This is a genomic window from Solirubrum puertoriconensis, assembly GCF_001483135.1.
GTDB lineage: Bacteria > Bacteroidota > Bacteroidia > Cytophagales > Hymenobacteraceae > Solirubrum > Solirubrum puertoriconensis.
Genome location: NZ_LNAL01000003.1, coordinates 396,774 through 509,465 on the forward strand (window position 1 = coordinate 396,774; position 112,692 = coordinate 509,465).

General features: G+C 58.4%; 102 protein-coding genes and 2 tRNA genes (2 of these 104 running past the window's edge). 53 read left to right on the plus strand and 51 right to left on the minus strand.

Features of this window, described 5'->3' with window-relative positions; translation table 11 throughout:
* Nucleotides 1-59: the start of a HesB/IscA family protein gene (locus tag ASU33_RS02130; RefSeq protein ID WP_059067653.1), read on the minus strand. The gene continues 298 nt to the left of window position 1, outside the view; only the first 59 of its 357 coding nucleotides appear in the window; the start codon lies at nt 57-59; its stop codon lies beyond the left edge, outside the window.
* 221 nt (nt 60-280) lie between these two features.
* On the opposite strand from ASU33_RS02130, the gene ASU33_RS02135 reads away from it, so the two are divergent.
* The gene (locus ASU33_RS02135) at nt 281-817 is read left to right on the plus strand and encodes a DUF7935 family protein (protein ID WP_059067655.1); all 537 of its coding nucleotides are present in this window, start codon (nt 281-283) and stop codon (nt 815-817) included.
* Nucleotides 818-944: 127 nt separating this feature from the next.
* Here the strand turns inward: ASU33_RS02135 and bshA are convergent, their stop codons facing one another.
* Together bshA and ASU33_RS02145 are read right to left on the minus strand one after the other, a co-directional pair.
* Entirely contained in the window at nt 945-2,081 is a 1,137-nt protein-coding gene (gene bshA, locus ASU33_RS02140) for an N-acetyl-alpha-D-glucosaminyl L-malate synthase BshA (protein ID WP_059067657.1), read from the minus strand.
* Between the two features lie 226 nt (nt 2,082-2,307).
* On the minus strand, nt 2,308-5,286 hold the full coding sequence (locus tag ASU33_RS02145; protein WP_059067659.1) for a serine hydrolase domain-containing protein: 2,979 nt from the start codon (nt 5,284-5,286) through the stop codon (nt 2,308-2,310).
* Between the two features lie 405 nt (nt 5,287-5,691).
* On the opposite strand from ASU33_RS02145, the gene mutL reads away from it, so the two are divergent.
* From mutL to ASU33_RS02160, 3 genes are all read left to right on the plus strand, one after another.
* Nucleotides 5,692-7,707 (plus strand): DNA mismatch repair endonuclease MutL, encoded by a 2,016-nt coding sequence (mutL, locus tag ASU33_RS02150; protein ID WP_059067661.1) that lies wholly within the window; start codon nt 5,692-5,694, stop codon nt 7,705-7,707.
* A 216-nt stretch (nt 7,708-7,923) separates the two neighbouring features.
* Nucleotides 7,924-8,712: a rhomboid family intramembrane serine protease gene (locus ASU33_RS02155; RefSeq protein WP_059067663.1), complete on the plus strand. Its 789-nt coding sequence runs from the start codon at nt 7,924-7,926 to the stop codon at nt 8,710-8,712.
* 13 nt (nt 8,713-8,725) lie between these two features.
* Nucleotides 8,726-9,616: a rhomboid family intramembrane serine protease gene (locus ASU33_RS02160; RefSeq protein WP_059067665.1), complete on the plus strand. Its 891-nt coding sequence runs from the start codon at nt 8,726-8,728 to the stop codon at nt 9,614-9,616.
* 53 nt (nt 9,617-9,669) lie between these two features.
* Here the strand turns inward: ASU33_RS02160 and ASU33_RS02165 are convergent, their stop codons facing one another.
* From ASU33_RS02165 to tilS, 3 genes are all read right to left on the minus strand, one after another.
* Nucleotides 9,670-10,371, minus strand: a complete 702-nt coding sequence (locus tag ASU33_RS02165) for a DNA alkylation repair protein (RefSeq protein WP_059067667.1) — start codon at nt 10,369-10,371, stop codon at nt 9,670-9,672.
* Between the two features lie 108 nt (nt 10,372-10,479).
* On the minus strand, nt 10,480-11,430 hold the full coding sequence (gene mdh / locus ASU33_RS02170; RefSeq protein WP_059067668.1) for a malate dehydrogenase: 951 nt from the start codon (nt 11,428-11,430) through the stop codon (nt 10,480-10,482).
* Nucleotides 11,431-11,549: 119 nt separating this feature from the next.
* The gene (gene tilS / locus ASU33_RS02175) at nt 11,550-12,893 is read right to left on the minus strand and encodes a tRNA lysidine(34) synthetase TilS (protein ID WP_059067670.1); all 1,344 of its coding nucleotides are present in this window, start codon (nt 12,891-12,893) and stop codon (nt 11,550-11,552) included.
* A 123-nt stretch (nt 12,894-13,016) separates the two neighbouring features.
* On the opposite strand from tilS, the gene ASU33_RS02180 reads away from it, so the two are divergent.
* The 9 genes from ASU33_RS02180 to ASU33_RS02215 all read left to right on the plus strand — a co-directional run bounded on the left by ASU33_RS02180 (nt 13,017) and on the right by ASU33_RS02215 (nt 22,258).
* Complete coding sequence (locus ASU33_RS02180) at nt 13,017-13,976, plus strand: glycerophosphodiester phosphodiesterase (RefSeq protein ID WP_078062803.1); 960 nt, start codon at nt 13,017-13,019, stop codon at nt 13,974-13,976.
* A gap of 26 nt (nt 13,977-14,002) precedes the next feature.
* On the plus strand, nt 14,003-15,745 hold the full coding sequence (locus ASU33_RS02185) for an OstA-like protein (RefSeq protein WP_059067674.1): 1,743 nt from the start codon (nt 14,003-14,005) through the stop codon (nt 15,743-15,745).
* 101 nt (nt 15,746-15,846) lie between these two features.
* On the plus strand, nt 15,847-16,695 hold the full coding sequence (locus ASU33_RS02190) for an outer membrane protein assembly factor BamD (RefSeq protein WP_059067675.1): 849 nt from the start codon (nt 15,847-15,849) through the stop codon (nt 16,693-16,695).
* Nucleotides 16,696-16,748: 53 nt separating this feature from the next.
* Complete coding sequence (locus tag ASU33_RS02195) at nt 16,749-17,090, plus strand: DNA-directed RNA polymerase subunit omega (protein WP_059067678.1); 342 nt, start codon at nt 16,749-16,751, stop codon at nt 17,088-17,090.
* Nucleotides 17,091-17,112: 22 nt separating this feature from the next.
* On the plus strand, nt 17,113-17,703 hold the full coding sequence (locus ASU33_RS21870; protein ID WP_173664818.1) for a flavoprotein: 591 nt from the start codon (nt 17,113-17,115) through the stop codon (nt 17,701-17,703).
* A 24-nt stretch (nt 17,704-17,727) separates the two neighbouring features.
* Nucleotides 17,728-18,387 (plus strand): phosphopantothenoylcysteine decarboxylase domain-containing protein, encoded by a 660-nt coding sequence (locus tag ASU33_RS21875; protein ID WP_173664819.1) that lies wholly within the window; start codon nt 17,728-17,730, stop codon nt 18,385-18,387.
* Entirely contained in the window at nt 18,377-19,309 is a 933-nt protein-coding gene (gene porD, locus ASU33_RS02205) for a type IX secretion system protein PorD (RefSeq protein ID WP_059067680.1), read from the plus strand. Before ASU33_RS21875 ends, porD begins: the two co-directional genes overlap by 11 nt.
* 244 nt (nt 19,310-19,553) lie before the next feature.
* The gene (gene recN, locus ASU33_RS02210) at nt 19,554-21,233 is read left to right on the plus strand and encodes a DNA repair protein RecN (RefSeq protein ID WP_059067682.1); all 1,680 of its coding nucleotides are present in this window, start codon (nt 19,554-19,556) and stop codon (nt 21,231-21,233) included.
* A 197-nt stretch (nt 21,234-21,430) separates the two neighbouring features.
* Entirely contained in the window at nt 21,431-22,258 is an 828-nt protein-coding gene (locus ASU33_RS02215; RefSeq protein WP_059067684.1) for an enoyl-ACP reductase FabI, read from the plus strand.
* Between the two features lie 381 nt (nt 22,259-22,639).
* On the opposite strand, the gene ASU33_RS02220 is transcribed toward ASU33_RS02215, so the two are convergent.
* Nucleotides 22,640-23,575, minus strand: a complete 936-nt coding sequence (locus ASU33_RS02220; RefSeq protein WP_059067686.1) for a D-2-hydroxyacid dehydrogenase — start codon at nt 23,573-23,575, stop codon at nt 22,640-22,642.
* Between the two features lie 165 nt (nt 23,576-23,740).
* Between ASU33_RS02220 and ASU33_RS02225 the strand changes: the two genes are divergently transcribed.
* Complete coding sequence (locus ASU33_RS02225) at nt 23,741-24,622, plus strand: sterol desaturase family protein (RefSeq protein ID WP_059067688.1); 882 nt, start codon at nt 23,741-23,743, stop codon at nt 24,620-24,622.
* Between the two features lies 1 nt (nt 24,623).
* Here ASU33_RS02225 and ASU33_RS02230 read toward each other — a convergent pair whose 3' ends face one another.
* Entirely contained in the window at nt 24,624-25,031 is a 408-nt protein-coding gene (locus tag ASU33_RS02230) for an ACT domain-containing protein (protein WP_059067691.1), read from the minus strand.
* 241 nt (nt 25,032-25,272) lie between these two features.
* On the opposite strand from ASU33_RS02230, the gene ASU33_RS02235 reads away from it, so the two are divergent.
* Entirely contained in the window at nt 25,273-27,405 is a 2,133-nt protein-coding gene (locus ASU33_RS02235; RefSeq protein ID WP_059067693.1) for a carboxy terminal-processing peptidase, read from the plus strand.
* Between the two features lie 88 nt (nt 27,406-27,493).
* On the opposite strand, the gene yiaA is transcribed toward ASU33_RS02235, so the two are convergent.
* On the minus strand, nt 27,494-27,937 hold the full coding sequence (yiaA, locus tag ASU33_RS02240; RefSeq protein WP_059067695.1) for an inner membrane protein YiaA: 444 nt from the start codon (nt 27,935-27,937) through the stop codon (nt 27,494-27,496).
* A 347-nt stretch (nt 27,938-28,284) separates the two neighbouring features.
* On the opposite strand from yiaA, the gene ASU33_RS02245 reads away from it, so the two are divergent.
* On the plus strand, nt 28,285-28,704 hold the full coding sequence (locus ASU33_RS02245; protein ID WP_059067697.1) for a TerB family tellurite resistance protein: 420 nt from the start codon (nt 28,285-28,287) through the stop codon (nt 28,702-28,704).
* A 34-nt stretch (nt 28,705-28,738) separates the two neighbouring features.
* Here ASU33_RS02245 and ASU33_RS02250 read toward each other — a convergent pair whose 3' ends face one another.
* Complete coding sequence (locus ASU33_RS02250) at nt 28,739-29,419, minus strand: metallophosphoesterase (RefSeq protein WP_059067699.1); 681 nt, start codon at nt 29,417-29,419, stop codon at nt 28,739-28,741.
* A gap of 87 nt (nt 29,420-29,506) precedes the next feature.
* Here ASU33_RS02250 and ASU33_RS02255 point away from each other — a divergent pair, with 87 nt between their 5' ends.
* Complete coding sequence (locus ASU33_RS02255) at nt 29,507-30,142, plus strand: class I SAM-dependent methyltransferase (protein WP_059067701.1); 636 nt, start codon at nt 29,507-29,509, stop codon at nt 30,140-30,142.
* Here the strand turns inward: ASU33_RS02255 and ASU33_RS02260 are convergent.
* The 4 genes from ASU33_RS02260 to ASU33_RS02275 all read right to left on the minus strand — a co-directional run bounded on the left by ASU33_RS02260 (nt 30,139) and on the right by ASU33_RS02275 (nt 34,672).
* Nucleotides 30,139-30,786 carry a class I SAM-dependent methyltransferase gene (locus tag ASU33_RS02260; protein ID WP_059067704.1) on the minus strand — a complete coding sequence of 216 codons (648 nt, stop codon included), beginning with the start codon at nt 30,784-30,786 and terminating at the stop codon, nt 30,139-30,141. The two genes, ASU33_RS02255 and ASU33_RS02260, sit on opposite strands and share 4 nt — an antisense overlap.
* A gap of 49 nt (nt 30,787-30,835) precedes the next feature.
* Nucleotides 30,836-31,837, minus strand: coding sequence for a hypothetical protein (locus ASU33_RS02265; protein ID WP_059067706.1), 1,002 nt, complete (start codon nt 31,835-31,837; stop codon nt 30,836-30,838).
* Between the two features lie 57 nt (nt 31,838-31,894).
* On the minus strand, nt 31,895-32,170 hold the full coding sequence (locus ASU33_RS02270) for a barstar family protein (protein WP_059067708.1): 276 nt from the start codon (nt 32,168-32,170) through the stop codon (nt 31,895-31,897).
* Nucleotides 32,171-32,860: 690 nt separating this feature from the next.
* On the minus strand, nt 32,861-34,672 hold the full coding sequence (locus ASU33_RS02275; protein ID WP_059067710.1) for an ABC transporter ATP-binding protein: 1,812 nt from the start codon (nt 34,670-34,672) through the stop codon (nt 32,861-32,863).
* 207 nt (nt 34,673-34,879) lie between these two features.
* Between ASU33_RS02275 and ASU33_RS02280 the strand changes: the two genes are divergently transcribed.
* Entirely contained in the window at nt 34,880-37,108 is a 2,229-nt protein-coding gene (locus tag ASU33_RS02280) for a xanthine dehydrogenase family protein molybdopterin-binding subunit (protein ID WP_059067712.1), read from the plus strand.
* Nucleotides 37,109-37,160: 52 nt separating this feature from the next.
* Here the strand turns inward: ASU33_RS02280 and ASU33_RS02285 are convergent, their stop codons facing one another.
* Nucleotides 37,161-38,093 carry a proline iminopeptidase-family hydrolase gene (locus tag ASU33_RS02285; protein ID WP_149866995.1) on the minus strand — a complete coding sequence of 311 codons (933 nt, stop codon included), beginning with the start codon at nt 38,091-38,093 and terminating at the stop codon, nt 37,161-37,163.
* 185 nt (nt 38,094-38,278) lie between these two features.
* Here ASU33_RS02285 and ASU33_RS02290 point away from each other — a divergent pair, with 185 nt between their 5' ends.
* Nucleotides 38,279-39,838, plus strand: coding sequence for a M28 family metallopeptidase (locus ASU33_RS02290; protein WP_059067714.1), 1,560 nt, complete (start codon nt 38,279-38,281; stop codon nt 39,836-39,838).
* 424 nt (nt 39,839-40,262) lie between these two features.
* Nucleotides 40,263-42,311, plus strand: a complete 2,049-nt coding sequence (locus ASU33_RS02295) for a T9SS type B sorting domain-containing protein (protein ID WP_160328117.1) — start codon at nt 40,263-40,265, stop codon at nt 42,309-42,311.
* Nucleotides 42,312-42,434: 123 nt separating this feature from the next.
* Here the strand turns inward: ASU33_RS02295 and ASU33_RS21125 are convergent, their stop codons facing one another.
* The 4 genes from ASU33_RS21125 to ASU33_RS02310 all read right to left on the minus strand — a co-directional run bounded on the left by ASU33_RS21125 (nt 42,435) and on the right by ASU33_RS02310 (nt 44,669).
* Entirely contained in the window at nt 42,435-43,019 is a 585-nt protein-coding gene (locus ASU33_RS21125; RefSeq protein WP_149866996.1) for a hypothetical protein, read from the minus strand.
* The gene (locus tag ASU33_RS02300) at nt 43,016-43,876 is read right to left on the minus strand and encodes a dienelactone hydrolase family protein (protein ID WP_059068327.1); all 861 of its coding nucleotides are present in this window, start codon (nt 43,874-43,876) and stop codon (nt 43,016-43,018) included. Before ASU33_RS02300 ends, ASU33_RS21125 begins: the two co-directional genes overlap by 4 nt.
* A 154-nt stretch (nt 43,877-44,030) precedes the next feature.
* Nucleotides 44,031-44,402, minus strand: a complete 372-nt coding sequence (locus tag ASU33_RS02305) for a cupin domain-containing protein (protein ID WP_059068329.1) — start codon at nt 44,400-44,402, stop codon at nt 44,031-44,033.
* A 15-nt stretch (nt 44,403-44,417) separates the two neighbouring features.
* Nucleotides 44,418-44,669: a Kazal-type serine protease inhibitor family protein gene (locus ASU33_RS02310; RefSeq protein ID WP_059067718.1), complete on the minus strand. Its 252-nt coding sequence runs from the start codon at nt 44,667-44,669 to the stop codon at nt 44,418-44,420.
* A 256-nt stretch (nt 44,670-44,925) separates the two neighbouring features.
* Between ASU33_RS02310 and ASU33_RS21880 the strand changes: the two genes are divergently transcribed.
* The gene (locus tag ASU33_RS21880; protein WP_078062806.1) at nt 44,926-45,360 is read left to right on the plus strand and encodes a YtxH domain-containing protein; all 435 of its coding nucleotides are present in this window, start codon (nt 44,926-44,928) and stop codon (nt 45,358-45,360) included.
* A gap of 149 nt (nt 45,361-45,509) precedes the next feature.
* Nucleotides 45,510-46,214, plus strand: coding sequence for a YtxH domain-containing protein (locus ASU33_RS02320; protein WP_078062851.1), 705 nt, complete (start codon nt 45,510-45,512; stop codon nt 46,212-46,214).
* Nucleotides 46,215-46,788: 574 nt separating this feature from the next.
* On the opposite strand, the gene lysS is transcribed toward ASU33_RS02320, so the two are convergent.
* From lysS to ASU33_RS02350, 6 genes are all read right to left on the minus strand, one after another.
* Nucleotides 46,789-48,351 carry a lysine--tRNA ligase gene (lysS, locus tag ASU33_RS02325; protein WP_059067719.1) on the minus strand — a complete coding sequence of 521 codons (1,563 nt, stop codon included), beginning with the start codon at nt 48,349-48,351 and terminating at the stop codon, nt 46,789-46,791.
* Between the two features lie 202 nt (nt 48,352-48,553).
* Complete coding sequence (locus ASU33_RS02330) at nt 48,554-49,603, minus strand: hypothetical protein (RefSeq protein WP_286130389.1); 1,050 nt, start codon at nt 49,601-49,603, stop codon at nt 48,554-48,556.
* 264 nt (nt 49,604-49,867) lie between these two features.
* Complete coding sequence (locus ASU33_RS02335) at nt 49,868-52,006, minus strand: carboxy terminal-processing peptidase (protein WP_059067724.1); 2,139 nt, start codon at nt 52,004-52,006, stop codon at nt 49,868-49,870.
* 217 nt (nt 52,007-52,223) lie between these two features.
* Nucleotides 52,224-53,042, minus strand: a complete 819-nt coding sequence (locus tag ASU33_RS21885; protein WP_350308173.1) for a hypothetical protein — start codon at nt 53,040-53,042, stop codon at nt 52,224-52,226.
* A 170-nt stretch (nt 53,043-53,212) separates the two neighbouring features.
* Entirely contained in the window at nt 53,213-53,581 is a 369-nt protein-coding gene (locus ASU33_RS02345) for a hypothetical protein (protein WP_059067726.1), read from the minus strand.
* 112 nt (nt 53,582-53,693) lie between these two features.
* Nucleotides 53,694-54,893, minus strand: coding sequence for a proline dehydrogenase family protein (locus ASU33_RS02350; RefSeq protein ID WP_059067728.1), 1,200 nt, complete (start codon nt 54,891-54,893; stop codon nt 53,694-53,696).
* 155 nt (nt 54,894-55,048) lie between these two features.
* On the opposite strand from ASU33_RS02350, the gene ASU33_RS02355 reads away from it, so the two are divergent.
* Entirely contained in the window at nt 55,049-56,131 is a 1,083-nt protein-coding gene (locus ASU33_RS02355; RefSeq protein ID WP_059067730.1) for a bifunctional 3-deoxy-7-phosphoheptulonate synthase/chorismate mutase type II, read from the plus strand.
* A 47-nt stretch (nt 56,132-56,178) separates the two neighbouring features.
* On the opposite strand, the gene ASU33_RS21130 is transcribed toward ASU33_RS02355, so the two are convergent.
* The 4 genes from ASU33_RS21130 to ASU33_RS02375 all read right to left on the minus strand — a co-directional run bounded on the left by ASU33_RS21130 (nt 56,179) and on the right by ASU33_RS02375 (nt 58,074).
* Nucleotides 56,179-56,640 carry a hypothetical protein gene (locus ASU33_RS21130; protein WP_149866997.1) on the minus strand — a complete coding sequence of 154 codons (462 nt, stop codon included), beginning with the start codon at nt 56,638-56,640 and terminating at the stop codon, nt 56,179-56,181.
* A gap of 16 nt (nt 56,641-56,656) precedes the next feature.
* Nucleotides 56,657-57,097 carry a hypothetical protein gene (locus ASU33_RS02365; RefSeq protein WP_059067735.1) on the minus strand — a complete coding sequence of 147 codons (441 nt, stop codon included), beginning with the start codon at nt 57,095-57,097 and terminating at the stop codon, nt 56,657-56,659.
* A 10-nt stretch (nt 57,098-57,107) separates the two neighbouring features.
* Nucleotides 57,108-57,515: a hypothetical protein gene (locus ASU33_RS02370; protein ID WP_059067737.1), complete on the minus strand. Its 408-nt coding sequence runs from the start codon at nt 57,513-57,515 to the stop codon at nt 57,108-57,110.
* Nucleotides 57,516-57,585: 70 nt separating this feature from the next.
* Nucleotides 57,586-58,074: a DUF1905 domain-containing protein gene (locus tag ASU33_RS02375; RefSeq protein ID WP_059067740.1), complete on the minus strand. Its 489-nt coding sequence runs from the start codon at nt 58,072-58,074 to the stop codon at nt 57,586-57,588.
* 111 nt (nt 58,075-58,185) lie between these two features.
* Between ASU33_RS02375 and aroB the strand changes: the two genes are divergently transcribed.
* Nucleotides 58,186-59,226 carry a 3-dehydroquinate synthase gene (gene aroB, locus ASU33_RS02380; RefSeq protein ID WP_059067743.1) on the plus strand — a complete coding sequence of 347 codons (1,041 nt, stop codon included), beginning with the start codon at nt 58,186-58,188 and terminating at the stop codon, nt 59,224-59,226.
* Between the two features lie 75 nt (nt 59,227-59,301).
* Nucleotides 59,302-60,546: a 3-phosphoshikimate 1-carboxyvinyltransferase gene (locus ASU33_RS02385; protein WP_173664820.1), complete on the plus strand. Its 1,245-nt coding sequence runs from the start codon at nt 59,302-59,304 to the stop codon at nt 60,544-60,546.
* A 78-nt stretch (nt 60,547-60,624) separates the two neighbouring features.
* Here the strand turns inward: ASU33_RS02385 and ASU33_RS02390 are convergent, their stop codons facing one another.
* The 4 genes from ASU33_RS02390 to ASU33_RS02405 form a co-directional block, all read right to left on the minus strand.
* Entirely contained in the window at nt 60,625-61,446 is an 822-nt protein-coding gene (locus tag ASU33_RS02390; protein ID WP_059067745.1) for an ABC transporter substrate-binding protein, read from the minus strand.
* Nucleotides 61,447-61,538: 92 nt separating this feature from the next.
* Nucleotides 61,539-62,609 carry a M42 family metallopeptidase gene (locus tag ASU33_RS02395; protein ID WP_059067748.1) on the minus strand — a complete coding sequence of 357 codons (1,071 nt, stop codon included), beginning with the start codon at nt 62,607-62,609 and terminating at the stop codon, nt 61,539-61,541.
* Nucleotides 62,610-62,697: 88 nt separating this feature from the next.
* Nucleotides 62,698-63,195: a DinB family protein gene (locus tag ASU33_RS02400; RefSeq protein ID WP_059067751.1), complete on the minus strand. Its 498-nt coding sequence runs from the start codon at nt 63,193-63,195 to the stop codon at nt 62,698-62,700.
* 113 nt (nt 63,196-63,308) lie between these two features.
* Nucleotides 63,309-64,877: an acyl-CoA carboxylase subunit beta gene (locus ASU33_RS02405; protein ID WP_059067753.1), complete on the minus strand. Its 1,569-nt coding sequence runs from the start codon at nt 64,875-64,877 to the stop codon at nt 63,309-63,311.
* Nucleotides 64,878-65,232: 355 nt separating this feature from the next.
* Here ASU33_RS02405 and ASU33_RS02410 point away from each other — a divergent pair, with 355 nt between their 5' ends.
* Genes ASU33_RS02410 through ASU33_RS02425 form a run of 4 tightly spaced genes read left to right on the plus strand, consistent with a single transcriptional unit; the run spans nt 65,233 to nt 68,756 of the window.
* Nucleotides 65,233-66,315 (plus strand): DegT/DnrJ/EryC1/StrS family aminotransferase, encoded by a 1,083-nt coding sequence (locus ASU33_RS02410; protein ID WP_059067755.1) that lies wholly within the window; start codon nt 65,233-65,235, stop codon nt 66,313-66,315.
* A gap of 7 nt (nt 66,316-66,322) precedes the next feature.
* Complete coding sequence (locus tag ASU33_RS02415; protein ID WP_059067757.1) at nt 66,323-67,021, plus strand: WbqC family protein; 699 nt, start codon at nt 66,323-66,325, stop codon at nt 67,019-67,021.
* A gap of 44 nt (nt 67,022-67,065) precedes the next feature.
* On the plus strand, nt 67,066-67,734 hold the full coding sequence (locus ASU33_RS02420; RefSeq protein ID WP_059067759.1) for a class I SAM-dependent methyltransferase: 669 nt from the start codon (nt 67,066-67,068) through the stop codon (nt 67,732-67,734).
* Nucleotides 67,735-67,793: 59 nt separating this feature from the next.
* Nucleotides 67,794-68,756 (plus strand): glycosyltransferase family 2 protein, encoded by a 963-nt coding sequence (locus ASU33_RS02425; RefSeq protein ID WP_160328118.1) that lies wholly within the window; start codon nt 67,794-67,796, stop codon nt 68,754-68,756.
* 62 nt (nt 68,757-68,818) lie between these two features.
* Here the strand turns inward: ASU33_RS02425 and ASU33_RS02430 are convergent, their stop codons facing one another.
* Together ASU33_RS02430 and ASU33_RS02435 are read right to left on the minus strand one after the other, a co-directional pair.
* The gene (locus ASU33_RS02430) at nt 68,819-71,410 is read right to left on the minus strand and encodes an ATP-dependent Clp protease ATP-binding subunit (protein ID WP_059067763.1); all 2,592 of its coding nucleotides are present in this window, start codon (nt 71,408-71,410) and stop codon (nt 68,819-68,821) included.
* 72 nt (nt 71,411-71,482) lie between these two features.
* Nucleotides 71,483-72,139, minus strand: a complete 657-nt coding sequence (locus ASU33_RS02435) for a WbqC family protein (RefSeq protein ID WP_059067766.1) — start codon at nt 72,137-72,139, stop codon at nt 71,483-71,485.
* 131 nt (nt 72,140-72,270) lie between these two features.
* Between ASU33_RS02435 and ASU33_RS02440 the strand changes: the two genes are divergently transcribed.
* Together ASU33_RS02440 and ASU33_RS02445 are read left to right on the plus strand one after the other, a co-directional pair.
* Complete coding sequence (locus tag ASU33_RS02440) at nt 72,271-73,155, plus strand: hypothetical protein (protein ID WP_149866998.1); 885 nt, start codon at nt 72,271-72,273, stop codon at nt 73,153-73,155.
* On the plus strand, nt 73,152-74,054 hold the full coding sequence (locus ASU33_RS02445; RefSeq protein WP_078062809.1) for a lysophospholipid acyltransferase family protein: 903 nt from the start codon (nt 73,152-73,154) through the stop codon (nt 74,052-74,054). The genes ASU33_RS02440 and ASU33_RS02445 overlap by 4 nt, the downstream gene beginning before the upstream one ends.
* 80 nt (nt 74,055-74,134) lie before the next feature.
* On the opposite strand, the gene ASU33_RS02450 is transcribed toward ASU33_RS02445, so the two are convergent.
* Together ASU33_RS02450 and ASU33_RS02455 are read right to left on the minus strand one after the other, a co-directional pair.
* Nucleotides 74,135-74,764: an L-threonylcarbamoyladenylate synthase gene (locus ASU33_RS02450; protein WP_059067770.1), complete on the minus strand. Its 630-nt coding sequence runs from the start codon at nt 74,762-74,764 to the stop codon at nt 74,135-74,137.
* Nucleotides 74,765-74,851: 87 nt separating this feature from the next.
* Nucleotides 74,852-76,345 carry a Crp/Fnr family transcriptional regulator gene (locus ASU33_RS02455; protein WP_059067772.1) on the minus strand — a complete coding sequence of 498 codons (1,494 nt, stop codon included), beginning with the start codon at nt 76,343-76,345 and terminating at the stop codon, nt 74,852-74,854.
* 235 nt (nt 76,346-76,580) lie between these two features.
* On the opposite strand from ASU33_RS02455, the gene mltG reads away from it, so the two are divergent.
* The 7 genes from mltG (at nt 76,581) to ASU33_RS02490 (ending at nt 82,158) form a co-directional block, all read left to right on the plus strand.
* Nucleotides 76,581-77,654, plus strand: a complete 1,074-nt coding sequence (gene mltG / locus ASU33_RS02460) for an endolytic transglycosylase MltG (RefSeq protein WP_059067774.1) — start codon at nt 76,581-76,583, stop codon at nt 77,652-77,654.
* Nucleotides 77,655-77,746: 92 nt separating this feature from the next.
* Nucleotides 77,747-78,181: an acyl-CoA thioesterase gene (locus tag ASU33_RS02465; RefSeq protein WP_059067776.1), complete on the plus strand. Its 435-nt coding sequence runs from the start codon at nt 77,747-77,749 to the stop codon at nt 78,179-78,181.
* 94 nt (nt 78,182-78,275) lie between these two features.
* Nucleotides 78,276-79,208 carry a YihY/virulence factor BrkB family protein gene (locus tag ASU33_RS02470; RefSeq protein ID WP_286130390.1) on the plus strand — a complete coding sequence of 311 codons (933 nt, stop codon included), beginning with the start codon at nt 78,276-78,278 and terminating at the stop codon, nt 79,206-79,208.
* 130 nt (nt 79,209-79,338) lie between these two features.
* Nucleotides 79,339-79,425, plus strand: a tRNA-Ser gene (locus ASU33_RS02475).
* Between the two features lie 52 nt (nt 79,426-79,477).
* Nucleotides 79,478-79,562: transfer RNA gene (locus ASU33_RS02480), tRNA-Ser, on the plus strand.
* A 199-nt stretch (nt 79,563-79,761) separates the two neighbouring features.
* Nucleotides 79,762-80,118, plus strand: coding sequence for a hypothetical protein (locus tag ASU33_RS02485; protein ID WP_149866999.1), 357 nt, complete (start codon nt 79,762-79,764; stop codon nt 80,116-80,118).
* 27 nt (nt 80,119-80,145) lie between these two features.
* Nucleotides 80,146-82,158 carry a PAS domain-containing protein gene (locus tag ASU33_RS02490; RefSeq protein ID WP_059067783.1) on the plus strand — a complete coding sequence of 671 codons (2,013 nt, stop codon included), beginning with the start codon at nt 80,146-80,148 and terminating at the stop codon, nt 82,156-82,158.
* Here the strand turns inward: ASU33_RS02490 and ASU33_RS02495 are convergent.
* Nucleotides 82,091-83,263 (minus strand): 2-hydroxyacid dehydrogenase, encoded by a 1,173-nt coding sequence (locus ASU33_RS02495; protein WP_078062810.1) that lies wholly within the window; start codon nt 83,261-83,263, stop codon nt 82,091-82,093. The two genes, ASU33_RS02490 and ASU33_RS02495, sit on opposite strands and share 68 nt — an antisense overlap.
* Before the next feature lie 66 nt (nt 83,264-83,329).
* Between ASU33_RS02495 and ASU33_RS21730 the strand changes: the two genes are divergently transcribed.
* Nucleotides 83,330-83,734: an LOG family protein gene (locus ASU33_RS21730; protein ID WP_286130391.1), complete on the plus strand. Its 405-nt coding sequence runs from the start codon at nt 83,330-83,332 to the stop codon at nt 83,732-83,734.
* On the plus strand, nt 83,689-84,072 hold the full coding sequence (locus ASU33_RS21735) for an LOG family protein (protein ID WP_286130403.1): 384 nt from the start codon (nt 83,689-83,691) through the stop codon (nt 84,070-84,072). Before ASU33_RS21730 ends, ASU33_RS21735 begins: the two co-directional genes overlap by 46 nt.
* 12 nt (nt 84,073-84,084) lie before the next feature.
* Here ASU33_RS21735 and ASU33_RS02505 read toward each other — a convergent pair whose 3' ends face one another.
* The 3 genes from ASU33_RS02505 to ASU33_RS02515 form a co-directional block, all read right to left on the minus strand.
* Nucleotides 84,085-85,482 carry an MBL fold metallo-hydrolase RNA specificity domain-containing protein gene (locus ASU33_RS02505; RefSeq protein ID WP_059067785.1) on the minus strand — a complete coding sequence of 466 codons (1,398 nt, stop codon included), beginning with the start codon at nt 85,480-85,482 and terminating at the stop codon, nt 84,085-84,087.
* 99 nt (nt 85,483-85,581) lie between these two features.
* Nucleotides 85,582-85,959, minus strand: coding sequence for a cupredoxin domain-containing protein (locus tag ASU33_RS02510; RefSeq protein ID WP_059067787.1), 378 nt, complete (start codon nt 85,957-85,959; stop codon nt 85,582-85,584).
* Nucleotides 85,960-86,278: 319 nt separating this feature from the next.
* Nucleotides 86,279-88,795, minus strand: a complete 2,517-nt coding sequence (locus tag ASU33_RS02515; protein ID WP_078062852.1) for a heavy metal translocating P-type ATPase — start codon at nt 88,793-88,795, stop codon at nt 86,279-86,281.
* 263 nt (nt 88,796-89,058) lie between these two features.
* On the opposite strand from ASU33_RS02515, the gene ASU33_RS02520 reads away from it, so the two are divergent.
* Nucleotides 89,059-89,349, plus strand: coding sequence for a heavy metal-binding domain-containing protein (locus ASU33_RS02520; protein ID WP_149867000.1), 291 nt, complete (start codon nt 89,059-89,061; stop codon nt 89,347-89,349).
* Nucleotides 89,350-89,582: 233 nt separating this feature from the next.
* Entirely contained in the window at nt 89,583-89,792 is a 210-nt protein-coding gene (locus tag ASU33_RS02525; RefSeq protein ID WP_059067794.1) for a heavy-metal-associated domain-containing protein, read from the plus strand.
* Nucleotides 89,793-89,926: 134 nt separating this feature from the next.
* Here ASU33_RS02525 and ASU33_RS02530 read toward each other — a convergent pair whose 3' ends face one another.
* Together ASU33_RS02530 and ASU33_RS02535 are read right to left on the minus strand one after the other, a co-directional pair.
* Nucleotides 89,927-90,625 carry a TVP38/TMEM64 family protein gene (locus ASU33_RS02530; RefSeq protein WP_059067795.1) on the minus strand — a complete coding sequence of 233 codons (699 nt, stop codon included), beginning with the start codon at nt 90,623-90,625 and terminating at the stop codon, nt 89,927-89,929.
* A gap of 140 nt (nt 90,626-90,765) precedes the next feature.
* On the minus strand, nt 90,766-91,329 hold the full coding sequence (locus tag ASU33_RS02535) for a fasciclin domain-containing protein (RefSeq protein ID WP_059067797.1): 564 nt from the start codon (nt 91,327-91,329) through the stop codon (nt 90,766-90,768).
* Nucleotides 91,330-91,517: 188 nt separating this feature from the next.
* Here ASU33_RS02535 and ASU33_RS02540 point away from each other — a divergent pair, with 188 nt between their 5' ends.
* Nucleotides 91,518-92,771: a zinc dependent phospholipase C family protein gene (locus ASU33_RS02540; protein WP_059067799.1), complete on the plus strand. Its 1,254-nt coding sequence runs from the start codon at nt 91,518-91,520 to the stop codon at nt 92,769-92,771.
* 468 nt (nt 92,772-93,239) lie between these two features.
* On the plus strand, nt 93,240-94,202 hold the full coding sequence (locus tag ASU33_RS02545) for an alpha/beta fold hydrolase (RefSeq protein WP_059067801.1): 963 nt from the start codon (nt 93,240-93,242) through the stop codon (nt 94,200-94,202).
* 431 nt (nt 94,203-94,633) lie between these two features.
* Here ASU33_RS02545 and ASU33_RS02550 read toward each other — a convergent pair whose 3' ends face one another.
* The 4 genes from ASU33_RS02550 to ASU33_RS02565 form a co-directional block, all read right to left on the minus strand.
* The gene (locus ASU33_RS02550) at nt 94,634-96,055 is read right to left on the minus strand and encodes a TolC family protein (RefSeq protein WP_160328119.1); all 1,422 of its coding nucleotides are present in this window, start codon (nt 96,053-96,055) and stop codon (nt 94,634-94,636) included.
* Nucleotides 96,056-96,240: 185 nt separating this feature from the next.
* Complete coding sequence (locus tag ASU33_RS02555) at nt 96,241-99,360, minus strand: efflux RND transporter permease subunit (protein ID WP_059067805.1); 3,120 nt, start codon at nt 99,358-99,360, stop codon at nt 96,241-96,243.
* A gap of 225 nt (nt 99,361-99,585) precedes the next feature.
* The gene (locus tag ASU33_RS02560) at nt 99,586-100,785 is read right to left on the minus strand and encodes an efflux RND transporter periplasmic adaptor subunit (RefSeq protein ID WP_078062812.1); all 1,200 of its coding nucleotides are present in this window, start codon (nt 100,783-100,785) and stop codon (nt 99,586-99,588) included.
* 193 nt (nt 100,786-100,978) lie between these two features.
* Nucleotides 100,979-101,482 carry a YciE/YciF ferroxidase family protein gene (locus ASU33_RS02565; RefSeq protein ID WP_059067807.1) on the minus strand — a complete coding sequence of 168 codons (504 nt, stop codon included), beginning with the start codon at nt 101,480-101,482 and terminating at the stop codon, nt 100,979-100,981.
* Between the two features lie 183 nt (nt 101,483-101,665).
* Between ASU33_RS02565 and xseA the strand changes: the two genes are divergently transcribed.
* The 7 genes from xseA to ASU33_RS02600 all read left to right on the plus strand — a co-directional run bounded on the left by xseA (nt 101,666) and on the right by ASU33_RS02600 (nt 106,855).
* Nucleotides 101,666-103,168 (plus strand): exodeoxyribonuclease VII large subunit, encoded by a 1,503-nt coding sequence (xseA, locus tag ASU33_RS02570; RefSeq protein WP_078062813.1) that lies wholly within the window; start codon nt 101,666-101,668, stop codon nt 103,166-103,168.
* 1 nt (nt 103,169) lies between these two features.
* A complete protein-coding gene (gene xseB / locus ASU33_RS02575) occupies nt 103,170-103,421 on the plus strand; it encodes an exodeoxyribonuclease VII small subunit (protein ID WP_059067811.1) in 252 nt (83 codons plus the stop codon).
* 345 nt (nt 103,422-103,766) lie between these two features.
* The gene (locus tag ASU33_RS02580) at nt 103,767-104,078 is read left to right on the plus strand and encodes a hypothetical protein (protein ID WP_059067813.1); all 312 of its coding nucleotides are present in this window, start codon (nt 103,767-103,769) and stop codon (nt 104,076-104,078) included.
* Nucleotides 104,079-104,100: 22 nt separating this feature from the next.
* On the plus strand, nt 104,101-104,784 hold the full coding sequence (locus ASU33_RS02585) for a hypothetical protein (RefSeq protein WP_059067815.1): 684 nt from the start codon (nt 104,101-104,103) through the stop codon (nt 104,782-104,784).
* A gap of 242 nt (nt 104,785-105,026) precedes the next feature.
* Nucleotides 105,027-105,821 (plus strand): sensor histidine kinase, encoded by a 795-nt coding sequence (locus tag ASU33_RS02590; RefSeq protein WP_059067817.1) that lies wholly within the window; start codon nt 105,027-105,029, stop codon nt 105,819-105,821.
* Nucleotides 105,818-106,213, plus strand: a complete 396-nt coding sequence (locus ASU33_RS02595; protein ID WP_059067819.1) for a response regulator — start codon at nt 105,818-105,820, stop codon at nt 106,211-106,213. Before ASU33_RS02590 ends, ASU33_RS02595 begins: the two co-directional genes overlap by 4 nt.
* A 75-nt stretch (nt 106,214-106,288) precedes the next feature.
* Nucleotides 106,289-106,855: a hypothetical protein gene (locus tag ASU33_RS02600; RefSeq protein WP_149867001.1), complete on the plus strand. Its 567-nt coding sequence runs from the start codon at nt 106,289-106,291 to the stop codon at nt 106,853-106,855.
* 15 nt (nt 106,856-106,870) lie between these two features.
* Here ASU33_RS02600 and ASU33_RS02605 read toward each other — a convergent pair whose 3' ends face one another.
* Entirely contained in the window at nt 106,871-107,227 is a 357-nt protein-coding gene (locus ASU33_RS02605) for an MGMT family protein (RefSeq protein ID WP_059067822.1), read from the minus strand.
* 141 nt (nt 107,228-107,368) lie between these two features.
* Here ASU33_RS02605 and ASU33_RS02610 point away from each other — a divergent pair, with 141 nt between their 5' ends.
* Both ASU33_RS02610 and ASU33_RS02615 read left to right on the plus strand, forming a co-directional pair.
* Nucleotides 107,369-109,495 (plus strand): M13 family metallopeptidase, encoded by a 2,127-nt coding sequence (locus tag ASU33_RS02610; protein WP_059067823.1) that lies wholly within the window; start codon nt 107,369-107,371, stop codon nt 109,493-109,495.
* 139 nt (nt 109,496-109,634) lie between these two features.
* Nucleotides 109,635-110,075 carry a hypothetical protein gene (locus tag ASU33_RS02615; RefSeq protein WP_059067825.1) on the plus strand — a complete coding sequence of 147 codons (441 nt, stop codon included), beginning with the start codon at nt 109,635-109,637 and terminating at the stop codon, nt 110,073-110,075.
* Nucleotides 110,076-110,090: 15 nt separating this feature from the next.
* Here the strand turns inward: ASU33_RS02615 and ASU33_RS02620 are convergent, their stop codons facing one another.
* The 3 genes from ASU33_RS02620 to ASU33_RS02630 form a co-directional block, all read right to left on the minus strand.
* Entirely contained in the window at nt 110,091-110,861 is a 771-nt protein-coding gene (locus ASU33_RS02620) for a peptidylprolyl isomerase (RefSeq protein WP_059067827.1), read from the minus strand.
* 66 nt (nt 110,862-110,927) lie between these two features.
* Nucleotides 110,928-111,830: a manganese catalase family protein gene (locus ASU33_RS02625; RefSeq protein ID WP_059068342.1), complete on the minus strand. Its 903-nt coding sequence runs from the start codon at nt 111,828-111,830 to the stop codon at nt 110,928-110,930.
* A 130-nt stretch (nt 111,831-111,960) separates the two neighbouring features.
* Nucleotides 111,961-112,692, minus strand: partial view of a zinc dependent phospholipase C family protein gene (locus ASU33_RS02630; protein WP_059067829.1) — the 3' portion only. The gene runs 459 nt beyond the window's last position; the window shows 732 of its 1,191 coding nt (coding positions 460-1,191); its start codon lies beyond the right edge, outside the window; its stop codon occupies nt 111,961-111,963.

Below are 112,692 nucleotides of genomic sequence, written 5' to 3' on the forward strand. Positions count from 1 at the left end.
AGAGCGCGCGAAGTCAGCGTGATAGGAGCGGTTTTGGTGGAAGCCGTGGCAGTAGCCATAGTCAGTAGTTGTTGCGTAGAATCTTCGGTTGGGAGGGCTTGCCGCCCTGGGCCACAAAGATACAGCCCAAGTCTCATAAGCCGTAACGATACCTTAACAGCTACCGTAGGCGGCAGGTTCACCGTACTATATTTGTCGGCCCTAGGTGCGTTGTCACCGGTTTTTAGGCTATAGTTCGTACCTCAAACTTGTGCCGCAAACGCGGCGTGCTTTCTTCTGCATGGATACCACTGCACTGATCATCGACCTGCTCAAGATTACTTTGCCCGCGCTTATCGTAGCAGGTACTGTTTACTACCTCATTCAGCAATACCTCGAAAAAGACCAGCAGCGCCGCCTGATTGAGCTGCGCCTGGAAAATGCCAAAGCGGTGCTGCCCATTCGATTGCAGGCTTACGAGCGCATTACGCTGCTGCTCGAGCGCATGACGCCCAACAACCTACTGGTGCGCCTGAGCTCGGCGGGCCAAACCGCTACCGAGTACCACCGCTTGCTTGTACAAGAAATTCGGGCCGAGTATGAGCATAACTTGTCGCAGCAACTCTACATGAGCCCCGAAGCGTGGGCGCAGGTGCGGCAGGCCAAGGAAAACGTGCTTACCATGATCAACAAGGCCTACCAAACCTTGCCCAACCAGCAGCAGGCCCGCGGCACCGAGTTGGCCAAGCGCGTGCTCGAAACCCTTATTGCCGACGAAATTGACCCCACGGCACCGGCACTGAACGCCATCAAACGCGAAGCTACTGGCCTGTTCTAGGTCACCAAAAAGCTGTCATCCTAAGCGCAGCGAAGGACCTTATCACGGCTGAACAACTGACGTAACAACGTCTTGTTCTTGCGTGGTAAGGTCCTTCGCCCTTAGGATGACCGTGAAAAGAACCGGTTTACACCGTGGCTAGCACTACATCAATGGCGCGCTGGTAGCAGGCTTCGTAGCGGGGTACGATCTTCTCAACGGCAAACTCTTCGGCGTGCGTGCGGGCCGCGGCCTTAAAGCGGGGTAGGTTTTCGTCGTTGAGCACGTAGAGGGCATTTTTTACCATGTCTTCTACGTCGCCGATGTTGCTCACCATGCCCGTGAGTCCGTGCACGTTTAGCTCCGGAATGCCGCCCGCATTGGTGCTGATAACCGGCACTTCGCAAGCCATGGCTTCGAGTGCGGCCAAACCAAAGCTTTCCTTCTCCGAGGGCATCAGGAACAAGTCGGAAATGCTGAGCACTTCCTCCACGGCTTCCATTTTGCCTAGGAAGCGCACATCCTGGCAGTGGCCCAGTTCGCGGCACAGCTTTTCAATGCGCGGGCGGTCGGGCCCGTCGCCGACAAGCAGGAGCTTAACGGGCATTTGCTCGCGCACACCGGCAAAAATCCGCACCACGTCGTCCACACGCTTAACAGAGCGGAAGTTGGAAGTGTGGATCAGCAGCTTTTCGCCCTCGGGCGCAATGGCCGCCCGGAAGTGCTCCTTGCGCTGCTTCTTGAAACGCTCCAGGTTGATGAAGTTGGGGATAACCTCGATGTCCTTTTCCACCGCAAAGTAGCGGTACGTCTCCTCCTTCAGGTCGGCCGACACGGAGGTTACGGCGTCGGACTGATTGATGCTGAACGTTACCACGGGCTCGTACGAAGCATCCTTCCCCACGAGGGTAATGTCGGTGCCGTGCAGCGTGGTAATTACCGGGATCTGAATGCCCTTGGTACGTAGGATTTGCTTGGCCATGTACGCGGCCGAGGCATGCGGAATGGCGTAGTGTACGTGCAGCACATCAAGCTTCTCATTCTGCACGATGTCTACCATTTTGCTGGCCAAGGCTAGCTCGTAGGGCGGAAACTGAAACAGCGGATACGGCGGAATAAAAACCTCGTGGTAAAAGAGGTTTTCGTTGAAGAAATCGAGCCGTACGGGTTGGCTGTAGGTGATGAAGTGCACACGATGGCCTTTCAGCGCCAAGGCTTTGCCAAGTTCGGTGGCTACCACGCCCGAGCCGCCGAAGGTGGGGTAACAGACAATGCCAATATTCATAGTAGATGTGTGCAGCGGGGGCGGAAGGAGTAAAGGTTTTGCTGCCTAACAACGCAAGCGGCGGCAAGTTGGAAAAACCCGAAGAATTATGCGTGCTGCCCTAGGTGGCATCAGCTGTTAAGATTGGTTTACGCAAAAAAAAAGAACGCGCCGTCCTGGTCAGGGACGACGCGCCGGTCAAGGGGTTGCTTGTTCCACACCACATAGAAGTACGCTTCCCCTCATATCAACTTTTGCCCTTGTCGGCGTCGGTAAGAATAGACTTGTAGATAACATCGTGAATGCGCGTACGGATGTTGTACTGGCGCAGTTTGTTGTTGCCGGCATCGGGGTACACCCGGTTCGACAAGAAAATATACAGAATCTTGTTGTCCGGATCCATCCATACGCAGGTACCCGTGAAGCCGGTATGGCCGAAGGTGCTGGCCGGCGACAGGTTGCTGGTAGGGCCTTCGGGCTTCGTAGGGTCGCCGTGGTCCCAACCTAGGCCGCGGCGGTTGGTAGTACTAGCCGACCGAGCAAACTCCGCTACTACGGGCGTGTTGAAGAACCGACGTCCGCCGTAACGGCCATTCTGCAGGTTCATCTGCATCAGGATAGCCAAGTCGTTGGCGTTGGAAAACAAGCCGGCGTGGCCCGCTACGCCACCCATTAGGGCAGCGGCCTGGTCGTGCACGGTACCTTGCAGCTGGGTATGGCGGTAGTAGTTATCGTTTTCGGTGGGCGCAATGCACGACTTCGGGAACCGCTGCAGCGGGTTGTAAGTCATGGTATTCAGGCCCAGCGGCGCGTAGAAATTGCGCTGCAGGAAAGCCTCAATCGGCTGATTTATTACTTTTTCGGCCAAGCGCTTCAGAATGATGAAGCTCAAATCGGAGTACTCGGTGGGGTACACCCCGCCTTTGCCTTTGGGCAACATCGAGCTGCGCTTGATCCACGTCCAGACGGAGTCTTCGGCCGAACGGGATACGTAAGTGCCCGGAATTACTTCGCGGGCGAAGTCATCGGTGCGGGTGCTGGCGTAGAAGGTCGGCTTAAGGCCGCCCGTGCGCGTTACGGTTCGCTCCCAGGTAGGAATACCCGCTTTCAGGCCGGCTTGGTGCAGCAGCACCTGCCGCACAGTCATGTCCTTCTTGTTGGTGCCCTTCAGGTCGGGGAGGTAATCCGATACCTTGCTGTCGAGGTTCAGCTTGCCTTCGTCCTTCAGCCACATAATGGACTGCAGGGTGCCCGCTACTTTCGATATCGAAGCCAGGTCGTAGAGGGTTTCGTTGGTTACAGGCTGGTTCTTGTCGTAGGTGCAATAACCAAAGCTCTTGTCGTAAACTACGGCGCCGTCTTTGGCCACCAGTACTTGGCAACCAGGGGTAGCCGCGTAAGCAATGGCTTCGGTAGCAATGTTGTCAATCTGGGTTAGCACGCGCGAGTCGAGTCCAACGGCTTCGGGCGTAGCGTAGCGCAGGCGGCGGAAATCGGCAGTGGGCAACCCGGTACCGGCTAGCAGTTTCTCGGATACCGTAATAGGCAAACGACCCTTTGCCGGCAGCGCCCCGAAAAGAATTTGCGGCACCACCATTTGGGAGGTGAAATTGTCTTCGTAGCCGCATACCAGCGTGCGCGCTTCCTCTACATGCTTCAAGGCGTAAGCATTGCCCATCAGCACCACCACGGTTTTCTGCTTTTTGTTTTCCTGCAGCTTCTTGATAAACCGGAGGGCGCCGTCACCTAGGCCGTAGTTATGGGCCGGGGTGTTGTTCATGTTATGGAAGCTGACGACTACCGTGTTGTAGAGGCTCAGCTTCGGCAGCAGGTTGTCAAAGGTCGAATCGGGGGCGTAACGATTCGGAATGGCATAGGTAGCGCAAGGCATGTAGCGCTGCATGGCCTTGCCAAACGAGTTGCCATTGGGCGCGCCAATCGTAATCGAAGCGAGGCGCAGCGTATCCAGATTGGCAAAGGGAATGAGGTCGTCTTCGTTTTTCACGACCGTGGTGGCGTGCTCGTAGATGCTCTGCTGCACCACCCGGCTTAAGGGGCGGTTCAGGTTGTTCATCAGGTTTGGCACATCCACGCTAGGCTTGCGGTTAAGGCCAGCCCAAAACTTGGCGCGCAGCACTTTGCGCACTCGGTAGTCAATTTCTTCCTGAGAAATCTTGTTGGCCGCTACCATGCCCTTAATCTTCTGAACGGCCATGGGTACGTCCTCCGAAAACAGCAGAACATCATTGCCCGCCAACAGCGCAAGGGCATCAAGTTCGCCGGGCTTGTATAGGTCGGATACGCTCTTCATGTTGAGTGCATCTGTAAATACAAGCCCTTTATAGGCCATTTTTTCCTTCAGAAGCCCCGTTACTAGGTTGCGCGACAACGTTGCCGATTGGTTACGCACGGTGTCGAACAGAGGCATGTAAAGGTGTCCAACCATCACACCCATTACGCCCTGTTCAAAAGCTTTTTGGAAGGGGTATAGGTCGACGTTAGTGAGGCGCACCATGTCGGTGTTGATTACCGGCAAGGCAATGTGCGAGTCGGTGTCGGTGTCGCCGTGCCCGGGGAAGTGCTTGGCGACGGCAATTACGCCGTGGTCCTGCAAACCGCGAATGTAAGCCGAACCTAGTTTGGCTACTTGCTCCTTGTTTTCGCCGAACGAGCGGTTGCCGATAACCGGGTTGTTAGGATTGGAGTTGACATCGACTACGGGCGAAAAGCTCACGTGCACACCTAGGGTGCGCATCTTCAGGGCAATTTCGCGGCCCATCTGGTACACGAACCGGTCATCGTCCATGGCGCCGAGCGTCATTTGCTTGGCGAAGTGCGTGGAAGAGTCGAGGCGCATGTTCAGGCCCCACTCAGCATCCATGGCAATGAGCAAGGGCGTGCGGGCCGCCGCTTGGTAGCGGTTGGTAAGGATAGCCTGCCGACGCGGACCGCCCTGCAAAAACATCAGGCCGCCGATGTTGTACTCGCGCACCAAAAACTCGGTGTAGTTGGTGTGCTTCTTATCCTTGTTGGAGTAGGCCGCTACCATGAAGAGCTGACCTAGGCGCTGATCGGGAGTAAGGGAGGCAAATACCGAGTCGACCCACTGTTGCTCGGCCACGGAGCTGGGCCGCGCACCATCGTCGTGCGGAGTCGAAAACGACACGATCAGACCCGTAACGGCCAACAGCAGCAGTACCAATCCGATCCGAAATTCCTTGCCCATTGGCCTCTGTGTCGTGTCGCGTAGATGAAATGGCTAAGTCGACCGCCTGCATATGCGCCCTTCTTCGGAGGCCTAAACCAACGCGGAAGGGCGCCAAAACAGACGGAGCGGAAATAACCGGCCGAAGCCCGTAAGACGTCGACCGACCAACTTACGAGCAAGCTCGCAAGCAAAAGCTGGCCACAAACTTACGCATTATTTCCGGTGGCAGATGAGTGCTAATTTGGGACCAATTACACCCGGAACCGGCTTGCCGTTCATTTTCAGGAAATGTTACGACACAGGTACGGGTAAAATCCCATGTTGAGTCCGGCCAACTCAAACAGGTGGCGCAAGCCGTCGGGGAGTGACGTACCTTTGCCCTTCATCAGAACAAACGCAACCCCCGTTGAGGTTCGTATTGCTATGTCCGATATCATTCAACTGCTGCCCGAGTACCTCGCCAACCAAATTGCTGCCGGCGAAGTAGTGCAACGCCCCGCTTCGGTGGTTAAAGAGTTGTTGGAAAACGCGGTAGACGCCGGCGCTACCCAGATTCAGCTAATCGTGAAGGAGGCTGGCAAACAACTGGTGCAGGTGGTTGATAACGGCTCGGGCATGTCGGCTACGGATGCTCGCATGAGCCTGGAGCGGCATGCCACGAGTAAAATTCGTACGACGGAGGACCTGTTTCAGATTCGTACCCTGGGTTTTCGCGGCGAAGCCCTGGCCTCGATTGCGGCCGTGGCACAGGTTGAAATTAAATCGAAGTTGCAGGCGCAGGAAACTGGAACGCAGCTGATTGTGGAAGGCTCGCAGGTAGTAAGCCAGCAGCCCACGGCCTGCACCGATGGCACCAGCATTGCCGTCAAAAATTTGTTCTTCAACGTACCGGCGCGGCGCAATTTCCTTAAGAGCAATGCGGTGGAAATGCGTCACATCCTCGACGAATTTCAGCACGTAGCGCTTTCTAAATCGAACATCAGCTTTTCGCTGTACCAGAACGATCTGGAGGTGTTTAACCTGCCCGCCGGTAAGCTAAGCCAGCGGGTGGTGGCACTGCTCGGCAACAGCTACAAAGAGCAATTGGCCTTGGTGGAGGAGGTAACGCCTTTTATCTCCGTCAAAGGTTACATCGGCAAGCCGGAGTCGGCCAAAAAGAGCCGTGGCGACCAGTTCTTCTTCGTGAACGGGCGCTTTATCCGCTCGGCCTACCTCAACCACGCGGTGCTGGCGGCTTACGAGGGGCTGCTGCCCAAAGAGACGCACCCGTTCTACGTGCTGTTCCTGGAGCTTGATCCCAAGACCATTGACATCAACGTACACCCCACCAAAACGGAAATCAAGTTCGAGGACGAGAAGACCGTGTATGCTATTGTGCGGGCGGCCGTGAAGCAAGCCCTAGGTCTGCACAACATGGCCCCGTCGCTGGACTTCGAGAGCAACATAAATTTCGCTCCGTTGGCTGGTTTGCGCACCGGTAGCCGCTCCGATTTTGCCGACCCCAACGACGACTCGCACCACAACCTAGGAAACGAAGGGGGCGCCTTGGCAGCAGCCATGGCAGCCGCTGCGGCCCCCGCCCGACCCACACGTGAAGCATCGCGCTGGACCGACGAAAAACCCCTAACGCCGCGCCCCACCGAGCAAGCCCGCAAGGCCCTCGAAGATTTTTACAAAACCCTAAGCCAACCCGGCGCGCTCGACGACATTGAGGCCGAAGCGCCCGATGCGAAGCCCGAACCGTTGCCGGCTATTCCGGTGCTGCCGCCAACGCCGCTGATGCAAGCCGCGCCGCCAGCGCCTGCAACTCCCGAACTGCCCCTTACGCATGGCCCCACCACCGGAACAGCCGAAGGTGGCGCAGCCGCCATGCCAAGCCGCCGGGTAGTGCAGGTGCAGCAATACGTGCTGGTGCCCGTAAAATCGGGGCTGATGATGATCGACCACATTGCGGCCCGCGAGCGAATTTTGTACGAGCAGTACCAGCAGCAAATTGCGGAGGAAAGCAGCGCCTCGCAGACATTGCTGTTTCCGCGCACGGTGGCTTTCTCGCCCGGCGACTTTGCCGTGTTGCGCGAGGTAACTGCCGAGCTGCACGACCTAGGATTTCGCTTTTCGGAGTTTGGCCCCAACACCATCGTGGTGGAGGGCTTGCCCTCAGACGTGCCGAGCCGGGCCAACGAGAAAGAATTGCTCGAAGGGCTGTTGGAGCAATTTCGGATGCCAGGTGCCCGGGCCCGCCTCGACCGCCGCGAGCAGCTCGCGCGCGGCCTCGCCCGCCGGGTAGCTGCTTCGGGCACCGCCCGCCTCAGCGAAGTCGAAATGACAGCGCTGATAGACAAGCTGTTCGCTTGCCAAACGCCTGGCTATACACCCGACGGGCAGCGCACCCTCGTGATGCTGGAGCTCGATCAGTTGCAGGCGTTTTTCCGAAGCTGATACCTAGGTCTATTTGACGCGGTGCCTGGCTTGGCCGAGTTGCTGAGCCTAGGTGCCAAACCGTGGAGTTTGCGCAGCAGTTATACCTTCGTTCCTGGTGGTAGCTGGGTAGCGGCACCGCTATGCCTGGTTGTTTTCCGTAAGCAGGCGTATTGCCCATGGCTGGTAAGCCTCTTGCGCTAGCCAGCGTTATTTCATCAGCTTAATCTGTCCTGTATGTTCAATGTCACCCCAATGGTGCGCAACCTGCTCCTTATCAACATAGGGCTGTTGCTGCTCGAAGGCATGGGTGCGCTTGGGGTGGTGCCGCGCCTGTTGGCCCTTTACCCCTGGACTTCCGACCTGTTTCAGCCCTACCAGCACGTTACGTACATGTTTTTGCATGCTGGTTGGGGGCACTTGCTGTCCAACATGTTCGGTCTGTTCTCGTTCGGGCCGATGCTGGAAATGCGTTGGGGCGCACAGCGCTTCCTTGTGTTCTGGCTGATATGCGGCGTGGGCGCAGGCATCTTGTACTCCGGTATTCGGGAGTATGAGTTGACGCAGATGCGCGAAGATCGTAACGCGTTCTTGTCGCAGCCAACGGCCGTAGGCTACAGCGACTATTTCCGGGATTATCTGCCGCAAGCCCGAGGCTACGAGGAGCTAGCGCGAGCCATACAGCAGGATCCTGGCAATCAGCGCTACATCCAGGCGGCTACCGCTACCGTTAACGAAATCTACAAAGGGGCGCTCAACTCGCCTATGGTAGGCGCCTCAGGGGCGCTGTTCGGCATTCTGCTGGCTTTTGCCTATCTTTTCCCCAATACGGAGCTCATGCTCTTATTCTTTCCGTTCCCCATCAAGGCCAAGTATTTTGTGGCGCTGTATGGGCTCTATGAGCTATACGCGGGTGTGGAGCGCAATCCAGGCGACAACGTGGCCCACTTCGCCCACCTAGGCGGAATGTTGTTCGGCTTCCTCCTGTTGAAATACTGGGAACGGCACCACTCGCGCTTCTACTAACCCACCCATTGCCATGAGCATCTTCGCCGATATTCAAACCACCTTTACGCGCCGCGACAACGCGCTGAATCAGCTGTTGGTCATCAACGTGCTGGTGTTTGCGGTGCTGGTGGTGCTGGGCGCCGTGTTGTACCTCACTGGGTCCTCGTCGGCCTATGACATCCTGTTGCGGCAATTGGCTTTGCCCTCTGATGTACCCGGCTTGCTGCGCCACCCCTGGACGGTGCTCACCTATGCTTTTACGCACGAGAAGTTCTTTCACATCCTCTTCAACATGCTCAACCTCTACTGGTTTGGCATGCTGGTGCGCGAGTACCTAGGCGACCGTCGTTTGGTAAGCCTGTACATCCTTGGTGCGCTGGTGGGGGCGCTGTTCTTCGTGCTGAGCTACAATTTGCTGCCGGTATTGCGTCCCGGTTTGGGCGTACCGATGGTTGGTGCTTCGGGTGCCGTAACGGCAGTTATCGTAGCAGCGGCTACACTTCTGCCCGATTACACCTTCAATCTGTTCCTCATTGGGCCGGTACGCATCAAGTACATTGCTGCGGCCGTGGTGCTCATTTCAATTGCCGGTATCAACGGTGCCAACCCTGGCGGGCAAATTGCTCACCTAGGCGGCGCTTTTCTGGGTTTTCTCTATATCAACCAGTTGCAGCGTGGCCGCGACCTTGGCCGTCCGGTAATTGCCGTGGGGGAGTGGGTTAATGGGCTGCTGCACGGCCGGCCGCGCCTGCGCGTAACGCACCGCAGCCCGCAGGCCAATGCCGCAGCTAGTAAGCGCGGCGGGTTGGCTCAGCCGCCGCAAGAAGAAATTGACTTGATCCTCGACAAGATTTCGCGTTCCGGTTACGAAAGCCTCTCGAAGGAGGAAAAGCAGAAGCTGTTTCGGGCCAGCCAGCAGTAGTGCTTGGCTGAGCTGCCATCAAGGGCCCCGCTGGTAGTAACTGGCGGGGCTGTTTATTTCTGCATGTACAAGCGCCGTTTGGCCGGCTCTAGCCGCTCGATGGCGTAGCGCAGCATAGTGCGCGGCATCTGCCGAGCATTATCGGCCAGAAATTCCTCCAAAGCATCTTCGTTGCGTTTGCCCACTTCGCGCAGCATCCAGCCAACCGCTTTGTGGATCAGGTCGTGGGTATGCGGCATCAGCAGCTCGGCCAAGGCAAGCGTATCGGCAAACTGGCCTTTGCGAATAAATGCTAGCGTAGAAACCACGGCCATGCGCTGGCTCCAAAGACAAGGCTCAGCAGCTAGGTCGTAGAGCGGGGTGCGGTCTTGTTTCAGCAGGTGCGCGCCCAAAATGTGGGTGCACGTTACGTCTACTAAATCCCAGTTATTCACGAAGCGGCGGTTAGCTAGGTATGCCTCGTAAATAGCCTGCCGACCAGCCGGGCCAGCTTTGGGATATTGCAGCGTCCAGATAATCAGCCCCACGGCCCGGCACTCATGCCAGGGGTTTTGCACTAGCTGCTCTGCCTCCGGCATGGGCAAGTGGCGGTACTCGCGCGCCAACGCCCGCTGCTGCGGCATGGTGAGCCCCAAAAACTGGTCGCCTTCGCTGTACTGGCCTGGGCCAGTTTTGAAGAAGCGCGCTACCGAGGTGGCCCGTTCGGGATTGGCAAGCGCATGAATGCGGGTAAGCAGTTCGGCGGCAGTAGGCATAGCAGGTGTTGGCGGTGCCGAAAGGTAGTATCACTTAGGGGCCACAAACAAACGGGCCGCTACGCCCGATGGCATAGCGGCCCGAACAGCCTTGACGGCTAGTTATGCTTACGCGCTGGCAGGCTGCGCTTGGCCCATTTTGTCCAGCGCATCCATTACTTCTTTCACATGGCCGCGCGAGGTTTCGAGCAGTGCCTTTTCCTCGTCGTTCAGCTGCAGCTCGATGATGCGCTCGATGCCGTTTTTGCCCAGGATTACCGGAGCACCCAGGTACACGCCGTCGATGCCGTATTCGCCTTTCAGCTCTACGCACACCGGGAACACGCGGCGCTGGTCGCGTACGATGGCCTCAACCATTTGCGCAGCAGCTGCACCCGGAGCGTACCAAGCCGAGGTGCCCATCAATTTCACCAACTCGCCGCCGCCTACAGCGGTGCGCTGTACAATGGCGTCGAGCTTGTCTTTCTCGATCAGCTCCGTAACCGGAATACCGCCCACGGTGGTGTAGCGGGGCAGGGGTACCATGGTGTCGCCGTGGCCACCCATCAGTACGGCCTGAATGTCTTTGGGGCTCACGTTCAGGGCTTCAGCCAAGAAAGCACGGTAGCGGGCCGTGTCGAGGATACCGGCCATGCCGAACACCTTCATGCGGTCCATACCCGAGGTGAGGTGTGCCTGATAGGTCATCACGTCGAGCGGGTTCGACACAACAATGATGATGGCGTTGGGCGAGTACTTCACCACTTGCTCCGTTACCGACTTCACGATGCCGGCGTTTACCGAAATAAGGTCGTCGCGGCTCATGCCGGGCTTGCGGGGCAGGCCCGAGGTAATTACCACCACGTCCGAATCAGCGGTGCGGCTGTAATCGTTGGTTACGCCGATGGTACGCGAGTCGTAACCGATGATGGGAGCCTTCTGCCAAATGTCGAGGGCTTTGCCTTCGGCAATACCTTCTTTGATGTCGACCAGAACAATTTCGTTGGCGATTTCGCGGGTAGCGAGTACGTCGGCGCAGGTAGCGCCCACGTTACCTGCCCCTACAACGGTTACTTTCATGGGGTACGAAATGGGAATTGAAAGATGGGGTTACGCGCTTGCAATGTAGAAAGACTGGCGCGAAGTAGCACCTCCAACAACGAAGTAGCGCGGACTTTGTGGCCTACGCTACCTAAGTATTACTTCGTTGGTTGCCTTTGCAGGCGCACCTCCAGCACCCGCTGCGTTTCTTCCGTCACCTTAAACCGATCGTCGGGGCGCATGCCTACCACCCACGTTACTTTGCCATCGGGCGTAACGAGCAGTGGCACTTGCGGCTTCAGGTTCAGGGGCACTTTTTCATCGATCAGAAAATCGCTGAGCTTCTTTTTCCCCTTCAGGCCGATGGGCATAAACCAGTCGCCCTCGCGCCACTTGCGCAGCATCAGCGGAAACTTCAGCTTGTCGGCATCGAAGGCGGCCACCTCGCGCGACCTAGGGATTTTATAGCCTTCGGCCGGGCGCTCGGTTACCGTTAGGCGCAGGCCTTCGGCTACGAGCTCGGGTTGGCCTTGCTGCAACTGGTAGGTGCCAAAGCTACCTAGGTTTTTGGGCGTAATGACGAGCTGGTCGCGGTCTTTCACCAGCAGGTGCGTGGGCGACTCAAACTGCCGCCCCGAGGTGGCCCGGAACGACGCCACAATATCCTTTACCACCAGCCACGAGAAGTGAAAGGGCCGCAGCATTTCCTGCAGCACCACGGCCGTGGCCGGCGTGTTCTGCAGTACGCCAATGTTAATGTACACTGCCTCGTTTTCGTCGCGGCGCGCTTGCTGAGTGGCTTGTTCCACCATGTGCTGCACCAACAACTCGGCGCCTTGTACGCGCTCGGCGGTGTGCCGCAGGGTTTCGTCGAGGTTGGGGTTTAGCTCGCGGAGGGTGGGCAGCACATCATGGCGCAGCTTGTTGCGCTGGTACGCGGTGCTTTCGTTCGAAGAGTCTTCGCGCCACACCAAGCGGCGCTCCACTACGTAGTCGAACATATCTTCCTTGCCGATGCCCAGCAGCGGGCGTACCACGTGGCCTTGCCGGGCCGGTATGCCGTGCAAGCCGCGCAACCCGGTGCCATGCGTCAGGTTCAGGAGCATGGTTTCGGCGGCGTCGCGGCGGTGGTGGGCGGTGGCGATGTAACCGAGCTGTTGGGTGCGGCGCACCTGCTCGAACCACTGGTAACGCAGCACGCGGGCGGCCATTTGGGTTGACAGACCTTCTTGTGCGGCAAAACCCTTCGTGTCGAAGAACTCGGCGAAGTAAGGGGCGTCGTACTTCTTGGCCAGCTTGCGCACAAACTCCTCGTCGGCGTCTGCCTCCTCGCCGCGTAAGCCAAAGTGGCAATGCGCCACCGCTACGCCCACACCTAGGCAGTGCAGCACATCAAGCAGCACCACCGAGTCCATGCCGCCGCTCACGGCTACCAGCAGTTGGTCGGTTTCGGGGTTGAAGAGGTTGTTTTCGGCGATAAACTCACGAACGCGGTCGAGCATACAAGCACACTACTAAGGGAGGAGCAAAGGTAGCGCCTGCTTGCCCCGCACCGAAACTGCCCCGCAGCTAAACATAAGGCACTGCATATCAGTACTGCATTTGTCAAGTATAACCTTAGTTATATGCCCGAACCTTACGCTGTTGTGCGCCGCGTCTGCTGGCTGATCGGTGTGCTTTGTTGGGCTATGGCAGCTTGCAGCCGCCAAGTTGGCGGCAGCAGTGCCAACCGTGCCACCAACCAAGCGGCAGTTCAGGTGATCGGCCACGCGGGCTCTGGCTTCTTCACGCCTATAAACCCCTTCAACCCGTTGCCGCCAAGCAGTTTGGCCGGCGTAGCAAAAGCCCTAGGTGCCGGGGCCGATGGGGTAGAAGTGGACGTGCAGCTTAGCCACGACAGCATACCTGTGCTGTACCACGATGCCGAGCTGCAGAGCATGACCAACGGCCAAGGCTGCGTAAGCCAACACACCGCCGCTGCCCTGAAACAGCTAAGCTACCGCGGCGGCCCGCCTTACGACTGGTTTCAGAAGGAGCGCGTTGCTACGCTCGAGCAGTTGCTGCAGGAGCTAAGCAAGCGGCCAACTTTTCCGCATCTGCACCTCGATTTGCACGAAGGCGACGCTTGCCAACCCCAGCAGCCTTATGTCCGCTCGCCCGTGTTGGTGCGCGCCCTAGGTCGGTTGCTGCGGCAGTACCAGGTGCCAGCCGAGCGGGTGCTGATCGTGACTGAGCACGTGCCCTCGCTTCGGCAATTCAAAACCGAGTTGCCCGATGTAGCCCTAGGTCTGGAAATCACCGATGAGTTCAGGGAGCGGCTGCCGGTAGCAGCCGTGGAAGGCGTGCAGGCGGTGGTGCTGCCTAAGCGCTTGGGCACGCCTGAGCACGTGGCCCTGGCGCGGTCGGCGGGCCTGCAGGTGGTGCTGTTTGGCGGACGTTCGCCCAAAACAATGAGGCGCTTACTGGCGCTGCAGCCCGATGCCGTTGAGGTAGACAACGTGCCGCAAATGCTGAAGCAATTGGGCCGCAGCCGAGTTCAGCATACCAACACCGCAAATGCACCAAACCTGACGAGTGTGCGTTAGGGCTGGGGTTCTGTACTTTTGCGCCGATGCGCCTTCGTTTTTTCTTATTCTGCTTTTTGTTGCTGCTGACCACGCCGCTGGTATGGGCTCAGCGCCGCCCTGCCCAAACCGCTCCTCCCCAAAAAGGCCAGCGCATCGAGTTGCTGCCGGGCGCGGGTGAGCTGATAGGTGGCGTGTTCAACGGCCGGCAAATCCGGAAGCTAATCGGCAACGTGAGTTTTCGGCAGGGCGATACGTACCTGTACTGCGACTCGGCCTATCAATACGCCGACCGCAACGCCATCGAGGCCTTTAGCAACGTGCGCGTGGTGCAAAACGATACGGTTACCATCACCGGCGACCGGGGCTTTTACGACGGCGACGCTCGCTTGGCTCGCATGACGGGCAACGTAACGCTGCGCGACCCGCGCATCACGCTCACCACGCCCGCGCTCGATTACGACCTCAACCGCCGCATCGCCTTTTACCGCGACGGCGGCCACATCGTCGACCCCGAAAACACGCTTGATTCGCAGCGCGGCTACTACAACACCGAAACGCAGGTGTTCAGCTTTCGGGGGAATGTGCGCCTGCAAAGCCGCGACTACACCATCACCAACGATACGCTGCAGTTCAACACCCAAACCAAGGTGGCGTACTTCTTCGGGCCTACGCGCATCACGGGCCAGCAGGGCAACCTCTACGCCGAAAAGGGTACTTACAACACCCGTACGCGGGTGTCCGACTTTCAGCGTAATGCCAAGATCGAAACACCGAACTACCTTCTGGGCGGCGACCAACTGATTTACGATGAGGCCCGGCAGTACGGCGTGGCCCGCGGCAACGTGTCGATGACGGCTAAAAAGGACAACGTGGTAATCCGCGGCGACGTGGGCCGCTACTGGCGCACCCTAGGTCGGGCCAAAGTGTACGGCTCGCCAGTGATGCGCAGCATCGCCGACCGCGACACGCTGTACCTCGCCGCCGATACGCTGATGAGTGTGGAGCGCCGCGCCGCCAACGACCCGGGCATCATCTACGCCTACCGGCGCGTAAAGATCTACCGCGGCGAGCTGCAGGGCCGTTGCGACTCGCTTACCTACAACCGCCGCGACTCGGTAATTTACCTGAACACCAAGCCGGTACTCTGGAACCAGAAAAATCAGCTCACGGCCGACTCCATGGAAATTCGGCTGCGGCGGCAGAAAATCGACCAAATGCGCCTGTACGCCAACTCCTTCATCGTTGGCCAGGATACGCTGCTGAACTTCAACCAAGTGAAAGGCCGCAACATGGTGGCCTATTTCACCAATAGCAAGCTGCGCAAGGTTGATGTGCTAGGCAATGCCGAAAGCTTGTACTACGCCCTCGAAAACGACACTGCCACCACGGGCCTGAACAAGGCAGTATCGGCCAACATGGCTTTGCGCTTTGCCGAGAACAAGCTGCAAACCATTACCTTCCTTACCAACCCCGACGCCAGCTTTATTCCGCCGCACGAACTGAAGGAGGAAGACAAACAGCTGAAAGGATTTCAGTGGCTGATTGCGCAAAAACCTACCCGCCGCGCCGTATTGGGCAAGCACTTTGCTCCTGCGGCCAAGCCCAAAGGGAAACCCGCCAAGAAGGTAGCTACAAAGAAAGCCGCTCCAAAGGGCAAAGCAACTGCTAAGCCAGCAGCTAGGCCCTCTAAACCGGCCGCTAAGCCGGCCAAGGCCCCGGCGCCAGCGGCCAGAACAACTCCTACCCAAAAGCCCGCTACCTTGGGGAGCACCAAACCCAAGCTTTAAGTGTTATGGCCTGCACGAGCGCAACCTTTGCGGCAGTGCTGGGCTCCTGTGGCTGAGCGGCTTTTGCGTTGGGCCGCCAAACCCTTACCTTTGTCCCCCTTATGTCCGTATTCCGCCTTCGCGTCGTCGCCCTGCTGATGAGCACCTTGCTGCTCGGTGCCTGCAGCTCTTACCAGAAGCTGCTGAAAAGCACCGACGTAAACAAGAAGTACACGGCGGCCATCGACTACTACGAGAACAAGCAAGACTACTACAAGGCCGGTGCCTTGTTGGAGCCGCTAATCCCGCTGCTGAAGGGGCGACCCGAAGCCGAGAAGGCCGAGTTCTACTTCGCCAACACCAATTACCGCCAGCGTAACTACACGCTAAGCGCGTACTACTTCGATCAGTTTGCGGCTACGTACCCGGCTTCGCCCTTTGCCGAAGAAGCCGAGTTCATGCACGCCAAGTCGCTGTTCAAGGATTCGCCCGAGTTTGAGCTTGACCAGACCAACACTTTGGCAGCACTCGAGTCCATTCAGGAGTTTCTGAACCGTCGCCCCGAGAGCAAATTCCGCCCCGAAGCCGAGGGTATGTCGAACGAGCTGCAGAAGAAGCTGGATGTAAAAGCCTTTGAAGCGGCCAAGCTCTACTACTCGCTGCGCTACTACCAATCGGCCGTGGTGGCCTTGAGTGGTTTTCAGCAGCAATACCCCTCTTCGCCCTACGGCGAGCAGGTAGCTTACCTCAAGTTTGTGTCGCAGTACGAGCTGGCCCGCGAGAGCGTGGAAAACAAGCAGCGCGAGCGTTATGCCGAAGCCGTTGCGTTTTATCAGGCCTTTGTTGATGCTTTCCCGCAAAGCAAAAACCTGAAAGAAGCCGAGCAGCTGTACGACGCCGCTCAGAAATTCCTAAAAGAAAACCAGCCGGCCAGCGAGGGCGCAACCGCAACCACGCCAAAGGCTCAGTAACCAAACCGCCGCGTTTGGTATAATTGTCAAGATTCCTCAACCATCACTTGGTTATGAAAGTACCTAGCAACGTTCCTGCTTCCATCGTTACCCGCAACCTGTCGGACTTCGTGAACGAAACCGGCAACGTGTACGAGTCGATTGCCATCATCTCGAAGCGCGCCAACCAGATTTCGGTGAAGCTCAAAGAAGAGCTGAACGGTAAGCTGGCAGAGTTTGCAACCACCGTCGACAACCTCGAGGAGGTATTCGAAAACCGCGAGCAGATCGAGATTTCGAAGCACTACGAGCGTCTGCCTAAGCCCACTAACCTCGCTATCGAGGAGTTCTTGGAAGGCAAAGTAACCTTCCGGATGCCCGAGCCGGAGGAGCCCACGGCTGAGAAAGCCGAGTAGTTTTAGCTTAGCCTAGGCTGTGATGCTGGCCAACCGCCGCATATTGCTGGGCGTGAGTGGCAGCATTGCCGCTTACAAATCGGCCGCATTGGTGCGGCTGCTGATAAAAGCCGAAGCCGAGGTGCAGGTAATCCTGACGCCCTCGGCTTCGGCTTTTGTTACGCCCATCACCCTCGCCACGCTCTCGAAGCGGCCCGTGTTGCAGGGCTTCATCAAGGACGAGCAGTCGGGCGTGTGGCACAACCACGTGGACCTAGGGCTGTGGGCCGATGTGCTCCTGATTGCTCCTGCCAGCGCCAATACCGTAGGTGCCTTGGCCAACGGCTTGTGCCCAAACCTGCTCACGGCCGTGTACCTCTCGGCACGGTGCCCCACCATGGTAGCCCCAGCCATGGACCTCGACATGTACCAGCACCCAGCTACGCAGCGCAACCTAGAGCGCCTGCGGCTGGATGGAGTGCGGGTGCTGGAGTCGCCGGCCGGCGAACTGGCCAGCGGGCTTAGCGGCCCCGGCCGCATGCAGGAACCTGAGGAAATTGTGCGTGAGCTGGAACAACTGTTTGCTAACGAGGCCGGCACTTCTGAAGGGAAGAAGGCTGAGGTCAAATCTTAATTTATCTGTTCTTCCTTGAAGAAGATGCGCGTTCTGCTCACCGCCGGTCCTACCTACGAGCCCATTGATCCGGTGCGGTTTATTGGCAACCACTCTACCGGCAAAATGGGTTATGCCTTGGCGGAAGAGTTTGCCAGCGCCGGGTTTGAGGTAACGCTGGTGAGCGGGCCAACCAACCTAGGCATTGAGCACCCAGCCGTGCAGGTAATACGGGTGCAAACTGCGCACGAAATGTACGACGCCGCTGCAGCCGTAGCGCCGCACGCCGACATTTGGGTGTTTGCCGCCGCCGTGGCCGATTACCGGCCTAGTACCGTTGCTACGGAAAAGATCAAGAAGCGCGACGACGGCACCGACGAAACCTTGGTACTGGAGCTCGTCAAGAACATCGACATTGCCGCTACGCTTGGCCAAACCAAGCGACCCGAACAATTTTCTGTAGGTTTTGCGTTGGAGACGCAGGACGAGCTGCGCCACGCCCAGGATAAGCTGCGGCGCAAGAACTTCGACCTCGTGGTACTGAACTCGCTGCGCGATGCCGGTGCAGGTTTCCGCCACGACACCAACAAAATCACCCTCGTGGATGCCAACGGCGCCACGGCTTTTGAGTTGAAACCCAAGGCCGCCGTAGCTCACGATATTGTTTCTGCCATTGTTGCTCGCCTTCAGCCCCATGTTGCGTAACGGTGTTATTTACTGCCTAGGTCTGTTGCTACTGCTGCTCGGCGGCAGCCGGCAAGCTGTGGCCCAAGAGCTGCAGGCTGAAGTAGAAATTACAACCCAGAACGTAGCCATTACCGACCCGCAGCTGATTTCCCGCATGCAGTCGGATATCAGGGAATTCCTGAATAACCGCCGCTGGACCAACGAGGTATACAAGCCGAATGAGCGCATTCGGTGCCGCATCTTCATTGGCATCAACGCCATTCCGCAGAACGGTACTTACCAAGCCACGGCGCGCATTTTCAGCACGCGGCCGGTGTACGGCACTGCCTACGAAACCAACCTGATGAGCTACGCCGAGTCGTGGCGGTTTAATTACTTACCCGGCCAGCCGCTCGACTTTTCGGAGAACTCCTACGTCAATAACCTGTCGTCGATTCTGGGCTTTTACGCCTACATGATCATCGGCATGGACCAGGACAGCTTCTCGCCCCTAGGTGGTTCGCGCTACTTCGACCGCGCCCGCAACATTCTGCAGGTGGCGGCCGGCCAAAATGCCGACGGCGACGACGGCTGGAAAGACAATGGCAAGCGCGACCAACGCAGCCGCTACTGGTTGCTCAACGGCATGCAGGATCCGCAGCTCGAAGCCTTGCGCTCGGCCGTGTATGCCTACTACCGCCAAGGCCTCGACATTTTTATTCAGAAGCCTGACGATGCCCGTACCAGCATTTTCACGGCTTTGCAGGGCATTCAGCAGGCCAACCAGCGCCGGCCGGGCTCTACGCTCATTCGCGCGTTTTTCGAGACTAAGGCCGATGAAATTGCCAACATCTACCGCAGCAGCCAATCCGCCGATCAGAAGCAAGGCGTAGTGGCATTGTTGCAAGAAGTGGACCCCACCAACTCGGCTAAGTACCAAGCCATTTTGCAGCAACGCTGAGGCCTACCTAGGCGGCTAGAATACCACTCGTTAGCAGCGGCAACCCAGCATTGGATTGTCGCTGCTAATTTTTTTATCTGCATCAGGATGGCTGCAAAGCGACTTTTGCTTATAATTTGCTAAATAGGTTAGATGCTATGCTTGCGGATGGGCTAAACGTTTTAGTAAGTTTGTGAGTATCCACTTAGCAGCCGCTTAGCCTAGGTGGCATTTGTCATCATCTATCCACGCAACCATCAGCCTTATGCTGGTTGACCTCCGCATACAGAACTACGCCCTCATTGAATCGTTGGAGCTGCGGCCTTCGTCGTTGCTGAACATCATCACGGGCGAAACCGGCGCCGGTAAGTCCATCATGCTCGGTGCTATTGGCTTGCTTTTGGGCAACCGGGCCGATTCGAAGCTGCTCTTTAACACGGCCAAGAAGTGCGTGATTGAGGGCCAGTTCGATATTTCGGGCTACCAGCTACAGGATATCTTCGAGGCCGAAGACATTGATTACGATGCGCAATGCATTCTGCGTCGTGAGATAAGCCCGAATGGCAAGTCGCGCGCCTTTGTAAACGATACTCCCGTGACGGTGGAAACGCTGCGCAGAGTTGGTGCCAACCTCATGGACATCCACTCGCAGCACGACACGTTGCTGCTCGGCGACCCGGTGTTTCAGCTGAACCTGATAGACCTATACGCCGGCCTAGTGCCCACCCGCACGCAGTACGGCAATGCCTACCGGCAATTCCGCAAACTCGCCGCCGACCTTAAGCACCTCGAAGACCAAGTAGCCCAAGCCAATAAGGAGCTCGACTACCACAGCTTTTTGCTAAACGAGCTGGAGGAGGCCCGCCTCGATGGTGAAAACCAGGAGGCCCTAGAGCAGGAGCTGAAAGAACTGGAGCACGCCGAGGAAATCAAGCAAAAGCTTACGTACGCACTGCAAAGCCTGTCGGAAGGGGAGTATTGCGCTACCTCGTCGCTCAAAGAGGCCAGTATTATGCTGGGGCACATTGCCGGGTATTCCGAGTCGGTGCGCCAGCTGAAGGAGCGGCTCGACTCGTGCCTGATTGAGCTGCGCGATATTGCCGACGAAACCGAAATGGCCGAGCAGCGCACCGAGGCTGACCCTAGGCGCCTCGATGAGCTGCAAGCCCGCCTGACGGTGCTCTACAACCTGCAGCGCAAGCACCAAGTGCGCGACCTGCCGGGGCTGCTGGCCGTGCGCGACGAGCTGCAGCAAAAAGTAGGCTCGGTGCTGAACCTCGACAAGGAAATTGCCTGCCTGCGCAAGGATGCCGAGGGCGCACTGGCTACCGTGAACAAGCGCGCGGCGCACCTTTCGGAGCAGCGCCGCAAAGCATTCCCGCAGTTTGAGCGCGAGCTGGCCGAACTGCTCTTCGACCTAGGGATGCCCAACGCCCGCTTGGTGGTGCAGCACAGCACCGGCCAGCCAACAGCCAGCGGTACCGATGTTATCAGCCTGCTATTTACGGCTAACAAAGGTGCGCACCCGCAAACGCTCAGCAAAGCCGCTTCGGGTGGCGAATTCTCGCGCCTAATGCTGTGCGTGAAGTATCTGCTGGCCGATAAGACCGCGCTGCCCACCATCGTGTTCGACGAAATCGACACGGGTATTTCGGGCGAAATTGCCGTGAAGGTGGGCCGCATGATGCAGCAGATGGCCAAGAAGCACCAGCTCATCACCATTTCGCACTTGCCGCAAATGGCCGCCGCCGGCGACGCACATTTCTTCGTGTACAAGGAAGACCGCGCCGACCGTACCATCAGCCGCATCCGCCGCCTCACGGAAGAGGAGCGTATCCATGAAATCGCGCAGATGATTTCGGGTGCCCGCGTTACGGAGAATGCCGTGCAGAGCGCCCGTGAGCTGCTCTCGATGCGCGGCGAAAGCGAGTTGGTAGCGGCGTAGTATCCGTTCTCAGATGTGTAGCGCGGACTTTGCAGTCCGCGTCCTAGGATAGTAATTTCTGATCAGCTTAACGATTGAGACTACTATCTGCGGACGCGGACTACAAAGTCCGCGCTACTGCGTTCTGTGCCGTTCGGGCCGAAACCCTATTTTTGCCCATTCCATATTCCTTCCTCCGACTCGACTCAACCGTTTTTATGGCCAACAACCTACTTGCCGGTAAGCGCGGCATCATCTTCGGTGCCCTCAACGAACAATCCATTGCCTGGAAGGTAGCCCAGCGCTGCCACGAAGAAGGCGCTACGTTCGTGCTCAGCAATGCGCCGCTTGCCATGCGCATGGGCGAAATCAATAAGCTGGCGGAGCAGTGCAACGCCCCGATTATCCCGGCCGATGCTACCGTGGTAGAAGACCTGGAGAAAGTATTCAGCGGCGCGGTGGAGCAACTAGGCGGCAAAATCGACTTCGTGCTGCACTCCATTGGCATGAGCCCGAACATCCGCAAAGGCAAGCACTACGGCGAGCTGAACTACGACTGGTTCCAGAAGACGCTCGACATCTCGGCGTTGTCGTTCCACAAGATGCTGCACGTGGCCGAGAAGCAGGACGCCCTGAACGAGTGGGGCTCGGTGGTGGCTCTGTCGTACATCGCGGCACAGCGCGCGTTCCTCGACTACACCGATATGTCGCAGGCCAAGGCCGTGCTCGAAAGCATTGCCCGCAGCTACGGCCAGCGCCTAGGTACCCAAAAGAAGGTGCGCGTAAACACCATCTCGCAGTCGCCCACCAAAACCACGGCCGGCACCGGCATCAGCGGTTTCGATGCATTCTACGAGTACGCCGACCGCCTCTCGCCGCTGGGCAACGCCCCGGCCGAGGCTTGCGCCGATTACTGCGTGTCGCTGTTCTCGGACCTGACGCGCTACGTAACCATGCAGAACCTGATGCACGACGGCGGCTTCAGCACCACGGGCATTTCGGAGGCGATGGTAGAAGCAATTACCCACGCTACCAAGGAGGCTTAAGCTTCTGGAGGTTTGATAAAGTAAAAAGCCCGGCCGGTTAGGTCGGGCTTTTTGCTTGAATCCAACCGCGGTTCCCAGAACGGTCATGCTGAGTTTGCCGAAGCATCTCTACTGCTTTGTTCTTGCTCCTCGTGTCATCCTGATGCGCTAGAGCCAAAGAACCTTCTCACGGCAGATGGTAACTACCTCAGGGTGTTCAGGCATAAAATGGTGATTCGTTTTGCTGAGGGTGACAGAGAAAACAACATCAGCATGAGAAATGCTTCGCTGCCGTCTGCATGACGTTTCGTTAGTGCAGGCTAATCAGTAGAGGTGCTTGGCTGCGCCGAGCTGCGGTTCTACTTCGCTCAGCATGAGGTTAGAACCGGTTGCAAATTCTACTTAATATCCCCGCGCCACATCGACCAAACTTTCCAGCGGCTTGCCATTTCTGAAGCGCCTTAGGTTCAGCAGAATCATATCCACCTTGCCACCATCTTCATCGGGCTGGCCGCCGGCCGAGTGTTGAGTAAGAATGACGTTGGGCATGCTCCAAAGCGAGCTGTCCACGGGTAGGGGCTCCACGGCCGTTACATCGAGCACGGCGCCGCCTAGGTGGCCAACCTGCAGCGCGGCAATGAGGGCGGGCTCGTCGGTGGTGTTGCCGCGGCCTACGCTGGCGTACACGCTGCCGGGCTTCATGGCCTCAATTAGCTCGGCGGAGTAGAAGCCTTCGGCGGTGCCGGGCAGGCAATTGATAACCAAATCGGTTTCGGGCAACACGGCCTTTAGCTCTTCGGGCGAGCGAAGCTGGGCTTCGGGGCTGGTGCGGGCCAGCAGCTGCGTGTGGCATTGAAAGCCCGAGAGCTGTTGCCGCACTGCCAGGCCAATGTAGCCGGCGCCTAGGATTACCACGCGCTTGTGGCGCATCAGCTGCATGTTAGCGCGCACGGGCGGGCCCACCCAACGCTTTTCGGCCTGCAGCAATGCCAACTGTGGCAAGTTGCGGTACAGCGCCATAATGCCCGCCACAATGCTTTCGGCGCAAGGCCAGGCAAAATAGTCGCCCATGTTGGCTACGGGCACGGGCAGCTGCAGGCCCGTGTACTGCTCGAAGCCCGACGAATCGATTTGCCAGAACTGCAGGTTGGGCAGCGTGCCCTCGTTAAACCATGCGGCCGGCGGGTTGCCAAGGATAATGTTGGCCGACTGGAAGGTTGGTAACTGCTGATCGGCGGTAAGCTCGTTGCGGAAAGACACCTGCACATCGGGGGGCAGCTGAGCCCGGAGGCGGGCGCGGAGCGTGTCGTTGAGCAGGGTATAAATGTAGAGGTGCATGCAGAAGTGAAATGGTGGGCGCAAGTTACGTGCATCGGTGCGGGTGCCTAGGTAGCGCCAGGGTAATGCGGGCGAATACCCGGCCGCAGCACTCGCCACGTATAGCCACCACATACGCTTGGCAGGAGCCCGCGGTGGGTACCTGGCCGGTGGCTTGCCGCACCCATGAACGCACCAACTCCTGTTGCCCACTGGCTGCGCCGCTTCGATAAGTGGGCTGCGCCGGTGCTTGCTGCCACTGCCTTGGGACTGCTGCTGGCCGAAACGCTGCGCCCGCTACGCCGCCGCACCCGCCCACGCAAAGAGCGGTGGCCGCGCAACGTGGGCGTGGCAGTTCCTTCGTCGGTGGGGATGCGGCTTGCCTTGCTGCCGAGCATGCTTGGGTTGGCTTGGTTGGCGCAGCGGCGGCACCTAGGGCTGCACCGCGAGGGCTTGCCGGTCGGAGTGCGCCTTGGCCTCGAGCTGCTGCTACTCGACTACGTGGCGTATACCTGGCACCGGCTGCTGCACTCGCCGGTGCTCTGGCGCCTGCACCGCGTGCACCACATCGATTTGGACATGGATGTAACTACTGCCTGGCGCTTCCACTTCGGCGAAATGCTGGCGAGCATCCCTTACCGCGGCGGCATTCCGGCCTTATTGGGCGTACGGCCCGGCACCGTAGTCGCTTACGAGGGCGTGTTTGAGCTGTGTACGGCTTTTCACCACAGCAACTGGCGCTTACCGTTTGGGCTGGAGCGCAGCTTGGTGCAGGTGCTTGTTACCCCAAGGGCGCACGGCATTCACCACTCCATTGTGCACCGCGAAACCCAGAGCAACTTTGGCGTGGTGCTCACCCTCTGGGATATATTGCACCGCACCCTGCGCCTGAATGTGCCGCAGCAGCAAATAACCATTGGCGTGCCCAGCTACCCCAGTGCCCGGGAGCAAACCATTGCAAACTTGCTGCTGATGCCCCTGCAGCCGCCTCGGCCCTGGGAGCGGCCCAATGGGGCTGTACCCAGCCGCCCCGAGCCGCCACGGCCGCTGCACCAACTGGCTGAGTAGCCTAGGCTTGTTCCGCCTCGGCCGAGAGCTGCCGCAGCACACCTAGGGCGCGTTCAGCATCGGCTTGGGTTACAAACAGGTGGTCGTGGTAGTAGGCCGCTACCACGTTGCAGCTGATGTTGGCTTGGGTAAGCGCCGTGGCAAACGCCGCCGTGAGGCCTACCGCCTCCAGGGCCGAGTGCACCGTAAGGGTTATCCAGCTAGCCACGAAGGAGTAGGAGAGACCTAGGACATCGGCCGCGGCTTGCGGCAGGATAACGGTTAGGCTCTCTTGCTCACGGAATAGGCAGAGCACATCGTCGGGGTTGATGCCGCTGAGGCTGCGTACGGTGCAAAACACGTAGCTACCGGGCTGCAACTCGGGCTGCAGGGTGCGGAGTAGTTGCCGAAGGTCGGTTTGGCCGGGCATAGCAAATGGTTGGTTATCAGTAACAGATAGCACCACCTAGGGCCAGAGCCGAAAACTAACGGGGCTGCTTGGGGGCGAATACCGCTGCCGGTTGCATATTGTGCGGCCCACGCGTGCAACTGAGGTTGGCAACGCGTGTTCTTGATGGCAAAGCCCAAAGGTACAGCTTGCTCGGCGGCCCATACCCTTTGCCAAAGCAACTTCGGGGCTGCTTTCTCACGCTTTAGCTACGCTCTTGATTATGGCGTTTCGTTCTTCTGTAAGTCTGTACTCGGCTTTGCTGCCGGGTTTCTTGTTTTTTCTGCCTCCGGGCTCGGAGCGCCTCGCCGGCGACGTGCCGCCCCAAAAAAAGGGAATCCTGCTGAGCACGGTGGTTCAGGGCCTGGGCCTGGCGCACGTGCAGCCCAACCAGCTCGACGACGAACTCTCGCGCAAGGTGTACGCGCTGTACCTCAAGCGCCTCGACGGCAGCAAAAAGTTTTTGCTGCAGCCCGACGTAAAGCAGCTGCAAGCCTACGAAAAGCTCATCGATAACGAGATTAAGCAGGGCAAGCACGAGTTTCTTGACCTCAGCACCAAGCTCATCGATCAGCGCACCCGCGAGGCGCAAGTGCTGTACCGCGAGCTGCTGAGCAAGCCCTTCGAGTTCACGGCCAACGAAACCTTCGAAACCGACTCGGATAAGCTTGGCTACCCCGCCGACGAAGCCGCCCGCCGCGACATGTGGCGCCGCCTGCTGAAGTACCAAACCATGGTGCGCGTGGCCGAAATGATGGACGAGCAAGACCGGCAGCAAACCAAATCGTTGGCCTCTACCAAAGTAGAGCCCTCTGGCGCGGTTATCTCGAAGCCCGTGCGTACGCCCGCCGAGATGGAAGCCGAAGCCCGCAAGCAGGTGCTGAAGTACTACGACGAGCGGTTCAATGACTTGCTGCAAACCGACGAAGCCGACCGCCTGGCCGAGTTTGCCAACACCGTGGCCAATACCTTCGACCCGCACTCGGAGTATTTCGCGCCGCAGGACAAAACCAACTTCGACCTGGCCGTAACGGGCCGCCTTGAGGGCACCGGCGCCCAGTTGAGCGAGCGTGACGGCCAGATTGTGGTGGCTTACATCGTGCCCGGCTCGGCCGCGTACCGCCAGGGCGAGCTAAAGGCCGGCGACGTGATTCAGCGCGTGGCGCAGGGCGCGGGCGAGCCAGTAGCCGTGGATGGCATGCGCTTCGACAAAGTAGTAGGCCTGATTCGGGGCAAAAAGGGCACCGAAGTGCGCCTGACGGTGAAAAAGCCCGACGCCACCGTGAAGGTTATCCCCATTATCCGCGACGTGGTGGTGATTGAGGAAACCTACGCCCAATCGGCCGTCATCAACGAGGGCGGCAAGAAGTTCGGCTACATTCTGCTGCCCAGCTTCTATGCCGACTTCAACCAGAACGGCGGCCGCAACTCGGCCGAAGACGTGAAGAAAGAGTTGCTGAAGCTGAAGGCCGAAAACGTGCAGGGCGTTGTGCTCGATTTGCGCTTCAACGGCGGCGGCTCGCTCTACGATGCCGCCGAAATGGCCGGCTTGTTTATGGAAAGCGGCCCCATGGTGCAGGTAAAAGGCCGGCAGCGCACGCCCGAAGTTGTATCCGACCCCGACCCCAAAGTACAATACGGCGGCCCGCTGGTGGTGCTGGTAAACCGCTACAGCGCCTCGGCGTCGGAAATCCTAGCTGGTGCCATTCAGGATTACAAGCGCGGCGTTGTGCTCGGCAACACTACCTACGGCAAAGGCACCGTGCAGCGCGTGTTCGAACTGGATAACATCATGAACCCCGAATTGGCGGCGCTTAAGCCCTTCGGCTCGCTCAAGATGACCATCCAGAAGTACTACCGCGTAAATGGCTCCTCCACGCAGTTCAAGGGCGTAACGCCCGACATTGTGGTGCCCGATGCCTACAGCACCTTGGCCGAAGGCGAGCAAGACACTGACTACCCACTGCCCTGGGATGAAATTGCGCCGGCAAGCTACCGGCCGTGGTCGGTGGCGCCGCCCGTGGCTAAGCTAGCCGCCGCCAGCAAGCAGCGCGTAGCTTCCAACCAAGCCTTCCGCCTGCTCAACGATGCCGTGCAGAACATGGCCAAGCGCGAGAAGGTCACGCTGGCTTCGCTGAACCTAGCCACGTACCGCACCGAGCAGAAAGCCCTGCAAGAAGCTACCGAGCGCTACAAGCAAGTGCAGCAGCAAGCCCCCGTGCTGGCCGTGGCGCCCCTAGGTACAGCTACCTCAACGGACAGCGTGCAGACCAACCGCACCAACCGCTTTGTACAGCCACTGCGCAAAGACCTGACTTTGCGCGAGGCCGTAGCCGTGCTGAGCGACGAGGTGTAATTTCCCTAAGTGCTATTGTCAACGACAAGGCCCGCTGCACAGTGTGCAGCGGGCCTTATTGCTGTTGGCGGGTAGGTATGGGATTAACCTAGGCTTCTTGCTCGATGCGGGGACGCTCTTCTACGCGCGGCTTGGGCTGCTGTGCGGCTGGCTCTTGGTTGTCGCGGGTGTTTTTTTGCACGGCAATAGCGGCAAACAGGCTTAGTGTAAACGACATGGCGTAAAACCCTTTTTCGCTCAGGGTGAGCGTTGCGTTCCAGAGGCCTACCACCAGCAGCAACACGGCCATGATGGTACACAACCAACTGATGCCGAAGTACAGATTGGTTACCGGAATGCCCTCCATCCGGTCGCGCACGCTCTTTTGCACCGAAATGGCCGCAAACAGCCCGAACATGAGGATAGTGAAGTAGTACCCCTTCTCGTTCAGGGCCATTTGGGCGTTCCAGAGCCCTACGTTGTAGGCCATAATGCCAATGAGCAGCGCAGCCCAGGAGGCACCGATGAAAGCAGTTGAAGGTTGTCGGTTCATGGCGGCGGTAAAGGAATAAAGTGGGTTGGTGTGGAGGTGCTTAGAGAGTATTCAATATTACTACTATTCGCCGCGCGTTCGGCTCACATAAATGGGTGTATTCAGACTTTACAAAGTCGGTTGAATTCGCTGAAAACGTGTAAGTATTTCGGGCTAGTTATCAGTATACAAGTAAAATATGCTTTCAGTATCTGATAGAAGTCAGACTTTTAGGAGCCCTATTTTGTAAGTGTCGAGCTTGGGGGGCCGAGGTCAACCTTCCGGGTAGGGGCGCGTTGAATGATATGCCGCTAAGCCGCTAGCAGGCATCAATTCAGTTCCCCCAACACTCCTGACTACGCATAGCTATGCAGCATCCGAAAGAGCTTGAACAGCTGCTCGATACCCAACAGAAAAAATTGGCCTTCTTTCAGAACCTTGTGCTGGTAGCCGCCGCCGATGGCCGCCTCGACAAAGAAGAAGGCGACTTTTTGGTGCAGATTGGCAAACGCTTGGGCCTCACGCCCGACGACGTAAACCCCATTGCCGACAACCTCAACGTGCTCAGTTTCATCGTGGCCTCCGAAGGCCTGCAGCGCACCCTCGAGCTGCAAACCTTGGTGCAGATGATGCTGCAAGACGGCCAGATTGACCCGCGCGAGTACGGCCTGTGCCTGGAGTACGCCAACCGCATCGGCTACGGCAAGGACATCCTCGACGATATGGTAACGCAACTGGCCGGCGGTGCGCCGGCCGGTACGCCCCGCAACCCGCCCAAGGTTAGCTAACCAAGGCTGCGGTAAAGGGCCGCTGAACCATGGTTCAGCGGCCCTTTACGCCGGGGTATAATTCACGCACCACGTCGCTCTGCACAAAGGCTTTGGTGCGCACGTTCAGCAGGCTTAGGCGCCCGCCGTACGCGGCGCCTTGGTCGAGGTTCCAGACGTTGGCGCGCTGCGTAGGCACCGGGCTATCGGGCCAGGTAGGGGTGTGGCCGATAAAGCACTCCTGATAACCTAGGGCTTGCTGATGCTGGCGCCATAAGTCGCGCGTCCAGATAAGGTCGCGCGTGGGCTGCTCGGCAACGGGCTGCTTCGGGTTGTAACCGGCGTGCACGTACAGGTTGCCTAGGTCGTCTTCGAAGTAGGGGCGCTGCTGGGCAAAAAAGGCTTGGTAGTGCTGCTGTGGGCGTTCGGTGGGGCCTTGCAGGTAGGCATCGTAGGTGGCTTTACCGCCTTGCAGGAACCAGCTCATGTTTACCTCGTCGGGCGAGGCGCCGCTGGCCAGCCACTCGGCTGCCCAGGCATCGTGGTTGCCTTGCAGCCAAATGCTGTTGGGTATGCTCAGCAGCAGCTCCACGCACGCGGGCGTTTCGGGCCAGCCATCGGCCACGTCGCCTAGGTGGATAAGCCTATCCACGCCGGGCCGGAACGGGCTGCGCTCCAGCACCTGCACCAAGGCCCGGTAAGCACCGTGTATGTCGCCGAGCACGTAGGTTTCCATAGCTATTGGCTACGGCTGCCGGCGCACGAAGATGCACCCTAGGTAGCGGCGTCAGCCGGAGACAGGCCACTTGTTTATTTTACTTGCATGAATGTTCAGCAAGCCTACAACGCTTGGTCGGGCAGCTACGATACGGTAGAAAACAAAACCCGCGACCTGGAAGCCCGCGCCATTCGGGCCATGGTGCCCGGTGCTCGGGTAGCAAACGCGCTTGAACTGGGCTGCGGCACCGGCAAAAACACCGAGTGGCTAGCCGGCGTGGCGCAGCAGCTCACCGCCGTCGATTTTTCGGCTGACATGATGCAGCAAGCCCAGCAAAAGCTGTCGCTGCCGCACATCACGTTTCAGCAAGCCAACATCGTCGAGCCGTGGCACTTCGCCGCCGATGCTGCCTTCAACCTCGTTACCTGCAGCCTCATCCTGGAGCACATTGCCGACCTAGGGCACGTGTTTGCCGAGGCACAGCGCGTGCTGCGGCCGGGCGGCCTATTTTACGTGGGCGAGCTGCACCCCTACAAGCAATACACCGGCAGCAAAGCCCGCTTCGATACGGGTGCGGGTCAGGTGTTCGAGCTGGAGTGCTACGTGCACCACCTTTCCGACTTCACCGAGGCGGCCTGCCAACACGGCTTGCGCTGCCAACGCCTGCAGGAGTGGTTCGATGCCGACGCCCGCGGCACACCGCCGCGCATCGTGTCGTTTCTGTTCGAAAAAGTCGGTTAAGCTGCCGGGGCGGCTTTCCGGGTAATGAAAATTAGGTGTACCGAGGGCGTGCCATCGGGCTTGTTAAAGTGCTTGCGCATCAGCTCGGCCACGGCAAACCCACTGCGGGTCAGGTGCTCGCGCAGGTAAGCCTCTTGGTGGTAGTGCACGTAGGCTTTGTGCTGCCCGTTGCTCGAGCTTTCGAAGCCCGACTGCTGGTAGTCGCCCTCGATGGCACTGAGGTATAGCACGCCCGCATCGGAGAGTCGGGCGGCGCAATCGTGTATCAGCTTGGCGCAATCGGCTTGCGAGAGGTAGGGCAGGCAAAAGCCGCACACAATGCCGTCGTACTGCTCGGTTAGCTGGTCGAGGGCGCGGCAATCAAGCAGCTGGCACGTGGCCGTGGGGTTGTTTTGCTGGGCCAGCTGCACCATGGCCGGTGCCACGTCGGTGGCGGTAATGCGGTAATCGGGGCGCTGGGCTAGCAAGTAGCGCGTAATGTTGCCGGGGCCGCAACCCAGCTCCAGAATGCGTGCGTGGGGCTGGGGCAGCAAGGCGCAAAACGCATCGTAGGTGTCGTTGTACAGATCAAGATCCATGTACCGATCCTGATAAGCCTGCGCCATCTTATCGAAGGCATCGAAAGTTAGGGCGTACTGATCCATGCAGCGCGTGTGTTACCTGTTGCGGGCCATCGGTTACCTCTCTCGGCACCTAGGGCCGAAGGTACAGCAGCGTCGATTGGTTGGAGGGGCCGTACTTGTCGTTGATCAGGAAATAGCCGCCCCGGTACGCCGCTATGCCTTCCCAGTTGTAAGTCATGTACTCGGCGGGCAGCTCGAACAGCGGTTTCCAAGTAATGCGGTTGCGCTTGTACTGCAGCGTAATCAGGCGGCAGTAGTTTTTGTAGGTGCTGCCTTGCTGCACCAGGCGGATGTTGGCATCGGTGGAGGCGGGGCGATATACCCGGTCGTCGTCGCCGCTGTAGAAGTAGTTGATGGCCGCAAACCGGTTGCGCCCTAGGTGCACCATGTCGGTTATGCGAAAGGGCAGCCGGGCCATGGGCACGTAGCGCGGTACATCGGCTGCGTTGGCGGCTTGAGGCAGCTCAAACCCGTAGTTATCGTGCCCGAAGTAGTTGTATTCGAAGAGCAGCAGCAGGTTTTGGTTGTACGCAGCCAGGGCCTCGAAGCCGGCATTGTGGATGTGCGTGTTGTTGGCAAGCGCGGGCTTGGCCACGGGCACCAGGTAGCGGGTATCAATGGTGATGGTAGCCGCGGCGTCATCAACCTGCCCTTTGATGAGGTAGCAGTAGGCTGAGGGCGTGGTGGTTTCGATGGAGAAATACGCCACGTCGCCTAGCATCGTCAGGGCCTCTAGGCCTTCGTACACCTGGCAGGCGCTGTCAATCCGGGCCCGTATGGTTTCGAGGTTGCGGATGGTGTACTTGCGGTACGTCAGCTCCTGGGTTTTCTGTGCCAGCTGGTTGCTGATGCTCCCTAGGTCGAGGGCGTACACCTTAGCCTCGGCACCCTCTTGCAGGCGGCTTTCGGCTAGTAGCAGCAGTTGGTTGCCTCGCACATGCAGTCCCGAAAACTGGTTGTTGCGGTCGGCTATTTCTTTGGGTAGGGTGATAGAAACGGTGGCAACAGTAGTTTTTTGAGCTTGGGCGGCGTAACTGATGCTCAGCCAAAGAGCCAAGAAGAAATATTTCATATATGCAGGACAATCCACCCTGAAGGTACCTTTTGAGTTATATCAAACAATGAAATATCAGGCTACGGCTAAACCTAATTCAATATGCTTCGGGGTCATTGCAATGTTGTAGTCCTGAATCAACCGCTGTAGAATCTGCATGTCGCGCGGACAGTGACGGGCGAAATCCTCCCAGTTAATTATGTTTAGGTGTTCCGGTAGCTCCACAACTGCTACGATAGAGTCCCAGAAAGCGTCCCAATTTTCTCCGTACCATTCAGGAAAATCAAGCTTCTCTTTGAACAATTGATGAATGGCTGCTTCATTAGTTATCCCAGAAAGATCAATAATCATACTTGTATGATATCCACAGGTGCGTAAAGAGCTGTTTTACTATGTCAAATCGAGGCAGTATAGGTTAACGTTATAAACATCGTATATGCTTTCTATTGAACGTCTTTATGTGGTGGCGAAGTAGTTCTTCGGCTTAGCCCGGATTATATAGGTCGAATTGCTCTAGCCAAGTGAACCCAAAATTGGATGGTAATAGTAAAGCAGGTATAGTGCCTATATCTGTATTGACTATCAAACCTAGGCTACCAGAGTAATTCCGTCCTCATTAGTTTGAAGGTTAGTTAGGATATTATCAGGAAATATATGGCCTGTTTCAATGGTTTTGATAGAACTAATCTTGGTGTTTGATGCTACTGTTCTAAACCAATAGCCTGGCTCTGGATCATTGAACTTTATAATTTGTTAAGCTTGCAAAATCTGCAAAAAAATACTTCGTCGAATCTATTGTCAGAACCTTCTGGCTGGGTATCATAGCACTCTAGCTTGAACGTTGCGTTTGCTGTATTGAAGTAAAATGCGTTTACATCCCATATAATTGAGATGTTGTCATAGTTTAGTAAGGATGCAATTAGTTTGGTCTCCGTTGAAGTGAATCTCAGATCTGTCATAGATAGAAATTATTTAGTGCTCTGCTCTTTTGCGATAAAACTGAGCAAGCGCACCAAGTACGGCTACTAAGTTAGTGCAACCTCACGCCGCCGTATCCTCCACCTCATCCCCATCATCCACCAGCACCTTCGCCAGCTTCTCAATATTGAGGCTGCGGGCCGAGGCGTCGAAGATTTCGCGGTAGGTGCCGCGCAGGTCGTAGAGCTGCTCGTGGGTGCCGCTTTCCACCATGCGGCCCTGCTTCATCACGTAAATGCAATCGGCGTCGACAATCTGGGCCAGCGAGTGAGAGATGATGACCACTGTGCGGCCTTGCTTGATGGCATCGAGCGAGTTTTTGATTTGCTCGGTGGCAATGGCATCGAGCGAGGCGGTGGGCTCGTCGAGGAAGATGATGGGCGGGTTTTTCAGGAACAGGCGCGCAATGGCAATGCGCTGCTGCTGCCCGCCCGAGAGCTGCTGCGCATCGGACTGGTAGCCCTTAGGTAGCTGCATAATTTGCTCGTGCAGGTAGGCCTGTTTGGCGGCGGCCTGTATCTGCTCGAGGGTGGCGTCCATCACGCCGTAGCGGATGTTCTCTTCGATGGTGCCTTTGAAGATGTGGTTTTTCTGCAGCACCAGGCCAATTTGCTGGCGCAGGGCGTGCGTGTCGTAGTCGGCTAGGGGTTTGCCATCGAGCAGTAGGCGGCCGCTATCGGGCTGGTAAAACTTGCACAGCAGGTTGATGATGGTGCTCTTGCCCGCGCCTGAAAGGCCCACCAGCGCCGTGGTTTTGCCCGCCTCAATGGTGAGGCACACATCGTGTAGGGCTTGGGTGCCACTGGGGTAGGTAAAATCGACGTTGCAGATATCGAAGGTGCCTTGCAGGTGCTGGGGCTGGAGCGGGCCGGTGGGCTCCTGGGCTTCCCGGGCGTCGAGGATGTCGAAGAAGCCCTCGGAGTAAGTGAGGGCGTCGTTCATTTCGTCGTAGATGCGGTGCAGCTGCCGGATGGGCGCCGATACATTGTTGAACAGCAGAATATGGAACATGATGGCCCCGATACTGATCTGCCGATCGAGCACCAGGTAAGCCGTAAGGATGATGATCAGCACCACCCCGATTTGCTCCACAAATGTTTTGAGGCCGTCGTACAGAAAGTTGAGCTTGCGGGTTTGCAGCTGCGTCTCCTGCAGGTTGTGTTGCAGGGCGGCTTGCTTTTGCTCCTCGTAATCTTCGCGCACAAAGCTCTTGATGACCACCGCCGAATCGATGACGTTGACGAGGCCTTGGCTGCGCGCCTCGCGCAAACCCCGCAGGGCGCGGCGCGTGCCGTTGAGGCGGTCGGCTTGCCGGTAGCTGAGCCAGAAGTACGCCGGCAGCACGGCAACGGCTACCAAGCCCACATACACGTTGGCCGAAAACATAATCACCAAAGCCACCACGGCATTGGCAAACAGCGGCAGGATGTCGATAAAGAAGTTTTGCACCAGCTTCATGAGGCTTTCCACGCCGCGGTCGATGCGGGTTTGCAGCTTGCCTGTTTGGTTGCCGGTATCGGCGTAGAAACCCAGCTGGTAGCTGAGCACCTGGTGCACGGCCTGCTGGTGCAGGGCGGTGGCTACGTTGATGCGGATTTTCTCGCCGAAGAACTTCTGCCCGAACTGGATAAAGGTGTTGACGATTTCCTTACCTAAGAGCAGCGCACTCACCACCGCCAGCATGGGCATACCAGCCGCCAACGAGGCGTTGCGGTTGAGCAAACTCTGCACGGTATCCACGGTGTAGCGCAGCACGAAGGGGTTTACCTGCGCCGCCAACGAGCCCACCAGCGTGAGCAGCAATGTGGCAATTACCAGCCCGCGGTAAGGCCGAACATAGGGGAAGAGGCGTTGAATAATCTGCCAGAGGCTCATTGTGTGGTAAGCGGCTACAGTAGGCGTGTAGCCGGTTAGACGAGCTCTACAGCGGCGGGGTTATCAACGGTAGGCTGCTCCTAGGTGGCGCAAGCAACCAGGCTCACCTAGGGCCGAGCCGAACGCCCCGGCGCAACTGCCGTACAGCCAATGCTAAGCCGAGCCGCGGGCAGGTGGTCCGCAGGGCATCGGCGGCTCCATTGCCGCATGGAACCGCAAACCCCCACCATTGGCCAAGCCCTGAACCGGGTTGATGGCTACCAGAAAGTAACGGGCCAGGCGCGCTATGCCGCCGAACACCCGGTAGGCAACGTGGCGTACGGCGTGCTGGTAACCAGTACGGTTGCCCGCGGCCGCATCAGCACCCTCGATACGCAAGCCGCCGAGCAGGCGCCCGGCGTACTGGCCGTGCTCACGTACCGCAACTCGCCCGGTGTGCCCAGCTACCGGCAAACCAAAGCCAACAACAACCCGCGCCTCGAAGGGCAGGAGCTGCGCGTGTTCCACGACGATGAAATTCACTTCAGCAACCAGCCGGTAGCCCTGGCCATTGCCGATACCCTGGAGCGGGCCCAACACGCGGCCTCGTTGGTGCGCGTGGCGTACGCCACCACTGGCCCCGCGCAAACCGAGCTAAGCGCCCACCTAGGGCGCAGCATCGAGCCCAAAAAAACCGAAGACCACCTGCGCGGCCGCCCCGATGCCTGGCGCAGCGCCCCCGTACGCCTCGAGCAGGAGTACCGCACGCCCGTGCAGGTGCACAACCCGCTGGAGCCCCACGCCGCCATTGCCCAGTGGCAGGGCAACAAGCTGGTGGTGTACAACAAAACGCAGGCGCCCAGCGTGGCCAAGCGCGATTTGATGCGCATGTTTCAGTTGCCGCCCGAAAACGTGCAGGTGTACTCGCCGTTTGTGGGCGGGGCGTTTGGCGGTGCTTCGCGGATATGGCCGCAGGAGGTTGCCGCCATTTTGGGGGCGCGGCTCGTAGGCCGCCCCGTAAAGGTGGTGCTGGCCCGCGAGCAAATGTTTAACCTGGTGGGCTACCGCCCGCACGCCATCCAAAAAATCAGCCTAGGTGCCACCGCCACCGGGCAACTGGTGGGCATGCGGCACGAGGCCTGCGGGCAAACCTCGCGCTACGAGCAGTTTGTGGAGCGCATTGTGCACCCGAGCAAATCGGCCTACCGCTGCCCCAACATGCAGGCCATTTACCGCATCGTGCCCCTCGACCTCAGCACCCCGGCCTGGACGCGCGGCCCCGGCGAAACCAGCGGCTCCTTCGCCCTCGAGTCGGCCATGGATGAGCTGGCCTACGCCCTGAACATGGACCCCCTAACCCTGCGCCTGCAAAATTTTGCCGATGCCGACCCCGCCAGCAACAAGCCGTGGTCGAGCAACCAGCTGCGCCGCTGCTACGCGCTGGGGGCCGAGCGGTTCGGCTGGAGCAAGCGCCCGGCGCAGCCCCGCAGCCTGCGCGAGGGCGAGTGGCTGATTGGCTACGGCATGGCCATGGGTATTTACAAAGCTGAGCGCAGCAAAGCTGCGGCGCGCGCCCAGCTTACCCCCGATGGCACCCTGCTGGTGCAAAGCGCCACCGCCGATGTGGGCCCCGGCACGGGCACCATCATGTCGCAGATTGCGGCCGATGCCAGCGGCGTGCCGGTAGCGCAGGTGCGCTTTGAGCTGGGCAACTCGTCGTTGCCGCCTGCGCCGGGGCAGTACGGCTCGCACACGGCGGCCTCGGTGGGCTCGGCGGTGCACGCGGTTTGCCAAGCCCTGCAGCAAGAGCTTCTGGCCCTGGCCGTACGCACCCCTGCCTGGGCCAATCGTAACCTAGGGCCCGCCGATGTAGTGGCCCGCAACGGCCGCGTGCATCTCGCCATCGATGCCGACACCCAGCTTAGCTACGCCGATATCCTGCGCCAGCACAACCTGCCCAAGCTCGAGCTGACGCGCGAAGTAGACACCAACCCTGAGCAGGAGAAGTACTCGGGCAAGTCGTTTTGCGCCAACTTTGTGGAGGTGCGCGTGCACGAGCCCACCGGCGAGGTGCGCCTGAGCCGCGTGGTATCGGCGTTGGATGTGGGCCGCGTGCTAAACCCAAAAACGGCTCGTTCGCAGGTGTATGGCTCCATTGTGTGGGGCATTGGGTTGGCGCTGATGGAGGACGCCCGCCTCGACCACCGCTACGGCCGCTTCATCAACCCCGATCTGGCCGAGTACCACGTGCCCGTGTGCGCCGATGTGCCCGCCATCGAGGTGCACTTTGTGGAAGAACCCGACCTGCGCCTCGACCCTATGGGCGCCAAGGGTCTGGGTGAAATAGGACTGATTGGCTTTACGGCGGCCATTGCCAACGCCGTGTACCACGCCACCGGCAAGCGCATCCGCGAGCTGCCTATTACTCCCGATAAGCTGCTCGAGGAAACGACCTAGGGCTGCGCCTTAACTTGTCGGAAACCCGGTTGCGCTATCCGAGTCGCACAAGCTAGCCTTTGCGCTCGGTTTTGCGCAGAAACTTAATCAGGGTTGGGAAGTAATGCTGCGGGTCGTCCCACATGGCGTAGTGCGAGCCTTCGGGGCAGATGTAGTGCTGACTGTTGGGGATGCGCCGCTGCATAAACTCAATGTCGGCTACCGGAATGAAGTCGTGCTTGGAGCCGATGATAAGCGTAGGCGGTTTGATGCCAGCCAGCCGCTCGCTGAAATCCCAAGCCAGCATGTAGGGCATAAAATAGCCGGCGTAGGTGCGGGTAATGTGCGCTTGGCTGCGCGTAAACGTGGGCGGCTCTTGCGGCAGGCGCATCATGTGCAGGCTTCGGAACTCCTTGGTTACGGCCGGCGTGATGTACGGCGAAAGCGCTACCAAACCCATGGTATCGAGGCCGGCTATGGTTTTGCCATCCTTGGCCGTGTGCCGCCGAATGATATCGGCATATTGGCTGTAGCGGTGCTTGTTGAATACCGTGGCTTTGTAGCCGATGTTGGAGGTAATCAGCCCTTTGATGTGTTGCGGGTATTTGGTTGCGTATTCCAGCGCCAGCATGCCGCCCCACGAGTGCCCGAGCAGGTAAAAGCTTTCCAGACCTAGGGCTTGGCGCACTTGCTCTACCTCCTCCACAAAGCGGTCAATGCGCCATACCTCTTTGTCAGGGGTTTTGTCGGAATGGTACGAGTTGAGCTGGTCGTAGTAGTACAGCTCTACGCCTTCTTTGGCCAGGTGCTCCGGAAAGTTCTCGAAGTACTCATGGGTGTTGCCGGGGCCGCCGTGCAGCACCAGCAGCTTAATCTTGCCTTGCCCCACGCGCTGCGTCCAAACCTTGTACTTGCCATCGATGGTAACCATTTGCACACCCGGCGCGCGCATTTTGGCGGCGTAGCTGCTGTCGGGTGCTTGGGCTTGCGCCCAGGCACAGGGCATGCTGAACAGGAGGAGGAGCAGGGCTAGGCAGTGCTTCAAAATACAGGAGTTAGGAATGCTGGGCACAAATAAAAAACCGTGGAAAGATAGGCAGCCGAGTGGGCTACGCAACGGTTAGCTGGAAACCTCGTCCATATCCTGTTTCTTTAGCCCGTCTCTATCCAACCCCTTCACTCACTGTACTGATGCAGAAACTCGTGTACCTGGCCGTTGCTTACGGCCTCAGCACGGCCGCGCCGGCGCTGGCCCAGCAAGCCGAAAAGGTCGATCAGGCCATGATTGCCAAAATCAAGGACGAAGGCCTGAACCGCTCGCAGGTGATGAAAACCGCTTTTTACCTCACCGATGTGAGCGGTCCGCGCCTGGCTGGTTCCGAGGGCCTGAAGCGCGCCCACGAGTGGACGCAAAAGCAAATGGCGCAGTGGGGCTTGGTGAACTCAAAAATTGATCCGTGGGGCACCTTTGGCCGCGGCTGGGACATCGAGAAGTCGTACGTAGCCATGACGGCGCCGTACTACCACAACATGATTGGCGCGCCCAAAGCCTGGACGCCCGGCACCAACGGTGCCATCAAGAAGCAGATTGTGCTGGTGAAAGCCACCACCGAAGCCGACCTCGACAAGTACAAAGGCCAGCTGCGCGATAAAATCGTGCTGACGGAAGTAGCCTCGGAGCCGAAAACCACCTTCGCCGCCGACGCCAAGCGCTACACCGACGAAGAGCTGCTGAAAATGGCCGCTCCGGCCGAAGCCCGCCCTGCCCGCCAAGGCAACGACGACGCCATGGCTGCTTACCGCGCCCGCCTCGCGCTGCGCACCAAAATGGCCGAGCTGTTTATGCAAGAAGGCGCCGCTGCTGTACTCAGCACCCGCGGCGGCTCGCATGGCACGTTCTTCACCTCCAACGGTGCGCCCTACGCCGCCGATGCCAAGCCCGTGCTGCCCGAAATCGAAATGGCCCCCGAAGACCAGCTGCGCCTGATTCGTTTGGTAGAAGCCGGCATTCCGGTTGAGGTGGAAATGGACACCAAAACCAAGTTCCAAACCCAAGACCTGCGGGGTTACAACGTAATTGCCGAAATCCCCGGCACCGACAAAAAGCTCAAGAACGAGGTAGTTATGCTCGGCGCCCACATCGACTCGTGGCACGCCGCTACCGGCGCTACCGACAACGCCGCCGGCTGCGCCGTGATGATGGAGGCCGTACGCATCCTGAAAGCCGTGGATGCCAAGCCGCGCCGCACCATTCGCATTGCGCTGTGGGGCGAGGAGGAGCAGGGCCTGCACGGCTCGCGCAACTACGTGAAAAACAACTTCGGCGACCCCGCTACCATGAAGCTGCTGCCCGCCCACGAAAAGCTGGCCGGTTACTTCAACCTCGATAACGGCTCGGGCAAAATTCGCGGCATCTACGCGCAAGGCAACGAGGGCGTGCAGCCCATCTTTACCGAGTGGCTGAAGCCCTTCGCCGATATGGGCGCTACCACCGTTACGCCCCGCAACACCGGCGGCACCGACCACCTCGCTTTCGACGCTGTAGGCCTGCCCGGCTTCCAGTTCATACAAGACGGCCTCGACTACAACACCCGCACCCACCATACCAACCAGGATACTTACGAGCGCCTACAGGCCGACGACCTGAAGCAAGCCTCGGTAATTGTGGCTTCGTTCGTGTACAACGCCGCCATGCGCGACCAGAAGCTGCCGCGCAAAGCTCTGCCGCAAGCCCCCCAGCCGAAGTCGTAACTCGACTACCTAGGGCTACCCCAACAAAGCCCCGCTCCCTACCACGAGCGGGGCTTTGTACTACCTAGGGGCCATTAGACTACATCACATATTGATGTGGTGCTTTCGGCAGCTCAGTCGCCGCCGAGTATTTTGGCCCGAGATAATACTATTTCAGGCCTTGTTTTGCTGAAGGCGCATTTATACCTAAGCCCATCCGGTGCTTAATTACCGCGGTAGGCCCATGTCAGCAATGGCCTCTGTTGCACAAGCACCTTTGGCAAATGCCGCACAGCAAAACTGAGGCGCAGTGCCCGGTAATGGGTGCTACCCCAAGGCGTAAAATTTTGTCAGTTTACCCGAGCGATACATGCAAGCAGCATTACTCCGCCTACCTATACCAACAAGGGTGGCACATCGAGCTGGTAAGTTATTGATGTGGCTAATGCTGTGCTGGCCTTGGCTAGCCAGCGCCCAGCGCGGCCCCGATAACTACTGGTTTTTCGGCAACCAGGCTGGCATCAGCTTTATGGGCGGAGGCCCTAGCTCGGTGCGTTCCAACGTAATGGCCGCTTATGAAGGTTGCGCCACTGTATCCGACTCTACAGGTGCACTGCTTTTTTACACCGACGGCCGCACCGTCTGGAACTCGCGCCACCAAACCATGACCAACGGTCAACGGCTGCTGGGCAACCCCTCGGCGACGCAAGGAGCACTCATTGTTCAGCATCCGGGGCATTCCAAACGGTATTTTCTTTTCACCGTTGGCGAAGAGCTTGGCGCCGCCGGGCCTTACTACTATTTGGTAGATATGGCTCAGCAAAACGGCCTGGGTGCCGTGAGCCGCAACGTTATGGCGCAAGTGCCTACCGTAGCCATGACGGAGCGCCTCACGGGCATTTTGCACGCCAACGGCCGCGATACTTGGGTGGTAACGCACGGGTTGCTGAACTCTCGTTTTTACGCATCGTTGGTGTCGCCGGCGGGCGTAAGCGCACCCATTATCAGCAGCATCGGCCCCGTTGATAGCAGCCGAACCGGCTACTTGCAGGAAGCAAGCTACATGGTAGCCAACAAGCAAGGAACCAAGATTGCTACTACCATTAACGGCCACATCTGCTTGTTCGATTTTGATAAGGCTACCGGGCAAGTAACAGGCGTAACGCAGTTGCCCATGCTGATACCGAAGAAGCCAACGTATGGGCTGGCATTTTCGCCCGATGGCTCCCGGCTCTACGTGTCGATGTTTTCGAACATGCCACGCACACCGCTGCAGGTGGTAGCGCTGTTTCAGTTGGATGTGTCTCTGCCCACGGCAACGGAAATCTTTGCCTCGGCCCAACGCATACCCATGTCGACGCGCCGGCCCGGTGCCCTGCTGCCCGGGCCCGACGGCAGGGTATACGTAGCCTTTTACGACAGCCCCTGGGTAGGTGTCATTCAAAACCCAAATGCCAGAGGAGCGTTGGCGTGTTCGTTGGAAATTAATGGCGTGTCGTTGGCCTCGCGCAAAGGCACGCGTAGCCTGCCCAACTTTCCCAACGCCTTTCCCCGGTCGCCCTATCTCACCTTCAACAACGGCCCGTTTTGCGTCAGCACTACAGCGAACTTCACGGCCAGTCTAACGCCGACCTTAGGCATTGCATCGGCTACTTGGGACTTTGGCGAGCCAACCTCGGGGGCCAGCAACACAGCTACAGGAACCTCGGTTAGCCATACGTACCGGGCCTTGGGAACATACAAAGTAACCCTGGAGGTGGTGCTCACAACCGGTGTGCAGTATACTAGCACGCAGCTCGTAACAATATCGCCGCCACCCAACGTGCAGCTCGGGCCCGACCAACTAGTGTGCCCCGGGCAACCGGTTACGCTGAGCCCCGGCAAACAACCCGACCGCACCGCGTATTTGTGGCAAGATGGCTCAACGCAGCCAACCTTTACCGCCACCCAAGCAGGCAAGTACTGGGTACAGGTTACTTCGCCGCAAGGCTGCGTCAGTTCCGATACGGTTCGTGTGGGCTACCAAGCTTCGCCCATTATTTCCCTAGGTCGCGACACGGCCATTTGCATGGACAAGGGGTTGGTGTTGCGCGTAAGCCCGCAGCGCGCGGGCGCTACTTATCGGTGGCAAGATGGCTCTACCAACGCCATATACGAAGTGCTGAACCCGGGTAAGTACAACGTTGAGGTAACGGTTGATGGCTGTGTGAGCACCGGCGAAGTAGAGATTATCGATGCTAACTGCCCTATTCAGCTGCCCAACGCCATTACACCCAACAACGACAACAAGAACGAGACTTTCGTAGTGAAGGGCTTGAATGCGAAAGCTTTCAGCATCCGCATTTTTAACCGCTGGGGGCGCGAGGTTTTCCGTCAAGAGAGCTACGACAACGGCTGGCGTGCCGAAGGGCAACCCGATGGCGTGTATTACTACATACTCAATAACTCCGTAACCAAGCGGCAATACAAAGGGCACATCGAGGTAATGCGCTGATGTTGCATTGTCCTAAGTTGCCGCGCAAAGCCTTACCGCAAGCCCCCAGCCGAAGTCGTAAACGAAGTCTTAGTAGCAGGATGTTAAAACACCCGGCCAGCTTAATAGAGCTGGCCGGGTGTTTTATTGTAGCTCTTGCCGCAGTGCTTGGAGAAGTCTCGCACGCGCTACTTCAGTCTCATCCGTTTGTGGGCCAAAGTCGAGAGCATTGCGGTCCAAGCGACGCATAAAATCTTGTGCTTCCTTTCGCGACTTAAACCAAAAAGGTGAGCAACCATTGGCAGGCTGCCAACCACGCTGTGTCTTCCACCAAGAGATATCAACAGGAATAGATTCCGGAACTAAGGCAGCAGCTATATCAGGAAAGCTGGGTTGACTCAAGATGTGTGCAACGATACGCTCTGGAAGCTTTACATGATGGCGTTCAATGTAATGGGCCAATCCTTCGGGCCAGCAATAGGTACCGTCGGTAAGGTCAGCAGAGCCCATATTGTCATCTGGTTCACCACATTGAAAGCGGCACCAGCTGTAGCCTGCCCAATAGTTTAGTTTACGTCCTTGCTGCAGGTAGCTTAATACCCTTCTTCGTTCCTCAGTTGACCAGTGCTCATCTACAAACTGAGAAGGTGCGGGCAAGTCTGGTTCGTAAAAGCTATACCAAAAACCAACACCAATGAGATGCTCCGGTGCTTCAGAAGGTTGGCTCATACCAATTGCTCCTTAAACAGCCGCAACGTACGTTCCCAGGCTAGCTTAGCAGCCGCTTCGTTGTAGCGGGCGGGCGAGGAGTCGTTGTTGAAAGCATGCTGGGCGGCTTCGTACACGTACTGCTCGTACCGCACGCCAGCAGCTTTTAGGGCTTGCTCCCAGGTAGCCATGCCAGCATTCACACGCTCATCCTGGCCGGCGTAGTGCATCAGCAGGTGGGCTTTGATGTTGGCGGCCGCGGCGGCATCGGGCTGGCGGCCGTAGTACGCCACGGCGGCATTCAACTTGGGGTCGTTAGCGGCCAGTTGGTTGGCCATGGCGCCGCCCCAGCAGAAGCCCACGCAGCCGGTGCGGCCGTTGCTATCGGGGCGGGAGCGGAGGTACTCCAGGCCGCGCAGGTAGTTGCCTAGGTTCTGCTGCGCATCAAGCTTGCCAATCAGTTCGCGGCCTTTGTCTTCGTCGGTGGGCGTGCCCCCGAACGGCGACAGCGCATCGGCACCTAGGGCCAGGTAGCCGGCTTTGGCAACGCGGCGCGTTACATCTTTGATGTGCGGCGTAAGTCCGCGGTTTTCATGGATAACCACCACCGCCCCGCGTTTTTTCTTGCTCTTGGGGCGCACCAAGTAGCCCTTCATAGTTACACCGCCTTCGCCCAACCAGCTTACCTCTTCGCTCACAAGGTCCTTATCGTCTTCGGGCACGGTAGCCGCTGCGGCGTAGCCGGGGTCGAGCACCGACAGCGCCGACATGGCAATGGCCATGCTGCCCGTAAGCTTCAGCAGCCGCTCCATAAACTCCTTGCGGGTAAGAGGCCGGTGGGTGTACTCGTCGAAAAGATTGATGATGCGCTGATCCATGAACGGGGCAGTATAGGTGGGCTTGCCCAAAAAGTACGGAAAATAGAGGAAGCGCCTTGCGCTTGGCAAAGCTTACCAGATGAGAGTACTCCTGGGCAAAAGCGCAGCGGCCCATGACACGAGCCGCTGCGCTTTTGCCCAGGAGTTAAGCTTTTTACTCTGCTTCTCTATTAACAGTATCGGGGCTGAAGGCCGGAATGCAGATCGACCAGTACTCGCACTCATCCTCAAAGGGGTTGGAGTAACGGATGCGCGCTCCGGCTTTAATCAGCAGTGCTTGGCCAGCGCTGAGCTCTACCACGTCGCCGTCAATCTCGAAGCGTTTGCGGCCGCGCACCACAATCGTAATTTCATCGAACTGCGGCGTTTGGTGCGGCTCGCTCCATTGTGGCGGCGCCACCATGTGGGCGAGGCTGTATTGGCCGGTGCCCGTGCTGGCGTAGCCCACGTGTTCTTCAATGAGTTTGCCATCGGTGGTCGGTACCACAAAAGGCGTGGGGTTCAGAACGTAGCGTTTTTCAGGCATGATGCGGATGGGCAATTAGTTGTTGGTGCCAGGGCATTCGCCCTTGGAATACTTGGTTACGCCGGCGTTGGTGGCTACGCACGCATTGCCATAGGTTTTGTTGTCGCAGCCGCACACGGGGTCGTATTGCATGGTGCACATGGCGTCTTTTCGAATTTTGCTTTCGTCGATGCAATCGGCTGAGGCGGTGGGCGAAGCAGCGCGTTGGCAGGCACCCGAGAGTACCGAGGCCAGCAACGCACAGGCTACAAGCAGGCGCGTAGGCATAGAAAAGAGTAGTAGGGTAGTGGTGCCGAAAAGTACGGCGAAACAGCCATTACAGGCTACCTAAGCCAATTAAGCCGAAAGGAAGTATGGTTAAATAGTCAATTACGCTAATATTGCTGCGGAGCTATTTTTATTGGGTTCTCCGCACAACTCCTCGGTAGGCCTTGCGTATAGCACGGCAAATCAGCCGATGAGCTTCATCAGTCGATTTTTACTTACTCTGAATCTTTCTTTCAACCCACACCCTCCTACAATCATGTCTTACAACGAAGACAACAACTCGGGCAAGATCCTGCTGGCCGTGCTGGCTGGCGCTAGCGCTGGTATCGTAGCAGGCCTGCTGATGGCCCCCGACAAAGGCAGCGCCACCCGCGGCAACCTGAAAAACTACGCTGGCAAATACAGCGACCAACTGAACGACACCCTCTCGAAGCTCGGCACCCAGCTTGATACCTCGTTCAAGTCGCTGACCGAAAAGCTGGAAGACCTAGGCGTAACCGGCGCCGGCAGCAGCCTAAACATGAAAGGCGACTGGAACGTGTCGAAAGGCAAGCTGAAGCAGCAGTACGCGCAGCTGACCGACGATGACCTGGTATACACCGAAGGTGCTGCTGACGACCTCGTTGGCCGCCTGCAAGACAAACTTGGCAAGAGCAAGCGCGAGATTGTAAAACTGCTGAACGACTTGTAAACCAAGTAGTAGCTTTTCGGAAAGGCCCCGCACCCCTAGGTGCGGGGCCTTTTTTTTGCACAACTTTCCCCGCGTATCCGCGTTAGGAACCTACCGGCCGCAAGGCCATGCACTTTGTTCTCCCCCTTAACCTAAACACCCTGCTATTTATGAAAGACAACAGCGGTAAAGTACTCCTCGCGTTGTTGGCCGGCGCTAGTGCCGGTATTGTGGCTGGTCTGCTGATGGCCCCCGACGCGGGCACTGCTACACGCGAAAGCCTGGGCAAGTCGTTGGGTAAGTTCGGCGACGACCTGAACAAACTCCTGCAAGACGGCCTCTCACGCCTGGATGCTATGAAAGGTGGGGCTGGTGGCCAAGGCGGCAGCGCCGATAAAGCCGGTGCCGAGGATGCCTTAGCCGGCATGGGCGGCCAAGGTGGCGGCGGCAGCCGCTCGGGCGGTGGTTCGGGTGGTTCTTCATCGGGCGGCGGGTCGTCTTCGGGCGGCTCGGGTTCGGGTAGCGGCTCATCATCGGGCGGTGGCTCCTCATCCAGCGGCAGCTCGTCGGGCGGCGGAAGCACGGGCACTGGCGGCGGTTCTTCGTCGGCTGGCGGCTCCGGTGTAGGCAGTGCTACGGGCGGTGGCTCGTCGTCGGGTGGGGCAAGTGGCTCGGGTGGCGGCAGCGGCACCACGGGCAGCGCTACTAGCACAGCCAGCTCGGCAGGCAGCAACGCCGGCCGCAGCGGTTCTTCTACTACAGGCAGCGGCAGCACGAGCGGTTCATCTTCTACTTCGGGTAGCTCGGGCGGCACTAGCTCTACGGGCGGCGGTGTTGCAGACAATGCTACTGGCTCGGGCAATACCGGCCGATAAAAAATCGGCGCCAAGCGTAACCTTGCGTGTGGTGCTGCGTTAAAGAACTTAGAAATCGACTTAGAATAGTCTTTGATTTAGCCCCTGAAGCAAAATTGCCGACGGTAGAGCTTCTAGTCGGACTGGTTAAACATCCGCCTAGCAAAATCGTACCGATCCATCGCAAGCTTCTTCAGATTAAGCTGATTCGTTGATCTGGTTAAGTTGATTCTAAAGAAGAAGGCCTCGCACCGTTACTGGGTGCGAGGCCTTCTGACTTTTCAGCTCCTAGGTAACAGCCTACAAAAAATGTTGGTGTGCTAGTAACTTTTTGGCATTGAGGTCGTTTATACAAGGGAAATCAGTTAAAAGTGAACGTCGGATAGACGGTTCGAAGCAAAATTGCCGACCGTAGAGCTTCTGCCAGGATCTGGTCAAACAACCTGCGTAGTAAAATCGTACGAGTCCATCGCAAGCTTCTTCGTTTCGTACCGACCGGATTGGTTAGCAGATTTCATAAAGAAAGCCCCCCGTACGTGATAGGTACGGGGGGCTTTCGACGTTTTGTAGCGCGGGCTTCAGCCCGCGCTGCATTTTACTCTACTGGTTTCTCCGATTTCTCGGTCATCGTCTCTGTCTTCTCCGGCTTCATCTGCGGGAAGAAGAGCACGTCCTGAATCGAGTGCGAGTTGGTCATGATCATCGAGAGGCGGTCGATGCCAATACCTAGGCCAGCCGTGGGCGGCATGCCGTACTCTAGGGCGCGCAGGAAGTCCTCGTCGAGCACCATGGCTTCGGTGTCGCCGCGCTTGCCCAGCTCTAGTTGGTCCTCGAAACGCTTGCGCTGATCAATGGGGTCGTTCAGCTCCGAGAAGGCGTTGCATATTTCTTTGCCGTTGCAGATGGCCTCGAAACGCTCGACCAAGCCCGGCTTCGAGCGGTGCTTCTTCGCCAACGGCGACATCTCCACGGGGTAGTCGGTGATGAACGTCGGCTGAATCAGCTTGGGCTCTACGTGCTCCCCAAAAATCTCGTCGATAATCTTGGCTTTGCCCATGCTCGGGTCGAGGCCCACCTTAAGGTCTTTGGCAGCGGCGCGCAGTTCGTCTTCGCTCTTGCCCTCGATGTTGAAGCCGGTGTAGTGCTCAATGGCTTCGGCCATGGTGAAGCGCTTCCAGGGGCGCTGGAAGTTGATGATGTTCTCGCCCACCTTCACCTCGGTCTGGCCGTGCAGGGCCAGCGCTACGCGCTCCACCATCTCTTCCACCAAATCCATCATCCAGTAGTAGTCTTTGTACGCTACGTACAGCTCCATCTGGGTGAACTCGGGGTTGTGGAAGCGCGACATGCCCTCGTTGCGGAAGTCCTTCGAGAATTCGTACACGCCATCGAAACCGCCCACAATGAGGCGCTTCAGGTACAACTCGTTGGCAATGCGCAGGTACAGCGTCATGTCCAAGGTGTTGTGGTGCGTTTTGAAGGGGCGCGCGGCGGCCCCGCCGTACAAGGGCTGTAGGATAGGAGTTTCTACCTCCAGGTAGCCTTTGTCGTTGAGGTAGTTGCGCATGGCTTGCACTAGCAGCGTACGCTTCACGAAAGCATCGCGCACGTGCGGGTTCACTACTAGGTCAACGTAGCGCTGGCGGTAACGCTGCTCGGGGTCGGTGAAGGCGTCGTAGGTAATTTTTTCACCCGTCGCTTCATCTACACGCTCCTTTACTACCGGCAGCGGGCGCAGGGCTTTCGAGAGCAGCTTGAAGCTGGTAACGTGCACCGAAGTTTCGCCCACCATCGTCTTGAACACGCGGCCCTCCACGGCGATGAAGTCGCCTAGGTCAAGCAGCTTCTTGAACACGGTGTTGTACAGCTCCTTGTCTTCGCCGGGGCAAATTTCGTCGCGATTGATGTAGAGTTGAATGCGGCCCGAGGCATCTTGCAGTTCGGCGAACGAGGCCTTGCCCTTCACCCGCACCGACATCAGGCGGCCGGCCATGCGAACTTCCTGGAAGTTGTTGAGCTCGGGGTGGTAGTTATCGTGAATTTCCTGGGCGTAGAAGTTCACGTCGAACAGCTCGGACGGATACGGCTCGATGCCGAGCTTTTGGAGTTCGTCGAGTTTCTGCCGACGAATCAGCTCCTGTTCGCTGAGGTGGTGCATAGGGTAGGGGTATAACAATCGGCCACGGCCGAAAAAGTCAAGCCGCAAAGATAGCCGCCCGACGGTTTTAGTAATACACCGAAAGTACAAGCCCCTAGGTAAAGCTGCCGCGGCCACCCGCCTGAGGCACAAACAAAAAACGCTGACCTAGGGGCCAGCGCTTACGTGTATATGCAGTGGTGTACTTAATCGGGAGCGGAGGTTAGGCAGCAATGCCCATCTGCGGGTCGGTTTCGGTGAAGTTCGGCTCAATGCGGGTGCGCAGGCGCTCCTCCACAAAGCCGTGCTGCAAGTGCTTAGGCAGGTTGGCCACCAGCTCGCGGTAGCGCTCCACACCCAGGGCCTTGGCTACGTACGTTTCGTGCACACCGTTGAGGTAGCTCACAATGTCGAGCAGTGAGTGGTGAAACAGGCCAAAGTCGATGTCGGACTCTACGTAGCGCTCAATCTCGCGGCTGGTCTGCGAAATGCGCAGGCGGCCCAGCAAGTCGAAGATGGTGGTGTAACCTAGGCGCCAGGTAATCTGCTGCCAGTGCTGGGCATTCCACTTCTCGAGCGGCTGCCCCGTCTTCTGGCTACGGATGGCGGTGGTGGGGTTGCCTTGCACTTGCTGGCGCACGGCTACTGCCTTCTGCTTGCGGGTAGTGCGCAGGAACTGGCCAATCTGAGCCTGTGCGTCGATGGCCTTGCTGGCAATTTGCAGCCCGGCCTTGTAGCCAGCTAGCGGCAAGCGGTGAATGCTGAAGTCGCCGTACGAGCCGGCAGCGTAGAACGACACCGGACGCGGATAAGCATTGCGCACTACCAAGCGGCCCACCTCGCGGCGGATCAGCGACGGATTGTTGGTGCGCACACCGGCCGTGTGCAAGAAGGCCTGCAAGCCAGCCATTACGGCGTGGTAAGCCTGCGGGAACGTCCAGTGCAGGGCGTTGCGCAAGTAGTCCTCGTCGCCTAGGTCGGCAGTAGCACGCAGAGCGTACTCGGTGCTCCAGCAGCTATGCAGGTACTTCTCTACCTGAGCGCGGTCGGCGTCGGTAAGCTCGGCTTGGTGTGCCCGGAAGAAAGGCAGGTGCTGCAAGCCACCCGTCGCGTCGTCGGCTTCGCGGATGTGGTAGCTGAGCGCGAAGAAGTAGTTCAAGAACACCTGAGCCGGGATGGACTTGCGCCATGCCTCATCGTGCTGGGGCTGGGCCTCGTCGGCCACCGGAAGGTGCAGGATGTTATCGTTCAGTTGTTCGTTGTTCGTCATCATATCAGCACAACGCAGAATACTCCGATAGAGTGCCGAAATGCTAAAAAAATTGGGTGTTGAAAACGTAATTTTTATCGTTGATAATCAATGAGTTACAATTGTGCTTGTTAAATAGCTTGGCTGTGTAAATAGGCCTTGATTTTCAGCGCTTTGAAGGATTTCATAGCTAAACCAATTGGTTGCTGAAAGCAACAAAAAAGCCCCTGCACAACAAGGTGCAGGGGCTTTGCTTTTACGCCCCTAGGTGGGCGTAGGCTAAAGAGCTTAGCGGCGGGTTACCTGAGGCGAGTCGATCTGGTCTTTCACCACAGCTACGGCCTCGCGAAGGTTGATGTCTTTAACTAGGTTCTTCGACATGCGGCGCACGCGGTTCTGCTTTACGGTGTCCGACTGCACAGCGCGCAGGTCGTTGGCTAGCGGAGCAATAGCCAAAGGCTGGGCAGCCTTTTGCAACTCTTCGTAGCGCTTCGACTCAGCCTTGGCCTGGTCTTGCTCGGCACGGTAAGCCGTTAGCTTCAGCGACACGCTGGTGTCGTCTTTGCGCTTACGCATGCGCTCTACAATTTCCTGTACCAGCTTAAAGCTTGCGCTGTTGGCCACGCGGGTGTTAGAGGCAGTCTTTAATTTGTCGAGAGCAGGCTGCTGCGGCCACGTACGGTAGCGGGCCGGGCTAATTTCGTCCCACTTCAGCGGGTACTCGGCATCCTTCTCGCCTTGGTCGAGGTAGCTGTAAGCGTCGGGCAGCACGATGTCCGGAACTACGCCTTTAAACTGCGTAGAGCCGCCATTAATGCGGTAAAACTTCTGGGTGGTCAACTTCAGCGAGCCAAAAGGCTTGATGGCGTTGAACTCAGCCGGCAAGGCATCGTCGAGGTTGAAAATGCGCTGCACAGTGCCTTTTCCATAAGTGCTCGTCGAGCCCATTACAACACCGCGCTTGTAGTCCTGAATGGCAGCTGCCAAAATCTCCGAAGCCGAGGCACTGTACTTGTTTACCATCACCACCAGCGGGCCGTTGTACTGCACGCGCGGGTCGCGGTCGTTAAGCACCTGAGCCGAGCCTTGGCCCGAACGCACCTGCACTACGGGGCCGCTGTCGATAAACAGACCAGCCATTTCAACGGCATCGGTAAGCGAGCCGCCGCCGTTGCTGCGCAGGTCGAACACAACGCCTTGCACGCCTTCGGCTTTCAGCTTCTCAAGCTCTTTCTTCACGTCTTCGGCCGAGCTGCGGCCGCCTTGCTCATCGTTGAAGTTGGCGTAGAAGGTAGGCAGGCGCAGGTAGCCAATCTTCTTGCCGTTCTCGTTGATAACGGCCGATTGGGCGTAAGTTTCTTCTACAATTACTACGTCGCGCACAATCGGAATGACCTGTGAGCTGCCGTCGGGCTTCTTCACCGTCAGGCGTACCTCGGTGCCTTTGGGGCCGCGGATATAGGTAATGGCTTTGTCAAGGCGCATGCCTTCCACCGTTATCGGCTCGGAAGCACCTTGGGCTACACGCTGAATGATGTCGCCGGCTTTTAGTTGGCCTTGGCGGTACGAGGCCGAGCCCGGAATGATGTCAGCCACTTTAATCTGACCATCCTTTTCCTGCAGCGTAGCGCCAATGCCCTCGAAGCGGCCCGTCATGGCAATGTCGAACGACTCTTTGTCCTTCGGTGCGAAATACTCGGTGTGGGGGTCGTAGGTATTGGCAATGGTATTCGCCCACAACGCCAAACGGTCGTTGTCGTCGTTCTGCATCAGGTCGTTGAACTGCTCGTCGAAGTACTTCAGCACGCGCTTGCGGGCTTCAGCCTCCATTTCAGTGGCTGATAAGGCAGGAGCAGTAGCTTTCTTAGGGTCGCGCTTGGCTTGCTCGTCCTGAATTTCAACCAGACGCGTCATCGTCAGGTACTTCAGGTAACGGCGCCACTCGTCGCGCTGGGCGTTTTTATCGGCCGGGTACTGAGCCTTGTCGAAGTCCGTCTGGAAGGTTTCTTCCACCGTGAAATCCATGGGCTTGCTCAGTATGTCGCGGTAGAGTGCTTGCGCTTCCTTGGTGCGCTGATCAACCAAGCGGGTGGCAAGCTCCAAAAACTCGTGCGAACCACGCTTTACCTGGTCGTCAATGTCGGTCTGGAACTTGCGCAACTGCACCACGTCGGGCTGCAGCAAAAACTTCTTGGAGTAGTCGATGCGCTTCAGGTACAAATCGAATACGCGTCGCGAGAAGTTGTCATCGATTTGCTCGGGCTGGTAGTGGGCCTGGCTTAAACCCTGCAGCATAGCCTTGATGAGCACTTCCTCTTTTTGCGGTACGCGGGCGTCGTTGCCCCGATATAGCTTATAGGAGGCCAGTACAAACACAGCAGCAACTACTGCGGCGTACAGGCCTATTTTCAGGCGAAGGAATGACATGGGCAAAAGCGCGAAAAAAAGTGGTCCTAAATGTACGTAAAGACGCACCGAATGGTAATGGCGAAAACCGGGCCCATTCTGTAGTGCTAACGAGGGCAGCTAAACAATAGTGCCCAAATACAAGCCTAGGTCTATGTGTGCCTCGTAAGCATAGTAACAAAAAAGACCCCCCCGGTTGCGGGGAGGTCTTTTGGCAAGCCGACTCTAAAACGATCGGCTAGTAGTAAATACGGTCGCCGTTGTGGCGGCGGAACTCGTCTTGGAAGTGACGAGCATCTTCGTCGTTGCGTGGGCGTACACCCATCACGATGCCGCCGTTCTTAATGTCGTGCTCGTACTCGGCAGCGCGCTCTTCCGGAATGCCCGAGCCTACCAGGGCGCCTACCAGGCCGCCCGTTAGGCCACCAGCACCGGCGCCAGCTAGTGCAGCTGCCAGCGGGCCAGCAATTACAAGGCCCAGGCCGGGCAGTGCTACCGAAGTACCGATAGCTGCGATGGCGCCAATTACAGCACCGGCAGTACCGCCGATGGCCGAACCTACGCCTGCGCCTTCCATGGCTTTGTTGCCCAGGTCGCTGTCAGGAGTGTGGTCGCCGAAGTGACGCTTACGCGTTTCGTCCGACATCATTAGGTTTACGTCGTCTTTGGTATAACCACGCGACGACAGCGAGCTGTAAGCACGCTCAGCCGATTCACGGTCGCGGAAAGTCGAGGTCAGGATGCGCTCAGAACCGGTCGAGCCGCTCATGCTGCCCGATTGGCTCGAGCCGTACGACGAAGTAGAGCCCATATTGCTGTTGCCCATCGACGAGCCCGAATTGTAGTTAGCGCCGGTGCTCTGATCGGTGCCCGAACCTACGTTCGAAGAGCTCGATGCATTGCTGCTAGAATTCAGTCCCGAAGAGCCCATTGATCCGCTGCCCGAGTGCTGGGTGCTGCCGTAGCCAGCGCCAGCGCCGGTGCCAGTGTTAGCGGGGTTCATCGAAGAGCCAGTGCCGGGCGTGTTGCCCAGGTTCGAATTATTGTCGGTGTTCATTGTGGTGAGGTTGTGGATGGGTGAAAAAGGAAGGGAAATTCACCAAGGCCTGTTGCGGTTAGCCACTTAACAGACTCGATGGCTTCCTTAACGCGTGCCATCCACTTGAGGTTACACGACAGTGTCCAAATAAACCTGTCGAGCATCCAATAAGCCTCTCCTCAATTCGCTTAGCCGAATTGGGCAAAGTTGTCGTCGTTGCGCCAAAAATCGCGGCAAGCTGTGCGCATATCCTGCAAAAAATCAGGATTTTGCTTTAGCTCGCGCCAAGGGCCCATGCCCAATCGCTCGCATAGCTTATAAAAATTATCGCCTTGGCCCTTAGAGCCTTCAACCTTTACCAAGCAGCTAAGCACTGGGCGGCCAGCTGAGTGCTCGGTTTCGGATATCTCAGCGAGTATTTCGTTAAGCCGGGCTTTTTCGTGTGATATATCGAGGTTCAGCCCTAACTCCGCTTCCTGCACTACCGTGAGGTAGCTGGCCGTACCAGTTTGATGGCGCGAGTATTGAATAAGAAAGCGGCGTACGCGTGTAATCATGTTGTTACTAAGGTGTAGGGGAGAGAAGAGGGAGGTAAAATACCAAAAAAGCCCGTTGCGTTGGATACTTCCAAGACAACGGGCTTTTCACCAATAACTATGCCGTTGAGGCTTAACGCACTTTATTTCGGCGGCGCTCCATTTCGCGTTTAATCAGCAGGAATTCGCGGCTGCTTTGCCCGGCAATGGCGGTGTTTTCGTCGGCGCGGCGCAGCAGGTAAGGCATCACAGCTTCAACCGGGCCGTAAGGCACGTACTTGGCAGTGTTGTAGCCGGCGTGCGCCAAATTGTAGCTTAAGTTGTCGCTCATGCCGTAGAGCTGGGCAAACCACACACGCTCATCGTTGGGCGCTAAGCCCGCGTCGGCCAGCAGCTCGGTTAGCAGGCGCGACGAGGCCTCGTTGTGCGTGCCAGCGCAAATAGCCAGGCGCTCAATGTGCCCGATGGAGTAGCGCAAGGCGTTGTCGTACAAGTCGTCGGTGGCTTGCTTGCTTGGGTTAATGGGGTTGCGGTAGCCGCGCTGCTGCGCCACGCGACCTTCCTTCTCCATGTAGGCACCGCGCACCAGCTTAGCACCCACGTAGTAACCTTCCTGCACGGCGTGGTCGTGGTCGGCCTTTAGGGCATCGAGGCGGTCGTGGCGGTACAGCTGGTAGGTGTTCCACACGATAGGGCGCTGCTGGTTGTAGCGGCGCATCATGTCGCGGGCAATGTCGTCGATGGTGTCCTGAAACCAGCTTTCCTCGGCATCGATGAAAATGCGCACGTTTTTCTCGTGGGCGCGGCGGCACAGCGCGTCAATACGCTGCATGGCGCGGTCATAGGTTTGCTGCTCGGCGGCGGTAAGCTGCTGCTTGGCCTGAATTTTCTCGAGCAGCGCGCTATCGGCTACGCCCGTCACCTTAAATACCGAGAACGGAATGTGCGGATGACCAGCAGCCAGGTCGATAGTCTTCAGGAGCTCGTCGCGGGTGTGGTCGAAGCTTTGCTCGTTGCCTTCGCCCTCCACGGAGTAGTCGAGAATGGTGCCGATGTTGAATTTACCCAACTCGGCAATTACCGGCTTGCACTCCGCAATGGTTTCGCCGCCGCAAAACTGCTTGAAGATGGTGTGCTTGATGATGATTTTGCTGCCCGGCAAGCCCCAGCTCAGGGCCCGCTTCATCATGCCGCCGCCTAGGTCAACAAGGCCCTTGTTGTTCATGGCAGCAAACAGGGCGTACATCTGTTTTAGCTCGCCATCCGACTTGGAGGCGAAAGCAACAGCGGTATTATCAAAGGAAACAGCTGGGTGGGTTTGGGGCTCGGGCATGCAGGGTGGTAGCTTTGGGCTGCGAAGATAGCCACGAAACATCGTTTTAGGCGGCGCTGTTATTATGTGCTAGCGCGCCGGTGGCGTGCTTAAAACCCCTAGGTGGCAGCGGCGGTTCCGGCAAATTGGGCGGGGCTGGCTAGCGGCCCTCAACCATGGAACTCGACACGTATTTTACCCGGCTGTTGGCCCGCAAAGGGCAGCCCTTGTTGCTGGCCGGCCCCTGCTCGGCCGAAACCGAAGATCAGGTAATGGCCACTGCCCGCGGCCTGCAAGGCTTGGACGTCGATTTGTTTAGGGCGGGCATCTGGAAGCCGCGTACCCGGCCGGGCTCGTTTGAGGGCATTGGCGCGGTGGGCCTGAAGTGGCTGCAACGCGTAAAAGCAGAGACTGGCCTTGCCGTAACGGTAGAAGTAGCCACGCCCCGCCACGTGGAGGATTGCTTGGCCCACGGCGTGGATGTGGTCTGGATTGGTGCCCGCACCACCGTAAACCCTTTTGCCGTGCAGGAGTTGGCCGAAGCCCTAGGTGGTACCGGCGTGCCCGTGATGGTGAAGAACCCCGTGAACCCCGACTTAGCGTTGTGGGCAGGTGCCCTAGAGCGTCTCGACCGCGCCGGCGTGCGCGATTTGGCCGCTATTCACCGCGGGTTCAGCACCGGCGCGCCCAGCAAGTACCGCAATGCGCCCACCTGGGCTATTCCGATTGAGCTTAAAACGCGTTTTCCGGAGTTGCCGCTCATCTGCGACCCCAGCCACATCAGCGGCCGGCGCGATTTGCTGCTGCCCGTAGCGCAAAAAGCCCTCGACTTGGACTACGACGGCCTGATGCTGGAAACGCACCCCGACCCCGAAAACGCCTGGAGCGACGCCGAGCAACAGGTAACGCCGTTCCGGTTGGCCGAAATGATAACGGAGCTGAAGCACCGCTACCGCTCCACCGACAACCGCGACTACCTGAACAAAGCCGAAGACCTGCGACATAAAATGGACGTGGCCGACCAGGAAATTATCGAGGCCCTAGCGCGCCGCATGGCCTTGGTGGAGGAGCTAGCCGAGTACAAAAAGCAGAACAACATCAAGATTCTGCAGCTCGATCGGTGGAACGAAATTTTCACGAGCCGCCCCGAGTGGGCCGCCCGCCTAAACGTGAACGACAAGTTTGTGGCCGAGCTTTACAAACTCATTCATATCGAAAGCATCCGGAAGCAAACCGAAATAATGCAGCGGCCGGAGTAGCGGCCCTAGGTGCAAGGGCGCTACTCCGGCCGTGGCAGCCAAACAGCCTACTTGCTAGGAAGCGGGGTGGCGGTGGCGCGGGCGTAGGTTTCGCGCACAGGCCAGCAGTTCATCACATCCTTGTAGTAAGGAGTAGTCCAGTACAGGGTATCCCGTTGCAATTCGTACGTCATACCGCTGCTGCCCTGGTTGCTGTTGAGCGAGAGGTATCGCAGGTTTTGAGGTGCCTGCACATTGCTCGGGAAGCCGCGGTGTTCAAAAGTGCCTTCGTGCGTAAGGGTATCGTTGCGGTAGAAGCGCAGGCGACCATCAGCCGAAAACTCCATACTGCGCTTGGGCAGCAAATGGGCCTGGTAGTGCCGTTCGTGTTTTGGCACCACTCTGTCCCAGCGGCCGAGTAGGGCAGCGTCGGAGGGTTGTATGTCGTCTTGTTGTTGCTGGCAACCTAGGGCCGCGAAGCACAAGGCAACAATGAGTAAGTCGCAGAACAGGGATAGAGATTTTGTCATGGGCGTTGCTGGTTAATTATTTGTCGGTGTCGGTAATCCAGCGGTAGCGCCTGATCACGCCATCCACGCAGATGTTGCCGTCGAGCGTCAGCTCATCGCCTTTGATCTGGTAGGCGTAGGTGATGCCCGGGTTCTTGTCTTCGTCGAAGCGCACTAATTGCACTGGATCGAGCTGCGTACAGAAATTGCCGCTAGTGGGCCGCAGCCGAAACTGTTGCGCCAAGGTGCCAGCTAGGTACACGCGCACGGTGCTGTCGGCTGCAATACGCAGCTCCTCGGGTGGCACTACGGGGTTGGGCACCATGCCGCCTTTCACGCTTACCAACTGCCAGCGGCCAATGAGCGAGGTAGGCCTTGCTGTTTCAGTATCATCAGCTTCGATGGAATGCAGGTGGTTGCACGCACCCAGGGTCGTCAGGCCCGAGGCAAGCAGCAGTGGGCGGATCAGCTTGTACATGGCGGTGGAGTTAGCGTTCGTACTGCGAGATGTAGCCGTCGGCGGCTTCGTCGTAGAGCGTGAGGCGGTTTTCGGTAATCTCAAACGACTGCCCCAACGAATTTTTGCCGTAGCGAATAAGGTTGGGCGTGTGGTTGTCGCCGGGCGAGGAGGCAATAAACAGGCCGTAGGTATCCGAGTCGATGATTTTACCATCGCGCAAGCGGTAGAAGCTGCCGTTCGACTCAAATCGAATTTCCTCCTGATAGCCCGTATTGGCCGGCGTGAGGCGCACGCCCGCAATGCCGCCTGTGGTTTGCACCCAACGCCAAGAGCCCTGCAGCTGCGCGTCGAGGGGCGCTACATCGCGGTCGGTGGAGCAGCCGGCTAGCAACAGCACGGCGCTCAGCAGCAAAAAGAAGTAATTGCGGATGGGCATGGTTCGGTGACTTATATACCACAGGATGCTGCCCTGGCCACAAAAGGTTGCACGCAGTTTTAAACTGGAGCTATTTGCTTGGCGGCGCGGCCATTCCGGCCTCCAGTCGTGCCAGCGCCGATACCATCCGGGCCACCTTGGCGTCGTCGGTAGGGGCGGCGCGCACCCAGTTCAGCCACGCGGTTTGCTCGGGCGGGCTGAGGCGCGCGTAAACTGCTTCGGCACGGGGCGCATCGGCCAGGCAAGCCAGCAGATCTTCGTCGGCAACGGAAAGGGGCACGGCCTCGGCGTAGAGCACCAGGCGTACGGTGTCGCCGGCCTGCTTGCCAATAGCTTTTCGGATTTCGGCCTTCACGGGCAGAAAGCTGCGGCCATTGCCCAGCGGCATCAGGTTGCTAACTGGCAGCTCGAAGGCATCGATGGAGCCGGTTACTTTGGCCAGGCCGAAGGCATTGCGGCCGGGTATCTGCAGCGGCGGGAGCGGGGCGTACGTCCAGGCGCCTTTGCCCGAAAACTTTGCCAGGCGTACCTCGCCGTCGAAAAGCGCTTTTTGTTCCACTGCTACTGCTGCGCGGTTTGCGGTGCTTCGAGAAGACCTAGGCCGGGTACTTGGGGCCTTGCCGAGCACCAATGTAGGCTACTTGCGCCAGAACCCTGAACTTTACGCCCCATGACTGACGCAATCCACATCGGCCCCGAGGCGCTGCCGGCGTTGGCGGCCCTGCTCGGCCGCCCCGGCACCACACGCGTAGCCGTGCTGGCCGATACCAACACCGCCCGCCTGTGCTACCACGCCCTCAAGCCTTACCTGCCCGAAGAGCACCTGTTGATTGAGGTACCCGCCGGCGAAGAGCACAAAACCCTCGCTACCAGCGAGCGGGTGTGGGGCGAGCTGACGGAGCACCGCTTCGATCGGCACAGCGTGCTGGTGTGCCTGGGTGGCGGCGTCATCTCCGACCTAGGTGGTTTTTGCGCGGCCCTTTACAAGCGGGGCATGCGTTGCGTGGTAGTACCTACCACCTTGCTGGCGCAGGTAGATGCGGCCATCGGCGGCAAAACCGGTGTCGATTTCATGGGCTACAAAAACCACCTAGGTGTGTTTCAGCTGCCCGAAGCCGTGTGCATCGATACCAGCTTCCTGAGCACGCTCGATCCGCGCGAACTGCGGGCGGGCTACGCCGAGGTGGTAAAGCACTGGCTTATTGCCGACGCCGACGCCTTTGCTGAGCAGCGCCACCAGGGCTTGTTTGTGGAAGACTGGACGCCCGTGGTGCGCGAGTCGGTGCTGGTAAAGCAGCGCATTGTGGAGCAGGACCCCACCGAAAAAGGCCCCCGCAAGCTCCTGAATTTCGGCCACACCGTGGGCCACGCCCTCGAAAGCTATTTGCTGAGCCAAGCGGGCCGCAGCATACTGCACGGCGAGGCGGTGGCTGCCGGCATCATCTGCGAAAGTTGGCTGTCGGTACAAAAAGGCCTGCTCACGGAGCGCGAGCTAAACCAGATCGAGACCTTCCTGTTCTCGGTATTTGAGAAAGTACAGTTTGTAACGCTCGAGACTCAGGCCATTGCCGAGCTGGCCCTGCAGGACAAGAAAAACCAAGGCAGCACCATCAACTGCACCCTGCTCGAGGGCATCGGCCGGGGCGTGTACGATCAGCCGGTAAGCGTAACCGAAATTGCCGACTCGCTGCGCTACTACCATCGGCTGTAACCGGGCCAGCCACCTCCCGTGTGGCCTGGTCTGTAAGTTTAACCTAGGGCGTTACCTTCGGGCGCTCCTCTGCTAATGCACCAACCAACTTTCCCCGATACGCTGTCGTTGCGCTGGCCCGGCGGCCCGCTGCGCGGCACGGCCGTGTTGCCTGCCTCCAAAAGCGAAAGCAACCGCGCCCTCATTCTGCAAGCCTTGGCCGGTGGTGGCACCCTCACGCACCTTTCCGAGGCCAACGATACCCAGTTGATGCGCCGCCTGCTGGCGCACCCCGAGGCCGAGGTGTTCGACGCCGAGGATGCCGGTACCGTGATGCGCTTCCTGACGGCGTACCTGGCCGTAACGGGGCGCAAAACCACACTCACGGGCACGGCGCGCATGCTGGAGCGGCCTATTGGCGTGTTGGTTGATGCGCTGCGTAAGCTCGGGGCCCACATCGAGTACCTAGGGCGCGAAGGGTACCCGCCGCTTCGGCTCAACGGCTTCGAGCCCGGCGCGGCTACCACGCTGGCCGTGCGCGGCGACATCAGCAGCCAGTTTATCTCGGCCCTGATGATGGTGGGGCCACTCATTCCAGGCGGCCTCAACCTGCAGCTTACGGGCCACATCGGCTCGCGGCCCTACATCACGATGACGGCCAGCCTGATGCGCCACTTCGGCGCGCAGGTAGAAGTGCGCGACCGTGATGTGCGCGTGGCGCCCAAGCCCTACCAGCCCGCCGATTACACCGTCGAGGCCGATTGGTCGGCGGCGAGTTACTGGTATGCTATGGTAGCCCTAGGTCCGGCTGGCTCCCAAATACACCTGCCCGGCCTGCGGCGCCAATCCTGGCAAGGCGACCAGGCCATTATGCACCTGATGGACCCGCTGGGCGTACACACCGAGTTCGTGCCCGATGGTGTTATCCTGCGGCAGGCTCCCGCCAAGGGGCGTGCCGGCCACGTAGCCATGAACTTTACCGACTGCCCCGACCTGGCCCAAACCATTGCGGTGGCTGCCGCCGCCACCGGCGTAACAGTTGACATGGTGGGCCTCGAAAGCCTGCGCATCAAAGAAACCGACCGTATTGCCGCCTTGCAAAACGAGCTAGGCAAGTTTGGCGCTTCGCTCACGGCCGAGGAGCGCGATATGTTCCGGGTATCGGCGCAACAGCTGAACGTAGACGGCCAAACCGTAGCCACCTACCACGACCACCGCATGGCCATGGCCTTTGCTCCTTTGGCGCTACACGGCAAAATAGAGGTAGAAGCCCCAGCCGTGGTGCGTAAATCTTACCCATTTTTCTGGGAGGAGCTACGGCAAGCTGGGTTCAAGATGTAGCGTAATGTTGCGTAGCTTAGTCTAAGCAACACCGTGCTGAATGGCACAGCTATAGACACTACTATCCGTGGACGCAGACTAAAAAGTCCGCGCTACTTCGTTTTGTAGTTGCTCGAAGTAGGCAGTCGTATGCCGTAATCGGCTGCCATACCAGCTAAACAGCTCGCCATCTACTACCAGCACCTGCGCGTTAGGGCAAATAGCCCGAAACTCCTCCACGTGCTTTTCCTGAAACGGGTACGGCTCCGACGAAAGCAGAATCACTTGTGGAGCAGCGGTTGCCAGCTGTTCGGCGCTTACCTCGGGGTACCTACCTAGGGCGCTAAACACATTCCGGAAGCCCGCCCGCGGCAGCATATCGTCGATGAAGGTGCCCGCGGCTGCTACCATGTAAGGCTTGCGCCAAATGAAGTAGGCGGCCGAAAGTGGCTCGGCCACCGCTGGCAAGGCTTGCAGGCTGCTGCCAATTTCTTCGGCCAGGCGCTCGGCCCGGGCTTGCGTGCCGGTAATCAGGCCTACCTGCCGCATCATCCGCAGCGAATCACCTAGGGTGAAGATGTCACTCATCCACACAGGATAATCAGCCGTCAACTGCTCGATGCCCTCCTGGTAGTTCTCTTCCTTGTTGCCAATGATCAAGTCAGGCTTCAGCTCCGCTATGTGCTCAAAGTTGAAGTTCTTAGTGCCGCCAATTACCTGCGCCTGCTTCCGCGCCCCGGCCGGATGAATGCAGAATTTCGTGACGCCTACTACCCGCTCGCCCAATCCTAGGTCGTAGAGCAGTTCCGTTTGCGACGGCACCAACGATACAATGCGTTGCGGCGGAAATGGCACCACTACGCGCCGGTTAATTTGATCGGTAACCGTTAGCGGTGTTTGCACGAGCGGAAGCTGAAGCATAAAGGGAGAGGCGAGATAGAACGCCTGAGGCTGCAAAACAAAAGCGGCCACACGAATTGTGCGGCCGCCTAATAAAACTTTCAGGCTAAATCTTATTTGAAGTAGCGGAAGTCGTGGTTGTCTTCGATGCGCAGCAGCGTTTCGTAGATGAGGTTGATGACATTCTGCACGTCGTCGTTGTGCACGGTTTCCACGGTGGTGTGCATGTACTTCAGCGGCAGCGAAATGAGGGCCGAAGCCACGCCAGCGTTGGAGTAAGCAAATGCGTCGGTATCGGTGCCGGTGGCGCGGGTGGCCGCCGCGCGCTGGAAGGGAATTTCCTTCTGCTGAGCTGTCTGGATAATCAGGTCGCGCAGATTATTCTGCACGGCTGGTCCGTAGGTAATTACCGGGCCTTTACCGCAGTGGATGTCGCCCGAGGTCTTCTTCTCGTACATCGGCGACTGGGTATCGTGCGTTACGTCGGTAATAATGGCTACATCAGGCTTAATACGGTGGGCAATCATCTCGGCGCCGCGCAAGCCGATTTCTTCCTGCACCGCATTCACGATGTACAGGCCGAAGGGCAGCTTCTTGCCTTCTTCTTTTAGCCGGCGCGCCACTTCGGCAATCATGAAACCTCCGATGCGGTTGTCGAGCGCGCGGCCCACGAGGTATTTGTTGTTCAGCTCCATCAGTTCGTCCTCGAACGTAACCACGGAGCCCACGTGCACGCCCATTTCCTCCACCTCATCGCGCGACGAAGCGCCGCAGTCCAGGAAGATGGTTTCGATGGTCGGGGCTTTGTCTTGTTCCGTTTTGCGTACGTGTATGGCCGGCCAGCCAAACACGGCCCGCACCGGGCCCTTGGCCGTGTGAATGATAACGCGCTTAGAAGGGGCAATGAGGGCATCGGAGCCGCCGTTGCGGCGGAGGTAGATGTAGCCCTCCTTCGTGATGTAGTTTACAAACCAGCTGATTTCGTCGGCGTGGGCTTCAATCACCACTTTGTACTCAGCCTCAGGGTTTAGCACACCCACTACGGTGCCGTAGGTATCCACGAAGTACTCGTCGATGTACGGCTTGATGTACTCCAGCCACAGCTTTTGGCCTTCCTTCTCGAAGCCGGTGGGTGAGGGGTTGTTTAAGTAATTCTGAAGGAAGTCGAAGCTCTCGGGACGCATGGAGTGGGAACAGGTAAGAAGCGATGGGGAGAAACGAAAGAACGGAAAGCAGGTAACATGAAACGAGTGCGGTGGCAGCGGGTTGCGGCTATTCCATAGCCGGTACGCCCATTTCCGCCCATTCTTCGCGGGCGGGGCCGTACACGCCGGGCACCCGCAGGCCTGCCTGGCGCATGAGCACCGTCATTTGGCCGCGGTGGTGGGCTTGGTGCCGCACCAGCACCGACAGCACGCGGCCCTTGCTCCAGACCTCGCCATACATCTCCACCTCGTCACGGAGCTGGTCGTCGGTCCACTGGCGCACAACGGCGTCGGCTACTGCCGCAGCCGCGCGTACGTACTCCGTGCGGGTATCCTTTGCCGGGGGGCAAGGTTGGTTCTCCAACTCATCGGTGGGGAATAAGCCCGCCCGGTGCGGCATCTCAGTCATTGTTTGCACTACGTGCCAAACCAACCGGCCAAGCGTACGACCCTCAGATGTAATGCGCTGATGCAAGGACTCATCGGTTAGCTGAGCCAATAATTTTTCGGTAGCGGCGCTTTCTTCCTGCCACTCCAGCAGGAAATCGGGGATAGTGCAATACATAACTACGTGGTTAACAGACCTGATCGGACCTTTAATTGCTGAAGGTGAGACAAAAGCTGAAAGCGGTGCTATTCTACCGAACAGCACCGCTTCCACTTCTTCAAGTATAACAATTACAACGGAATGTTGCCGTGCTTTTTGCGCGGCAGCTTATCCACCTTGTTTTCGAGCATTTTGAAGGCCCGAATCAGCTTTTGGCGCGTTTGCGAAGGCACAATCACTTCGTCGACGAAGCCGCGGTGCGCCGCACGGTACGGTGTGGCAAACTTGCGCTGGTAGTCGTCTACCTTCTCCTGCAACTTGGCTTCGGGGTCTTCGGCCTGTGCTATTTCGCGCTTGAAGATGATTTCGGCCGCGCCCTTAGCACCCATCACCGCAATTTCGGCGGTGGGCCAAGCGTAATTCATGTCGGCACCGATGTGCTTCGAGTTCATCACGTCGTAAGCTCCGCCGTAGGCTTTGCGGGTAATTACCGTAATGCGCGGCACCGTGGCTTCGCAGAAGGCATACAGCAGTTTAGCACCGTTGGTAATGATGCCGCGCCATTCCTGGTCGGTGCCGGGCAAGAAGCCAGGCACGTCTTCAAGCACGAGCAGCGGAATGTTGAACGAGTCGCAGAAGCGTACGAAGCGCGCGGCTTTCGTGGAAGCGTTAATATCGAGCACGCCGGCCAGCACGGCAGGCTGGTTGCCCACAATGCCGATGCTACGGCCACCTAGGCGCGCAAAACCCACCACAATGTTCTCGGCAAAGTTCTGGTGCACCTCCATAAACGAGTCCGTATCGATGATTCCGGTAATCACCTCGCGGATGTCGTAGGGCTGGTTTGGGTTTTCCGGGATGATGGTATCGAGTTCGGGGCGCAGTTCCTCGCCTTGCTGCTCGTAAGGGTAAATAGGGGCAGTGTCTTCGCAGTTCTGCGGCATGTAGCTCAGCAGCTGCTTGATCTGCTGAATGCAGGCTACCTCGTTGGCGGCTGTAAAGTGCGTAACGCCGCTCTTGGTGCTGTGGGTGCTGGCGCCGCCCAGTTCTTCGCTGGTTACGGTTTCGTGCGTCACCGTTTTTACCACGTTGGGGCCCGTCACGAACATGTAGCTCGTGTTTTCCACCATCATGATGAAGTCGGTAATGGCCGGCGAGTACACGGCACCACCGGCGCAAGGGCCCATAATGGCCGATATCTGCGGTACCACGCCCGAGGCTAGCGTGTTCTTGTAGAAGATGTCGGCGTAGCCACCTAGGCTCACCACACCCTCTTGAATACGCGCCCCACCCGAGTCGTTCAGGCCAATCACCGGTGCGCCGTTCTTCATGGCCAGGTCCATGATCTTCACAATCTTCTCGGCGTGAGTCTCTGACAGCGAGCCGCCTAATACCGTGAAATCCTGTGAGAACACGTACACCAAGCGGCCGTTTACCGTGCCGTAGCCCGTTACCACGCCGTCGCCTAGGTAGTACTCTTTATCAAGGCCAAAGTCCTTGGAACGGTGCATCACAAACTTGCCGATTTCCTCGAAGGAACCCGGGTCCATGAGCAGGTCGAGCCGCTCGCGGGCCGTCAGTTTGCCCTTGGCATGTTGGGCATCGATGCGAGCCTGGCCGCCACCCAACAGGGCCTCGGCGTTCTTCTTTTCCAGTATTTCGAGTTTGCTCAGCGCGAGGTCGGCGTGCGGATCGGACATATGGTGGGAAAGGGTAGGCGAAATAAGGTTGGTAAGAGAAGGCCAAAGGTAATCCGACGGCACAAAATAGACGAACCTGTTTTTAGGCAGGTGGGTCTATTAAGTGCGGCTATTTTAACACTGCTCGCGTTCGGTGACCAATAACTACCACCGATCATTCGGTAACGCGCGACTACAATGACCAAATAGCCGAAACGAACTGGGTTAGCTCAGGTCAACATCAGGCGCCGCAAGCTATAAACCTTCCGTAAGCAAGAAATTGTATAAATTTGGCTGGTTGTTTGACTTGTAACTGGCTTTCATCCATCGGAAATTGTACCTTTTGATTTCTGATGCATGGGGAAGGCTGCGCTTAATGATTACTGTAACAAAGACGTTTCTGCCGCCGCTTGAGGAATACAACAAGCTTTTGAATGGCATCTGGGAACGAGGTTGGCTCACGAATGAAGGACCATTGGTTGGGCAACTCGAGGATGCCCTAAAGCAAGTACTAGGAGTCAAGCACCTGTTTTTTGTTAGCAACGGTACGTTGGCCTTGCAACTGGCCATAAAGGCTTTGGATCTGCAGGGCGGCGAAATAATCACCACTCCTTTCTCCTACGTTGCTACTACCAGCAGCATTGTATGGGAAAACTGCCGGCCAGTGTTTGTGGATATCTGCCCCGATACGCTGTGCTTGAACCCGGAGCTGATTGAAGCGGCAATTACGCCCAACACCCGAGCCATTCTGGCCACACACGTCTTTGGCACCCCCTGCGATGTGGACGCCATTGCTCAAATTGCCGACCGTAACAACCTGCGAGTTATTTACGATGCCGCGCACGCATTTGGGGTAAACTACCTAGGGCAGTCGGTTCTTAATTACGGCGACATCAACACCCTAAGTTTTCACGCTACCAAGCTTTTTCATACCGGCGAGGGCGGTGCCGTGGTAACTAACAACGACTACTTGGCGCATAAGCTTGGCTATATGCGCAACTTCGGGCACAACGGGCCAAATCAGTTTGTCGGCCTGGGCATCAATGCCAAAAACTCGGAGCTGCATGCCGCCATGGGTTTGAGCGTGTTGCCGTATGTACCCCAACTGATGGAGCGGCGCCGTGCCTTATCGGCACTTTACGACAAGTTGTTGGCGCCTTTGCGTTTGCAGCAACCCGTGGTGCCAACCGGGGCCGAGCCCAACTACTCGTATTTTCCGGTGCTGCTGCAATCGGAAGAGCAACTGCTAGCGGTAGTAGCCGCACTCAACAGCCAGAACGTGTATCCGCGCCGGTATTTTTACCCAGCGCTTACCAGTTTGCCTTATGTGTCGGCCTCCACAGTCTGCCCGGTGGCGCAGGCAGTAGCAGCGCGGGTGTTGTGCTTGCCTTTGTACCACGAGCTTGCCGAGGCCGAGGTGGAGCAAATTGTGCGCATCATCGCCCACGTTTGTCGATGATCTGGATATGCGCGTAGCCATCATGCAGCCCTACCTGTTTCCGTATGTAGGGTACTTCCAACTGCTGCACCGCGCCGATGTATTTGTGCTACTCGATGATGTGGCCTACATCAAGAAAGGATGGATCAACCGGAACCGCATCTTGGTAAACGGCTCCGAGTACTTGTTTACGATACCCATTGCCAGCGGGTCGCAGAACAAGCTTATCAAGGACACCCACCTGCATGCTGATGATAAAAGCCTTGGTAAGTTATTAATTACCATTAGGCAAGCGTACAGTGCGGCCCCCGAAATGGCACGAGTGTTGCCGCTGATCGAGCAGGTATTGCTTGCGCCCGAGTCAGATATTACGACGTTGGTTGGCCACAGCCTTAAGCTGATTAACGACTACGTAGGGGCGCCAATGCCCTTGGTACGGAGCTCTGAAATCGAGAAGAATAATCAGCTGACTGGGCAAAGCCGCGTAATTGAGATTTGCCAGCGCCTAGGTGCCACTGAGTATGTCAACGCCTCTGGTGGAGCAAGCCTTTATTCGCATTCCGAGTTTGCGCAAGCAGGCATTGTCCTGCAGTTTCTGCAACCCGTTCTTCAACCTTACCCACAAGGAACGAATGCATTCGTGCCGGGTTTGTCTATCATCGATGTGCTGATGCACAACACTGCTGAGCAAGTCAGAAGCATGTTTGGCCAAGGCATGTTGCTCTAAAGAGGCCTTTTCGATTCTAGCATCCGATAACCACACCTACCGTCTTGAGCTCATCAACTTCCTCCTTTGCACAGCACCATGTAATCGTCGCGCAATGCGAGTCGTATCTAGCCGCGCACGGCGACAACCACAAGGGCGTAGGCTGGCCCAATTTCGACGATGCCCAACTTCGCTACCAAGTAATGCTCGATGGCTTGCTGGCAGCTGTTCCGGCTGGTAAGCAAGTATGCGTACTGGATTTTGGCTGTGGCCCAGCGCATTTTCATGCATTTCTGCAGCAGCAGCCACACGCAACACGGGTTGAGTACACCGGGCTCGATCTATCGGAGAAATACCTGGCCATTGCTCGGCAAAAGTTTCCGAACACCACCTTCCTGCAGCTCGATGTACTGAAGGAGCCGGAAGCGTTGCCAACCTTCGATTACATTGTCCTGAATGGGATTTTTACGCAGAAGTGCTCGAACAGCTTCGAGGAAATGTGGGCGTATTGCCAAGAAACATTGCGTACGCTTTGGCCCAAAGCCCGGCACGGAATGGCATTCAATGCTATGACCAAGCAAGTGGATTGGGAGCGTGACGACTTGTTTCACCTACCTATGGATACCCTAGCTGCTTTTCTGAAGAAAGAGCTAACCCGGCATTTCACGTTTCGCCACGACTACGGCCTGTTTGAGTACACCTCTTACCTGTTCCGCGAGCCCAATCAGCGGTAAACCGCTATCCAGAACACGTAAAGAAGTACCAGACCGGGCTTTTTGCTGCTGGCATGTTTATGAGTACACCATTAGTGAGCGTGTGGTTGATTACCTACAACCACGAAAAGTACATCCGGCAGGCCATTGAAGGTGTGCTGATGCAGCAGACCAACTTTGCGGTGCAATTGGTGATAGGGGAGGATTGTTCTACCGACGGCACGCGTGCCGTCGTGCAGGAATACAAGGCACTATACCCCGATCGAATTACCCTCTATCTGCCAGAGCGCAACATGGGGATGATTCCCATTCTGCGACCAACGTACGCGCTCTGCACTGGCAAGTACGTAGCCATGCTCGACGGCGACGACTACTGGACCGATCCGCTGAAGCTGCAGAAGCAGATTGATCTGATGGAAGCTGATTCTGATTGCCGCGTCAGCTTCCATGCCGTGCAGATTTACGATCAAAGCAAACAGGAATACATTGCTCCTGCCGACCCCTGGTGGAGCCGCGTAACAACTGCCTTGCACCTGCATGATCTGATCTACCTAGGAAATCCAATTTTTACGCTTTCCGCAATCTTCCGTCGCCCCGCAGGCGAGTTGCCCACATATTACTACGAATCGCCCTTTCCCGATCTGGCCATGTACTATTGGGTGCTTGCCGAAGGGGGCACCGCCAATTTCTTGCCCGAAATAATGGGCATATACCGTGTGCATACAAGCGGCTGCTTCTCAAGTCTGACTTGGCTACAAAAGCGGCGGCAATCCTTGGCGTTCTTCGAGAAAATGCGTGGGCACTTGCCCATGCGTTACTACGAACAAATCGAAGCTGAGCGGCAAATTGTTCTTCGCGATTTATTTATTGCCTCCTGCCGGCGCAAAGATGTGGTTTGGTCGCTGCGGTATATGCGGCTGATCGATTGGGCTAGTATTTACGTGCCAGCGCCATACAACAAACCTCAGCGCTTATTAGCACTTGGGCTGAAGAAGTGGGCCTTGGCTAAGGCTAGGAAAAGCGGAATGCCGCCTAACAATTAAACAAAACGAAAACGGCCGGTTGCTTGCGCAACCGGCCGTTTTCGTTTTGGCCCTAGGGCAGTTTACTCCGCCTTGCCTTCGGGCGACTCGGGCGTTTCGGCCGGGCGCTCGTCGCTGGCAAGTTGTGGCGCTTCGTCGCTTTTGTACGAGCTGAATAGAAGCTCCTCTTTGCCTTCCTCGTGGTCGGCTTTGATCACATCGCCTTGCGTGAGCTGAGCTTTCAGGATTTCCTCCGCAATCGGGTCTTCGATGTACTTTTGGATAGCCCGGTTCAACGGACGTGCACCATACTTCGGATCGTAGCCTTTCTCGGCCACGAAGTTCTTCGCGGCTTCAGTCAGCTCAATGCGGTAGCCCAAGGCCTGCACGCGCTGGCGCAGCTTAGCGAGCGAAATGTCGATGATCTTGAAGATATTCTCCTTCTGCAGACCATTGAACACAATCACATCATCCAGGCGGTTCAGGAATTCCGGAGCAAAGGTCTTCCGCAGGGCGCTGGCAATAGTGCCTTTCATCAACTCGTCCATGCTTTCTTGGCGGGCCTTGGTGCCGAAGCCGATACCCACACCGAAGTCAGCCAAATCACGTGCCCCGATGTTTGAGGTCATGATGATGATGGTGTTGCGGAAGTCAACCTTCCGACCTAGGCCGTCGGTCAGGATACCGTCGTCGAGCACTTGCAGCAGCAGGTTGTACACGTCGGGGTGAGCCTTCTCAATCTCGTCGAGCAGAATCACCGAGTAGGGCTTGCGGCGAATTTTCTCCGTCAGCTGGCCGCCTTCTTCGTAGCCTACGTAGCCGGGAGGCGCACCAACCAAGCGCGATACGCTGAATTTCTCCATGTACTCCGACATGTCGATGCGCACCAGCGCGTCTTCTTTATCGAAGAGGTAGGTGGCCAGCACTTTAGCTAGCTCCGTTTTACCTACACCGGTCGGACCTAGGAACACGAACGAACCGATGGGCTTCTTCGGATCCTTCAGACCAACGCGGGTACGCTGGATGGCTTTCACAAGCTGGGCAATGGCCTTGTCCTGGCCAATTACTTTGCCTTTCAATTCTTCGCCCATCTTCAGCAGCTTCTCGCCTTCGTTCTGGGCTACGCGGCTCACCGGAATGCCAGTCATCATGGCGATTACCTCAGCCACGTTTTCCTCTTTCACGGTGTAGCGCTTCTTTTTGGTTTCTTCTTCCCAGTTGCGCTTCGCGTTGTCGAGCTGTTCGATCAGCTTCTTCTCCTTATCGCGGAGCTGAGCGGCCTCTTCGTACTTCTGCGACTTCACCACGCGGTTCTTCTCCACCTTGATGTTCTCGATTTGTTCTTCGAGCTTCAGGATGTCTTCGGGAACCACGATGTTGTTGATGTGCACGCGGGCACCGGCCTCGTCGAGAATGTCGATGGCCTTATCGGGCAAGAAGCGGTCCGACATGTAGCGGTCCGAAAGCTTTACGCAAGCTTCGATGGCCTTGTCGGTATAGACCACGTGGTGGTGGTCCTGGTACTTGTCCTTGATGTTGTGCAGAATCTCGATGGTTTCCTCGGGCGTGGTGGGGTCCACCATTACCATCTGGAAACGACGAGCCAAAGCGCCGTCTTTCTCGATGTACTGGCGGTACTCGTCGAGGGTAGTGGCACCGATGCATTGGATTTCGCCGCGGGCCAAGGCCGGCTTGAACATGTTCGAAGCATCGAGCGAACCTGAGGCACCGCCGGCGCCCACGATGGTGTGCAGCTCGTCGATGAACAGGATAACGTCGGGCGACTTCTCCAGTTCGTTCATCACGGCCTTCATGCGCTCCTCAAACTGGCCGCGGTACTTGGTACCGGCTACCAGCGAGGCTAGGTCGAGCGTAACGACGCGCTTGTTGAAGAGCACGCGCGACACTTTCTTCTGCACAATGCGCAGGGCGAGGCCTTCGGCAATTGCCGTTTTACCTACACCCGGCTCACCGATGAGGATTGGGTTGTTCTTTTTGCGGCGCGACAGGATTTGCGCTACGCGCTCAATCTCCTTTTCGCGGCCCACAATGGGGTCAAGTTTATCGTCTTCGGCCAGCTTGGTTAGGTCGCGGCCAAAGTTGTCGAGCACAGGCGTGCGCGACTTCTCACCGGGCTTCTTCGCGGTGGAAGAACCGGAGCTCTTCGACGAGCCAAACAGTTTGTCGTTGTCGTCGTCGTCGGTGTCCGAAGGGCCCGAAGTGGGGTTGTGGCTGGTGTTACCGTGGTAATCCAGCGAGTCGCGTACGGCTTCGTAGTTCACGTTAAACTTGCTCAGGATTTGGGAAGAAATGTTGTCTTCATCGCGCAGAATCGAGAGCAGCAAGTGCTCGGTGCCAATAATTTCGCTCTTGAAGATTTTGGCTTCCAGATACGTAATCTTTAGAACCTTCTCCGTCTGCTTCGTCAGCGGGATGCTACCCGTTATACTGATACCTTGGGTCGCAGTGTTACGTGTGGCTTGTTCGAGAGCGTATTTCAGCTCCTCTACGGATACGCCGAGCTTCTTCAACAGAGCAATGGCAGTGCCTTCACCCTCCCGAATCATACCCAGCAACAGGTGCTCGGTGCCTATATAGTCGTGGCCAAGTCGGATGGCTTCTTCCCGACTCAGGGAGATGACCTCCTTGACTCTATTTGAGAATTTCGCTTCCATGCAGATAAGGTGAGAAAGAATCCGGAAGTGTACAAGGCTTGTATCTCCGGATGCAAATACTTAAACCGGCTATTAGGGCAGAAGGTTCGCCGCCGGCGAGGAGGCTGGCACGAGGTAGGTACCGGCCGCCGGACCCGCGGCAAACAGCAGATCCAGCACGCTGAGGCCAGGTACAAACTCCGCACCAAAGCACTGCCGGTAAGCCCGCTGCAGCCCCGCACCTGACGGGGTGTCAGGTAGCTGCTTCGGACTCAGCCAATCCCGCCGATCAAGCACACGTGCGGCCGGGTAGCTGGCTTGCCACTCGGTAGTGAACTCGACGGGTAGAGGAAGGCGCAGGCAGCGCAACAGTAAGCGCAGCACGGCGAGGTTCAGATCAAAGAGCCTCTCAGGCTTGCTTACGTAAATGTCATGCAAATAGTCGGCGTAGTACTCAAAATAAGAGCTGCTGCCGTACGCGGTTTGCAAGGTGCGCCAGTGGCGGTGGATCCAGTTCTGGCGGTAGTCTATTTCGAGCTCGTCGATCCGGACTTTTTCGGAGCGGTTGCCATCTATTACCGGTACCGTAAGTGGCTGCACGCCTTGTGCCGTAACGATAAGGCAGCGGTTTCGGTACGTTTGCTTGCGGTAGTTTTCGTGCCGCTCCAGTAACAACGTATCGGCCGTGAGTAGTTCAGAAAAAAAAGCGGCCGGTGGGCAGTAAGGCAGCTCAAACAATACGGCAGACATAGCAGGGGGAAAGCGGCGTTGTTAACAGAAGAGGCGAAAGTACTACCCGAAGGTTGCTGCCTATATTGGCACTAAGCCCGACTTTTTGCGTTGTAGCGGCAGATTCATCCATCTACGTTGCTTTGTTGCCTATGCCTTTTCGCTTATTACTGCCGCTTTTGCTGATGCTGGTTGCCGTGGCTGCCCAGGCTGCTACGCCTACACTGCTGCTCGATGTGGCTCGGTTCCGCACCCTAGGTGCCAACACCTACGAAGTGGAGTTGTATGCCACGGTGCCTGGCAATGGCCTTACGTACATGCGCCGCGCACCGGGTAGTTTTCAGGCGGCTGCCGCCGTTACGCTTCAGGTGCTCAAAGCCGATGGCAAGCCGGCGCACTCCGAAACCGTTACGCTAAAGCCGCCCGTAATCAGCGACACGGCCGCGGCTCTCAAGAACCCGCAGAGCTTCCTGAAGCGCTTAACATTGCCAGCCGGGCAGTATACCATTCGGGCCGAGCTGCGCGACCAATACCGCAAAGGCGCCCCTACGGTGGTAGAGCAGCCCTTGGCTCTCGATTATTCGGCCACCGCTCCGGTACTCAGCGACATTGTATTTTTGAGCAAGCCGGCCAGCAAAACTACTGCCCAAACCAATTTTACGCGCGGCGGCTACCAGCTTACGCGCACTCCGGCCGGCAACTATGGTCGGGGTGCCGATCAGCTGTATTTCTACTTGGAGCTATACAACGCCACGCCCGGCCAGGCGCTTAAGCTGCACTACCACGTGGAGTCGGCCGAGGGGTTTGCTGCAGATGCCGACGCGCCCCTAGGTACGGCCAAAGCTGGCAGGCCCACCGCCGTGGCGGGCGAGCTACCCCTAGGTGGCCTGAGTGCGTTGGGCATCAACACCGATGGGGAGTACACCCTTACGGTTGAAGTGCGCAACGCCGCCAACAAAGTGCTGGCCTCGCGTTCGGCTAAGTTCAACCGCAGCAGCGGCGAATACGCGCCCGGTGGTGCATCTTTGCCCCGATGAATCACCCGAAGCCCACGCGCCGCGATTTTGCGTGGTATTACCTCCCGCTTGAGTGGCTGCTCCTAGGTCTGTCGAGCCTGCCGATGCCGGTGCTCTACCTGCTAGCCGATTTTTTTTACCTGCTGATGCGCTACGTGCTGCGCTACCGCCACCGGGTAGTGTTTGGCAACATCAGAAATTCATTTCCGGATAAATCGGAGGCTTGGGTGCGCGACACTGCCCACGGCTTTTACCGCCACTTCGCCGATACCATTGTCGAGATTCTGAAAATGGCCACCATCAGCCACGCCGAGTTTAACCGGCGCGTGGTGGTAACCAACCCCGAACTCGGCGACGCCTACTTTGCCAAGGGCCGTACCATCATGACGTTGGGCTCGCACCACGGCAACTGGGAGTGGATAGCACCGGCCGGGGCGCAGCGGTGGCCCGGCAAAGTGGATGGTGTGTACAAGCCCCTGAGCAATCCGTTTTTCGACTACTTCATTTTCCGGCTGCGCACGCGCCTAGGTACCGGCCTTATTCCAATGCGCGAGACCCTGCGCGACATGGAAGCCAACCGGGGCAAGGTGCGCTCCTTGTGCATGCTCTCCGACCAGTGCCCGCCCAAAAGCAAGTATGCTTACTGGACGCGCACGCTAAACCAGGATACGGCTTTTTTCACCGGGTCCGACCGCTTGGCCGTTACGTATAACTGCCCGGTGCTGTACGCCAGCATTCGGAAAGTTCGGCGTGGTTACTGCACCATCACCCTGGAGGAAATCTACGACGGATCGGCCGAGCTGAACCTGGCCGAGCACCCTATTACCGAGGCTTTTGCTCGCCGCATCGAGCGCGATATTATGGAGCGACCCTCGGAATATCTCTGGTCGCATCGGCGTTGGAAACTCAAAAAAGAGTAGGCGTAAAATAGTGGAGGAGTTTATGAGTTGATGGTTGGGAACAACCACCTCATAAACTCCTCCACTATTTTACGCACAAACTACAAGTATTGCTCGATGTCGCCGGCACCTGCGCGTACCACTTCGTAGTCCTCGGTGGTGCAATCGACCACGGTGCTGGCCACGTTGTTGCCAAATCCGCCGTCGATTACCAAATCGACCAAGGGGCGGTACTTCTCATAAATCAGCTCGGGGTCGGTGCTGTATTCAATGATGGAGTCGTCGTCGTGAATGGACGTGGACACGATGGGGTTGCCCAACTCGCGCACTAGAGCCAAGGCAATGGCATTGTCGGGTATACGAATGCCCACGGTTTTGCGCTTTACGCCGCCGTACTTGGGGGCTTTGGCGCTGGCCTCAAAAATGAACGTAAAGGGCCCGGGCAGGGCTTTTTTCAGCAGCTTGTAAGTGGGCGTGGTAATGCCGTTGGCGTAGTCGCTGATGTGCGACAAATCGGAGCAGATAAACGAGAGGTTGGCTTTGTCGGGCTTCAACCCCCGAATGCGGCACAGTTTCTCAACGGCCCGCTGGTTGGTAATGTCGCAGCCAAGCCCGTAAATGGTATCGGTAGGGTAGATGATAACGCCACCTTGGCGCAGCACCTGTGCAGCTTGCTGAATCTTGTTGAGGGGCGGATTGTCGGGGTGAATGCGCAGCAGGGTAGCAGCCATAGCAGGTCGGGAGCTTTAGTGAAGGAAAGGCGGCTTAGTTACACAATAGCAGTATGACGCGCAAGCGGCCGGCTGAGTTGTGTTTTTCTACGCCTTGGCCAAAGCGGGTACCGCTGGCAACACCAATACCCTGGCCGCGCTGCGCGCCGTAAGCCGCATTGGGGCCGCTAGCTCGAGCCATGCTGAACCTTGCACCAATCGTACGCCGGCGGTTCCGCCGAGCTCTACCACACCGGTAAGCGTAAGCAGGCACTGCGGCGCTTCGAGTGTAAGCTCATCCGAGGCGTTCAGCTCGTGCAGCACGCCTTGGGCCAGCCACTCGCGCCGTTCGGCCTGGCTTAGGCCCTCGCAAGGGGCCAAGTGGCGCACAAGCTCGTCGAAACGCCTGGTTGCGAAGTGGTGCCACAGTGCTTGGTGCAGTTGCGTATCGGCAGCCAGCACAGGAAGTAAAGCGCGCCTCGGTATGCGTAGCACGGTGCAGGTGCTAGCCGTGCGCACCGTAGCGGTGCGGTGCTCTCCGGTAAGCACGGCCATTTCACCAAAAACTGCGCCGGTGCTTAGTTGGTCAATGATGCGTTCGGTACCATCGGCATCGGTGGCCAAAGCGTACGCGGCGCCCCGCACCAGTAGGCACAAATCGTGACCCGGCTCGCCTTGGCGGAACAGGTAGCGGCCGGCACCGTGCTTTGCAATGGCCGATGCCGCCGCTAGGGCCTGCAACGTAGCGGTTGGCAGGTGCGCAAACAAGGGTGCTTGTTGCAGGTACGCCATTATTCGGGGCCGCGCCAGCCGGGCGCCGATGGGCGTTTGGCGCATCAGCCGAAAGGCCAGCTGCATAGGCTTGCGTACCTGCGCTCTACCTAGGGTGCGGGCCATGTGCAGCAAGCTGGCGAACGATACTTGCACCATGGTAACCAAGCCGTGCCCTTGTTGGTAGCCAGGGTTGGCTTCGATGAAAAACCGCGCGGCAGGTTTATCGCACTGCGCCCAATAAGCACGCTCGGCATCGGTTTCGCGGGTGCGCCAGCCCACGTGGCGCAGCAGCGGGTTGTGTGCCACCACGCGCTCCAGCCCAAACGAGGTGGCCAGGTCATCCATTAGGCTGAGCAGCGCGGGCGGGGTAGGAGCCGCAGCCCGGGGCCACACCTCGCCGAAAAACTTAGCAAAGCTGGAGTAGCTGGAGGGGTGCACCAGCGAGCCTAGGTAGTACACGCGCCGCCCAGGGTGCTGCAGCATGTAGCGCAAGCCCAGTTGCAAGCCGAGGGGCGCATTTACGTTGCGGCCCCGGTAAGCGCGCAACGAGCCAGCTTCGGCTCGGAAGATGGCCACTGGTTCGCCGTCAAACTCGCGCTCGAACACGTGCAAAGCAAAGTAGCCCACAATGGCGTCGTGCTCGTTGCGGTGCACCTGGATAGAGGTAAGCTGGGCCGGCGACTCTACTACGTAGCGGGCAAACGCGCTTTTGTCAACCCCATCAAAAATTTCGCTGTGCACAGCATACAACGCGTCGGTAAGAGCGGTGCGCTGCTCGGCGGTAAGCACCTTGGGGTTGATGATTTCGGAACGGACGATGCGAGGCACGGTGCGGAAGCTAGGTTTGTTGGGCCGGGTAAGCCGGCTGCAGGTTGGGACGAGGCCAAATGGCGGCGCAAAGGTACCGGAGGGAACCCGGCATCGAAAAGCGCTTTGCCTAGGTGGCGCACCAAAACGACAGCAAAGGGCCTTACTTTTGGCTAACAATTAGTGCTGGGTGCTGCTGCCAACAGGGCAGCGGAGCCAGCAAACGGCTTCTACTTCTGCTACTTCTAGCTCTACAATGCCAACTCCCGACGAGTACCGCGCCCGAGCCACCCGCCGCCGCAACCGCTTTGCCTATCCGCTGGGCATCTTCGGCATTTTGCTGATTACGTTCTCCTATTACTTCTACCAAATATTTTACACGCCTAACGTGGAGACGAAAGGCCGCCCCACATACGTGGTGGTGAAACCTGGGCAGAGCGCGAAGTCGGTGCTCGAAACCATCGATCAAAGCGGGGTGATTGTTGATAAGCTCTCGTTGCACTTTGTGGCCCGCCTGATGAAGTACGACCAACTGGTGAAGCCCGGGCGCTACGAGATAAAGGACGGCTACACCAACCGGCAGCTCGTCAACGATCTGCGGCGGGGCATTCAGTCGCCGCTTAAGCTCACGTTCCAGAATATTCGTTTGCGCCGCGACCTCGCCCGCAAGCTCAGCGAAAGTTTTGCCTCGCGGCCGCAGGAGTTCGACTCGCTGCTCAGCAGCAACGCCTACGCCAGTACCCTAGGGTTTAAGGATACCACGGCACTGCTCACCATGTTTATCCCGAACACTTACGAGCTTTACTACACCACGCCGCCCCAGAAAGTACTCAAGCGCCTGAAGGAGGAATACGAGCGTTTCTGGACGCCCGCCCGCGACGCCAAAGCCAAGGCCCTAGGTTTGAATCGCGCCCAGGTGAGCACCCTGGCCAGCATTGTTGAGGCCGAGCAGCAGCAGCACGCCGATGAGCGGCCCCGCGTGGCTGGCGTATACCTCAACCGCTTGGAGCGCGGCATGAAGCTGCAAGCCGACCCCACCGTGGTGTACGCCAACGGCGACTTTGGCATTCGGCGCGTGCTGAATGTGCACCTGCAGAAAGATTCGCCCTACAACACCTACAAATACGCTGGCCTGCCGCCCGGCCCCATCAACCTGCCCAGCATTGCCAGCATCGATGCTGTGCTCAACCCCGAAAAGCACAACTACTTATACTTCTGCGCCAAGGAGGATTTCAGCGGATATCATGCCTTTGCCACCAATGAGCGCGAGCACCTAGTAAACGCCCGCCGCTACCAAGCTGCGCTCAACCGCATGGCTATTATGAAGTAACGTGGTTGTCGGTTATCAGCTTCGTGTTGTTGAGCACCTAGGGGCTGGCCACTGTACTGATAACTGACAACGCTCTACCAACAGCTGAATTCATGTTCCAATCCGACGTTCACATCCGCGTCCGCTACGCCGAAACCGACCAAATGGGCTACGTGTACCATGGCAACTTTGCCGCGTACTTCGAGGTAGCCCGCACCGAGGCCTTTCGCCAGTTAGGTATTAGCTACAAAGAGATGGAAGCCGAGGGCGTGGGCATGCCGGTAGGTGAGCTGCAGATCAAATTCAGGCGTCCGGCCCGCTACGACGACTTGCTGCGCGTGCGCATGTTGCTGCGCCAAATGCCCGAAGGCTCGCGGGTGCTGTTCGAATACGAGATATACAACGAAGCCAACGAGCTGCTCACCGAAGGCTCCACGCTAATGGTATTTGTAAACGGCAGCACTGGCCGCCCCACCGCTATTCCTGGGCATGTGCTCGACAGCATCAGGCCGTACTTTGCCAACAGCTCGGCCGTAACCGCCGATTAGGGGCACCCCGGCTGTTAACCCATTGTTTACGGATCATCGTTAATGGCTCATTAAGGCAATGGACTTACCCGATCGTTACCGCAAGGCGCTGGTTATGAGGCGCCGCCGAACCTACCGCCGCTTTATTCAGTGGCTGGCAGGCTTTCGGCTGCGCAACGGGGCCTCCATGTACGATGTGGTAGACCACATGCTCGACGAACTGCGTTTCGACTCGCTTACCAAGCGCAGTTCCTACATGGCCTTCAACTTCACTGTGGCCGTGTTTCCGACCATTATCTTCTTGTTCACGCTCATTCCCTACGTGCAAATACCGGGGCTGAGCATTGATATCCTGCAGTTTCTGGGCGACATCATGCCCAAGGAAATGTACGCCGCCACTCGCGAAACCATCGAAGACATTGTGTACATCCCGCACGGTGGCTTGTTGTCGTTTGGTTTTGCAACGGCCTTGGTGCTCAGCTCCAACGGCATCATGGCCTTGCTCGATGCTTTCGACAAAAAGCACAGCATCTTCAAACGCCGCACGTACCTGCGCAAGCGGGTAATAGCCACGGTGCTCACGGTAGTACTTTCCATGGCTTTGCTGGTGGCCGTGGCCGGTATTTTCTTCGGTACATACATCATCGATGCGTTGGTGTACTACGAGATAGTGCCCGAGCGCCTTACCGAGTTTCTGATTTCCGTGCTGCGTTACGGCTCGGTGCTGGGGCTGTTCCTTTTCGTCACCTGCATGATTTACTACTACGTGCCGGCCGTGCAGCACAGGTGGCCTTTCTTATCGGCCGGGGCCATTATAGCAACTGTGCTGATCTTGCTGGTGTCGTTCTTGTTTGTGCTCTACATCAAGATTTTCGATAGCTACAACAATTTCTACGGCTCTATTGGCACCCTCGTGGGGTTTATGGTGTGGCTCGATTTCGTGTGCATGACGCTGATCCTAGGCTTTGAGGTGAACGTGAGCGTCGATGCTGTAACGGGTAGGGGCAAAGCTCGCAATGCCAGCCAGCCTGCTAAGGCCACTGCCTAAAAATATCGGACTGAAACCCAGCTTAGTGCGTGGTATGAGCCGAGCAACAAACAATTTTTTGCCTCTGGTACTTGCATCAGGCAACACGGCCTACTAGTTTTGCAGTCCCCAAACCACTCATTTGGGCTACAGAGAGGTGGCAGAGTGGTCGAATGCGACGGATTCGAAATCCGTTATACGGGCAACCGTATCGGGGGTTCGAATCCCCCCCTCTCTGCAAAAGGCTTTTTCGGCGCTGGAAAAGCCTTTTTTTATACGAAGCGCCACACAGAGGAGTGGCAGAGTGGTCGATTGCGGCGGTCTTGAAAACCGTTGAGGGTAACACCTCCGGGGGTTCGAATCCCTCCTCCTCTGCAAGCAAAAATGCTGTTCCGGTTATGGGGCAGCATTTTTGCTTTTGATGCATCATAGTTCAGCTTGCTACGTACAATCCTGTATTGTCGAGCCTGATTTTGCGTACAAATACTTAGTCTTTGTTGCGCCGCTAAGCCCAGCTGACAGTTTGCCTCTGTACCTTGCGCTTTAATTAGGCCTTCGGTTCCTACACACCTGCATGTCAGATCTGCTTTTCGACATAAATCTGCAGCAACTCCCAGATGAGTATCTGACGGGTGCATGGCGCGTGACGGACAAGGTGCTGAACCGGACTGACCCTAACAGCCCGTTGGCGCAGGCCACCTGCGTGCACCTGCAGCCCAATACGCTGCAGCTCGAAGGCCAGCAGCAACTGCCGGGGAGTTGGAGCGTGCAGCGCGACGAGATGCTGAACCGACCTTACCTCGAGATTGAGGTTGCCCAAGAGAAGACCCGCGCCCTCATTACCCGCCTGCGCCGCTCGGCCGACGGCCTCAGCAGCCAACTTAATCTGTACTTCTTGTCGGGGATGGAAATGCTGCTAACCCAGCCGTAGCCCATTCCGCCCTTGTACCTGACTGCAATGCAGAATTTCGAAACTGTTTCCGATTACGAACGCTTGCAAACCACTGTGGAAGCGGCCGGCGTAGGCACCTGGGATTTTAATCCTGCCACGGGTGAGCTGCAATGGTCGAACCGTTGCAAGGAGCTGTTTGGCCTGCCTGCCACAGCGGAGGTAGATTACCCACGCTTTCTGCAAGGCCTGCACCCCGACGACCGCGCGCGTACCGACGCCGTGGTGCAGCAAGCCCTCGACCCCAAAGGCAAGGGCTCGTACGATGTGGAATACCGCACCGTGGGGCTCGAAGACGGAGGCCAAGTGCGATGGGTGCGTGCCACTGGCCGGGCTTTTTTCGACGAAGTACGCAGCAAAGCGGTGCGATTCATCGGTACCATTACCGACATTTCGGCCTCGAAGATGGCCGAAAGCAACTACAGCTTTTTGGCCGAAAACGCCCCGCTACTGTTGCTGGTTACCAATGCTGCCGGCGAGCCAACGTATGCCAACAACGGCCTGCTGAAGTTTACGGGTACCACTTTCGAGCAACTGCAGGAAAGTTGGGCTGGCGTGGTGTATCCCGATGATTTGCCCACTGTAACAGTGCGGTGGCAGGAGGCACTTAAGCACGCTACTGCCTACCAAGTAGAGTTCCGGTTGCGCCGCCACGACGGGAAGTACTGCTGGTTTCTGAACTCCACGCAGCCCCAACTCGATGCCTATGGGCAAGTGGTGCAGTGGGTAAGTACCAATATTGATATTGATGCCCGCCACCGCGCCGAACAGCAGCTAGCGCAGCAACAGGAAGAAATGCGTTGGGTAACGGAGTTGATGCCGCAGATGGTATGGGTAACCGACCCCAAGGGTTACCACACCTACTTCAACCAGCGCTGGATTGAGTTTACGGGCTATACCGTGGAGCAAAGCCAGGGCACCGAAATGTGGAACAACCTGCTCCACCCCGATGACCAGCAGCGGGCCCGTGCTATCTGGACGCATTCGCTCGAAACCGGCGCCCCGTACGAGATTGAGTACCGCTTTAAGTCGAAAGAAGGCGGTTACCGGTGGTTTTTGGCCCGGGCGCTGCCCATGCGCAACGAGCAGGGGCAGATTACCAAGTGGTTTGGTACTTGCACCGACATTCATGAGCAAAAGCTAGCCTCCGATCGGTTGCGCTGGAGCGAGGAGCGGTATGCCATGGCCTCGTTGGCCACCAACGATGCCATTTGGAATTGGAACCTCGAAACCAACGTGGTAACCTGGAACAAGGCCATCGAACGCGTGTTCCAGTACAAACCCGACGAGGTAGAGGAAACCTCTGATTGGTGGTACAGTCACATTCATCCGGAGGATGCCGAGCGCGTAGTGCACGGCATTCACGAGGTAATTGACAGGGGTGGCAAATCGTGGAAAGACACGTACCGCTACCGCCGCGCCGACGGCACCTACGCCGAGGTAATCGACCGCGGCCACATTGCGCACAACGAGGAAGGCAAGCCCGTGCGCATGATCGGTGCCATGCAGGATGTGAGCGAGCAACGCCGCGCCGCCGCCGAGCTGCGCCGCCGCGAGCAGGAGTTCAGCACCTTGGCCGACAACGTAGCCCAGCTGGCGTGGATGGCCGAGCCCAACGGCGACATTTACTGGTACAACAAGCGCTGGTACGAGTTTACGGGCACTACGCTGGAGGAAATGCGCGGCTGGGGCTGGGAAAAAGTGCACCACCCCGACCACGTTCAGCGGGTACTCGAGTTTGTGCGGGCTGCTTGGCCGGCTGGTAAGGCATGGGAGTTATCCTTCCCGCTGCGCAGCCACGAGGGCGAATACCGCTGGTTCCTGACGCGGGCCGTGCCGGTGCACAACGAGCAAGGCGAATTGGTGCGCTGGCTCGGTACCAACACCGACGTTACCGACATGCGCCAAATGCAGGAGCGCCTCGAGCGCGCGTACAACGATTTGGAGCTGAAAATTACCTTCCGAACGCTCGAGTTGGAGCGCGAGGTGCAAGGCCTAAAGCAACAGCTTGGGCAAGCCTAGGTGCCATGAATACTGCCAACGGCAAGGCCCCAACCATTACAAGTGGTTGGGGCCTTGCCGTTGCATGTGGGTAAAGAGCAGCCCTAGGTGGTGCGGCCGCCAAGCGGCCAAAGAGCCCCTGCAGCTCGTGCGGCGAGGCTTCATGGCGGGTCCAGCAGTCTAGGTGCTCAATGGTGGCATCGGCAATGTTCTGCAGGGCTTCGCGTGTCAGGAAGGCTTGGTGACCGGTTATCAGCACGTTTTTGAAGGCAAACAGGCGCGCGAAGGTGTCGTCGAGCAGCGGCTTGTGCGAATGATCGAAGAAGAACAGGCCTTTCTCACGCTCGTACACATCGAGCCCTAGGGCGCCTAGGTGCCCGCTCTTGAGCGCCGCAATGGCAGCATCGGTATCGAGCACGCCGCCGCGGCCGGTGTTGATGAGCATGGCCCCCGGCTTTAGCCGCTGCAACAGCTCGGCGCCGATGAAGTGGTGGGTGTGCTCGTTGAGCGGCGCGTGTATGCTCACGATGTCGGACTGCGCAAATACCTCTTCGAGCGAGGTATACACCAAATCGTAGCGCTCGGTAAGCGCGGCATTCGGAGCAGGGTCGTAGCCGAGCAAGCGGCACCCAAAGCCGTGCAGAATACGCGCCAGCACACCGCCAATGCGCCCGCAGCCCACAATGCCCACGGTTTTGCCGTGCATATCGAAGCCTACCAAGCCATCGAGCCGAAAATCGTAGTTGCGCAGGTTGTAATCGGCTTGGCGGAGGTGGCGGTTAAGGGCCAACATCAGCGCTACGGCGTGCTCGGCAATGGAGTAGGGCGAGTACTCGGGCACGTTGGCCACGCGCATGCCTAGGTGGTGCGCATGGGGCAGGGCTACCTGATCGTAGCCTGCGGCGCGCACGGCAATGTGGCGCACTCCGGCGGCGTGCAAGGCATCGAGCACTGGCGCCGAGGCATCATCGTTGGTGAAAATGGATACGGCTTCGGCACCGGCGGCCAGGTGGGTGGTAGCGCTGCCCAGGCTGTCCTCAACGAACACCAACTCGTGGCGCTCGGCGTTAGCTTGCTCCAGGTAAGACTGCTCGTAGGGTTTGGTGCTGAAGACGACTGCGCGCATAAAGTGCTTGATTAGCAGTGGATAGTGTGGTGTAGCCTAGGTGTTGCGCCCGCCGTACTGCATACCATGGACGACGCCAATATATCAACGCCGCCGCTCAACGAAACCTATTCTGCCCGCAGCCAGGAGCGCAAATTTCTGGAAGGCCCCAAGTCGCGCCGCAGCGAGCTGAAGTTTCTGTTTGAGGTGCTGCGCGATTTTGTGCGCGGCCTGCGCACGCTCTACAATGTAGGCCCGTGCGTTTCGGTATTTGGTTCGGCCCGCGTGAAGGAGGGCTCTGTGTTCTATGATCAAGCCCGTGCCCTGGGTGCCGGCATCAGCCGCCTGGGCTTTACGGTGCTTACGGGCGGCGGACCCGGCATTATGGAGGCCGCCAACCGCGGTGCGCGCGAGGCGGGCGGGCTATCGGTGGGGCTGAAATCTTGTTGCCGCACGAGCAATCCAGCAATGCCTACCTCGATAAATGGCTGACCTGCCGCTACTTCTTCGTGCGCAAGGTGCTGCTGATTAAGTACTCGTATGCCTTCGTAATCATGCCCGGCGGCATCGGCACCATGGATGAGTTTTTTGAGGCGCTTACCCTGATTCAGAACAAAAAAATCGACCACTTTCCGGTGGTAATTGTGGGCAAGGAATACTCGGCGCCGCTCGAAAGCCTGATGGCCGAAATGGCGGCCAACGGCATGATTTCGTCGGAAGATTTGCAACTGCTCACCTATACCGATTCGGTGGACGAAGCCTTGGCGCACATCGAGGAGCATGCCATCAAAAAGTTTCGGTTGGGCTACGGCAGGCGACCTAGGCGGTAGCCGTTGCAGCACCTAAATACCCCGAAACAGCTCCACGGTTTGCAAGTGCTCGGGAACGATTACCGACGGCCAGTGCAGCTCTTGCGCCAACGCCTGCTGCAAACCTAGGGCACCGGCCTCGTCGCCGTGCACGACAAACGTGCGCTTGGGTGGTTTGCTGAAGTGGCCCAGCCAACGCAGCAGCTCGGAGCGGTCGGCGTGGGCCGAGAAGCCATCGAGCAGCGTTACGTGGCAACGCACGGGCACTTGCTCGCCGAATATCTTGATGGTGGTAGCGCCCTCCTGCAAACTGCGGCCGCGGGTGCCTTCGGCCTGGTAACCAACCAGCAGCACCGTGTCGTTGGCACGGGGCAGGCGGTGGGTAAGATGATGCAAAATGCGCCCGCCCGTGCACATGCCACTGGCCGAAATGATGATGGCGCCGCCACCTAGGCTGTTCAGGTTTTTCGACTCCGACTGCTCCTGCACAAAGCGCAGCCCATCGAACTCGAACACGTTGCCTTCGCCCAGCTTGTGGTCGTCGGGGTGGCGCGGGTACAGGCCCGATACGCTGATGGCCATGGGGCTATCGACGTACACCGGCACGCGCGGAATGCGCCCTAGGCGGCGCAGGCGCTTCAGGTAGTAGAGCAGGGTTTGGGTGCGGCCCACCGCAAACGCCGGAATTACAAGGCACCCGCCGCGCGCCAGGGCCTCGTTTACGATGCGGGCCAGCTCGCCTTCGGGGTCGGCAATGCGGTTGTCGCGGTTGCCGTAGGTCGATTCGACGAGCAGCACATCGGCCGTAGCAATAGGCGTGGGGTCGTGTAGCAGCGGGGTGTCGTAGCGGCCTAGGTCGCCCGAAAACACCAAGCGCTTTAGTTGCTCGTCGCCCTGCACTTGCATCTGCACAATGGCCGAGCCGAGTATGTGCCCGGCATCGCGAAACACCACCGATACGCCGTCTGCTACTGGCACGGGCGTATCGTAGCCAAAGCTTTGTACCAGCTCGAGCACGCGCTCGGCATCGGCGGTGGTGTAGAGCGGCAGGGCGGGGCGGTGTTTGGAGTAGCCGTGGTGGTTGGCAAACGCGGCTTCTTCTTCCTGCAGCTTGGCCGAATCGAGCAGCAGAATGCGCAGCATATCGTGGGTGGCGGCGGTGCACAGGATGCGCCCCCGAAAACCGTCTTTGTACAGCCGCGGCAGGTAGCCCGTGTGGTCGATGTGGGCGTGGGTGAGCACCACCGTCTCGATGTCGGCAGGTTCGAGCGGCAGCGCTTCGCGGTTGCGCAGGCGCAGCTCTTTCAGCCCCTGAAACAAGCCGCAATCGACAAGAACTTGGTGCCGCCGCTGCGGGCCTCTGAAATCGAGCAGATACTTGGAGCCGGTAACCGTATGGGCCCCGCCCAAAAACTTGATGTCCAAATCCATAACCCCAACGGTAGCTTACACTGCACCAACAAAAACGCCCGGCCGCACCTAGGTGGTGAGCCGGGCTAAAGAACGGATTTCTGCCGGGCTTGCCAACGGTTATTTCACCACCAGGCTGCCGCGCAACATGCCCATTCCACAGCTAAAGCTGAAGCGCCCCGCTTGCTGTGGCAACAGCTCGATGAGTGTGGTTTGGAAAGCGGGCAGCTCGCGACGGATGTTGAACTCCGGAAACACGATTTCCTCGGAGCAGCTGGCGTCTTCGTCGCGGTAGAAGTTGAGCTGCACAAGCTTGCCGTGTTCTACCTCGATGACATCGGGCGAGTAGCCGCCCTTCACGGTTACATCAATCTGCTGCACGCCGCTGCTCGACGTAACGGCGCTTACGGCTTGATGCGGAGCAAAGAAGAAGTACCAGATAACGAGCACAGCTAGGCCCAGGCCAACGGTGGTTACGATGAGTTCGGCAGTGTCCATTGAGCGCTGGAGTTGTTAGAGGTGATTTAGCGCGGTGTAGCGCGGACTTTGTAGTCCGCGTCCGCAGATAGTAGGATAAATCGTTCGGTTGCGGCTCAGCACAGCGTAGCTCGGGCTTGACTACGCTTTCCTTCGGTTCAGCCCGCGTTTGCTCGAACGTAATCGTCCAAGCAGTTTCGTGCGGCTTCAATAGTGCCTGCAAACGCGGGCTGAACCGAAGGAAGGCGTAGTCAAGCCCACGCTACATTCCGCTGCTTCCACGCTTCTATCAGACATTACTATCCGTGGACGCGGATTGCAAAGTCCGCGCTACTGCGTGCTACAGTTGTTCGGCTTTGAAGCCGCGCAGCCGCAGCGAGTTGGTGAGCACCGACACCGAGCTAAGCGCCATGGCCGCGGCCGCCAGCATGGGCGAGAGCAGAATACCGAAGAAGGGGTAGAGCAGGCCCGCCGCCACCGGAATACCTAGGGTGTTGTAGACGAAGGCGAAGAACAGGTTTTGCTTGATGATGCGGATGGTTTGGCGCGAGAGGCTAATAGCCGTAACCACACCCTGCAAATCGGAGCGCATGAGCGTGATGCTGGCTGCCTCCATGGCTACATCGGTGCCCGAGCCAATCGCCATGCCTACATCGGCTTGGGCCAGCGCCGGTGCATCGTTAATGCCGTCGCCTACCATGGCTACGGTGTGGCCTTCGGCTTGCAACTCCTTCACCTTGCTGGCTTTATCCTGCGGCAGCACCTCGGCGAAGTAGCGCTTAATGCCCACTTGCTCGGCCACTTTGGCGGCGGTGTGGCGATTGTCGCCGGTCATCATCACCACCTCAATGCCCAGCCCCTGCAGCCGCTGAATGGCCGCCCGCGAGAATTCGCGCACTGTGTCGGCCACGGCTACCATGGCAGCTAATTGCCCGCCTACGGCTGCGTAGAGCACGGTTTTGACTTCTTTGAGCAAACGCTCGGCCTGCTGCTCTTGCTCGGGCGTAAGCACAATGTGGTGCTCGGCCAGCAGGCGGCGGTTGCCGATGAGTACCTGCTGCCCCGCCACGGTGGCGCCGGCGCCGCGGCCTTCGTAAGCCTCAAACTCGGTTGCTGCTAGCTTTTCGGTGCCTTGCTGCTCGGCGTAGCGCACCACGGCCTCGGCCAGCGGGTGCTCCGATTGCCGCTCTACGGCTGCGAGCAGGGCCAAGAGCTGGGCCGGCGCGGTAGCACCTAGGGTGGGCACAAAGTCGGTTACGCTGGGTTCGCCGCGGGTAATGGTGCCGGTTTTATCGAGCAGCACGGCCGTAACCTGGTGCGCTTTCTGGAGGGCCTCGGCATTGCGTACCAGCACGCCGTGTTCGGCGCCTTTGCCCGAGCCTACCATAATGGCGGTGGGCGTAGCCAGACCTAGGGCACAAGGGCAGGCGATAATCAGCACGGCCACAAAATTGACCAAGGCCAGCGGCAGGCGCGCCTCCACCGGGGCTAGGTCGAACCACAGCACAAAGGTGAGGAGGGCAATTACCACCACCGTGGGCACGAAGATGGCGCTGATTTTATCGGCCAGGCGCTGAATGGGGGCGCGGGAGCCTTGCGCATCTTCCACCATCTTGATGATGTGCGCCAGCATGGTATCGGCCCCCACTTTGGTAACTCGAAAGCGGAACGAGCCGGTTTTGTTGAGCGTAGCACCGAACACGTTGTCGCCGGGCTGCTTCGCCACAGGCAGGCTTTCGCCGGTGAGCATGGCTTCATCCACAGCCGAGCGGCCTTCGAGCACCACGCCATCGGTGGCTACTTTCTCGCCGGGGCGCACCAGCACCACATCGTTCAGGCGCAGCTGCTCAATGGGCACGTCGGCCTCTTGGCCATCGGGGTGCAGCACGCGGGCGGTGCGGGCTTGCAGGCCGATAAGCTTGCGGATAGCGGCCGAGGTTTGCGTTTTGGCGCGCAGCTCCAGCACCTTGCCCAGCAGAATGAGCGTGATGATGGTGGCCGTGGTATCGTAGTACACCTCGGGTATAATGCCGCGGCTGGTAAACACCTGCGGGGCTACCGTGGCTACCAGGCTGTAGAGAAACGCCGCGCCGGTGCCCACAGCAATTAGGGTATCCATGTTGGCGGCGCGGTGGTGAAAGGCGTGGCAGGCCGAAGTGTAGAACTCGCGCCCGCTGTAAAGCAGCACCGGCACCGTGAGCAGCAGCAGCGCATAGTTCAAGGCCGTCATGGAAATGCGGGCCATCAGGGCGGGCCACAGCATCAGCATGGAAGCCGGCATAATAACAGCCGTAAGGGCGGCGGCCACCCCAAAGCGGCGCTTCAGCTTGGCAAAGGCGGCGGCTTTCTGGCGCTCCAACTCCTCGTTGCGCTCGGCGGCCGAGGTGGTGAGGGCAGGCGGCGCCGCCACGCCGAAGCCGGCATTTACCACGGCCGCCTCCAGCGCGGCTCGGTCGGTTTGCGTGGGGTGGTACGCTACGGTGGCCTTTTCGGTGGCGAGGTTTACCACCGCTCGCTCCACACCGGGCGTGCGGTTGAGGGCCCGCTCCACAAAGTTTACGCACGAGGCGCACGTCATGCCTTCTATGTCGAGGGTTTCGGTGCGGGTAGGTTGGCTAGGTGCTGACATTGGGGCCGGAGGAGCAGGGGTGGGGTGGTGCGTGCGCCCTAGGTGCTGGGCAGTGCTGGCCTCGGCAACAGCCATGGCAGGCTCGGGCTGCAGGTAAGCTCCTGGGGAAGCGTCGAATTTCAATTTGCAGGACGCGGAGCAGAAGACATGGTCTTGCCCGGCGTGGTGCGAGCGGTGGGTGGCCTTGGTGGCATCCACGCTCATGCCGCATACAGGGTCGCGTTGCATGGTCATGGCAAGGGGGAAGTTCGGGGTGATAAGCGGCGGAAAACAAGTAGCCTTCCGACACTACAAAGAACGCAACGACCTAGGGCCACGGCGGTACGGAATTGTACGCCGCGTCGTACGGGATTTTTCTGCTGCTCGGGGCTTTGTACAGAATGGTACGCAAGGGCTTATACAATTCGGTTCGGTGCAAGGCTCAGCGGCGGAATCGTACCTTTGTGGCTGGCAACCCAACCATTGGCTACTCTCAGCTTCAAACCATAAACATGAACAAGCTTTTCTCGCTGCTGCTCGCCGCCAGCCTGCTCACCGCCTGCAACAACAAGCCCACCAACGAGGTGGACACCGCTGCCCCTACAGCGGCAACCGCCGATTCGGCCAAGATTGAGCAGCCCACCGACGAGGTAGCGCGCCCCGGCACGGAAGGCGGCACCGGTGACCAAACCAACACCGGCCAAACCACCAGCTACGTGTGCCCCATGCAGTGCGAAGGCGGCGTAAGCAACCAGCCCGGCAAGTGCCCCAAGTGTGGCATGGACCTGGAAAAGCAATCCTAATTTAGCGGCCGTATCAGCCAGCAAAGGCCGCGCACCAGGCTGGTGCGCGGCCTTTTAGTTTAAGCAACAGCAAGGCCAACGGGGTAGCGTGTTACCTGCCTCAAAAGCAGCAGAAATGTTGTAAGCGCCGGCCGCTAATCCTATACCAGCAGCGCCGCACCTAGGGCTTAGTTTTGACGTTGTAGAAGTACGGGCGGCCGGGTGCTGCCCACAATAGCCTAAGCATCCTCGCCATGAACACCCTTCGTTTTAAAACCAATATCAACTGCGGTGGCTGCATCAAAGCCGTTACGCCCACCCTCAACCAGGTGGCCGGCCAAGGCAACTGGCAGGTTGACACCAGCGTGCCCGACAAAACCCTGACGGTACAAGCCAACAGCACCACCGCGCAGCAAGTACTAGAAGCCGTGCAGGAAGCCGGGTTCGAAATTCAGCAGGCTTAGCCGAAGCGCTAACCCGCCAACCGTCCATGGGCCCGCCGAACTCAGGTTTTGGCGGGCCTGCGTGTTTCCGGCCGATGCTGCACTGGCCTAGCCATAGGTGCCATACCACTGCTCCGAGCTTAGCACCTAGGGCGCTACTTACGGCGGCGCTTATCCCACCAGATGTAACCGCCGAAGATGAGCAGCCCCACGCCCGATACCCACAGCAAACCGGTTTTCAGACGCTGACTGTCCTGGCCCAGGTAAGCGAGCAGCCCAATTAGTGGCAAAATGGCTACCGCCGTTACGCCGATGAACTTGAAGTAGCCCATGCGCGCCACGCCGGCCACAAAGCTGATGGCATCGTTAGAAATAATGGGCGTAAGGCGCGCCACCGCCACCGCACCCAAGCCGTAGCGTTCTACAAAGTCGGCTACTTTCTTTTCGTTCTTTTGGCCTACCAGTCTGGTCACAAATGCCTCACCGAGGCCACGCCCAATCCAGTAGCCCACGCTGGAAGTGATAATTACCCCCGCCCAAGCCAGCGCCGCGCCCCAAACAGGGCCGTAGGCCAGTATGGCTACCAAAATCAACAGCGCGTTGTTGATAACCACCAGAAACATCTGCGCAATCATGGCCAGCACCAGCACCACCGGGCCCCAATAGCCAAACTGCTGCACCCATTGCGCGACTTGTTTTTGCTCGCCGCTGCGCAGCGCCGCCCAACCCGCCTGCACTTGCTCCTGAAAAGCCGGCCACAAAAAGTAGCAAGCCACCAACGAGCCAATTATACCTAGGGAAATGTAGAGCGGCAGGCGCGACGATTTCTGATCAGCGGGGGATGTAGCGGGCATAAGCTGCAACGGAGTGTGCCCCTGCTAACGGCAACACGGCGGCTGAGTTTAGCCAGAGGCCGCGCTAAACAACCAATAACCCGCCAACCACCTTGTGCAAGGTGCTCGGCGGGTTGCTAAATGGGGGCTGGCTGAGTACGCTACTTGCGCGTGGCCTTGCCAGCGGGCAGCGGATTATCGGGCATCAGCACCGCATCGAGGGTGTGCACAATACCGTTCGTGGCCACGATGTCGTCGTTGAGCATGGTGGCTGAATGGCCGGTGGCGTCGGTAATGGTGATGGTGTCGCCGGAGCGACGCACGGTTAGGGTTTCGCCCAGCACCGTGGTAAGCTGCATGCCGTCTTGCAGATTGGCGGCCAGGTAGCTGCCGGGCACCACGTGGTGGGCAATCAGCTGGGCAAGGCGGTCTTTGCTGGCCGGGCGCATCAGTTCGCTGAGCTGGCCGGCGGGTAGCTTATCAAAGGCGGCGTTGTTGGGTGCAAATACGGTGTATTTCTCGGTGCCGCGGGCTTTTTCGGTCAGCCCCGAGGCTTGCAGGGCTTTCAGGATGGTGGTATGGCGCTCGGAAAGGCGGGCCATGCCCTCGAGGTTGCCGCGGGCAGTGGCCGTTACGGCGTCGCCAGTTTGGGCGGTGGCCGTGTTGGGGGCTCCTAGGGCGAAGCAGCCGGCCAACAGCGCGGCAGCTACAAAATGCTTGCTCATGTTGGGGTGGGTTTAATGGACTGATCGGAAGGAGAATAGCTACAGCCTACGCGCCTAGGTAGGCAGGGTTGCAACGCGGCAGACCAGCACTATATAGCGCAATCAACTTATGCAACAAGGGTGCGTATTAGCAGCGTTGCCGCCGAGCCGGGCACCGGGCCGGGCACGGGGCCGCACCACACACACCTATGCGCATATTGTTTGGGGCCTGCTTGCTCCTGGGGTGGCTTGCCGCATTGCCAGCCCACGGGTACTCGGTGCTTACCCACATGGCCAACATCGATTCCACGTGGCGTCGGTGTTTGGTACCCACCATCGAGCGGCGTTTTCCGGGGGCTACCCCCGATGAGCTGCGCGAGGCCAAAGCCCACGCCTACGGCGGCGCCATCATTCAGGACATGGGTTTTTACCCGTTCGGCTCCAAGCTCTTTACCAACCTTACGCACTACGTGCGCAGCGGCGACTTCGTGCGCGCCCTGCTCGACTCGGCCCGCACTCGCGACGAGTACGCCTTTGCCCTAGGTGCGCTGGCCCACTACGTGTCCGACATCTACGGCCACCCCGAGGGCACCAACCGCGCCATGGCCTCGGTGTACCCCGAGCTAGCGGCGAACTACGGCCCCGTCATCACCTACGAAGAAGCCCCCAAGCAGCACACCCAGCTCGAGTTTGCCTTCGATGTGGTGCAGGTGGCTGCCGGCCGCTACCGCTCCGACGACTACCACAACGCCATTGGCTTTAAGGTGAGCAAGGAGGTGCTGGAGCGTGCTTTCCTGGCTACCTACGGCCTCAAGCTGGGCCAAGCCATTGCCAACGTAGATTTGAGCATTGCCTCGTACCGCTTTAGCATCAGCCAGCTGATACCAACGGCTACCCGCGCCGCCTGGCACAGCCAGCGCGATGAAATCCGGAAGCTGAGCCGCAATGCCCGCCGCCGCGACTACGTGTACCGCTACAGCGCGCGGCAGTACCGCCGCGAGTTTGGCGGCGCTTACCAGCGGCCCGGCCTGGGCGCCCGCATGCTGAGTGTGGTGGTACGCATTATTCCCAAAATCGGCCCCCTGAAGCCGTTTGCTTTCAAGCTGCCCACGTCCGAGGCCCAGCAATTTTTCCGGCAAAGCTTCCGGACGGTGTTGCAGCAGTACTGCACCGCCGCCGAGCAGCAGCAAGCCACTGCGCCGCCGCGGCTTGCCAACACCGATTTCGACACGGGCAAACCCACCCGCGCCGGCGAGTACTCCCTCACCGACGAAACCTACGGCGAGTGGGTACGCCGCCTCGCCGACGACAAATTTGCCGCCGTTACGCCGGCCGTGCAGCACAACGTACTCCTCTTCTTCGACAACCCCGTGCAACCTATTTCTTCCGAAGAAGAGCGCGAAACCAAAACCTACGCCCAAACCCAGCAGGCCCTGCAGCAATTGCGCAGTTGGAAGCCGTAGCCAAAAGCAAGCACCGGCGAGCAAAGCAGTGCTGCCAAAACGCAACTCCCCTCCTCAGATGAGGAGCAAACGCGGCTGCGGAGCAGACGCTGGGGTGGTTGACAATCGTTGGGCTGACGCTTGAACGATGGCCCTAGGCCCAGCAACCCGCCATGCAGAGGCGCAGCCGAACCGCAGGTCAGCGTAGCTAAGCATCTCGCCGGATAGTTATGCTATCTGGCATCAGCACGCAAAATTCCTCGCTTTGCTCAGAATGACGTTCTTGTTCTGAGCGGTTCAATAGCGCTCCGCACGCCGTGCTGTTGTGCTTGTGCAAGTGTGAGAAGGTCCTTCGAGCAGGGCCTCAGAATGACAGCCGCAGCAATTCGGCCTGCAGGAAAAAAGCCCTAGGTGAGTTATAGCCTTGGTTGGGTAACCAGCCTGGTTTGCCAATACCTTTGCGGCTCTCTCAACACCTTTCCCACACGTATGCTTATTGCACACCTAGGGCAGCTACGGCGCATGGCGCTGTTGCTGCTATTGCTGCTGACTACCGGCGCCGCCTTGGCCTCCGACGGCCCCAAGCCCGCGCTTGCCAACGGCACGCCCACCATCACCACCTCCGACGGCATCCGCCTCTTCACCAAAATCACGGGCAAAGGCTTGCCGTGCGTGTTTATCCACGGCGGCCCCGGCGCCTGGAGTGGCATGCCCGAAACCTTCATCGACCCACTGGTGAAGGACAAGCTGCAGATGGTGTGGTACGACCAGCGCGGCAGCGGCCGCACCCCCAACGACCCCAACAAGAACTACTCGCTCGAGCGCCAGGTGCAGGATTTGGAAGAGCTACGCCAGCAGCTCGGCCTGGAGAAGTGGCTGCTGATGGCGCACTCCTTCGGCGGTACCATTGCCACCGAGTACGCCGCCCGCTACCCCCAGCGCGTGCAAGGCCTGATGCTGCTCAACTGCACGCTCTCGCTTGAGGAGGCCATGAAAAACACCGTGGCTGGTGCCTTGCCCTACCTGCCCGCCGAGGCCAAGGCTCCGTTGCAAGATGCCGCCAAGTCGGCGGAGGAGCGGTTTGGGATGCTGATGCCGCAGATGAAGCCCGAAATCTGGCAGAAGCTGCAGTACAAAACCCTCGAAGGCCACCAAAAAGTAACCGAAGCTGATAAAGGCAACCCCGGCACCGGCGAGTTCGGCTCCTACGGCTTCAGCCTGCCCGATTACCGCAAAAACTTCCTGGAGCTAACGCCTCAGATCAAAGCCCCGGTGCTGGTAGTAACCGGCAAAATCGACAACTGCGTAGGCCCCGAGCACTACAAGCTGTTCCGCTTTCCCAACCAGCAAGTGGCCCAAATGCAAACCGGCCACGTGCCGTTTGTAGAGGAGCCCGAAGCCGTAGGCAAAGCCATTGCCGGCTGGCTGAAAAAGCTGCCCCGCAAGGTGTAGGTGCCGATAAGTGGCCTAGGCAAACGGCCCCGGTTAGCAATGCTAGCCGGGGCCGTTTGCCTAGGCCATATCCTTGCAACCAAGCAGCTTTTTGGCAACTCTAGGTTTCCGCAATTACATATTGCCAAGCTTCATCAAATCCGCGCCAAATGTTCACAAAGGATCAAGAAGAACGTCATGCAGAGCCAACAGCGAAGCATCTCGCGTGCTGACACTAGATAGTCGAATGCTATCCGGCAAGATGCTTCGCCTGCGCCTCTGCATGACGGGCCAAAGAGTGGACTATGCGGAGTGGACGAATCCTTTAAAGGACTGCCATAGCCCGGTTACGCTCTGTGCTTTGATTAAGAAGCTGGCGCAGACTGCACACAAAAACGCCCGACCCTCGCCGTAGAGAGTCGGGCGTTTGGCTTGGGACAACCTAGGGCCAATTAGCGCGCTTGCGTGGGCTCCTGCACCAGCTCGCCGCTGAGTTGTCGCAGCACCGTTTCGGCTTGTTTGGCGTTGAAGCGCGCATCGAGCAGGCGCGCTTCGGCGTTCAGCTGGTTGCGCTGGGCCTCGCGCAAGGCCAACGGGGCCAGCAGACCTAGGCGGTAGCGCTCCAACGCAATGGCCACGTTCTGGCGGGCCAGCCGAATGTTGTCTTCTTCGAGCTGCAGCAGCTGCAGGCGGTTTTGATACTGCAGGTAGGCTTGCTCGGCTGCCGAGTTCACGTTCAACTGCGTCTGATCGAGGCGCAGCTGGCTTTGCTCGATGGCAATGCGGGCGTTCTGCTCGAGGCGGCGGCGGTTGAAACCGTCGAAGATCGGCACTGTGGCTACCACCCCGTAGTTGAAGCCCTGCGTGCGGCCGGTGTTGGTAATCAGGTTGCCCCCGAAAAACGCCGCGCCGTTTACGTTACGGTTGAGGCCGTAGCCGCTGGTTAGGTTTACTTGCGGCCAACGAGTGGCGGCAATCAGGCGCCGGTCGAAGTTGGCAATGTCTACACCTAGGCGGGCCTGTTGCAGCTGGCTGTTGCGTTGCTGAATGCCCTGCAACACAGCCTCGCGTGCTAAGCTGTTGGTTACTACAATTGAGTCGGCAGGGCTGAAGTCGGTTGCGGGCGTGCGGCTCAGCAGGTTGTTCAGGTTCACCTTAGCCGTGGCTAGCAGTTCCTGCTGCTGAATAAGGGCCGAGCGGTCGGCGTTGAAATCGACTTGCGCGGTGAGCAGCTCTACCTTGGCCGCTACGCCTACATTCACCTGGGCCTGTGTCAGATCGATGCGGGCCTGGCCAATTTTCAGGGCTTCCTCAAACGCCCGAATTTTGCCCGACTCGCGCACCACCGCAAAGTAAGCATCGGTGATGTCGGCAATGGTTTGCTCCACGGTGGCGCGCGTAAACTGCTGCTGCTGCGCCTCGAGGGTGCGCAGCCGGTCGTAGGCAATAAACATGCCCAGGCCGTCGAACACCGTCCAGGTTAGCGCCACGTTGCCGTTCAGCTGGTTGGAGCGGGCACCTTGGGCTACGCTCGGCTCGGGTCGATTCGAGGCTTCTTGCCGAACGTTGTTGATGGTGTAGTTGCGCGTAAAGTTGCCGTTGACGATGGGCAGCTGACCAGCATTGCCGCGCGTTACGTTGTTGCGTGCAATCTGCTCGTCGCGCTGCGCAATCCGAATGCCGTAGTTGTTTTCGAGGCCGATGCGAATGGCCTCTTGCAACGACAACGCCGGGCCCGGCGGTACCGTGCGGGGTTGCGCGGTTTGCGGGCCAGGGTTTGGCACCGGCGTGATGGGCTGCTGGCGCCCTTGCTGGGCGGCTGCCAGCAAGGGCGCCAGCAGCGTCGCACCTAGGAAAAGCGACAAGCGAGACAAAGAGAAAAATCGAGCGGTGAGCTGCATTCGGGAGGCTAACTGAAAACTAGCAGCTAAAGCTAGAAGGCTAAACTTGAACAGGGAGGGTACGAAGCGGGGGCTGCAAGCACGCCGAGCGGTGCCCAGCCAAGCGCCGCAAGCCTTCGGCTTACGGGCGCTGTACCAGGCACCGCTCAGCCATGCAATTACGCCACTGCCGGCTCTTTCACCGGCTTGTTGGGCACCTGGGCTTCTTCCTCGGGCTGCACGTGGGCTTTGCGGTTCTTGGCCGTAGCGAAGTACGAGTACATCACCGGTACGATGTACAGCGTGAGGATGGTGGAGAACAGCAAACCGCCCACTACCCCAATACCCATGGCGCGGCGGCTAAGCGCGCCAGCACCCGTGGCCAGCGCAATCGGCAGAATACCTAGGATGGCGCACAGCGAAGTCATCATGATGGGGCGGAAGCGCGTAGCCGAAGCTTCCACAAGTGCCTCCATGTAGTGCACACCCTGCTCGGCGCGCTGGTTGGCAAACTCCACAATCAGGATGCCGTTTTTGGTAACCAGACCAATCAGCATGATCACGCCGATTTGCGAGAAGATGTTGAGCGACTGGTTGAAGTACCACAGGCTGAGCAAGGCACCGGCCAAGGCCAGCGGCACCGTTACCATGATGATGGCGGGGTCCTTGAAGCTTTCGAACTGGGCCGCCAGCGTGAGGTAAATCAGCAGCAAGGCCAAGCCAAAGGCGAACAGCAGCGACGAAGAGCTTTCCTCAAAGTCGCGCGAGGCGCCCGAAAGCTCCGTCGAGAACGAGTCGTCGAGGTTTTCCTGCGCTATGTTGCGCATGGCGGCAATGCCGTCGCCCAGGGTTTTGCCCTTGGCCAGCGAGGCCGAGAACGTAGCCGAGTTGTAGCGGTTGAAGCGGAACAGCTGCGGCGGCGTGCTGCTTTCTTCCAGGCGAATCACGTTGTCGAGCTGTACCAGTTGGCCAGTGCGGCTTTTCACCGTCAGCAGGCGCACGTCGAGGGGTTGGTTGCGGTTTTCGCGCGCTACCTGCCCAATAATCTGGTACTGCTTGCCCTCCCGGATAAAATAGCCGTAGCGCTGGCCGCTAAGCCCGGCCTGCAGCACTTGCGAAATATCCTGCACCGATACACCTAGGGTTTGGGCCTTTTCGCGGTCGATGATTACGCGCAGTTCGGGTTTGTTGAACTTCAGGTTCACATCCACGAACTGGAAAGTTGGGTCCTGGCGAGCCGCTTCGAGGAACTTAGGTACGACCGTGCGTAGCTTGTCAAAATCCTGGGTTTGCACTACAAACTGCACCGGCAGGCCGCCACCGCCGCCCGAGCCAATGCTCTGATCCTGCGACACCGAGGTGCGGGCTTCCGACAGCTGCTTCACGCCGGCGCTTAGCACATCGTTGAGCTGCTGCTGGGTTTCTTCGCGCTTGTCGGCATCTACCAGCAGCACGCGAGCAATGCCCGAGTTGGTGCCGCCGCCGCCGCCAAAGCCCGGCGAGGTTACCGTAAATACGCTGCTCAGGTTCTGGTCCGTCGAATCGAGTACAATCTTCGTCAGTTTGGCCATGTACTGGTCCATGAACTCAAACGAAGCGCCTTCGGGACCGGTGGCGTTTACGTTGATGCGGCTGCGGTCTTCTACCGGCGCCAACTCCGATGGAATGGTTTGGAAAAAGTAGTAAGAGCCACCTAGGGTAGCCAACACCACCAGCCATGCCCACTTACGCGCCGCCAAAAACGACTCGAGGCTGCTGCGGTAGCCGTTGGTGAGTTTCTCGAAGAAGGGCTCGGTTTTGCGATAAAACCAGTTATGCTGCTCTTGGTGCTTCAGCAAGCGCGAGCACATCATGGGCGTGAGCGTGAGCGACACAAACGCCGAAATCAACACCGAACCCGCTACCACAATACCAAACTCGCGGAACAAGCGGCCCGTGATGCCCTCGAGGAACACCACCGGCAAAAACACCGCCGCCAGTACCACCGTGGTGGATACAATGGCGAAAAAGATTTCGGCCGAGCCTTTTTGGGCAGCCTCCATTGGCGACTCGCCCGCCTCGATGCGGGCATAGATATTCTCGAGCACCACAATGGCGTCGTCGACCACCAGGCCAATGGCCAGTACGATGCCCAGCATGGTCAGCACGTTGATGGAGAAGTTGAGCAGGTACATCACGAAGAAGATACCCACCAACGACACCGGAATGGCCACTACCGGAATCAGCGTAGAGCGCCAGTCGCGCAAGAACAGGAAGATGATAACCACCACGAGCACAAAGGCCTCGAAGATGGTGTGCTTCACCTCGTTGAGCGAGTTGCGGATGAAGATGGAGTTATCGAAGCCAGGGCTCAGCTTCAGGTCCTTGGGCAAGTCGCCGCGGTACTGCTCGAGGCGCTTGTTGAACTCGTCGGCAATTTCAATTTGGTTGGAGCCCGGCTGCGGAATTACGGCCATGCCCACCATCGGCACGCCGTTCACCCGGAAAATGGTTTGGTCGTTTTCGGGGTACAACTCGGCGTAACCCACATCCGACATGCGAATGAGCGAAGTAGAGTCGCGGCGCAGAATCAGGTTGTTGAAGTCCTTTTCCGACGTGAGGCGGCCCATTGTGCGCAACGTGAGCTGGGTGTTGGTGCCCTGCACCGCGCCCGAGGGCAGTTCTACGTTTTCGCGGGCCAAGGCCTGCTGCACCTCCACGGGGCTTACACCTAGGGCCGTAAGGCGCACCGGATCGAGCCACAGGCGCATGGAATACTTCCGCTCGCCGTACACGCGCACCTCCGATACGCCCGGAATCGTCTGCAGGCGCTCTTTCAGTACGTTGTTGGCGTAGTCGGTTAGCTCGAGCAGCGTGCGGCTATCCGAGCTGAGGTAAGTCATCACAATCGGCTGCGAGTCGGCGTTGGCCTTGCTCACGGTAGCCGGGTCCATGTCGCGGGGCAAGCGGCCAGCGGCGCCCGATACCTTGTCGCGCACGTCGTTGGCGGCGGCTTCGAGGTCGGTTTCCAGGTCGAACTCAACCGTAATGGTTGAGCGGCCGTCGCGCGAGGTCGAGGTCAGGTTCTTGATGCCCGCAATGCCGTTCAGGGCTTCTTCCAGCGGTTCGGTTACCTGCGACTGGATAACGTCGGCCGAGGCACCCGTGTAGTTCGACGACACCGTGATAATCGGTGGATCGACGCTCGGGTACTCACGTACCGATAGGTAGCGGTAGCCGATTACGCCGAAGAGCACAATGACCAGACTCATCACGATGGCGAGTACTGGCCGGCTAATGCTGGTGGATGATAAACTCATCTATGAAAGCTTCGGTGAAATACTAGAAAGTAGAAAGACGCTGCACGCCTAGGTTGTTGGACAACCCAACTCGCCAAAGGCTTAATCAGGCGCTTAAAGGTTCGCGCCGCCGCTCCGCCCACTACGTGCACAACTCCATCGGCGTGGTAGCTGTTCGGTAGCGACCCTAGGTAAGATGGGAAGGCTGCAACCAAGGAGCGCAAAGCAGGCGTACTGGCTGAGGTGCTAAAGCGCCTCGTTGGTGCTCTTCTGTACTTTGATTTTGTCGCCGGGCTTAACCTGCAAAATGCCGGTGCGCAGCACGGTGTCGCCGGCCGCCAAGCCCTCGGTTACTTGAATCAGTTTCTCCGAGCGGATGCCAATTTTCACCTGTTGGGGCTGGGCCTTGCCACCTACCACTTTGTACACGCGGTAGCCGTTGGCTTCGGGCGAAACCGACTCAGTCGGAATTTGGATGGCCTGCTCTACTTGGCCGATTTGCAGGTTGACGCGCACAAACGCGCCGGGGCGCAACTCTTGCTTGGTGTTGGGATAGGTAGCGCGTACCGAGAGCGTGCGCGAAACCGGGTCGATTTGCGGGTTGATAGCGTAAACCTTGGCTTCGAACTTCTTGCCGCTGGCTTCGTCGAGTACTTCTACCTGGTCGCCCACCTTCACGGCGGCGGCGTAGCGGCCCGGCACGGCAAAGTCAATCTTAACGGGGGTAATGCGCGATACCGTGGTAATGGGCGTGTTGGGCGACACATAGGCACCTTGCGACACGGAGCGCAGGCCCGCTATGCCGCTAAAGGGCGCCCGCACATAGGCTTTGGCCAGTTGAGCCTGCAGCGCCAGCAAATCGGCCCGGGCGGTAAGCAGCTGGTTGTTGCTTTGCTCGTACTCTTGCTGGCTGATATATTCTTTCTCGAGCAGGGTGCGCTGGCGCTTTTCCTGGTCGCTGAACAGCTTGATGTTGTAGCGGAGTTTCTGCAACTGCGCCTGAATCTCATCGGCGTTGATGGTGAGCAACAGCTGGCCTTTGCTCACGGGTTGTCCCTCGCGGAAGTTGAGGCTGGTGATGCGTCCGTTGATTTCGCTGCGAATCGTAACCTGCTCATCGGCCAGTACCGAGCCGGTTGCGGCTACGGCATCGGTTAAGCGGGTAGCCTGCACCACAAACACCTGCGCCGGTACCGCTCCGCCACGGCCTGCGCCACCGGGCCCACCACCTTTGGCAGCACCAGCGCCGGGGCCGCCTTTGCCACCGCCACCGCCTTTGCCGCCCTCAGCCGAAGGAGCCGGGAAATACTTAAACTTAACGAAAGCCAACGCGGCAACCACGGCCGCAGCCAGCAGCCACCAACGCCACGCTCCGCCTCGGCGGGGCTCGTGGTCGTACTCGTTATGCACGTTTGCGGAGTCGGTTAACGGCTCAATTTGAGGCATGACAGGGGTGAATGGTGAAGCAAAAAAGGTCGGTCTTGCCGCCACAATCGGCAAGACCGGCTATAACAGCAAAGGGCAGGTATAAAGTTTGGCGTGGGCACAACCCCGCCCCATGCTCAGCTTCTACGGACACAAAAAAAGCCTGCGCGTTGCAGGCTTTTTTGGAAAAAACGGGGCCGGCTGCCCGCGTTTGTTACATAGCACGCTGGTTGATGTAGCCTTTGGCTAAATCATTCAGCTTGGTGTCAGTGAGTTGTTCTTCTTGCAGGGTTTGCGAAAGCAGCGAGGCAGCTTCGGTGTGGCCCAACCGCTCAGCAAAGTGGCGCGCCGTGCCGTAGCCCGAAATTTCGTAGTGCTCGATGCGCTGCGAAGCGGCAATCAGAGCAGCGTCTTTCACCTCATCGGTAGCATTCTCGCTCAGGGTTTCTTTGCCTTCAGCTACCAGGCCTTGCATGGCTTTGCAGGTGTGGCCACCGAGGTCCACATTGAGGCCGCGGCCAATCTGCTCGAGGCGGGCAACTTGGTTCTGGGTTTCCTGCAGGTGCGTTTCAAAAGCTTGGCGCAGGCGCGGGTCGCGGGCTTCCTGGGCCATCATTGGCAACGCCTTCACCAATTGGGTTTCGGCGCTGTACAGGTCTTTCAGTTGCTCGGCGAACAGGTCTTCGAGCGTATTCAGTTTGCCTTCAAAGAATGACATAGCGAATGAGGTTTAGGTGATTGGGAACGGGTTTTGGTAGAGTCAGTGAGTAATGATGCGGCGTAGTGGGCTTGGTGTACGAACCCTGTCAGCGGAGGGTTGAGAACCGGCGCCAGCTTCTGTGTTTATTAACCGCAAATTGATGATGAGCGGCCCGCGCCGTTTCTGTACCTTGCAGGTTGCATGGCTCTTCGTAGTTCCCGTCGTACTGCTGCTCCGCAGCTTCCGCTGGCGCCCGTGCCCCTGGCCGAGCTACTGCGCCGCGTGCGCGATGTTCTGGCTTTGGCCTTCGACGACGCCTATTGGGTAACCGCCGAAATTGCCGAGCTTACGTTGCCGCGCTTTGGAGCGGGCCACTGCTACCTTACCCTCACCGACCCCACCACTGGGGTAGGAGGGGCCGAAGTCCGTACGCAGGTGCGCGCCACCATTTGGCGCAACCGCTACGAACTGTTGGGGCCACACTTCGAGCAGCAAACCGGGCAGCCGTTGCGTGCCGGCATGCGCGTGCTGGCCCGCTGCCAGGTGCGCTTTCACGAGCAGTACGGCCTCAGCCTCGACATCATTGCCCTCGATGCTTCGTACACCGTTGGCGACCTAGCCCGGCAACGCGCCGAAACTATTGCCAAGCTCGAAGCGCGCGACCTGCTGCAGCGCAACAAGCGCTTGTCGTTGGCTTTGGCACCGCAGCGCTTGGCGGTAATCTCGTCGGCCACGGCGGCTGGTTGGCAGGATTTTGTGCGCCAACTCGAAGAAGCACCGTATGCTTTTAATGTGGCCTTGTTTCCGGCCGCTATGCAAGGCCAGGAGGCACCAGCTAGCATCCTAGGTGCGCTGGAGCAAATCAAGCGGCAGCGCAAACACTTCGATGCGGTTATCATCATCCGCGGTGGCGGCTCGCGCACCGATTTGCTATGCTTCGACGACTACGGCCTGGCGGCGGCCATTGGTGCTTTCCCGCTGCCCGTGCTTACCGGCATCGGCCACGACCGCGACGAAGCCGTCGCCGACCTAACTGCCCACACCGCCCTGAAAACGCCCACCGCCGTGGCTATTTTCCTGGTCGAGCGGCTGGCTCGCCTCGAAGCTGCCCTCAACGGCTACGGCGTGCGCATTCATGAGCTGTGCACGCAGCAGTTGGGGCAGTATAGCGCTGGGCTGCAGCGCCTAGGTCGGCAACTGGTGCAAAGCAGCCAAGGGCGCCTCAGCCAGGAGCAAAATACCTTGCGCCAGCGCCTGCGCCGCGCCACCGAAATACCCCGCGAGGCCTTAGCGCGCGAAAGCCGCCAGCTAGCTACGCAGCAACAGCATTTGCGCCGCGCCGCCCTGCATGCTGCCGACCGCCAGCGCCGCCACGTGCGCCACCTAGGGCGCTTGGTGTTGCGGCGATTCCGGCAGCTGCACCAGCGCCGCCGCGAGGCCTTGCTGCGCCAGCGCTACCAACTCGAGGTAGCCGCAGTGCGCGCTACTGCTCGCCATGCCTTGGCGTTGGCTGCTGCCGTTACCCGCCACGCCTCCCTCGACCCCATGCACCTAGGGCAGCGCGGCTACTTGCGCGCCGATAGTTTGCACCCCATTTCCCCGTCTTCGCCGCCCGGTACGCTGCTGCTGCTGCAACTGCCCGACGGCCCTTTGCCGGTACAAGTGGTTGATCTGGCCACTACTCCCGATCCGCATACACGCTAATATGTCCACCGACGCTACCTCGCCCGACCGTACCTACCGCGACGCCATTTCCGAGCTCGAAACTTTGCTTCGCCGCCTCGAAACCGAAAACGTGGATGTCGATGACCTTACGGCCAATGCCCAGCGGGCCGCCGAGCTTATCCGTTTCTGCAAGCAGCGCCTGCGCACCGCCGAAGCGACCCTAGACCGCGTGTTCGATGCCCTCGACGAAGAAGACGAGGAGCCTGCGGATTCCGACGACGATTCGCTGTAAGCCAACCGGCGGCCAGCAACCCTAGGTGTAACGTGGGTACCGCCACAAAAGGGGGTAGCTTGGGCAACCCAGTCCAAGTTCTTGCACATGATTTAGTTAGGTGGTGTAATATCCCAGTCAGGGGCACCGAGTGCTATTTGGCACTCCTTGCGAAACAGCCGAGCTTGGTGCACTACTTGTCTGCCTAGACCATTCCGTTGAAGGCCCGTCCACGTGTGTTACTGCGTTTAGCACGCAGTACATGGCCACACAGTTATTACATTTGAATAATAATATATTTGTGCGCCTTAATCATAAGGTTTATTGCTCTTCTCTCATTTTACCTCTCAACAACCTCTACCCAAAATGACATTTACCGGCGACGAAGGCAGCTTCATTAGCGAAGCAGATGGTGTAGCCCTCACGAAGCGCTACCAAGAGTGCGGCATTAACCCCAATAGAGCTTTATTCCTAGGTAAAGAACACCTGCTCAAACTTTTGGAGCAAGATGGGGCGAAGGGCATTCGTTTTTATTTCGGACTGAAAGACGACGAAAAGCTCACGTTGGTAGCCGTAGCAGCCAGCGCCGAGGGCGAGGATCTAACCTCACTGGTGCTGAACCGCGGCTTCGAGTGCCCTGATGGCTGCGCCCACAACAGCCCGTTCTACACGGAATAACCCCTCACCTCACGTTATGCCAATGCCCATTCCTGAGTGGCTCAATATCCTGAGCACGGCTTTAAACCGCGCATCCATGTTTGGCGTGCTCGTGCCCACGGTGCTGGGAGTGTGGCGTTGGCGTAGCCTGTCTAAATCGGCCCGCATCCTGGTTTGGTACTTCGCGTTTTGGAGCGCCGATGCCTTTGTGGATATGTGGAGTCGCAAGGTGCTGCACACCAACATTTATCTATTCCACGTAACGGTGCTCGTCGAAACCTGGCTGCTTGGCTGGGCTTACTACCACGCGCTGAACCAAGCTTGGGTAAAACGCTGGCTGCCGGTGGCAGGGGTAATCTTTACACTGGTGTGCCTGGCCGACGCTTTTTGGTGGTCGGGCATACACCACCTCAACATATACGCCCGCGCCGTGCAGGTGGTGCTGATGATTACTCTTGTGCTGCTCTATTTTGAGCAATGGCTGCTGCAACTGCGCGCCATTAACCCCTGGTACGACTTTATGTTTCTGGTGAGCGTGGCGCAGGCAATCTATTACGCGGGCTCCGTAACCAGCTACATCATGAAGAACGAGAAAGGAATTGCCAATCGTTGGATGGGTGTAATTATTGACGGGACTTACATAATCGGTTTGGTGCTGATGACGCTGGCTTTGTGGCGTGAAGGCCGCGTGCTCCGTGAAAACCAGAAAAAATATAGTGCTGCCTAAATGTGCACATGAGCGATATTCAAAGCTTAGCAATTGGCGCTCAGAAGGCCAGGATAGATATTTTAGGCGTCTTTGTGTAGTTTTAGTGCTTCAAGCTGATTGACTTACGGCTTGTAACGGAAGAGTATTGCCGATATATTGAATTCTTGTTTACATTAGATTGTGGCTATGTTTAAGCCGTGTTTTTATCCGCTTAGTGTTTGATGAGTCCTTTGCTTACATCGTTACTGCTTGTAACCCCAGTGCTGTTAGCGCTGACCCTAGGCATTGTGGGTTTTGTGTTGCGCTATCAACGCCGGCTGCTGTTGCAGCAAGAAGAGTTGCGACAGCAGCGCGAGCAAGCTCAATCGCAGGCGCTTGAGGCTGCGTTACTCGCTCAGGAAGACGAACGTCGCCGCATTGCTGCCGATTTGCACGATGCCGTGGGCACTATGCTCTCCATAGTGAAGCTGCACCTGAGCGCTATGCCTGAGTCGTCGGCCACCAGCGAAATGTCGGCCATGCTCGATCAGGCCATTTCCGAGGTGCGGCGCATTTCGCGCAACCTACTGCCGGCCGTCCTCGAAAAATTCGGCTTGTCATTCGCACTCGAAACCCTGAGCCGCGCCGTGCCCGAAGGTGGGCCTCGAGTGGTGCTGCAACAGGTAGGAGAGCCCAAGCGCATGCCCGCCCATCACGAGCTGGCGGTGTACCGGGTGGTGCAAGAGCTGATCGGCAACGGCCTAAAGCACGCTCAAGCCAACGAAATTGTGGTGCGCCTGCAATTTGGGCCCGATCGGCTAGGTATCGAATACTCCGACGACGGCGTGGGCTTTAACCTAGCCGCTGCCGATGCGCAACCCACCCCCGAAGCACGTTCGGGCTTGGGTTTAACCAACTTACGTAGTCGGGTTGTGGTTTTGCGGGGTATATTGCGCCACGAGTCGGCCCCCGGAGCCGGCACCCGCGTCTGGATTTCTTTTCCGGCCACTTACCTGCCTACCCCTGCTACCGCCGATCCTGCTGCAACACCTATTTCCGTATCTCTAGCCTCATGAGCCCTATTATTCGAGTAGCTATAGCCGACGACCACATCCTGTTTCGCAAGGGCCTACGGGCGCTCCTCACCGCCTTCGACGAGGTAGATGTACTATTTGAAGCGGGCGACGGGCAAGAATTGCTGGAGCGCATTGATGCCCTGACACATCACCCCGATGTGGTGCTGATGGATTTGCAAATGCCCGTGCTCGATGGCCTGCAAACTACCCGTTTACTGCGTGTGCAATACCCCGGCATTCGGGTTATTATTATATCGATGCACGATGAGCCTGAACTTATCGAAAGCTTGAAGGCCGAGGGCGCGTACGGCTACCTGCTGAAGAACGCCAACCCCGAAGAAATGCGCCGAATGATTAAAGGCGCAGTGGCACATACGGTTGCGGTATCGTAGCTTTGCAGCATAACACCCCGCTAGTCTGATACTGCCCTTAAGCATGTCGCTAGGGGCTGTTCTGTCTTTTGTTATATGTTGCTCGATATGGCGCATTTGCGCTTTGCTCTGCTAGTTGCTGCCATAAGCGTAACCACGTCGGTTACGGTATGCCGTGCGCAATCAGCGGCAAACCTAGGTGCCCCAAGGGCCGCGCTTGGCCAGGAGCTAGCCTTGTTAACCAAGCCGCGCGCATCCGCAACCGATCCTACCGGAACGGGCAAGAAGAAAACGGACACCGCCACACCACATACCCACACCGACAGCACCCGCTTGGTAGTGTTTCATCGGCCCGTAAGCACCCAGCCCGATGTGGAGGTGAGCATCAACGGCGACATCGTAGGCAACATTGCCGATAAAGGCTTTGTACTGGTGCTATGGCCCAATGCCCACAACGAGTTAAGCCTGTGCCCCAACGCGCGGTCGGCTACCGGCGTAGCGGTGCATCCGCAGCACTGCCGCATCAATTATTACGAGCTTGTGCCGGGCTCTGGCAAGCACGCCGCTACTTTAAAACCGGTTTCGGCCAAGGAGGGCGAGTTTTACGTGCGCTTGCTGCAACAGCGCGCGAAGGAGCAAAGCATGCAGGCTGCCCGCCGCTAGCACTTGCTGCGGCACCTAGGGCTGAAGCTCGGTACTGGGGTCCCAGAAGCGCTGGGTAAAATCCTGCACTTTATCATCGATGACGGGCACGCCTTCAGCCTCCAAGGCCTCTTGCATGGCCGAGGGCGGGTTGTAGAACTGCTTGCCCGTGAGCACGCCCAAGCGGTTGATAACGCGGTGGCAGGGCACGTACTCGTCGCCGCGTAAGTCGTGCGCCGCCTGCATGGCCCAGCCTACCGTGCGGGCGCCTTGTTTGCTACCTAGGTAATGCGCAATGGCACCGTACGTAGAAACGCGCCCCGGCGGAATAAGGCGCACTACTTCGTACACATCCTGAAAGAAGTTGCGGTAACGTTCGTTGGGTTCCTTCATCAGCCCGAAGATACGTGCCCTAGGTAAGCTGTGGCCGAACTTGGTACGGCAGCAGCAGGTTTTGGCCCAAGCAGAGCAGGAATTAATGCAACCATCTGCCTACCTTACAAGCCAAATCTCACCCTCACCACTTAGTTCTGTATGAAAAACCGCAACCGCGTGTCGATCGTGGTGGCTGCCTGGGGCGCCTTGGCGCTGTGGGGCTGCGCATCTAGCTCCAAAACCGCCAGCACTACCACAACCACCACGCAGACGACGGCAAGCACCACAACCGCAGCTCCGGCTGCCGAATCGTACCCCGCCGGCGTGGGCCTGAACGTGGCCAACATCGACAAGTCGGTGTCGGCCTGCGACGATTTCAACCAGTACGCTTCGGGTAATTGGTACAAAAACAACCCCATTCCGGCTGCTGAGGTACGTTGGGGCTCGTTCAACGAGCTGGCCGACAAGAACAACGCCGTAATGCGGCAAATTCTGGACGAAGCTGCCGCCAACAAAAACGCCGCGAAAGGCACCAATGCCCAAAAAGTAGGCGACTACTATGCTTCGGCCATGGATACGGCCGCTATCGAGGCGGCCGGCCTCAAGTATCTGCAGCCCGAGTTGGCCCGCATCAGCGCCACCAAGGACCTGAAGAGCCTGCAGAACCAACTGGTGCGTGCGCAAATGCTGCAAACCGGAGCCGTGTTCAGCACCTACGTTGGGCAGGACGATAAAATTAGCTCGCAGTACGCCGTAAATCTGTATCAAGGCGGCCTGAGCCTGCCCGACCGCGACTACTACCTGAAAGAGGATGCGCGCTCGAAAGGTATTCGGGCGGCGTACATGACGTACCTGACGAACACCTTTAAGCTGCTCGGCGACAGCGAGGCCACGGCCAAAAAGAACGCCGCAACGGTGATGCGCCTCGAAACGCGCTTGGCCAAAGCCTCGAAGAGCCGTGTGGACCTGCGCGACCCGTACGCCAACTACAACAAAATGACGGTGGCCGAAGCCAATAAGCGCTTCCCCAACCTAGGGCTATCGGCCATGCTACCGCAGCTGGGCCTGGGCTCAGCCAAAGAAGTAATCGTGGGCCAGCCGGCATTCTTCCAGGAGGCTAGCAACGCCCTGAAAGCCGAGCCGCTCAACGACTGGAAAACCTACCTGCGCTGGCACCTGGTGTCGTCGGTGCCGTCGGCGCTGCCGCAAGCGTTCAACGACGAGTCGTTCCGTTTCCAGCAAGTACTCACGGGTGCTAAAAAGCAGCAGCCCCGCTGGAAGCGCATGATCCGCGCTACGGATGGTGCCCTGGGCGAAGCTTTCGGCCAGCTGTATGTTGACAAGGCCTTCACCCCCGAGGCGAAAGCCAAGGCCATGGAGATGGTCAGCAACATCAAGGAGGCCATGGGTGAGCACATTCAGAGCAACGACTGGATGAGCGACGCCACCAAGAAGGAAGCCATGAAAAAGCTGAATGCCTTCACGGTGAAAATTGGCTACCCCGACCAGTGGAAGGACTACTCGGCGCTGAACATCTCGCGCGAGTCGTACCTGAAAAACGTGCTGGCTTCGCGCGAGTGGGCTTACCGCGACATGACCAGCAAGTTTGGCAAGCCCATCGACCGCAAGGAGTGGGGCATGACGCCGCCCACCGTAAACGCCTACTACAATCCGTCGATGAACGAGATTGTGTTCCCGGCCGGCATCATGCAACCGCCGTTCTTCGATCCGAAGGCTGACGACGCCGTGAACTACGGCGGCATGGGCGCGGTAATCGGCCACGAAATCACGCACGGTTTCGACGACCAGGGCCGCCAGTACGACGCCGAAGGCAACCTGAAAGACTGGTGGACCAAGGAAGACGCCGAAAAGTTTGAGGCTCGTGCTGCCGTAGTAGGCAAGCAGTACTCGGCCTTCCAGCCGCTCGACTCGGTGTACGTGAACGGCAAGCTAACCATGGGCGAAAACCTGGCCGACCTGGGTGGCCTGAGCATTGCCCACTCGGCCCTGCAAAAGCAGCTGAAAAAGCAGTACCCCAACGGCAACGTGCCTAAGTACGACGGCCTCACGCCCGACCAGCGTTTCTTCCTGGCCTGGGCGCAGATCTGGCGTACCAACACGCGTCCGGAGTTCCTGCGTCAGCAAGTACTTACCGACCCGCACTCGCCGGCGCAGTTCCGTACCAACGGCCCGCTGATGAACATGCCGCAGTTCTTTGAGGCTTTCGGCTGCAAAGAGGATGCAAAAATGGTACGCGCCAAAACCGAGCGTGCCAAAATTTGGTAAGCTAGTCAGCTCCAGGTAGATAAGGCGGTCCGCGCTAAATGCGCGGGCCGCCTTTTTCTTTGCTGCAACTTTGTAACTCGCCGTATAGCCATCGATTGGCCTAGGTACCTATGGCCGCATGTTTACTAACCCTCGTTGCATGAACAAGTTTCTATTTGCCGCCCTAGGTGTGCTGTTGCTCCTGAGTGCCTGCCAGCGCAAGGATGCGCTTAAGACGGATGCCGCCAGTACAACACCGGCCACTCCTGCCACGGCACCTGCGCCAACCCCCACCGACCGCACCGCCGAATACCTCAGCAACCCGCAAGTTGGCGACGTGCTGGTAGTGCGCTTTTTCCCGGAAGGTGGCGCGCAGGAGCAGTTTTACTTCTACCGCATTTTTCGCGTGAGCGGCGACAGTATACTTACCAACCCGGCCCGGCAGCCGGCCACCAGCGCCACCGCCGATGTAAGCGGCATGGAGGTGTTTGCGCCCCAAGCCGTGCGCGCCTACACCCGTCAGGAGTTGGTTGATTTTCAAAAAGAAGACCCCACCGATCCGCAGCACTCCAAGTTGGTGCAGATTCGGCGGGGCCAGTAAGCAGAGGCGAGGTAGCTATTTCAGGATTTCCACCTTCATGCCCACATCCTTCAGCGGCCAATTGTAAGCATCAACGGGCACCTGGTTGATTTTCTCAACCACATCCATGCCTTCTACCACTTCGCCAAACACGGTGTACTGGCCATCGAGGGCGGGCACGCCGCCTTCGGTGGTGTATACCTTAAGCTGCTCGGGCGTGAGCTTGCGGCCGGCTACTCCTTGTGCCTGAAAAGCTTCCATAGGCTTGCCTACAGTAAAGTAAAAGTCATGCGAGGAGGAGAGGCGGCCGGGGTTCTTCTCGTCGTCGTAGCGGGCCATGCCCACGGCGCCGCGGCGGTGGAAGTACTCGGGCTTGATTTCGGGCGGCAGGTGGTACTTGCCTAGGCTTATGGTGCGCTTATCGGAATTGCCGCCCTGCACCACAAAGCCCTTCTCAATGCGGTAGAACACCGTCTGATCGAGGTAGCCCTTGTTGGCCAGCAGCAGAAAATTGGCGCGGTGCAGCGGCGTATCCTTGAACAAGCGCACCTTCACCGGGCCCATGTCCGTTTTTATCAGCACCTGGGTTTGCGGATGTTCCTGGCCGTACTTCGTCAGGATTTCCACCACGTTCTGATCGTTGATCTTGGTCAGGTCGGGGCCGGGGCGGTTCGAGCCATCGGCCGAAAGAGGGGTGGCTTGTTCCTGGGTAGGCTGTTGCTGGTTGCAAGCAGTAACCGACAGCAGGGCTGCACCTAGGGCAGCCTGGGCGAGGGTGGGGCGAAGGCGGGCAAGAGCGGTGGTCATAGCAGCAAGAAAAATCCCCCGAACCTAGGGCGGGTCCGGGGGACAAACATACACGGCTTCGGCAACTCAGAGCTTGATGCCCAGTTTTTTCGCGATATCCTTGAACATGTCCGGGTCGAAGTCTTCGGCGCCGGGGGCGTTCAACTGAGGTTCTTCTTCGAGATTGGGGTAGGGGGCGCCTTCGGGCGAGCCTTGCACCACCTGCAGTTCCTGGCCGTCTTCGGGGTGCGGGCCGTTCCAAATCAGGCCGGCCTGCAGGTAATCCTCGGGGCTGAAGGTGTAAAGCTTCAGGTGCAAGCCTTTTTGCTCGTGCTTGCGCGCTTCCGGAAAAGCCTTATTGCTAAGGTCGGGCACGGGAACCAGCTTGGTCACGGCCACGCCGGTAAGCACCTCCAGGGCGCGGGCGTAGGCCACAATGTGCACGCCGCCGCGTACCAATAAGTAGCCCACCATTTCGCGGGCGGTGCGGTCGGTTACCATTTCGTACACGCGCATTTTGTTGGCGCGGGCGCCGCACTCCAGAAAGAAGTTGTGCAGCAAATCCATTTTCAGGTTGCCAGTATTCACCACATTTTGCCCCGTCCAGGGCAGGCCCATCGAGTCGACGGGCAGGGCACCCTGGCCACTGGCAATAAAGTGGTAGGAGTTGCGCGCATCCACCGCGTTTTGCAGCGGGCCGGGCTCGGGGTCGTGGCCGCGCTTGGTGGTGCCCGTCAGGAGCAGGTTAATAGCATACGACACCGCTTCGATATGGCCGTACTCTTCGGCCGCAATGCTGGCAACCAATTCGTAAAACGGCCGCAGCCGCTTGCGCCCCCTGAAGTTGAACGACTGGAAAGTGTAGTTCATCAGGGTCGACATCTCCCCGAACTTGCCACCAAGCAACTCCTGAACGGCCGCGGCATCGTTGGCCGATGGGTTTTTGGGCGTAGGGAGCTCCAGCGCCAGTCTATCGATGCGGTGTATCATGGTATAAAGGGTGTGGTTGGGATAATCCATTGCTTAACGGTTGTATAGTCAGGTAGTTATAGATGAGATAAACAAAAAAGCCCCTGCCAGGCAGGGGCTTTTGAGTAAGCAAGTAGCCAGATGCAGCTGGCTATTTATCGTTGAAAGGGCTGTTGTCGTCCTTTTTCTTGGCCTTGGTTTTCTCCTTCTGCTTGTCGTTGTCGCGCTTCTCCTTGGTCTTCGCCTTGTCGGCTTCGGGCGTAGGGGCTGGGGAGGCTGCCGGCGCCGCAGCTTCGGCGGCCGGAGCTGGAGCGGCGCCGTCGGCCGAGCCTACTACGTCGGGTTTCTCGGCAGCCTTCTCTTTCTGCAGCGAAAGCAGCATGTTCAGCGGCACGAGTTGGTTGTCTTTCCAAGCCTCAAGCTGCTCGTCGAGAAGCTTTTTCTCCTCCTTGCTCAATTTGCCGGGGCGCATCATCGCACCCAGATCGGGGCTGCCGGCATCTTTCCAGGCCGTGTACCACATGGAGGCTACCAGCGTGGGCGCCCCTTTGAGGCGGTAAGCCACCATGCCGCCCACTTTTTTGTGGTACTCCTTGGCGAAGGCATCGGAGTAGGAGCGGCGGGTTTTGCCGTACTTATGCGAGTAGGTGTATTTCTTCTCGGTGGTGTAGTTCTTGCTCAGCTCCATCTCGTAGTCGAAGGTGGCACCCAGGAAGCCGTACGAATCCTGCACCACTTTCCAGATAGCCGACTTGGGGTCTTTGATGTAATCGGCCTTATCCGAATCGAGCTTGTACTCGGCAATAAACATCTCAGGCAGCTTCGACTCCCACAACGAGTGCAGGCCGGTTTGCTTGGTGAGCTGGCCGTCGTAGTTCTCGGT

What these genes read in the sequence shown, in the direction of transcription:
- ASU33_RS02335 (WP_059067724.1), bottom strand. Translation starts at nt 52,006, where the DNA reads ATGTCATTCCTTCGCCTGAAAATAGGCCTGTACGCCGCAGTAGTTGCT.
- ASU33_RS02265 (WP_059067706.1), bottom strand. Translation starts at nt 31,837, where the DNA reads ATGAAATATTTCTTCTTGGCTCTTTGGCTGAGCATCAGTTACGCCGCC.
- ASU33_RS02260 (WP_059067704.1), bottom strand. Translation starts at nt 30,786, where the DNA reads ATGGATCAGTACGCCCTAACTTTCGATGCCTTCGATAAGATGGCGCAG.
- ASU33_RS02285 (WP_149866995.1), bottom strand. Translation starts at nt 38,093, where the DNA reads ATGCCCTGTGCCTGGGCGCAAGCCCAAGCACCCGACAGCAGCTACGCC.
- ASU33_RS21130 (WP_149866997.1), bottom strand. Translation starts at nt 56,640, where the DNA reads ATGACAAAATCTCTATCCCTGTTCTGCGACTTACTCATTGTTGCCTTG.
- ASU33_RS02435 (WP_059067766.1), bottom strand. Translation starts at nt 72,139, where the DNA reads ATGTCTGCCGTATTGTTTGAGCTGCCTTACTGCCCACCGGCCGCTTTT.
- ASU33_RS02505 (WP_059067785.1), bottom strand. Translation starts at nt 85,482, where the DNA reads ATGGATTTGGACATCAAGTTTTTGGGCGGGGCCCATACGGTTACCGGC.
- ASU33_RS02220 (WP_059067686.1), bottom strand. Translation starts at nt 23,575, where the DNA reads ATGCACCTCTACATTTATACCCTGCTCAACGACACGCTCCGCGCCCGC.
- ASU33_RS02595 (WP_059067819.1), top strand. Translation starts at nt 105,818, where the DNA reads ATGAGCCCTATTATTCGAGTAGCTATAGCCGACGACCACATCCTGTTT.
- ASU33_RS02185 (WP_059067674.1), top strand. Translation starts at nt 14,003, where the DNA reads ATGCGCCTTCGTTTTTTCTTATTCTGCTTTTTGTTGCTGCTGACCACG.
- ASU33_RS02470 (WP_286130390.1), top strand. Translation starts at nt 78,276, where the DNA reads ATGAGGCGCCGCCGAACCTACCGCCGCTTTATTCAGTGGCTGGCAGGC.
- ASU33_RS02135 (WP_059067655.1), top strand. Translation starts at nt 281, where the DNA reads ATGGATACCACTGCACTGATCATCGACCTGCTCAAGATTACTTTGCCC.
- ASU33_RS02525 (WP_059067794.1), top strand. Translation starts at nt 89,583, where the DNA reads ATGAACACCCTTCGTTTTAAAACCAATATCAACTGCGGTGGCTGCATC.
- ASU33_RS02145 (WP_059067659.1), bottom strand. Translation starts at nt 5,286, where the DNA reads ATGGGCAAGGAATTTCGGATCGGATTGGTACTGCTGCTGTTGGCCGTT.
- ASU33_RS02305 (WP_059068329.1), bottom strand. Translation starts at nt 44,402, where the DNA reads ATGCCTGAAAAACGCTACGTTCTGAACCCCACGCCTTTTGTGGTACCG.
- ASU33_RS02450 (WP_059067770.1), bottom strand. Translation starts at nt 74,764, where the DNA reads ATGGCTGCTACCCTGCTGCGCATTCACCCCGACAATCCGCCCCTCAAC.
- ASU33_RS02400 (WP_059067751.1), bottom strand. Translation starts at nt 63,195, where the DNA reads ATGTATTGCACTATCCCCGATTTCCTGCTGGAGTGGCAGGAAGAAAGC.
- ASU33_RS02515 (WP_078062852.1), bottom strand. Translation starts at nt 88,795, where the DNA reads ATGCAACGCGACCCTGTATGCGGCATGAGCGTGGATGCCACCAAGGCC.
- ASU33_RS02580 (WP_059067813.1), top strand. Translation starts at nt 103,767, where the DNA reads ATGACATTTACCGGCGACGAAGGCAGCTTCATTAGCGAAGCAGATGGT.
- ASU33_RS02430 (WP_059067763.1), bottom strand. Translation starts at nt 71,410, where the DNA reads ATGGAAGCGAAATTCTCAAATAGAGTCAAGGAGGTCATCTCCCTGAGT.
- ASU33_RS02490 (WP_059067783.1), top strand. Translation starts at nt 80,146, where the DNA reads ATGCAGAATTTCGAAACTGTTTCCGATTACGAACGCTTGCAAACCACT.
- aroB (WP_059067743.1), top strand. Translation starts at nt 58,186, where the DNA reads ATGACTGACGCAATCCACATCGGCCCCGAGGCGCTGCCGGCGTTGGCG.
- ASU33_RS21730 (WP_286130391.1), top strand. Translation starts at nt 83,330, where the DNA reads ATGGACGACGCCAATATATCAACGCCGCCGCTCAACGAAACCTATTCT.
- ASU33_RS02290 (WP_059067714.1), top strand. Translation starts at nt 38,279, where the DNA reads ATGCAGAAACTCGTGTACCTGGCCGTTGCTTACGGCCTCAGCACGGCC.
- ASU33_RS02440 (WP_149866998.1), top strand. Translation starts at nt 72,271, where the DNA reads ATGCCTTTTCGCTTATTACTGCCGCTTTTGCTGATGCTGGTTGCCGTG.
- ASU33_RS02390 (WP_059067745.1), bottom strand. Translation starts at nt 61,446, where the DNA reads ATGCTTCAGCTTCCGCTCGTGCAAACACCGCTAACGGTTACCGATCAA.
- ASU33_RS02565 (WP_059067807.1), bottom strand. Translation starts at nt 101,482, where the DNA reads ATGTCATTCTTTGAAGGCAAACTGAATACGCTCGAAGACCTGTTCGCC.
- ASU33_RS02270 (WP_059067708.1), bottom strand. Translation starts at nt 32,170, where the DNA reads ATGATTATTGATCTTTCTGGGATAACTAATGAAGCAGCCATTCATCAA.
- ASU33_RS02410 (WP_059067755.1), top strand. Translation starts at nt 65,233, where the DNA reads ATGATTACTGTAACAAAGACGTTTCTGCCGCCGCTTGAGGAATACAAC.
- ASU33_RS02485 (WP_149866999.1), top strand. Translation starts at nt 79,762, where the DNA reads ATGTCAGATCTGCTTTTCGACATAAATCTGCAGCAACTCCCAGATGAG.
- ASU33_RS02605 (WP_059067822.1), bottom strand. Translation starts at nt 107,227, where the DNA reads ATGAAGGAACCCAACGAACGTTACCGCAACTTCTTTCAGGATGTGTAC.
- tilS (WP_059067670.1), bottom strand. Translation starts at nt 12,893, where the DNA reads ATGCTCGACCGCGTTCGTGAGTTTATCGCCGAAAACAACCTCTTCAAC.
- mltG (WP_059067774.1), top strand. Translation starts at nt 76,581, where the DNA reads ATGCCAACTCCCGACGAGTACCGCGCCCGAGCCACCCGCCGCCGCAAC.
- ASU33_RS02530 (WP_059067795.1), bottom strand. Translation starts at nt 90,625, where the DNA reads ATGCCCGCTACATCCCCCGCTGATCAGAAATCGTCGCGCCTGCCGCTC.
- ASU33_RS02600 (WP_149867001.1), top strand. Translation starts at nt 106,289, where the DNA reads ATGTTGCTCGATATGGCGCATTTGCGCTTTGCTCTGCTAGTTGCTGCC.
- ASU33_RS02555 (WP_059067805.1), bottom strand. Translation starts at nt 99,360, where the DNA reads ATGAGTTTATCATCCACCAGCATTAGCCGGCCAGTACTCGCCATCGTG.
- ASU33_RS02370 (WP_059067737.1), bottom strand. Translation starts at nt 57,515, where the DNA reads ATGCCCATCCGCAATTACTTCTTTTTGCTGCTGAGCGCCGTGCTGTTG.
- ASU33_RS02585 (WP_059067815.1), top strand. Translation starts at nt 104,101, where the DNA reads ATGCCCATTCCTGAGTGGCTCAATATCCTGAGCACGGCTTTAAACCGC.
- ASU33_RS02415 (WP_059067757.1), top strand. Translation starts at nt 66,323, where the DNA reads ATGCGCGTAGCCATCATGCAGCCCTACCTGTTTCCGTATGTAGGGTAC.
- ASU33_RS21870 (WP_173664818.1), top strand. Translation starts at nt 17,113, where the DNA reads ATGCTGGCCAACCGCCGCATATTGCTGGGCGTGAGTGGCAGCATTGCC.
- ASU33_RS21125 (WP_149866996.1), bottom strand. Translation starts at nt 43,019, where the DNA reads ATGAGCCAACCTTCTGAAGCACCGGAGCATCTCATTGGTGTTGGTTTT.
- ASU33_RS02465 (WP_059067776.1), top strand. Translation starts at nt 77,747, where the DNA reads ATGTTCCAATCCGACGTTCACATCCGCGTCCGCTACGCCGAAACCGAC.
- ASU33_RS02250 (WP_059067699.1), bottom strand. Translation starts at nt 29,419, where the DNA reads ATGGAAACCTACGTGCTCGGCGACATACACGGTGCTTACCGGGCCTTG.
- ASU33_RS02320 (WP_078062851.1), top strand. Translation starts at nt 45,510, where the DNA reads ATGAAAGACAACAGCGGTAAAGTACTCCTCGCGTTGTTGGCCGGCGCT.
- ASU33_RS02365 (WP_059067735.1), bottom strand. Translation starts at nt 57,097, where the DNA reads ATGTACAAGCTGATCCGCCCACTGCTGCTTGCCTCGGGCCTGACGACC.
- mdh (WP_059067668.1), bottom strand. Translation starts at nt 11,430, where the DNA reads ATGAAAGTAACCGTTGTAGGGGCAGGTAACGTGGGCGCTACCTGCGCC.
- ASU33_RS02405 (WP_059067753.1), bottom strand. Translation starts at nt 64,877, where the DNA reads ATGTCCGATCCGCACGCCGACCTCGCGCTGAGCAAACTCGAAATACTG.
- ASU33_RS02560 (WP_078062812.1), bottom strand. Translation starts at nt 100,785, where the DNA reads ATGCCTCAAATTGAGCCGTTAACCGACTCCGCAAACGTGCATAACGAG.
- porD (WP_059067680.1), top strand. Translation starts at nt 18,377, where the DNA reads ATGTTGCGTAACGGTGTTATTTACTGCCTAGGTCTGTTGCTACTGCTG.
- ASU33_RS02275 (WP_059067710.1), bottom strand. Translation starts at nt 34,672, where the DNA reads ATGAGCCTCTGGCAGATTATTCAACGCCTCTTCCCCTATGTTCGGCCT.
- ASU33_RS02300 (WP_059068327.1), bottom strand. Translation starts at nt 43,876, where the DNA reads ATGGATCAGCGCATCATCAATCTTTTCGACGAGTACACCCACCGGCCT.
- mutL (WP_059067661.1), top strand. Translation starts at nt 5,692, where the DNA reads ATGTCCGATATCATTCAACTGCTGCCCGAGTACCTCGCCAACCAAATT.
- ASU33_RS02620 (WP_059067827.1), bottom strand. Translation starts at nt 110,861, where the DNA reads ATGACCACCGCTCTTGCCCGCCTTCGCCCCACCCTCGCCCAGGCTGCC.
- ASU33_RS02385 (WP_173664820.1), top strand. Translation starts at nt 59,302, where the DNA reads ATGCACCAACCAACTTTCCCCGATACGCTGTCGTTGCGCTGGCCCGGC.
- ASU33_RS02625 (WP_059068342.1), bottom strand. Translation starts at nt 111,830, where the DNA reads ATGATACACCGCATCGATAGACTGGCGCTGGAGCTCCCTACGCCCAAA.
- recN (WP_059067682.1), top strand. Translation starts at nt 19,554, where the DNA reads ATGCTGGTTGACCTCCGCATACAGAACTACGCCCTCATTGAATCGTTG.
- ASU33_RS02255 (WP_059067701.1), top strand. Translation starts at nt 29,507, where the DNA reads ATGAATGTTCAGCAAGCCTACAACGCTTGGTCGGGCAGCTACGATACG.
- xseA (WP_078062813.1), top strand. Translation starts at nt 101,666, where the DNA reads ATGGCTCTTCGTAGTTCCCGTCGTACTGCTGCTCCGCAGCTTCCGCTG.
- ASU33_RS02245 (WP_059067697.1), top strand. Translation starts at nt 28,285, where the DNA reads ATGCAGCATCCGAAAGAGCTTGAACAGCTGCTCGATACCCAACAGAAA.
- ASU33_RS02345 (WP_059067726.1), bottom strand. Translation starts at nt 53,581, where the DNA reads ATGATTACACGCGTACGCCGCTTTCTTATTCAATACTCGCGCCATCAA.
- ASU33_RS02540 (WP_059067799.1), top strand. Translation starts at nt 91,518, where the DNA reads ATGCGCATATTGTTTGGGGCCTGCTTGCTCCTGGGGTGGCTTGCCGCA.
- ASU33_RS21885 (WP_350308173.1), bottom strand. Translation starts at nt 53,042, where the DNA reads ATGAACACCGACAATAATTCGAACCTGGGCAACACGCCCGGCACTGGC.
- ASU33_RS02310 (WP_059067718.1), bottom strand. Translation starts at nt 44,669, where the DNA reads ATGCCTACGCGCCTGCTTGTAGCCTGTGCGTTGCTGGCCTCGGTACTC.
- ASU33_RS02610 (WP_059067823.1), top strand. Translation starts at nt 107,369, where the DNA reads ATGAAAAACCGCAACCGCGTGTCGATCGTGGTGGCTGCCTGGGGCGCC.
- ASU33_RS02230 (WP_059067691.1), bottom strand. Translation starts at nt 25,031, where the DNA reads ATGCCCGGCCAAACCGACCTTCGGCAACTACTCCGCACCCTGCAGCCC.
- yiaA (WP_059067695.1), bottom strand. Translation starts at nt 27,937, where the DNA reads ATGAACCGACAACCTTCAACTGCTTTCATCGGTGCCTCCTGGGCTGCG.
- ASU33_RS02535 (WP_059067797.1), bottom strand. Translation starts at nt 91,329, where the DNA reads ATGAGCAAGCATTTTGTAGCTGCCGCGCTGTTGGCCGGCTGCTTCGCC.
- bshA (WP_059067657.1), bottom strand. Translation starts at nt 2,081, where the DNA reads ATGAATATTGGCATTGTCTGTTACCCCACCTTCGGCGGCTCGGGCGTG.
- ASU33_RS02520 (WP_149867000.1), top strand. Translation starts at nt 89,059, where the DNA reads ATGAACAAGCTTTTCTCGCTGCTGCTCGCCGCCAGCCTGCTCACCGCC.
- ASU33_RS02330 (WP_286130389.1), bottom strand. Translation starts at nt 49,603, where the DNA reads ATGATGACGAACAACGAACAACTGAACGATAACATCCTGCACCTTCCG.
- ASU33_RS02160 (WP_059067665.1), top strand. Translation starts at nt 8,726, where the DNA reads ATGAGCATCTTCGCCGATATTCAAACCACCTTTACGCGCCGCGACAAC.
- ASU33_RS02215 (WP_059067684.1), top strand. Translation starts at nt 21,431, where the DNA reads ATGGCCAACAACCTACTTGCCGGTAAGCGCGGCATCATCTTCGGTGCC.
- lysS (WP_059067719.1), bottom strand. Translation starts at nt 48,351, where the DNA reads ATGCACCACCTCAGCGAACAGGAGCTGATTCGTCGGCAGAAACTCGAC.
- ASU33_RS02350 (WP_059067728.1), bottom strand. Translation starts at nt 54,893, where the DNA reads ATGCCCGAGCCCCAAACCCACCCAGCTGTTTCCTTTGATAATACCGCT.
- ASU33_RS02615 (WP_059067825.1), top strand. Translation starts at nt 109,635, where the DNA reads ATGAACAAGTTTCTATTTGCCGCCCTAGGTGTGCTGTTGCTCCTGAGT.
- ASU33_RS21875 (WP_173664819.1), top strand. Translation starts at nt 17,728, where the DNA reads ATGCGCGTTCTGCTCACCGCCGGTCCTACCTACGAGCCCATTGATCCG.
- xseB (WP_059067811.1), top strand. Translation starts at nt 103,170, where the DNA reads ATGTCCACCGACGCTACCTCGCCCGACCGTACCTACCGCGACGCCATT.
- ASU33_RS02445 (WP_078062809.1), top strand. Translation starts at nt 73,152, where the DNA reads ATGAATCACCCGAAGCCCACGCGCCGCGATTTTGCGTGGTATTACCTC.
- ASU33_RS02235 (WP_059067693.1), top strand. Translation starts at nt 25,273, where the DNA reads ATGGCGTTTCGTTCTTCTGTAAGTCTGTACTCGGCTTTGCTGCCGGGT.
- ASU33_RS21880 (WP_078062806.1), top strand. Translation starts at nt 44,926, where the DNA reads ATGTCTTACAACGAAGACAACAACTCGGGCAAGATCCTGCTGGCCGTG.
- ASU33_RS02395 (WP_059067748.1), bottom strand. Translation starts at nt 62,609, where the DNA reads ATGCGTCCCGAGAGCTTCGACTTCCTTCAGAATTACTTAAACAACCCC.
- ASU33_RS02225 (WP_059067688.1), top strand. Translation starts at nt 23,741, where the DNA reads ATGAACGCACCAACTCCTGTTGCCCACTGGCTGCGCCGCTTCGATAAG.
- ASU33_RS02295 (WP_160328117.1), top strand. Translation starts at nt 40,263, where the DNA reads ATGCTGTGCTGGCCTTGGCTAGCCAGCGCCCAGCGCGGCCCCGATAAC.
- ASU33_RS02165 (WP_059067667.1), bottom strand. Translation starts at nt 10,371, where the DNA reads ATGCCTACTGCCGCCGAACTGCTTACCCGCATTCATGCGCTTGCCAAT.
- ASU33_RS02545 (WP_059067801.1), top strand. Translation starts at nt 93,240, where the DNA reads ATGCTTATTGCACACCTAGGGCAGCTACGGCGCATGGCGCTGTTGCTG.
- ASU33_RS02180 (WP_078062803.1), top strand. Translation starts at nt 13,017, where the DNA reads ATGCCCGAACCTTACGCTGTTGTGCGCCGCGTCTGCTGGCTGATCGGT.
- ASU33_RS02355 (WP_059067730.1), top strand. Translation starts at nt 55,049, where the DNA reads ATGGAACTCGACACGTATTTTACCCGGCTGTTGGCCCGCAAAGGGCAG.
- ASU33_RS02190 (WP_059067675.1), top strand. Translation starts at nt 15,847, where the DNA reads ATGTCCGTATTCCGCCTTCGCGTCGTCGCCCTGCTGATGAGCACCTTG.
- ASU33_RS02195 (WP_059067678.1), top strand. Translation starts at nt 16,749, where the DNA reads ATGAAAGTACCTAGCAACGTTCCTGCTTCCATCGTTACCCGCAACCTG.
- ASU33_RS02425 (WP_160328118.1), top strand. Translation starts at nt 67,794, where the DNA reads ATGAGTACACCATTAGTGAGCGTGTGGTTGATTACCTACAACCACGAA.
- ASU33_RS02280 (WP_059067712.1), top strand. Translation starts at nt 34,880, where the DNA reads ATGGAACCGCAAACCCCCACCATTGGCCAAGCCCTGAACCGGGTTGAT.
- ASU33_RS02155 (WP_059067663.1), top strand. Translation starts at nt 7,924, where the DNA reads ATGTTCAATGTCACCCCAATGGTGCGCAACCTGCTCCTTATCAACATA.
- ASU33_RS02510 (WP_059067787.1), bottom strand. Translation starts at nt 85,959, where the DNA reads ATGGACACTGCCGAACTCATCGTAACCACCGTTGGCCTGGGCCTAGCT.
- ASU33_RS02495 (WP_078062810.1), bottom strand. Translation starts at nt 83,263, where the DNA reads ATGCGCGCAGTCGTCTTCAGCACCAAACCCTACGAGCAGTCTTACCTG.